The organism is Mycobacterium sp. OAE908, assembly GCF_017872775.1.
Classification (GTDB): Bacteria; Actinomycetota; Actinomycetes; order Mycobacteriales; family Mycobacteriaceae; genus Mycobacterium.
This window is the reverse complement of the sequence record NZ_JAGGJL010000001.1, coordinates 3,109,918-3,225,260: the sequence shown is the minus strand read 5'-3', so window position 1 is coordinate 3,225,260 and position 115,343 is coordinate 3,109,918. Positions and strand designations below refer to the sequence as shown.

The 115,343-nt window shown below is 65.0% G+C and carries 102 protein-coding genes and 2 pseudogenes (2 of these 104 only partly in view); 31 read left to right on the top strand and 73 right to left on the bottom strand.

Features of this window, described 5'->3' with window-relative positions; translation table 11 throughout:
- On the top strand, positions 1-723 hold the 3' portion of the coding sequence (locus tag J3E61_RS15775) for an SDR family NAD(P)-dependent oxidoreductase (protein ID WP_210084182.1). Its footprint begins 57 nt before the window's first position; 723 of the gene's 780 nt are visible here — the last part of the coding sequence; the start codon falls outside the window, past its left edge; it ends in the stop codon at positions 721-723.
- Here the strand turns inward: J3E61_RS15775 and J3E61_RS15770 are convergent.
- From J3E61_RS15770 to J3E61_RS15755, 4 genes are read right to left on the bottom strand one after another with little or no spacing between them, the layout of a single operon-like run.
- A complete protein-coding gene (locus J3E61_RS15770; protein WP_210084181.1) occupies positions 720-1,598 on the bottom strand; it encodes a formylglycine-generating enzyme family protein in 879 nt (292 codons plus the stop codon). The genes J3E61_RS15775 and J3E61_RS15770 overlap by 4 nt on opposite strands.
- Positions 1,599-1,603: 5 nt before the next feature.
- A complete protein-coding gene (locus J3E61_RS15765) occupies positions 1,604-2,293 on the bottom strand; it encodes a hypothetical protein (RefSeq protein WP_210084180.1) in 690 nt (229 codons plus the stop codon).
- Positions 2,293-4,638, bottom strand: a complete 2,346-nt coding sequence (locus tag J3E61_RS15760) for an arylsulfatase (protein WP_210084179.1) — start codon at positions 4,636-4,638, stop codon at positions 2,293-2,295. The genes J3E61_RS15765 and J3E61_RS15760 overlap by 1 nt, the downstream gene beginning before the upstream one ends.
- A 53-nt stretch (positions 4,639-4,691) precedes the next feature.
- Positions 4,692-5,384 carry a DUF2306 domain-containing protein gene (locus J3E61_RS15755; RefSeq protein WP_210084178.1) on the bottom strand — a complete coding sequence of 231 codons (693 nt, stop codon included), beginning with the start codon at positions 5,382-5,384 and terminating at the stop codon, positions 4,692-4,694.
- Positions 5,385-5,434: 50 nt separating this feature from the next.
- Here J3E61_RS15755 and J3E61_RS15750 point away from each other — a divergent pair, with 50 nt between their 5' ends.
- Positions 5,435-6,136 (top strand): TetR/AcrR family transcriptional regulator C-terminal domain-containing protein, encoded by a 702-nt coding sequence (locus J3E61_RS15750; protein WP_210084177.1) that lies wholly within the window; start codon positions 5,435-5,437, stop codon positions 6,134-6,136.
- 96 nt (positions 6,137-6,232) lie between these two features.
- Here J3E61_RS15750 and J3E61_RS15745 read toward each other — a convergent pair whose 3' ends face one another.
- Positions 6,233-6,979, bottom strand: a complete 747-nt coding sequence (locus J3E61_RS15745; protein ID WP_210084176.1) for a methyltransferase domain-containing protein — start codon at positions 6,977-6,979, stop codon at positions 6,233-6,235.
- 205 nt (positions 6,980-7,184) lie between these two features.
- On the opposite strand from J3E61_RS15745, the gene zwf reads away from it, so the two are divergent.
- Positions 7,185-8,696: a glucose-6-phosphate dehydrogenase gene (gene zwf / locus J3E61_RS15740; RefSeq protein ID WP_210085585.1), complete on the top strand. Its 1,512-nt coding sequence runs from the start codon at positions 7,185-7,187 to the stop codon at positions 8,694-8,696.
- Here the strand turns inward: zwf and J3E61_RS15735 are convergent.
- Genes J3E61_RS15735 through J3E61_RS15720 form a run of 4 tightly spaced genes read right to left on the bottom strand, consistent with a single transcriptional unit; the run spans position 8,693 to position 15,295 of the window.
- Complete coding sequence (locus tag J3E61_RS15735; protein ID WP_210084175.1) at positions 8,693-10,375, bottom strand: ABC transporter; 1,683 nt, start codon at positions 10,373-10,375, stop codon at positions 8,693-8,695. The two genes, zwf and J3E61_RS15735, sit on opposite strands and share 4 nt — an antisense overlap.
- A complete protein-coding gene (locus tag J3E61_RS15730; RefSeq protein WP_210084174.1) occupies positions 10,372-11,847 on the bottom strand; it encodes a glycosyltransferase in 1,476 nt (491 codons plus the stop codon). Before J3E61_RS15730 ends, J3E61_RS15735 begins: the two co-directional genes overlap by 4 nt.
- On the bottom strand, positions 11,844-13,367 hold the full coding sequence (locus tag J3E61_RS15725; protein ID WP_210084173.1) for a hypothetical protein: 1,524 nt from the start codon (positions 13,365-13,367) through the stop codon (positions 11,844-11,846). Before J3E61_RS15725 ends, J3E61_RS15730 begins: the two co-directional genes overlap by 4 nt.
- On the bottom strand, positions 13,364-15,295 hold the full coding sequence (locus J3E61_RS15720) for a hypothetical protein (RefSeq protein ID WP_210085584.1): 1,932 nt from the start codon (positions 15,293-15,295) through the stop codon (positions 13,364-13,366). Before J3E61_RS15720 ends, J3E61_RS15725 begins: the two co-directional genes overlap by 4 nt.
- 204 nt (positions 15,296-15,499) lie before the next feature.
- Here J3E61_RS15720 and J3E61_RS15715 point away from each other — a divergent pair, with 204 nt between their 5' ends.
- Positions 15,500-15,646, top strand: coding sequence for a hypothetical protein (locus J3E61_RS15715; RefSeq protein ID WP_192722063.1), 147 nt, complete (start codon positions 15,500-15,502; stop codon positions 15,644-15,646).
- Between the two features lie 48 nt (positions 15,647-15,694).
- On the opposite strand, the gene rpsQ is transcribed toward J3E61_RS15715, so the two are convergent.
- The 15 genes from rpsQ to J3E61_RS15640 form a co-directional block, all read right to left on the bottom strand.
- A complete protein-coding gene (rpsQ, locus tag J3E61_RS15710; RefSeq protein ID WP_192722064.1) occupies positions 15,695-15,991 on the bottom strand; it encodes a 30S ribosomal protein S17 in 297 nt (98 codons plus the stop codon).
- Between the two features lie 2 nt (positions 15,992-15,993).
- Positions 15,994-16,227, bottom strand: coding sequence for a 50S ribosomal protein L29 (locus J3E61_RS15705; RefSeq protein ID WP_192722065.1), 234 nt, complete (start codon positions 16,225-16,227; stop codon positions 15,994-15,996).
- A complete protein-coding gene (rplP, locus tag J3E61_RS15700; protein WP_067804081.1) occupies positions 16,227-16,643 on the bottom strand; it encodes a 50S ribosomal protein L16 in 417 nt (138 codons plus the stop codon). The genes J3E61_RS15705 and rplP overlap by 1 nt, the downstream gene beginning before the upstream one ends.
- A gap of 2 nt (positions 16,644-16,645) precedes the next feature.
- On the bottom strand, positions 16,646-17,503 hold the full coding sequence (rpsC, locus tag J3E61_RS15695) for a 30S ribosomal protein S3 (RefSeq protein WP_192722066.1): 858 nt from the start codon (positions 17,501-17,503) through the stop codon (positions 16,646-16,648).
- A complete protein-coding gene (gene rplV / locus J3E61_RS15690; protein ID WP_192722067.1) occupies positions 17,503-18,075 on the bottom strand; it encodes a 50S ribosomal protein L22 in 573 nt (190 codons plus the stop codon). Before rplV ends, rpsC begins: the two co-directional genes overlap by 1 nt.
- Positions 18,072-18,353 (bottom strand): 30S ribosomal protein S19, encoded by a 282-nt coding sequence (gene rpsS, locus J3E61_RS15685; RefSeq protein WP_010908582.1) that lies wholly within the window; start codon positions 18,351-18,353, stop codon positions 18,072-18,074. Before rpsS ends, rplV begins: the two co-directional genes overlap by 4 nt.
- Before the next feature lie 21 nt (positions 18,354-18,374).
- Complete coding sequence (gene rplB, locus J3E61_RS15680) at positions 18,375-19,217, bottom strand: 50S ribosomal protein L2 (protein WP_192722068.1); 843 nt, start codon at positions 19,215-19,217, stop codon at positions 18,375-18,377.
- Between the two features lie 32 nt (positions 19,218-19,249).
- The gene (gene rplW, locus J3E61_RS15675) at positions 19,250-19,552 is read right to left on the bottom strand and encodes a 50S ribosomal protein L23 (RefSeq protein ID WP_192722069.1); all 303 of its coding nucleotides are present in this window, start codon (positions 19,550-19,552) and stop codon (positions 19,250-19,252) included.
- The gene (rplD, locus tag J3E61_RS15670; RefSeq protein ID WP_210084172.1) at positions 19,553-20,239 is read right to left on the bottom strand and encodes a 50S ribosomal protein L4; all 687 of its coding nucleotides are present in this window, start codon (positions 20,237-20,239) and stop codon (positions 19,553-19,555) included.
- Positions 20,239-20,892, bottom strand: a complete 654-nt coding sequence (rplC, locus tag J3E61_RS15665) for a 50S ribosomal protein L3 (protein WP_192722071.1) — start codon at positions 20,890-20,892, stop codon at positions 20,239-20,241. The genes rplD and rplC overlap by 1 nt, the downstream gene beginning before the upstream one ends.
- Positions 20,893-20,920: 28 nt before the next feature.
- On the bottom strand, positions 20,921-21,226 hold the full coding sequence (gene rpsJ / locus J3E61_RS15660) for a 30S ribosomal protein S10 (protein WP_003883485.1): 306 nt from the start codon (positions 21,224-21,226) through the stop codon (positions 20,921-20,923).
- A 388-nt stretch (positions 21,227-21,614) separates the two neighbouring features.
- Complete coding sequence (locus J3E61_RS15655) at positions 21,615-21,968, bottom strand: nuclear transport factor 2 family protein (protein WP_192722072.1); 354 nt, start codon at positions 21,966-21,968, stop codon at positions 21,615-21,617.
- A gap of 57 nt (positions 21,969-22,025) precedes the next feature.
- Positions 22,026-23,939, bottom strand: a complete 1,914-nt coding sequence (locus J3E61_RS15650; protein ID WP_210084171.1) for a M48 family metalloprotease — start codon at positions 23,937-23,939, stop codon at positions 22,026-22,028.
- Positions 23,940-23,966: 27 nt separating this feature from the next.
- The gene (locus J3E61_RS15645) at positions 23,967-24,326 is read right to left on the bottom strand and encodes a nuclear transport factor 2 family protein (RefSeq protein ID WP_192722074.1); all 360 of its coding nucleotides are present in this window, start codon (positions 24,324-24,326) and stop codon (positions 23,967-23,969) included.
- 5 nt (positions 24,327-24,331) lie between these two features.
- Positions 24,332-25,909, bottom strand: a complete 1,578-nt coding sequence (locus J3E61_RS15640; RefSeq protein WP_210085582.1) for a carboxylesterase family protein — start codon at positions 25,907-25,909, stop codon at positions 24,332-24,334.
- A gap of 145 nt (positions 25,910-26,054) precedes the next feature.
- On the opposite strand from J3E61_RS15640, the gene J3E61_RS15635 reads away from it, so the two are divergent.
- Complete coding sequence (locus J3E61_RS15635; protein WP_210085583.1) at positions 26,055-27,290, top strand: cytochrome P450; 1,236 nt, start codon at positions 26,055-26,057, stop codon at positions 27,288-27,290.
- On the opposite strand, the gene J3E61_RS15630 is transcribed toward J3E61_RS15635, so the two are convergent.
- Complete coding sequence (locus J3E61_RS15630; RefSeq protein ID WP_210084170.1) at positions 27,283-27,909, bottom strand: helix-turn-helix transcriptional regulator; 627 nt, start codon at positions 27,907-27,909, stop codon at positions 27,283-27,285. The two genes, J3E61_RS15635 and J3E61_RS15630, sit on opposite strands and share 8 nt — an antisense overlap.
- A 93-nt stretch (positions 27,910-28,002) precedes the next feature.
- Here J3E61_RS15630 and J3E61_RS15625 point away from each other — a divergent pair, with 93 nt between their 5' ends.
- Entirely contained in the window at positions 28,003-29,661 is a 1,659-nt protein-coding gene (locus tag J3E61_RS15625; RefSeq protein ID WP_210084169.1) for an MFS transporter, read from the top strand.
- Here the strand turns inward: J3E61_RS15625 and mftG are convergent.
- From mftG to mftA, 7 genes are all read right to left on the bottom strand, one after another.
- On the bottom strand, positions 29,554-30,981 hold the full coding sequence (gene mftG, locus J3E61_RS15620) for a mycofactocin system GMC family oxidoreductase MftG (RefSeq protein ID WP_210084168.1): 1,428 nt from the start codon (positions 30,979-30,981) through the stop codon (positions 29,554-29,556). The two genes, J3E61_RS15625 and mftG, sit on opposite strands and share 108 nt — an antisense overlap.
- Before the next feature lie 7 nt (positions 30,982-30,988).
- Complete coding sequence (gene mftF, locus J3E61_RS15615) at positions 30,989-32,401, bottom strand: mycofactocin biosynthesis glycosyltransferase MftF (protein ID WP_210084167.1); 1,413 nt, start codon at positions 32,399-32,401, stop codon at positions 30,989-30,991.
- Complete coding sequence (gene mftE / locus J3E61_RS15610) at positions 32,398-33,141, bottom strand: mycofactocin biosynthesis peptidyl-dipeptidase MftE (RefSeq protein WP_210084166.1); 744 nt, start codon at positions 33,139-33,141, stop codon at positions 32,398-32,400. The genes mftF and mftE overlap by 4 nt, the downstream gene beginning before the upstream one ends.
- A gap of 133 nt (positions 33,142-33,274) precedes the next feature.
- On the bottom strand, positions 33,275-34,468 hold the full coding sequence (gene mftD / locus J3E61_RS15605; protein ID WP_210084165.1) for a mycofactocin biosynthesis FMN-dependent deaminase MftD: 1,194 nt from the start codon (positions 34,466-34,468) through the stop codon (positions 33,275-33,277).
- A gap of 3 nt (positions 34,469-34,471) precedes the next feature.
- Positions 34,472-35,641 (bottom strand): mycofactocin radical SAM maturase, encoded by a 1,170-nt coding sequence (mftC, locus tag J3E61_RS15600; RefSeq protein ID WP_192722081.1) that lies wholly within the window; start codon positions 35,639-35,641, stop codon positions 34,472-34,474.
- On the bottom strand, positions 35,638-35,943 hold the full coding sequence (gene mftB, locus J3E61_RS15595) for a mycofactocin biosynthesis chaperone MftB (protein ID WP_210084164.1): 306 nt from the start codon (positions 35,941-35,943) through the stop codon (positions 35,638-35,640). The genes mftC and mftB overlap by 4 nt, the downstream gene beginning before the upstream one ends.
- Positions 35,928-36,020: a mycofactocin precursor gene (gene mftA / locus J3E61_RS15590; RefSeq protein ID WP_192722083.1), complete on the bottom strand. Its 93-nt coding sequence runs from the start codon at positions 36,018-36,020 to the stop codon at positions 35,928-35,930. The genes mftB and mftA overlap by 16 nt, the downstream gene beginning before the upstream one ends.
- 88 nt (positions 36,021-36,108) lie before the next feature.
- Between mftA and mftR the strand changes: the two genes are divergently transcribed.
- The 3 genes from mftR to J3E61_RS15575 are packed head-to-tail and all read left to right on the top strand — an operon-like array spanning position 36,109 to position 38,585.
- Entirely contained in the window at positions 36,109-36,732 is a 624-nt protein-coding gene (mftR, locus tag J3E61_RS15585) for a mycofactocin system transcriptional regulator (RefSeq protein WP_192722476.1), read from the top strand.
- 42 nt (positions 36,733-36,774) lie between these two features.
- Positions 36,775-37,299, top strand: a complete 525-nt coding sequence (locus J3E61_RS15580) for a sigma-70 family RNA polymerase sigma factor (protein ID WP_192722084.1) — start codon at positions 36,775-36,777, stop codon at positions 37,297-37,299.
- Positions 37,296-38,585 (top strand): VOC family protein, encoded by a 1,290-nt coding sequence (locus tag J3E61_RS15575; RefSeq protein WP_210084163.1) that lies wholly within the window; start codon positions 37,296-37,298, stop codon positions 38,583-38,585. Before J3E61_RS15580 ends, J3E61_RS15575 begins: the two co-directional genes overlap by 4 nt.
- Positions 38,586-38,592: 7 nt before the next feature.
- On the opposite strand, the gene J3E61_RS15570 is transcribed toward J3E61_RS15575, so the two are convergent.
- Positions 38,593-39,768, bottom strand: a complete 1,176-nt coding sequence (locus J3E61_RS15570; RefSeq protein ID WP_210084162.1) for an NAD(P)/FAD-dependent oxidoreductase — start codon at positions 39,766-39,768, stop codon at positions 38,593-38,595.
- 56 nt (positions 39,769-39,824) lie between these two features.
- The gene (locus tag J3E61_RS15565; protein WP_192722087.1) at positions 39,825-40,271 is read right to left on the bottom strand and encodes an AsnC family transcriptional regulator; all 447 of its coding nucleotides are present in this window, start codon (positions 40,269-40,271) and stop codon (positions 39,825-39,827) included.
- A gap of 113 nt (positions 40,272-40,384) precedes the next feature.
- Here J3E61_RS15565 and J3E61_RS15560 point away from each other — a divergent pair, with 113 nt between their 5' ends.
- From J3E61_RS15560 to J3E61_RS15545, 4 genes are read left to right on the top strand one after another with little or no spacing between them, the layout of a single operon-like run.
- Positions 40,385-41,197 (top strand): N-dimethylarginine dimethylaminohydrolase, encoded by an 813-nt coding sequence (locus J3E61_RS15560; RefSeq protein ID WP_210084161.1) that lies wholly within the window; start codon positions 40,385-40,387, stop codon positions 41,195-41,197.
- 14 nt (positions 41,198-41,211) lie between these two features.
- Entirely contained in the window at positions 41,212-42,456 is a 1,245-nt protein-coding gene (gene rocD, locus J3E61_RS15555) for an ornithine--oxo-acid transaminase (protein ID WP_210084160.1), read from the top strand.
- Between the two features lie 17 nt (positions 42,457-42,473).
- A complete protein-coding gene (locus J3E61_RS15550) occupies positions 42,474-44,009 on the top strand; it encodes an amino acid permease (RefSeq protein WP_210084159.1) in 1,536 nt (511 codons plus the stop codon).
- Positions 44,006-44,887, top strand: a complete 882-nt coding sequence (locus tag J3E61_RS15545; protein ID WP_210084158.1) for a universal stress protein — start codon at positions 44,006-44,008, stop codon at positions 44,885-44,887. Before J3E61_RS15550 ends, J3E61_RS15545 begins: the two co-directional genes overlap by 4 nt.
- Here the strand turns inward: J3E61_RS15545 and J3E61_RS15540 are convergent.
- From J3E61_RS15540 to J3E61_RS15525, 4 genes are all read right to left on the bottom strand, one after another.
- Positions 44,884-45,738, bottom strand: coding sequence for an SDR family mycofactocin-dependent oxidoreductase (locus J3E61_RS15540; protein ID WP_192722092.1), 855 nt, complete (start codon positions 45,736-45,738; stop codon positions 44,884-44,886). The genes J3E61_RS15545 and J3E61_RS15540 overlap by 4 nt on opposite strands.
- Positions 45,739-45,805: 67 nt before the next feature.
- Positions 45,806-47,047 carry an arginine deiminase gene (locus J3E61_RS15535; protein ID WP_210084157.1) on the bottom strand — a complete coding sequence of 414 codons (1,242 nt, stop codon included), beginning with the start codon at positions 47,045-47,047 and terminating at the stop codon, positions 45,806-45,808.
- A gap of 8 nt (positions 47,048-47,055) precedes the next feature.
- Positions 47,056-48,498 (bottom strand): amino acid permease, encoded by a 1,443-nt coding sequence (locus J3E61_RS15530; protein ID WP_210084156.1) that lies wholly within the window; start codon positions 48,496-48,498, stop codon positions 47,056-47,058.
- 59 nt (positions 48,499-48,557) lie between these two features.
- Positions 48,558-49,394: an SHOCT domain-containing protein gene (locus J3E61_RS15525; RefSeq protein ID WP_210084155.1), complete on the bottom strand. Its 837-nt coding sequence runs from the start codon at positions 49,392-49,394 to the stop codon at positions 48,558-48,560.
- A gap of 133 nt (positions 49,395-49,527) precedes the next feature.
- Between J3E61_RS15525 and J3E61_RS15520 the strand changes: the two genes are divergently transcribed.
- Entirely contained in the window at positions 49,528-50,847 is a 1,320-nt protein-coding gene (locus J3E61_RS15520; protein ID WP_210085581.1) for an MFS transporter, read from the top strand.
- 2 nt (positions 50,848-50,849) lie between these two features.
- Here J3E61_RS15520 and J3E61_RS15515 read toward each other — a convergent pair.
- The 10 genes and pseudogenes from J3E61_RS15515 to J3E61_RS15470 form a co-directional block, all read right to left on the bottom strand.
- Positions 50,850-51,650: pseudogene (locus J3E61_RS15515) on the bottom strand (cutinase family protein); the annotation flags it as partial.
- A gap of 139 nt (positions 51,651-51,789) precedes the next feature.
- Positions 51,790-52,731: a hypothetical protein gene (locus tag J3E61_RS15510; protein WP_210084154.1), complete on the bottom strand. Its 942-nt coding sequence runs from the start codon at positions 52,729-52,731 to the stop codon at positions 51,790-51,792.
- A gap of 175 nt (positions 52,732-52,906) precedes the next feature.
- Positions 52,907-54,166 carry a hypothetical protein gene (locus J3E61_RS15505; RefSeq protein WP_210084153.1) on the bottom strand — a complete coding sequence of 420 codons (1,260 nt, stop codon included), beginning with the start codon at positions 54,164-54,166 and terminating at the stop codon, positions 52,907-52,909.
- Positions 54,167-54,701: 535 nt separating this feature from the next.
- Entirely contained in the window at positions 54,702-55,892 is a 1,191-nt protein-coding gene (gene tuf, locus J3E61_RS15500) for an elongation factor Tu (protein ID WP_015304990.1), read from the bottom strand.
- An 89-nt stretch (positions 55,893-55,981) separates the two neighbouring features.
- Positions 55,982-58,087 (bottom strand): elongation factor G, encoded by a 2,106-nt coding sequence (gene fusA / locus J3E61_RS15495; RefSeq protein WP_192722098.1) that lies wholly within the window; start codon positions 58,085-58,087, stop codon positions 55,982-55,984.
- Between the two features lie 84 nt (positions 58,088-58,171).
- Positions 58,172-58,642: a 30S ribosomal protein S7 gene (gene rpsG, locus J3E61_RS15490; protein WP_192722099.1), complete on the bottom strand. Its 471-nt coding sequence runs from the start codon at positions 58,640-58,642 to the stop codon at positions 58,172-58,174.
- Positions 58,642-59,016 carry a 30S ribosomal protein S12 gene (gene rpsL, locus J3E61_RS15485; protein WP_007167812.1) on the bottom strand — a complete coding sequence of 125 codons (375 nt, stop codon included), beginning with the start codon at positions 59,014-59,016 and terminating at the stop codon, positions 58,642-58,644. The genes rpsG and rpsL overlap by 1 nt, the downstream gene beginning before the upstream one ends.
- Before the next feature lie 277 nt (positions 59,017-59,293).
- On the bottom strand, positions 59,294-59,878 hold the full coding sequence (locus J3E61_RS15480) for a WHG domain-containing protein (RefSeq protein WP_192722100.1): 585 nt from the start codon (positions 59,876-59,878) through the stop codon (positions 59,294-59,296).
- A gap of 64 nt (positions 59,879-59,942) precedes the next feature.
- Complete coding sequence (locus tag J3E61_RS15475) at positions 59,943-60,476, bottom strand: DUF3558 domain-containing protein (RefSeq protein WP_210084152.1); 534 nt, start codon at positions 60,474-60,476, stop codon at positions 59,943-59,945.
- A gap of 2 nt (positions 60,477-60,478) precedes the next feature.
- Positions 60,479-61,012, bottom strand: a complete 534-nt coding sequence (locus J3E61_RS15470) for a DUF3558 domain-containing protein (RefSeq protein WP_210084151.1) — start codon at positions 61,010-61,012, stop codon at positions 60,479-60,481.
- Positions 61,013-61,099: 87 nt separating this feature from the next.
- Between J3E61_RS15470 and J3E61_RS15465 the strand changes: the two genes are divergently transcribed.
- Positions 61,100-61,543, top strand: a complete 444-nt coding sequence (locus tag J3E61_RS15465; protein ID WP_192722103.1) for a DUF3060 domain-containing protein — start codon at positions 61,100-61,102, stop codon at positions 61,541-61,543.
- Position 61,544: 1 nt separating this feature from the next.
- The gene (locus J3E61_RS15460; protein WP_210084150.1) at positions 61,545-61,949 is read left to right on the top strand and encodes a DUF3060 domain-containing protein; all 405 of its coding nucleotides are present in this window, start codon (positions 61,545-61,547) and stop codon (positions 61,947-61,949) included.
- Between the two features lie 2 nt (positions 61,950-61,951).
- Here the strand turns inward: J3E61_RS15460 and J3E61_RS15455 are convergent, their stop codons facing one another.
- The 5 genes from J3E61_RS15455 to J3E61_RS15435 are packed head-to-tail and all read right to left on the bottom strand — an operon-like array spanning position 61,952 to position 66,292.
- Positions 61,952-62,719: a crotonase/enoyl-CoA hydratase family protein gene (locus tag J3E61_RS15455; RefSeq protein WP_210084149.1), complete on the bottom strand. Its 768-nt coding sequence runs from the start codon at positions 62,717-62,719 to the stop codon at positions 61,952-61,954.
- Positions 62,716-63,429 carry a PaaX domain-containing protein, C- domain protein gene (locus tag J3E61_RS15450; protein ID WP_210085580.1) on the bottom strand — a complete coding sequence of 238 codons (714 nt, stop codon included), beginning with the start codon at positions 63,427-63,429 and terminating at the stop codon, positions 62,716-62,718. The genes J3E61_RS15455 and J3E61_RS15450 overlap by 4 nt, the downstream gene beginning before the upstream one ends.
- Positions 63,430-63,452: 23 nt before the next feature.
- Positions 63,453-64,391, bottom strand: coding sequence for a crotonase/enoyl-CoA hydratase family protein (locus J3E61_RS15445; protein WP_192722106.1), 939 nt, complete (start codon positions 64,389-64,391; stop codon positions 63,453-63,455).
- The gene (locus J3E61_RS15440; protein WP_210084148.1) at positions 64,388-66,016 is read right to left on the bottom strand and encodes an acyl-CoA dehydrogenase family protein; all 1,629 of its coding nucleotides are present in this window, start codon (positions 66,014-66,016) and stop codon (positions 64,388-64,390) included. The genes J3E61_RS15445 and J3E61_RS15440 overlap by 4 nt, the downstream gene beginning before the upstream one ends.
- A 45-nt stretch (positions 66,017-66,061) precedes the next feature.
- Positions 66,062-66,292 carry a deoxyribodipyrimidine photolyase gene (locus J3E61_RS15435; RefSeq protein WP_210084147.1) on the bottom strand — a complete coding sequence of 77 codons (231 nt, stop codon included), beginning with the start codon at positions 66,290-66,292 and terminating at the stop codon, positions 66,062-66,064.
- 174 nt (positions 66,293-66,466) lie between these two features.
- Between J3E61_RS15435 and J3E61_RS15430 the strand changes: the two genes are divergently transcribed.
- Positions 66,467-66,832, top strand: a complete 366-nt coding sequence (locus J3E61_RS15430; RefSeq protein ID WP_210084146.1) for an ACT domain-containing protein — start codon at positions 66,467-66,469, stop codon at positions 66,830-66,832.
- 52 nt (positions 66,833-66,884) lie between these two features.
- On the opposite strand, the gene J3E61_RS15425 is transcribed toward J3E61_RS15430, so the two are convergent.
- Complete coding sequence (locus J3E61_RS15425) at positions 66,885-67,229, bottom strand: VOC family protein (protein WP_192722113.1); 345 nt, start codon at positions 67,227-67,229, stop codon at positions 66,885-66,887.
- A 241-nt stretch (positions 67,230-67,470) separates the two neighbouring features.
- Here J3E61_RS15425 and J3E61_RS15420 point away from each other — a divergent pair, with 241 nt between their 5' ends.
- A complete protein-coding gene (locus tag J3E61_RS15420) occupies positions 67,471-67,929 on the top strand; it encodes an STAS domain-containing protein (protein WP_210084145.1) in 459 nt (152 codons plus the stop codon).
- Positions 67,930-68,153: 224 nt separating this feature from the next.
- Here J3E61_RS15420 and J3E61_RS15415 read toward each other — a convergent pair.
- Together J3E61_RS15415 and J3E61_RS15410 are read right to left on the bottom strand one after the other, a co-directional pair.
- A pseudogene (locus J3E61_RS15415) lies at positions 68,154-69,197 on the bottom strand (phosphatase PAP2 family protein); the annotation flags it as partial.
- Positions 69,198-69,264: 67 nt separating this feature from the next.
- A complete protein-coding gene (locus J3E61_RS15410; protein ID WP_210084144.1) occupies positions 69,265-70,017 on the bottom strand; it encodes a deoxyribonuclease IV in 753 nt (250 codons plus the stop codon).
- A gap of 336 nt (positions 70,018-70,353) precedes the next feature.
- Between J3E61_RS15410 and J3E61_RS15405 the strand changes: the two genes are divergently transcribed.
- Complete coding sequence (locus tag J3E61_RS15405; RefSeq protein ID WP_210084143.1) at positions 70,354-70,728, top strand: hypothetical protein; 375 nt, start codon at positions 70,354-70,356, stop codon at positions 70,726-70,728.
- Positions 70,729-71,141: 413 nt separating this feature from the next.
- Here J3E61_RS15405 and J3E61_RS15400 read toward each other — a convergent pair whose 3' ends face one another.
- From J3E61_RS15400 to J3E61_RS15385, 4 genes are all read right to left on the bottom strand, one after another.
- Positions 71,142-75,095, bottom strand: a complete 3,954-nt coding sequence (locus J3E61_RS15400) for a DNA-directed RNA polymerase subunit beta' (RefSeq protein WP_192722117.1) — start codon at positions 75,093-75,095, stop codon at positions 71,142-71,144.
- A gap of 57 nt (positions 75,096-75,152) precedes the next feature.
- The gene (locus J3E61_RS15395; RefSeq protein WP_192722118.1) at positions 75,153-78,656 is read right to left on the bottom strand and encodes a DNA-directed RNA polymerase subunit beta; all 3,504 of its coding nucleotides are present in this window, start codon (positions 78,654-78,656) and stop codon (positions 75,153-75,155) included.
- 265 nt (positions 78,657-78,921) lie between these two features.
- Positions 78,922-81,741, bottom strand: a complete 2,820-nt coding sequence (locus J3E61_RS15390; protein WP_210084142.1) for an alpha/beta hydrolase fold domain-containing protein — start codon at positions 81,739-81,741, stop codon at positions 78,922-78,924.
- Between the two features lie 81 nt (positions 81,742-81,822).
- Positions 81,823-83,457, bottom strand: a complete 1,635-nt coding sequence (locus tag J3E61_RS15385) for an alpha/beta hydrolase (RefSeq protein ID WP_210084141.1) — start codon at positions 83,455-83,457, stop codon at positions 81,823-81,825.
- A gap of 176 nt (positions 83,458-83,633) precedes the next feature.
- Here J3E61_RS15385 and J3E61_RS15380 point away from each other — a divergent pair, with 176 nt between their 5' ends.
- On the top strand, positions 83,634-87,089 hold the full coding sequence (locus J3E61_RS15380; protein WP_210084140.1) for a protein kinase: 3,456 nt from the start codon (positions 83,634-83,636) through the stop codon (positions 87,087-87,089).
- On the opposite strand, the gene J3E61_RS15375 is transcribed toward J3E61_RS15380, so the two are convergent.
- The 8 genes from J3E61_RS15375 to J3E61_RS15340 form a co-directional block, all read right to left on the bottom strand.
- Positions 87,061-89,301 carry a molybdopterin-dependent oxidoreductase gene (locus J3E61_RS15375; protein ID WP_210084139.1) on the bottom strand — a complete coding sequence of 747 codons (2,241 nt, stop codon included), beginning with the start codon at positions 89,299-89,301 and terminating at the stop codon, positions 87,061-87,063. The genes J3E61_RS15380 and J3E61_RS15375 overlap by 29 nt on opposite strands.
- Before the next feature lie 3 nt (positions 89,302-89,304).
- Complete coding sequence (locus J3E61_RS15370) at positions 89,305-90,384, bottom strand: ATP-binding cassette domain-containing protein (protein WP_192722123.1); 1,080 nt, start codon at positions 90,382-90,384, stop codon at positions 89,305-89,307.
- Positions 90,385-90,570: 186 nt separating this feature from the next.
- Positions 90,571-90,963 carry a 50S ribosomal protein L7/L12 gene (gene rplL / locus J3E61_RS15365; protein WP_192722124.1) on the bottom strand — a complete coding sequence of 131 codons (393 nt, stop codon included), beginning with the start codon at positions 90,961-90,963 and terminating at the stop codon, positions 90,571-90,573.
- Positions 90,964-91,011: 48 nt separating this feature from the next.
- Complete coding sequence (gene rplJ, locus J3E61_RS15360; RefSeq protein ID WP_192722125.1) at positions 91,012-91,584, bottom strand: 50S ribosomal protein L10; 573 nt, start codon at positions 91,582-91,584, stop codon at positions 91,012-91,014.
- 325 nt (positions 91,585-91,909) lie between these two features.
- Positions 91,910-92,812 carry an ROK family protein gene (locus tag J3E61_RS15355; RefSeq protein ID WP_210084138.1) on the bottom strand — a complete coding sequence of 301 codons (903 nt, stop codon included), beginning with the start codon at positions 92,810-92,812 and terminating at the stop codon, positions 91,910-91,912.
- A complete protein-coding gene (locus tag J3E61_RS15350; RefSeq protein WP_210084137.1) occupies positions 92,812-93,360 on the bottom strand; it encodes a malonyl CoA-ACP transacylase in 549 nt (182 codons plus the stop codon). Before J3E61_RS15350 ends, J3E61_RS15355 begins: the two co-directional genes overlap by 1 nt.
- Complete coding sequence (locus J3E61_RS15345; RefSeq protein WP_210084136.1) at positions 93,357-97,520, bottom strand: alpha-mannosidase; 4,164 nt, start codon at positions 97,518-97,520, stop codon at positions 93,357-93,359. The genes J3E61_RS15350 and J3E61_RS15345 overlap by 4 nt, the downstream gene beginning before the upstream one ends.
- A 36-nt stretch (positions 97,521-97,556) precedes the next feature.
- A complete protein-coding gene (locus J3E61_RS15340) occupies positions 97,557-98,324 on the bottom strand; it encodes an endonuclease/exonuclease/phosphatase family protein (protein WP_210084135.1) in 768 nt (255 codons plus the stop codon).
- 19 nt (positions 98,325-98,343) lie between these two features.
- Here J3E61_RS15340 and J3E61_RS15335 point away from each other — a divergent pair, with 19 nt between their 5' ends.
- Entirely contained in the window at positions 98,344-98,907 is a 564-nt protein-coding gene (locus J3E61_RS15335) for a hypothetical protein (protein WP_192722479.1), read from the top strand.
- On the opposite strand, the gene J3E61_RS15330 is transcribed toward J3E61_RS15335, so the two are convergent.
- Complete coding sequence (locus tag J3E61_RS15330) at positions 98,904-99,857, bottom strand: WYL domain-containing protein (RefSeq protein ID WP_192722130.1); 954 nt, start codon at positions 99,855-99,857, stop codon at positions 98,904-98,906. The two genes, J3E61_RS15335 and J3E61_RS15330, sit on opposite strands and share 4 nt — an antisense overlap.
- A 61-nt stretch (positions 99,858-99,918) precedes the next feature.
- Between J3E61_RS15330 and J3E61_RS15325 the strand changes: the two genes are divergently transcribed.
- Both J3E61_RS15325 and J3E61_RS15320 read left to right on the top strand, forming a co-directional pair.
- Positions 99,919-100,449, top strand: coding sequence for a DinB family protein (locus J3E61_RS15325; RefSeq protein WP_210084134.1), 531 nt, complete (start codon positions 99,919-99,921; stop codon positions 100,447-100,449).
- 2 nt (positions 100,450-100,451) lie between these two features.
- Positions 100,452-101,063 carry a DinB family protein gene (locus tag J3E61_RS15320; protein WP_210084133.1) on the top strand — a complete coding sequence of 204 codons (612 nt, stop codon included), beginning with the start codon at positions 100,452-100,454 and terminating at the stop codon, positions 101,061-101,063.
- On the opposite strand, the gene J3E61_RS15315 is transcribed toward J3E61_RS15320, so the two are convergent.
- Positions 101,050-104,118 carry a carbohydrate-binding protein gene (locus tag J3E61_RS15315; protein ID WP_210084132.1) on the bottom strand — a complete coding sequence of 1,023 codons (3,069 nt, stop codon included), beginning with the start codon at positions 104,116-104,118 and terminating at the stop codon, positions 101,050-101,052. The genes J3E61_RS15320 and J3E61_RS15315 overlap by 14 nt on opposite strands.
- Positions 104,119-104,329: 211 nt before the next feature.
- Between J3E61_RS15315 and J3E61_RS15310 the strand changes: the two genes are divergently transcribed.
- A complete protein-coding gene (locus J3E61_RS15310) occupies positions 104,330-105,142 on the top strand; it encodes an alpha/beta fold hydrolase (protein ID WP_210085579.1) in 813 nt (270 codons plus the stop codon).
- Between the two features lie 135 nt (positions 105,143-105,277).
- On the opposite strand, the gene J3E61_RS15305 is transcribed toward J3E61_RS15310, so the two are convergent.
- Positions 105,278-105,541, bottom strand: coding sequence for a hypothetical protein (locus J3E61_RS15305; protein ID WP_210084131.1), 264 nt, complete (start codon positions 105,539-105,541; stop codon positions 105,278-105,280).
- Between the two features lie 144 nt (positions 105,542-105,685).
- Entirely contained in the window at positions 105,686-106,945 is a 1,260-nt protein-coding gene (locus tag J3E61_RS15300; protein ID WP_210085578.1) for an MHS family MFS transporter, read from the bottom strand.
- A gap of 206 nt (positions 106,946-107,151) precedes the next feature.
- Between J3E61_RS15300 and J3E61_RS15295 the strand changes: the two genes are divergently transcribed.
- The 6 genes from J3E61_RS15295 to J3E61_RS15270 all read left to right on the top strand — a co-directional run bounded on the left by J3E61_RS15295 (position 107,152) and on the right by J3E61_RS15270 (position 113,308).
- Positions 107,152-108,498, top strand: a complete 1,347-nt coding sequence (locus J3E61_RS15295; protein ID WP_210084130.1) for an AarF/ABC1/UbiB kinase family protein — start codon at positions 107,152-107,154, stop codon at positions 108,496-108,498.
- On the top strand, positions 108,499-109,401 hold the full coding sequence (locus J3E61_RS15290) for an alpha/beta hydrolase (RefSeq protein ID WP_210084129.1): 903 nt from the start codon (positions 108,499-108,501) through the stop codon (positions 109,399-109,401).
- A gap of 132 nt (positions 109,402-109,533) precedes the next feature.
- Positions 109,534-110,403 (top strand): class I SAM-dependent methyltransferase, encoded by an 870-nt coding sequence (locus J3E61_RS15285; protein ID WP_192722136.1) that lies wholly within the window; start codon positions 109,534-109,536, stop codon positions 110,401-110,403.
- A gap of 43 nt (positions 110,404-110,446) precedes the next feature.
- Positions 110,447-111,307: a class I SAM-dependent methyltransferase gene (locus J3E61_RS15280; RefSeq protein ID WP_192722137.1), complete on the top strand. Its 861-nt coding sequence runs from the start codon at positions 110,447-110,449 to the stop codon at positions 111,305-111,307.
- Between the two features lie 115 nt (positions 111,308-111,422).
- Positions 111,423-112,319: a class I SAM-dependent methyltransferase gene (locus tag J3E61_RS15275; RefSeq protein ID WP_192722138.1), complete on the top strand. Its 897-nt coding sequence runs from the start codon at positions 111,423-111,425 to the stop codon at positions 112,317-112,319.
- A 122-nt stretch (positions 112,320-112,441) separates the two neighbouring features.
- Positions 112,442-113,308, top strand: coding sequence for a class I SAM-dependent methyltransferase (locus J3E61_RS15270; RefSeq protein WP_210085577.1), 867 nt, complete (start codon positions 112,442-112,444; stop codon positions 113,306-113,308).
- 127 nt (positions 113,309-113,435) lie between these two features.
- On the opposite strand, the gene J3E61_RS15265 is transcribed toward J3E61_RS15270, so the two are convergent.
- On the bottom strand, positions 113,436-115,040 hold the full coding sequence (locus J3E61_RS15265) for a PE-PPE domain-containing protein (protein ID WP_210084128.1): 1,605 nt from the start codon (positions 115,038-115,040) through the stop codon (positions 113,436-113,438).
- Positions 115,041-115,195: 155 nt separating this feature from the next.
- On the opposite strand from J3E61_RS15265, the gene J3E61_RS15260 reads away from it, so the two are divergent.
- A protein-coding gene (locus tag J3E61_RS15260; protein ID WP_210084127.1) for a transcription initiation protein crosses the window boundary here: on the top strand, positions 115,196-115,343 show its 5' end (the start). It continues 560 nt past the right edge of the window; the window shows 148 of its 708 coding nt (coding positions 1-148); the start codon lies at positions 115,196-115,198; its stop codon lies off the right edge, out of view.

Genomic DNA, 115,343 nt, shown 5'->3' with positions numbered 1-115,343 from the left:
ATCGGCCAGGTCGCGGCGGCCAGGTTCGCGGCGAAGGGCGCACACGTGTTGGTGCACGGTCGCGACCCGCGACGGACCCATCAGGTCGCCGACGAGATCGGCGGCCGGGCCGTGATCGCCGACCTGGGCTCAGCCAAGGACCGCGAACGGCTTGCCGCCGATGCGCTGGCCGCATATGGACGCGTCGATGTCCTGGTGAACAACGCCGGGTTCGGCTATCTCGGACCCGTATCCGAGATGCCCGTGGCCGTGATTCGGCGGTTGGTCGAGGTCGATCTGCTCGCCGCGATCGAGCTCACCCGCTCGCTTCTGCCAGGAATGATCGAACGGCGACGCGGCGCAATCTGTTTCGTCACGTCGATCGCCGGACGCACCGGTGTCGCAGGTGAAGCCGTCTACTCGGCGACCAAGGCGGGCCTCGACACGTTCGCCGACAGCCTGCGGGTCGAGACCGCCGGATCTGGCGTCAACGTCAGCGTCGTCGTTCCGGGCGTCGTCGACACAGGCTTCTTCGAAACCCGCGGCGCTCCGTATGCGCGCTCGCGGCCCCGGCCGATTCCGGCGCGGACGGTTGCCGACGCTGTCGTCCGAGCGGTCGAGCGCGACCGTGCCGAAGAGTGGCGGCCACGCTGGCTTCGAATCGCGCCGACCGTGCGCGCGGTGGCGCCAGGTGCGTTTCGGCGGCTTGCGGTGCGCTTCGGCCGTCAGGCCGGCGCGGGCTAAAGGTCAGCCACGCAACGGAATCCGATATGCGTGGTCGCGCTGTCCTGTGACTGCGGCGAGCGGGCCGCCGGACGATACCGCTGGCAGTATTCCGGGGCGCACAGGTGCGACCCGCCCTTGAGCGTCTGGTTCACCGACGGGTCGGGACTTGATGGCCCGCAACAGGATTCGATGGGACCGTCGAGCCGGTGGTGAGCGGAGAATTGTGTCGTCGTCCACTCCCACACGTTGCCGATCATGTCTAAGAGGCCGAATCCGTTCGGCGGGAAGGTGCCGACCGGCGACGTGCCCACCCAGCCGAGTGCGCCATCGTTGTGGAAGGGAAATCGCCCCTGCCACGTGTTGGCCATCAACTGACCGCCCGGCGTCACGTCCTCACCCCAGGCGTACACCGTGGTCGCCCCGCCGCGAGCGGCGTACTCCCACTCGGCCTCGGTCGGCAGGCGACGACCTGCCCAGCGCGCGTAGGCAACGGCGTCCGGATAGGCCACCTGCACTACCGGATGGTCAGGCCGGTCGTCGATTCCGCTGCCGGGGCCGAACGGATGTCGCCAATCGGCGCCGGGGACCCACGCCCACCACTGCCGCCAATCACGCAGATCGACGGGGCCGCTGCTTGGCTGGAACACCAGCGAGCCGGGAACCAGATCCTGCTCGGCAGCTCCCGGGTACAGCGCAGGATCCGGCGCCTGCTCGGCGACGGTGACAAATCCCGTGTCGGCGACGAACTCCGCGAACTGGGCGTTGGTCACCGGGTGACGCTCGACGGCCAGGGCGCCGACGGTCGCCGTGTGCACCGGCGCCTCTTCCGGATAGAACTGCGTTGAGCCCATCCGAAACGACCCGCCCGGCACCTCGACGAGCTCGGTCAGCATGCCAGTCAAGGTAGAACGATCTCGAAGTCTTGGGTCAGCAGCGCCGCCGCGGAGTCGAAACCCGGGGTTCCCGTGGGAGCCTGCACGTGGACTGCGACGAGATAGTCGGGGCCGTTGTCGGTCCAGATGTGAACGATGCGGTCCTCGTATTGCACCGCGTTCTGCGGTGTGTCCGACCACGCACCCATCAGCTTCTGCCCGCTGTAGCCGCACAGCTCGCCAGGCAGCACGCTGACGGAGCTGACTGGCGATTTCGCCATCAGGTCATCGGAGTACTTGCGAAACGCGGCCGCGGGATCCAATTTCGTCGCTGCGATCGTGACGGTTGCCGCCATGCCGTCGGGTCCGTCCAGCTTGCCGCCCACGTCGCCGGTGCCCGCGGTCATCGACCACTTGTCGGGAACGCCGACCGTGATCCTCGGCGCCTGCGGGTCAGCGACCTGTGCTGCCAGCCGCACACTTGGCGTGACCGTCTGCGAGCACACGACGCTGTTCGCAGGCACGGGCGCGCGCGTCGTCGGAAGGACACCGAACGTGGAGGGCTCCGGCTGCTGTGGTGGTGCGGTTGTCGCCGAGGACGACTGGGGGGCCGCGACGGTGGGAGGCTTGCCTGCAACTGGCAGGCCTTCGCTGGTTCGCACGCACGCGGCCAGCAGACAGGCCAGCACGAGCGTCGCCAAACCGACCCGCTTCATCAGTCTTTCGCGAACGCCCGCGCGAACTCTCGTTCCAAATCCACGTACGGCTTGCCTGACACGTCGACGTTCACCATTGCGATGGTGCCACCTGTGAACGGGAACGGCGCCTTGTACGTCCGCGAAACCGGCGATCCGGTGTTCTGCCCGACACTGAGGCTGGCTCCCGCGAGCCCGAACGTGCCGGGGTGGATCTTCATGCCGGACAGCGATGCCACCTCGGCGTCGTCGATGTAGAGCGCCGTATCGCCGACAGGGGTGTGGCTGCCCTCCACCGTCCCGGTGCGCACAAAGGCGACGCCGAAAGTGTGCTTGCCCAACGGCACGGCATCCGACGACAGCTTCTGCTCCTGCTCGCCGAGGAAGTTGTAGATGTAGTGCAACCGGCCGTCCTGGACGAACAGCACGTGCCCGCCGTGTGCGCCACCGTGTTTGATGATCACACCCTCGGCGCCGCTGTCGATCGTCACTTCGGCGATCATCGCGAACGACCGGCCCTGGATCTCAACGGCGGCTCCCATGCCGACGTCGGCGGTGCCGGGGTAATAGGTGTAGGACTCGCGGGTGCCGGTGAGGTACGGCCGATACCGCGTCATCGTCTCGAGGATGTTCAAGTCGGCCAGCGGCAAGCCGTTGTATTTGTCGGCTTCTGCAAACCACAGCTTCTTGAGTTCTTCGAGTTTGTCGGGATTCTCGGCGGCCAGATCGTGGCATTGGCTGCGGTCGGCCTGGATGTGGAACAGCTCCCAGCGGTCCTTGTCGAAGTGGGACCAGCCTGCGGGCGACGCGGCGTGCACGGTGTTGGCGAACCAGCCCTTGTCCCAGATGCCGCGGGTGCCGAGCATCGCGTAGAACTGCGTCTCCTTGCCGGTCGGCGCATGCGGATTGTCAAGGGCCACTTTGATGCTCACACCGTCGAGAGGCTTCTGCGGAACGCCGCGAACCGTCGCGGGCGGGGTGATGTCGAGCAGGTCATACACCGTCGGGGTGATGTCGCAGACGTTGACGTAGTTGTCGCGCACCTCCCCGTGGGCTTTGATTCCCTTGGGCCAGCTGATGATTGCGGTGTCCGCGATGCCGCCTTCGTGTGAGGCGTAGCGCTTGAACAGCTTGTAGGGCGTGTTGAACGCCATGGCCCATCCGATTGGATAATGGTTGTACGTCTCGGGGCCGCCGAGGTTGTCCATCACCTTCAGGCTTTCCTCGACGCTGTCGATGTACCCGTTGAAGAATTTGACCTCGTTCACCGACCCGTTCGGACCGCCTTCGCCACTGGCACCATTGTCGGAGATGACCACGATGATGGTGTTGTCGAGCTGACCGGACTCATCCAAATAGTCCAGGATACGGCCGATTTGGGCGTCGGTGTAGGACAGGAAGCCTGCGAACACCTCGGCCATCCTTGCGAACAGTCGCTTCTCGTCGTCGCCAAGCGACTCCCACGGTCGCACGGTGTCCTGCGGCGGCCATGGCTCACCGTTGGGCCCCTTGACCTCCAGGTATGGGTTGATCGGCGACAGTTCGGTGTCCGGCGGGACGATGCCGAGCTGCTTCTGGTTCTCCAGCACGATTTCGCGGTACCGTTCGTAGCCCATGTCGAAGCGGCCCGCGTACTTGTCGGCCCATTCCTTGAATACGTGATGTGGCGCATGGCCGGCGCCAGGGCAAACGTAGGAGAACCACGGCTTGTCGGGCGCGATCACCTTGGCGTCGCGGATGAATTCGATTGTCCTGTCGGCGATGTCCTTCGACAGGTGGTAGCCGTCCTCCGGTGTTCCCGGCGGCGCGATCGGGTGGTTGTCGTAAACGAGTTCGGGATACCACTGGTCGGTCTCACCGCCCATGAAACCGTAGAACCGCTCGAATCCGCGCGCCAGTGGCCAATGCCGTTTGGTGGCAGCAAGATTCGACTCTTCCAGCGGCGTGAGGTGCCACTTGCCGACGCAATAGGTGTTGTAGCCGTTCTCGACCAGGACCTCCGACAGCAGCGCGGTGTCGTCGGGGATCCGGCCGTTGCAGCCGGGAAAGCCGTCGGTGAACTCTTCGATCGTGGCCATCCCGACTGTGGTCGGGTTGCGGCCCGTCAGCAACGAGGCCCGCGTCGGCGAGCACAATGCGGTCGTGTGGAACTGCGACAGCCGCACACCGCGTTCGGCGATACGACTCATGGTCGGCATTTCGACCAAGCCGCCGAAGCAGTCCCACGTCGCGATGCCGGTGTCGTCCCACACGAGATACAAGACGTTGGGCGCATCCTGTTGCGCGGTCGGTGCGGCGTACGGTCCCCAGTCGGGCTCGGAATCCCGGATGTCCAGCTCGATCTTGCCGTTGAATTCCCTCGCCATGACAGCCTCGTCCCGGGTTTGTTATCGCCGTGTCTTCGACGATCGCACCGAACCTACACCGGCTGCGTATCGCTTAGCTGAGAAATTGACGACCGCGGCATTACAGTTTTTCGGTTCAACCAACGCCGCACCGAGAAGAACGGAATCGACCAGCCCAGCCACGCGCCGATGCCGGCCACCAACCAGACGAAATGCTCCTGATTTCCGCCAAACATGCTGTCCTGCAACGGGAGGAACACGACTATCAACAACGGCGTCCAAATCCGGTTCGTGATGATCGACAATGCAAGCGTCGCACTGAGGACCATGTGTCGCCGATGCGTCACGAATTGCCGCTGCCGTGCGGCGAGGTAGCCGTTGATCGTGAACCACAGCCACAGCGTGGCGAGCAGAACGTTACTGACGGCCAGGAACGGGCCGAACGGCGTCATCGCGCCGATCACCATGGCGCACACCGCGGCGGGGATCGCGGCGAACACGTAGACCCGCCCCACCCTGCGGTGCAGAACAGGTCGCCGCTTCCGCAGCCCCGGCCAGATCTGCGCGACTGCCGCCACCATCGCGATGCTCGCGAGCATCACGTGACCGACCAGCAGGGGGTAGTGCAGTGCGAACGTCGCCGGCACCCGGGTGTCTCCGGTGAAGTAGGGCGGCAACGAATAGACCAGGAACGCGACGACGACAACAGCGAGGGCGAAAGCGGGCCAATTCCGCCGCTGGCCGGGTTTTGCGTATGACATACGCATGAGCGTACGACATACGCTTTCCCTAGGTCTACCGATTAGGCTGGTGTGTGATGACCTCTGACGAACCGCTGCCCAGAGCACTGGAGATCCTCTGGCTGGACGAGCCGCCGGGGCGGCGTACGCGCGGCCTGAGCCGCGAGCGCATCGTCGCGTCCGCGATCGATTTGGTCGAGACGGAAGGGTTGGCCGCGCTGTCCATGGCGCGGTTGGCCGATCGGCTGGGCTGCGGCACCATGTCGCTGTACCGCCACGTCGCCAACAAGGACGAGTTGTTGACATTCATGTTGTCGTCGGCACCGGACCCGCCGCCCACACCGGCCGATCCATCGAATTGGCGTGGTGCGCTGAGTGATTGGGCTTGCGGGCTGTGGGAGGTCTATCACAGCCATCCGTGGGTGCTGCAGACCGCTGCGGCGGGTCCGCCGCTGGATCCTGGACAGCTGGCGTGGCTGGACGCCGGCCTTGGCGCGCTGGCCGAAACGACGTTGCCGGAGCGCGACAAGCTGGCAGCCGTCATGGCGGTGCTGCACTACGTCCGCGGCGCTGCGGCATTGAGCATCGAGGCCGCCAGCCAAGGTCCTGACTATCCGGCCCTGCTTCGGCGCCTGTTGGACGGCGGCCGGTTTCCGGCACTGGCGGCCGCGCTGCAGGCTGGGGTCTTCGACGACGCCGACAACGATCACCTCGCCGAATTCCGTTCCGGTCTGGGTCAGCTGCTCGACGGCATCGCCACGAAGGTCGAGCCTCGCTGAATACACGGTCGGCACGATCACGTGCGCGAGTGCGCCGTCCGGTGTGACATGCACCGACTCGGGCACCGGTGATTTCTTCCAGGTGTCGCGAGACGCCTACCAGCTCGGCTGACCCGTGCTGAGCGGTTTCCTCAGCACCACAGTGGCGAAGCTTGTCCACCAGGGCACAGGGTGTCGCAGCAGCCATCGCGTCTTCGCCTGCTCAGCGGCTTCAAGCGGCGGCAGCATCGCGTAGTAACGATGCCCGAATGCCGCGGTGAACGACTCCACGGTGAAGCCGACGCTCTGGTAGCGCGCGAGTGCCCGCCGCGTTGGACCAGTGCACCAACGGTAGTAAGCGGGGAACTTCTCGTGTTTGGGGTCGTCGATGCGGCCCGGTTGGATTCTGCGCAGCACCGCGCGGGCGAACTCCTCCGGGATGAGCCGGTTCGCAACGAACGGCAACGTGAAAAGCGTTGGGAAGAAATGCACTGCGCGCCCGCCGGGTTTCAGCAGCCGCAGGCAGTTCTCGTGGAATGTCCGCGCGTCGGGCAGGTGCTCGCACAACATCTTGGAGAAGACGAGATCGTAGCGCTCCAGGCCGTCGTGGATGGGCTGGCAGAGATCAGCGACGCGGGTGTCGAAATCACCTACGCCCAGCGCGAGTTCGTGTGCCGAGACGTCGATCACCACCCGCTCGGGAACGGATCGCCACTGTTCGGCCGCCAGGATCGGGTTGGCGCCGCCTCCCAACTCCGCTACGGACTGCGCTTCGGCCGCGAGTTTGAGCAGCAACTCGTCGTAGTTCTCCCATAGCTCGGATGCGCCGGTGTAGCTGATCGTTTCAGTCGGGCTGACGGCCATGGGTTAGTCACACCTCCGCGGGTTGCGGGGGACTCTAGTGACAAATTATCAAAAGTGTCAATTGCCGAGATCGGCCCGCCACCACTCGGTGTTTAGGTTGCGGCCTTTCGTGCAAAGTTAAGAAGGGCCGTCCGGTGCGTGATGCGGCGGTGGCCAATGGTTTGGCAGCCTGCAAAAACCGTGGGGCGGTGGAAGTATGCCGAGAGTGACGACCAGCAACCCGCAGACGATTTCGTATCCGGCAGTGGGCTCGCGCCCGTACCGACAGGACGAAGTCGCGGTCGACCCTCACGTTGTCGTGCTCTTCGGCGCTACGGGAGACCTGGCCCGGCGCAAGTTGATTCCTGGCCTCGCCTACCTCGACCAGTCCGAACTGGCTCCCCACATCGAGATTGTCGCCACCTCGCTGGAGGACATCTCCACCGACGAGTTCCTGAAGGTGGCCAAGGAAGCGATCGAGGACTTCGGGACGCACAAGCTCAACACAGACCAGTGGGGCCGCTTCGCCAAATCGGTGAGCTACGTGCCGCAGAGCGCAGGACCCGAAGCGCTGGCCGCCGCCGTCGCCACCGCCGAGGAGAAACTCGGTAAGGGAGTCCGCCGTCTGCACTATCTTTCGGTACCGCCGAAGGCCGCGCGAGCTGTGATCGACACGCTGCGAGAGGCCAACCTGGTGGACCGGTCCCGCGTTGTGATGGAGAAGCCGTTCGGCACCGATCTGGCCAGTGCCGTAGCGCTCAACGACTTCGTGCACGAGACCTTCAGCGAAGAGCAGATCTTTCGCATCGACCACTTCCTCGGCAAAGAGGCGGCGCTGAACATCCTGGCGTTCCGCTTTGCGAACGGGCTGTTCGAGCCGATTTGGAATCGCAACTTCATCGACCACATCCAGATCGACATCCCCGAAACCCTCGGTCTCGACGAGCGCGCCAACTTCTACGAGAGCACCGGCGCGTACAAGGACATGGTGGTCACCCATCTGTTCCAGGTGATGGCTTTCGTCGTGATGGAGCCTCCTACTGCGCTGGAGCCGCGTGCCATCAGCGAGGAGAAGAACAAGGTATTCAGATCGATGCTGCCCGTCGACCCGGCTCACGTGGTCCGCGGCCAGTTCGCCGGCTATCGCGAATTAGACGGCGTGGCAAAGGATTCCGACACCGAGACATTCGTCGCGCTCAAGGTCGGCATCGACAACTGGCGATGGGCGGGCGTGCCGATCTACTTGCGCACGGGCAAGCGGATGGCCGAGGGCATGCGCATCATCTCGATCGCGTTCAAGGAGGCGCCGCGCACGATGTTTCAGCACGGCTCCGGTGTCGGCGCCCAGGGGCCGGACCACTTGACGTTCGACCTCGCCGACAATTCCAAGGTGTCGCTGTCGTTCTACGGAAAGCGGCCGGGTCCTGGCATGAAGCTGGACAAGCTGTCGATGCAGTTCTCCACCCAGGAGGTCGACTCCGGCACCGACGTGCTGGAGGCCTACGAACGGTTGATGCTCGACGCGATGCGCGGCGACCACACGCTGTTCACGACGGCCGAGGGCATCGAGTCGCTGTGGGAGCGATCGGAGGGCTTGCTCTCCGATCCCCCGTCGGCCAAGTCCTACCCGCAGGGCACGTGGGGACCCAACGCGATTCATCAGCTGATCGCACCGCATGCATGGCGGCTGCCGTTCGAGCGCGCGTGGCGAGAAGCCAAGAACGACAACAACCACTAGCTCTGCTTCACCGGCTCGTTGACCCGATACAGCCGCCACACCGGCTGGCTGTCTCCGTCATTGGCGATTTCCAGTTCGAGCGTCGCGATATCGGCGCCGGTCTCAAATAACGTGGGATACCTCAGGTTCAGTGCGTCAGAAGCCCCGCGGCCGACCGGCGGCACCGCGAGCATGTACTTGATCCCGTTCTCTATCGGCGCGTTGAGCAAGTCGGTGAAGTCCGGATCTGACGGCACCACAAAGACTTTCGGGTGCTGAGACGCGGCAAGCACAGCGAATCCGTACACGGTGTCGGTGAGCACCGAGCTCTCCGGCAGGTCGAGCTTCTCGAGGTAGCGCGCGATGTGGCGTTCGGTGGAGAAGCTGGCCGCGATCCGCTGCTCGGTGGCCTTCCGTTCGCTGGTGCTGCCGGGATCCGGTGCGAGCACAGCGCCAAGGGCGTACTCCTGCGGCGCATACTTCGGCTGACCCATCCCCCACGCCGTGATCGGCAGGGCGATCGCCATCGCTGCCGCAACGGGGAGGTAGGCGGGAAGCGAGTTTCGCCGGTGTGTCGGTGGCGGCGATGTCGGGGCATATTTTCCGCGCCGTTTGGCAACCACCAATCGGCCGTCGGGCACTGCGAGCATGGCCAGGCATGCTGTGAGTGGAATGGCCACGATGTAGAAACGCAGGAACGGGAAGGTCGATCCCATCGCATAGCTCAACGTCTGAAACGCCAGCGCCGCACCGTATATCACGATCGGCACCAGCAGCACGTGCCAGCGCTGTCGTCGCCACCGCTGCGCGGCCGCCCATGCGGCGATGGGCACCAGGGTCGGTGCGAGCAACGATACGCACACCGCGGCGAACGACACGCCGTCGCCGAATCCCGGTTTCGTCTGGCCGGACTGCGCAAGGATCGCCGAGTTTCCGTACTGCGACGTGAATTGCGCGAACCCTTCTCCGGTGATCAGCCAGCTGATCACCGCCCAGCCGACGAAGGTGGCCACCCCGGGACCGCTGACCATGATCATGTCCAGCACCGCCCGGCGAATCCGTGGGGCGGTCCTGGCCCGTAGGTAGGTGGTTGCGCCGACCAGTAAGCCTGCCGCCGCAATACATGCCACAGCGTCGTAGCGGGTCAGATAGGCCATTCCCATCGCTATGCCACCGGCGACGATCAGGTGATGCACATCGTCGTCGGTCATCCACAGGATGAGCCTGCGGACAGCCCATGACATGAAGAAGACGAAGGGTGCCTCACTCATTCCGTTGGCGCCGTAGAAGACGATCATCGGGTTGAGCGCAAACAGTGCGGTGATCGCGATCGAATACCCCCGCGGCAACCCGCGGTCGGTTCCCATGTTGAGAATCTGCACCACCGCGCCTGCCATGAAAACGGCCGACATGATCGTTCCGGAAAACGCACGGGCAGCCATGTCGGGCCACACGGCGCTGAGGGCGACGGCGGGGATCTGAACCATCGACGCAAGGGGCGTGAAGATGAATCCGATGGCGGCCAGGTGCGGGTCGCGGCTGAACAACACTGACTGTGCCGCAGCAACTCTCGACAGCGTGTCACCGAGGATGAACCCGTGTTGCACCTGCAGCCAATATCCGACCATCAAGTAGACCGCGAGCGAAATGAAGTATGCGGTCACCTTCAGGCTGCGATTCGAAGATGCCCGCGCGGTCACGAGGTATCCGCGTTGTCTGGTCGTTCGGCCAACCCGTGGAAGGTCTTCTCCCAGTATGAGGGATTGCGGACCAACTGATAGCAACCCTTGGCGGCGGCCACGCTCATCATCAGCCAGAAGACGGGCACGGTCAGCGCCGCTGTGAGCAGATCGGTCCGGTCGTCTTCGCGCAACGTGATCAGATTCATGTACAGCGTCGCAGCATTGCCCAACACGAGCGCAATCAGCGCGGGAAAGTATATGTACCAGGGGAATACGGCTTCGATCGCGGCGGGCTGACCGAGAAACCACACCAACGTGATCAACCAGAACGCGAGGTTGAGAAGCGCGATGATCGGAGTACCACCAAGGACGAGGTTGAACCGGATGAAGCTGCGCCAGCCGATCGTCCGCAGCAGTCGGACGGGACGCCGGATCTGTACCAGCCAGGTCTGCAGGTAGCCCTTGTACCAACGAGAGCGTTGCCGAATCCAGTTGATCGCGTCGCTATTGGCTTCCTCCAGAGTGCTGGAGTCGATGACGGCGGTGTGGTAGCCGCGCGAAGCTATGCGCAGCCCCAGGTCGGCGTCTTCTGTGACGTTGAATGGGTCCCACGCCCCGATCTCGTCGAGAACTGCACGGCGGAGGTGATTCGACGTGCCGCCCAACGGGATAGGCGAGCTGCTTCGCATCATCCCCGGCAGCAGATATCCGAACCACAGCCGGTACTCCGCGGTGAACCACGCGGTCAGCATGTTCTGATGCCCGTTGTGGTAGACCAGCTTGGCCTGCACGCATGCGACGGTGGCGGGAAGCTGCCGGAACGCTGCCACCACTCGGCGTAGTTGCAGCGGTTCAGGCAGATCCTCGGCGTCGTAGATGGTGACGATGTCGCCTGTTGCGAAGGATAAACCGTAGTTGCAGGCCTTTGGCTTGGTGCGAGGCTCGGCCGGCGGGACGAGCAGGATGGTGATCGCGTCTGATTCCGCGGAATTGCGTGCCGCGGCAATGGTTATGTCGTCGTCGGCTTCGAGCAACAGCAACACCTGAAGTTTGTCTGCCGGGTATTGCAGCGCTGCCATTGCGCCGATGAGTTCCCCGACCACCTCAGGTTCGTTATACGCAGGAACCAGGATCGTGTACGGCGGGAGCTCGGCATCGCAGATCGCAAGGGCTTTCTCGTCGGGGATGACGATGGCTCGCGCGGCCAGACCGTCGCGAAAGATCAGCAGCCGGTCGGCCATGGTCAGCAGGTAGCCGACCGTACTGATGCCGACAAGGACGACCGCGGTAGTCCCCGGCTGCCAGATCGCGCATCCCACCACAAGGGCCAGCAATGACCACAACGTCCATCGCTGCCACCTGACAACCGGCACCGATGCGGAGCTGACGGGATCGTCCTCTCGCAAGCCCTCGATCGCCCGCCACAGAGCGAACTGCCGTTCCTCCTCACTGATCGTGTCGGGGTCCCACTGCTTGATCTCGGTGCTCATCCGCGGTCCCCCGGCCGCCGGAATTGCGCGCTGACCAAGCCGCGACCGAATTCGGTGAGCAAGTCGGCATCCTTGAATGCCGCCCGGCGCGACTCGAGCACGGAGTTGCCCCGAAACAACAATGTGATCAGCGATCGAACCGTTCCGATCATGTCGCCGCTTGGTTCAGGAAACGGCGCGTTGGGATCGTGGTTGTCGACAGCGAAAATCGTGATCCGCTGAGCGACCTTCCTATCACCCCAGGCGAATTGAATCGAGTTCCACGTGACGAGCAGATCGTCGTCGACGACCGACATCATGCTTGCGGTCACGCCCATGCCGAGATCGATTCGCCGTGGTGCGCTGAACCTCGCACCAGTGAGTCCGTACAACACCCGCGCCGGGTATACACCGAACGAGAACGGCCGACGGCTGACGAGGCTGTCCACCACCAGCGTTCGCGGGCGAGAGAGTTTGTCGAACCGAGGATCCGGAGCCGTTGCGGTCATCCACTGCCGTACCAACACGGAGTCGCCGTACAACCGTTTGACGTCGCGATAGTCCTGGATCTGAACGGTCGCCCAACCTGGTGGAGCGATGAGCGGTTCCCCGGCAACGAGCACACCAGGACTCGGCCTGTCGACCGGTGCGGTGGTGGGATCTGTCGGAATATGAACCAGGGCCAGTGCGACGCCGACGGCGACGACGAGCGGCACACTCGACCAAACCTGCCTGGCCGCAAGCGGTTCCACCTGGCGATCAAGCAGGCGCTTGGGCTGGCCGCGACGGGCCGCCAAGTACATGACGATACCCACGACGGCGACGGCGCCGACCGTCGGCACGTATTGATACATCCAGAGCGGCGTGTCGGGCAGAAACACCCAGATCGCTGTCAGCACCGCGAAACCGAACGCCCAGGCAAGCAACGATCCCACGATTCCGCGCCGCATCGTGCGGCCCACCGCGATTCCGCTGCCGACTCCCGCGTTGAGCAACGTCGCGGCGCCTGCGGCGTAGGAGCTGCCGCCGAGAGAGATCACAAGAAGGAAGTAGGGCAACGGGAAGATCAGGAACATCATGGCCCAAACCCAGGCGAATCTGCTGACCGGCCGCAATCCGAATAACACGATGCAGCTGCTGAGCACAAAGAGCCACATGGCGAGCAGATCCAGCCGGAGCAGATGGAAGTACAGCGAGTATCGGTGCAGCAGAACGTTGTTCATGAGCAGGGCCAGCACCAGGCCCATCGTTCCTACGATGATGTCGACTTGTCGGTCATGTATCGGAAGCTCCGTACGGTGACGGCGGGCGACCCCTACCGCCACCAGCACGGCCACCGTCGGTACGGTCCAGGCGAAGCCACCGAGGCCGCCCACGTGTGCGGTCAAACCGATGCTGTACAGACTCTCGTGGAAGGCGATACCGGTCAATGCCGATATCAACGCCCACCGCAGGATCAGGCGAAGGGTCGGATGAACCCGTTCCCGCGGCGGCGAGTGCGATGCGGGGTCTGCAACCGGTACCGCGGTGGGCACCGTCACGGTTGCGCTCGAGACCGCCTGCCGCGCAGCATGATGAGCCCGGCGGCCAACACAATCACCACGGCGATGCCTGCGCCGGCGCCGACACTCCACCACGGCACGGAAAGACTCTTGGACTCCACGACCTGTTGCGGCGCCGAGTGTGCAGTCCCGACCATCTCCGGCGCATGTCCCGGTGTGGCGATGAGCGCATCGCCCGTCAATCGTGACCAGTGCTCGACGTCCGAATCGAGCCATCGCAGAAGGTCATCCAGCTGATCTGGGGCCTTGTTGGAGGTTGCGATGACGACCGTCCTGTTGCCGTCGAAAGTCGTTTGCAATGAACCGAAGCGCAATGACGGGTCGAGCTTGAGCTTGCCTTCTTGGCCTGTTCCGTCTGCGTCGGTAACGGTGATTTCACTGTCCGAATGCGCGGCGACCGGCAGGCTGATTCGCTGGTCCGTCGGTTGCTCGGCGCTGATCAGGATGGCGGGAAGCGGCGAGGTCATCGCCTCATCGAGGCTCGTCACCGCGGTATCGATGGGCAGCGCGCTCAGGCGCTGCAGTCCGACGACGATGGTCAGTGCCCGTCGGGTGTCGTCGAACGTGTTCCCCATGCCGATCTGCACCCGCGGCATGAGCGCCTGGGGTAGCGACTGAAAACCGCCAGGCACAGGCGGTTTGGCGGCGACACTCTCCACCGGACTGTCGCCGTCGATTGTCAACGTGATCGGCTGGAATTCGCCACATCGTCCGGTGTTTCCGGTGATGTTCACGGCGACGCCAAGGCTGGTGTAGCGCTGCAGGAGTCGGTCCGGGACGTCGATCCACCGGTCGATGACCCCCGTGCCGTCGACCGGCCAGCGGTCGATGGTCTCACCGCCGATCGAAGCCACGACTTGGCCGCCAACCGATGACGGGAGCGGCGTATACGATCCGCGCAAATGAACCCGGATGTCATGTGAGGGTCGCCCGAGCCGCGTCTGATCCAAGGGGATCGACACCTGCGGCGATAACGCCGTCGCGTTGACACCGGGTTGGCCGAGCTGTCGTATCGTGGTCACGTTCGGCGCCAGCTGCGGAACCGGCTTCAGCGGCCCCGCAACGGCTTTCGAGCTCAATGCGAGTCTGCCGATGTCCCCAGACAACGCCCGCGTTTGATTGATCAGTTCATCGGGTGGCCCCACGATCAGCAGCCACGGGCTTCCACCATCACGGCCCTCGAGTTCGAGGCCACTACCCGGCCCCTGCCGGATGACGATTTGACGCTGCAGCGGGAGTGCCGGTTCCGCAGGGGCGACCTGTCCGTCCTGCAGCGGCGTCAGCGAGACGACGGTGTTCTGCTTGCCGTAGTGCGCCACGACGGTCGTGGCGACCCGTATCGCAGCATCGGACTCCGCCCGCGTCGGCGATGCCGGAACGAACAACTGGAGTTCTTTCAGGACCGGCGGCAGGAAGTCGGCGATGGTTGTGGGCACGGTCTCGGCGCCCGCGAAGGAGGCGGATGCGTCGTCGAGGCGAAGGGGCACCGTCGGGTCGTAAAGGCAATAGCCCTCGAATGGGTCGAGATAGCTGCGCAGGGTGAATGTCACCGCGTTGTCGACGACAGCGGCGCCGGCCAAGGGAATCGAAACCGGCGCGCCGAAATCGGTCGGCAACGGCACCCGCGCGAGGGTGCGTTCGTCCTGAGAGACGGTGATTGTTCCGGCACGCACCCCCACCGGCAATTCGACGAGCGCGTCCAACGTCGATGGGGCAAGCCCAGGAGGTACCGGCATGGTCAGCGTTTGCGTACCTTGCAGCCCGTAGAGGGCGAGGCCGCTGTCCAAGCCCATGGACTTCAGTGCCATCACGGTCGGAGCCGGGGGCGACAAGTCTTCGCCCGGAGCCGCGGCGGCAACCGATGTCAATATTCCCAGCGCAGCGAAAGAGAGCGCCGTCGCGAAAATTGTCGCAGTATAAATTGACGACAGCGCAATATTTCGCATTCTGCGATCGTATAGCAATCAACAGGCGCGTCAATTAGCAAATTTTGCTGACTATGCCAAAAGCACTCCGCTAGGGACTTTTGGCCCTAATGCAAGTGACCATCGACCCTGGATCGCCTGGCAGCGCCTTCCTAATTTCCACTGCAACAAATGTGGAGGTGCGCAATGAGTATCGACATGACCATGCGCGTGGTTTTGCTCGGCGGTTTGGCCGCACTCATTTTCATCGCGCTCGCCATGGGGCAGGACACCTATGAGCGGCCGCACGTCCCCCGTCCCCGGCAACACAGCGACGAATCGCACGACGCCTGACGACAAAAGCCCCCGGTTGAAACCGGGGGCTGGTGTCGCGCTGAAAAACTACTTGGCCTTCTCGAGCACCTCGACGAGGCGCCAGCGCTTGGTCGCCGACAGCGGTCGGGTCTCCATCAGCGAAACGCGGTCGCCGACACCGGCGTCGCCGTTCTCGTCGTGCGCCTTGACCTTCGAGGTGGTGCGGATGATCTTGCCGTAGAGCGGATGGCTCTTACGGTCTTCCAGCTCGACCACGATGGTCTTCTGCATCTTGTCCGACACCACGTAGCCGATGGCCGTCTTGCGACGACCGCGCGGCTTGTCCTGGCGCGGAGTGTGCTTGGGGCCCTTGGTTTCTGCCATTTTTACGATTCCTCACCAGCGGGCCCGGAAGCCAGGCCCAATTCACGTTCGCGCAGCACTGTGTACACACGCGCAATTTCCTGTCGCACCGTACGAAGCCGACGGTTGTTGGCGAGCTGTCCGGTCGCCATCTGGAAGCGCAGATTGAACAGCTCTTCCTTCGACTCGCGCAGCTTGTCCTTCAATTCGTCGTCGGTCAGCTCGCGAAGGTCGCCAGGAGTCACTCCCACTGCCATCAGAAATGATCCTCTCGGGTCACGATGCGTGCCTTGATCGGCAACTTGTGGATCGCGCGCGTCAGTGCGTCGCGCGCGGTCTTCTCATCGGGGTAGCTCAGCTCGAACAGCACACGGCCGGGCTTCACGTTGGCGACCCACCACTCCGGCGAACCCTTACCGGACCCCATGCGGGTTTCGGCGGGCTTCTTGGTCAGCGGACGGTCCGGGAAGATGTTGATCCACACCTTGCCGCCACGCTTGATGTGCCGGTTGATGGCGATACGAGCGGACTCGATCTGCCGGTTGGTGATGTAGGCATGCTCCAGCGCCTGGATGCCGTAGTCACCGAAGCTCACCGACGTACCGCCGCTGGCGATGCCACGTTGCCGTGGGTGGTGTTGCTTACGGTGCTTGACCTTGCGGGGAATCAACATGATCAGCTCTCCGTATTCTCCGTGGCCGGTGCTTGTGCAGCAGCAGCCTCGGTTGCGCCCGTCGCCTCGGCGACTGCAGGCGCATCTTCGGTGCCCGTGGCGGCGCGGCCGGCCTCGGTGCTCGTCGCGGTGGTGCCCGACGCGCCGCTACGACGCGGGCGGGTGCCCGAAGGACGCTCGCGGCGGGGACGATCGGCACCCGAAGGAACCGTCGCGGTCGCCTCGCGCTTACCACCGACGATGTCGCCCTTGTAGATCCACACCTTCACGCCGATGCGGCCGAAGGTCGTCTTGGCCTCGTACAGGCCGTAGTCGATGTCGGCGCGCAGCGTGTGCAGCGGCACCCGGCCCTCGCGGTAGAACTCCGAGCGGCTCATCTCGGCGCCGCCGAGGCGGCCCGAGCACTGCACCCGGATGCCCTTGACGTTGGGCTGACGCATGGCCGACTGGATCGCCTTGCGCATCGCGCGACGGAACGCCACGCGATTCGAAAGCTGTTCTGCCACACCCTGAGCCACCAACTGCGCCTGCGACTCGGGGTTCTTCACCTCGAGGATGTTCAGCTGCACCTGCTTGCCGGTCAGCTTCTCCAGGTCGGCGCGGATACGGTCAGCCTCGGTGCCACGGCGGCCGATGACGATGCCGGGACGCGCGGTGTGGATGTCAACGCGAACCCGGTCACGGGTGCGCTCGATCTCCACGTCGGCGATGCCGGCGCGCTCCAGACCGGTGGCCAGCAGCCGACGGATCGCCACGTCTTCCTTGACGTAGTCCTTGTACTGCTTGTCGGCGTACCACCGGGACTTCCAGTCGGTGGTGATACCGAGGCGGAAGCCGTGGGGATTGATTTTCTGGCCCACTACTCTGAGCCCTCCTTCGCGTCAGACGCTTCGGCAGTCTTCTTCGCGGCCGCCTTCTTGGCGGGCGCCTTCTTCGCGGCTCCGGAAGCCTTCTTGGCCGGAGCCCCGGCGGCAGCCTTGGACGCCGGTGCCTTCTTGGCCGCGGCGGCCTTGCTGCCCTGGGCACGGCGGGCGCGCGCTGCGCTGGCCGACCGACCGGCGCTGCGCTCGTCGCGTGACGGGCGGCTTTCCACGATCACCGTGATGTGACTGGTGCGCTTGCGGATTCGGAACGCACGCCCCTGGGCGCGCGGCCGGATGCGCTTGGCGGTCGGGCCACCGTCGGCGTAGATCGTCGCAACCACGAGGGTGGACGGATCCAGGCCCTCGTTGTTCTGCGCGTTGGCCGCGGCACTGGCGATCACCTTGGCGACCGGCTCGCTGGCCTCCTGCGGTGCCCACCGCAGAATGTCGAGCGCCTCGGTCACCGACTTGCCGCGCACCAGATCGATGACGCGGCGTGCCTTCGTCGGCGACATACGCACGAAGCGCGCCACCGCGGTCGCGGACGGATATTCAGTAACAGTGGTCATCGCCGTTTGGCCTTCCGGTCATCCTTGATATGACCCTTGAATGTGCGCGTCGGCGCGAACTCGCCGAGCTTGTGCCCGACCATCGCCTCGGTGACGAACACCGGGACATGCTTGCGGCCGTCGTGGACCGCGAAGGTGTGCCCGATGAAGTCGGGGATGATGGTCGAACGCCGCGACCAGGTCTTGATGACCTGCTTGGTGTTCTTCTCGTTCTGGACGTCGACCTTCTTGAGCAGATGGTCGTCGACGAACGGACCCTTCTTAAGGCTGCGTGGCATATTCCTGTCCCTGGCTAACTCTTACCGGTGGTGCTTCTTGCCGGTGCGCCGGCGTCGGACGATGAGCTTGTCGCTTGGCTTGTTCGCCTTGCGGGTACGGCCCTCTGGCTTGCCCCACGGGCTGACCGGGTGACGGCCGCCGGAGGTCTTACCCTCGCCACCGCCGTGCGGGTGGTCGACCGGGTTCATCACGACACCACGGACGGTGGGGCGCTTGCCCTTCCACCGCATACGGCCGGCCTTGCCCCAGTTGATGTTGGCCTGCTCGGCATTGCCGACCTCGCCGACGGTGGCGCGGCAGCGCACGTCGACGCGACGGATCTCACCGGACGGCATACGCAGCGAGGCGTAGGTGCCTTCCTTACCCAGCAGCTGGATGCTCGCGCCGGCGGAGCGCGCCATCTTCGCGCCGCCGCCGGGCCGCAGCTCCACAGCGTGGATCACGGTGCCCGACGGGATGTTGCGCAGCGGCAGGTTGTTGCCGGGCTTGATGTCGGCGTTGGCGCCCGACTCAACGATGTCACCCTGCGAAAGTCCCTGCGGCGCAATGATGTAGCGCTTCTCGCCGTCGAGGTAGTGCAGCAGCGCGATGTTCGCAGTGCGGTTGGGGTCGTACTCGATGTGCGCGACCTTGGCGTTGACGCCGTCCTTGTCGTGGCGACGGAAGTCGATCACGCGGTACGCACGCTTGTGGCCGCCGCCCTTGTGCCGGGTGGTGATCCGACCGTGCGCGTTGCGACCGCCCTTGCCGTGCAGCGGACGAACCAGCGACTTCTCCGGGTGATCGCGAGTGATCTCGGCGAAATCGGAGACGCTGGCACCGCGACGACCCGGGGTCGTCGGCTTGTACTTGCGAATTCCCATGATTGGTTAGGTCTCTCTGCGTTATCCGCCGGCTAGGCCGGAGCTCCGAACAAATCGATCGGCTTGCTACCCGCGGCCAGCGTGACGATGGCGCGCTTGGTGTTCTTGCGCTTACCGAAGCCGGCGCGGGTGCGCTTGCGCTTGCCCTGCCGGTTGAGGGTGTTCACCGACGCGACCTCGACCTTGAAGATCTTCTCGATCGCGATCTTGATCTGCGTCTTGTTCGAGTCGGGGTGCACGACGAACGTGTACACGTTGTCCTCGATCAGCCCGTAGGACTTCTCGGAGATAACCGGGGACAGGATGATGTCGCGGGGATCAGTCACGGTTGCCATCTACGCCGACACCTCCACAGTGCTGTCTTCGGTCTTGGTGCTGGCGCTGATGTAGTTGTTCAGCGCCTCGACGCTGAACACCACGTCGTCGGCCTTCAGCACGTCGTAGCTGTTGAGTTGGTCCGGCGAGAGGATGTGCACACCGGGCAGGTTGCGCGCGCTCAGTGCACTGGTCTCATCGGCACGCCCGATCACAACCAACACCTTGTTGTTTTCGGCCGTGCGCTCGCCCGTCAGCGTGGCCAGGAACGCCTTGGCGCTCTTGGTCGACGGAGCCTGACCCTCCACCAACTCGGTGATGGCGTGGATGCGGCCGTTGCGTGCCCGGTCCGACAGCGCCCCGCGCAGGGCGGCGGCGATCATCTTCTTGGGCGTGCGCTGGCTGTAGTCGCGCGGCTGCGGGCCGTGGACGGTGCCACCGCCGGTGAACTGCGGAGCACGCGTCGAACCCTGACGGGCACGACCAGTTCCCTTCTGGCGGTAGGGCTTCTTGCCGCCGCCGCGGACCTCGCCGCGTGTCTTGGTCGCGTGCGTGCCCTGCCGCTTGGCGGCCAGTTGCGCCTCGACAACCTGATGCATCAGCGCGATGTTCGGCTCGACGTCGAACAGCTCGGCGGGCAGCTCGACAGAGCCGTCCTTCTTGCCGGCCGGGGTGTGGACGTCGATCTTAAGAGTCTTGGCAGCCATTACTTCTCGCCTCGCTTGATTGCGCTGCGGACCGCTACGAGTCCGCCGTTGCGTCCGGGAATCGCACCCTTGATCAACAGCACGCCGTTCTCGGCATCGACCTTGTGTACCAACAGGTTCTGCGTCGTCACGCGGTCGTTGCCCATCCGGCCCGACATGCGCGTGCCCTTGAACACCCGGCCCGGGGTGGCGCAGCCACCGATGGATCCGGGACGACGGTGCACGGCCTGGGCGCCGTGGCTGGCGCCCTGGCCCTTGAAGCCGTGGCGCTTCATGGTGCCCGCGAAGCCCTTGCCTTTGGAGGTGCCGGTTACGTCGACAAAGGCGCCGTCGGTGAAGATCTCGGCGGTCAGCTCCTGACCGACCTCGTACTCCGCGGCGGCAGCCTCGTCGTCGAGACGAAACTCGGCGATGTGACGGCGCGGGTTGACGCCCGCCGCGGCGTACTGACCGGACAGGGGCTTGTTGACCTTGCGGGGGCTGATCTCGCCGTAGGCGAGTTGCACCGCGCTGTAGCCGTCGCGCTCCGGCGTGCGGATCATCGTCACGACATTGGGACCGGCCTTGACGACCGTCACCGGCACGACCTTGTTGTTCTCGTCGAACACCTGCGTCATGCCCAGCTTGGTGCCCAGAATGCTCTTTCTAGCCATTTCTCTTGGGATCTCCTACTGGAATGACTTATTGGATATTGACGTCGACACTGGCCGGCAGATCGATGCGCATCAGGGCGTCAACGGTCTTCGGCGTCGGGTCGAGGATGTCGATCAGTCGCTTGTGCGTACGCATCTCGAAGTGCTCCCGCGAGTCCTTGTACTTATGCGGGGACCGGATGACGCAGTACACGTTCTTCTCAGTCGGCAGCGGCACAGGGCCAACCACGCTGGCGCCGGTACGGGTGACCGTCTCAACGATCTTGCGTGCCGAGGCGTCAATTGCCTCGTGGTCGTAGGCCTTGAGCCTGATGCGGATCTTCTGTCCCGCCACGCTTCTCCTACCTCACTACTACTGGGCCCCTTCCGGGGCCGCTTCCGTCCGGCGCACTCGCCGGCTGAGCCGGCGATTTAGCTTTGCGCTGGTATGCCGCCGCTGTTTATCTGTCTGTGGTTCACCGATCCCCGCGGTCGGGCGTGTCGCCCTCACGCACACTCAGCCGCGGCGGAAATCGTCGCGATCGAGGTGGGGACCGGATGCGCCCGTTCGGGCGCTGGTCGTATGCCCCGGCCAGGCGCGAACCCGGCTCAAGGCAACCCGAACAGTATGCCTTAGATGCCGGCCTCATCCAAATCTCTGGCCATGGGCAACCGTCGGCGACCTTACTCCAGAGTAAGGTAGCCACTCGCGGCGGCTCCGACCACCACTTATCGGCGTTGCGCTACGAGGTACTGACGGGTGTGAAGTACTCGCGCCATGCGGTGATCTTTTGATCCTTGACCTCGTAGGCACCCATCACCGGCCAATGCATCTCTTTCCCGTCCACGATCCAGTGGTCGTCGCGCTCCATCAACACGACATCGCCGTCGACTGCGACGTAGAGGATCTTCAGGTCGACGCACGTTCCGCGAGAGAAGTAGGCCTCCATCGTCTTGCGAATCGCGTCGCGACCGGAAACCGGCGGATACGGGCCGACATAAAGCGTCAGATCGTCAGCGAAGTGGCTCATCACTTCGTCGACATCGTTGCGGCCCCATGCGGCTAACTCGGCGCGAACAATTTCCTCGGCGCTCACGATCCCCCCAATCGAGAAGTCAGACGCACTGGAGCGTAGCTCGCGTGCTCATTGAGGTCAGGGTTCGACCGTGTACCGGTCGCCGAGGTAGTGGGTGAGCACCGGCCATATCTGACCCTGGCCGTGTGCGGTGAAGAACCAACGCACGGTTGTGGTCGAGCCGTCGGTGGCCTCGATTCGCACGCGGCGCGCGAACCGGCCGTCGCGTGCCACGGCCGAGGTGATCTCGCCCCACCGAAAGTGCCGGGCTCCCTCGGCGAGCACTTGAGCCGGTTCCCGATTGAGCAGCCTCTTGGCGTAAACGCGCCCCTCGTTGCGAAAACTCTGCGCCGCAAACGACGCCGCCCAGCGATCCTCGAGGCGCGGTTTACAGATCAGTACGCCACTGTCGGCGATACCGAGGACGCGGCACCGGGAGAAGCGGGAAATCTTGACCGGTGCGAGTACGCCGAACCATTGAGTCGGCTCGGCAGGCGGCTGTTCGTCTTCCTGCTCGACGGGAGGAAACTCGATGTCGCGACGAACCTGATGGTTGTCGAGCCAGGTTTCAAACGCGGCTACTGCATCGTCGTCCGCGCCGAGCGCCTCGTAGGCGGGAGTCCATGGATCGAGCGATTCGCCGCTTTCGTCGACAAGCCGCGGCGGGCCGTTCCAGTCCAGCACATAGCGAGCGGAGCCCTGCTCGAGGAGACTGTGCGCGATCACATCCCCCAACGCCGTTGCGGCGGTGGTCCGCGCGGCCTCGCTCTCGCCGCCGCTTTCGGTTACCGCGCACAGCAGCGCCTGCGTCCGCCCCTCATTGATCGCAGTGATTACCCCACCCAGGGTCGGACTCGAAACTCCATGCTTGGCAGCCGCATTCAACAGAACCCGGGCGTTGTGCTCGGACTTGGCGCTACCGGCCAGTGCCGCTATCTCGTCGAATGTCGTTGCCGCCAGCCCCGACTGGCTGTAGATCACCTCGCCGAACTGAGCGAGGTCGGCTTGCGGGTCGCTGAGCAAGGTCGTGGCGGGGCCGGAAGTGTCTTGCTCTCCACTGGTCCCAATGCGGTCAAAGGCCGCCAATCGCTTGCTGATCGACGGGTGGCTGTCGTAGATCGACTGCGGTGGATCTTCCGGGTTCGCCTTCACCTTGGCCAGCTGGCGCTGTCGCTCCGGGGCCGCCAGGAAGCACCGGAACCCGTCGAACAAGTCGTGCGGTCTGCTGCCTTCAGCCATGCCGGTGTTCACGTACAGCATGAGGAAGTACTCCCACGCCGGATCGAGGGCTGTGCCCTGACGAAGCGCCTCGGCCGCAGTGTCGGCGCCGACAACTTCGGCGCTGAGTTGATCGGCCTCGAACTCCTGGCGGCGGTTGACCGTCTGTGCGACAGCGAGGTAGAGGCGCGCGTACAGCCACAGCGGGATACGTACGACACTGTCGTCGAGTTCGGTGAGGACCTTCGCGATGGCTTCCATGCCGCGGTAGGTGAGTGCTGCCAGCGCCGTGTGACGGGCGCTGTAGTGGCCGAGTTCGTGCGCCAGCACGGAGCGCAGCTGCTCGCGACTGAGACCGACGAGCAGCGGTGCGCCGATGTACATCTTGCGCCGTCCGCCGACGAGTCCCAGCAGTGAGGTCTCTTCTGCGACAGCGGCGTTCGCGCCGGTGACAAGCTGGATCTCGTCGGGAGGCCGCGTACCAGCGAATGCCGCGAGTTCACGTACCTCCCGCCACAACTTCGGCTGTTGCGCCTCGTCGAGGGCGAGGCCAATCTGATCCTGAGCCTTCGCGTCCTGTTGCGAGAACATTGTTCGGCCGACGGCGATCGCCACACCGCCAGCCAGGATCCAGCACACGGCCGCGAGGCCGATGCCCCACGCGGACACCAGCAGGCTGCCCACATACACCAGCGTCATGACGATGCCCAGAGCGACCACATAGAAGCCGACGAGCAGACCGACTGCGAGCAGAGCTTGAACTCTGTACTTCATTTCCCCCCCAGGAAAATCGGTGCCGAATCAACCGTGCAGATACGTCCCGTGGCCCTCGCGCACCAGGCCGTCGGCGTCGAAGGTCAGCACCTCGTTGACCAGTTCGCCGCGGTGGTTGCGGTAGTTGATCACCAGCGTCGACTCACCGCGGTACACGCCGACGATGTCAAAGTGCAGCTCCGGAAAGGCCTTCAGCGCAACCGTCCAGTAGTCGCGCAGCGCTGCCTTGCCTCGCACCACTCCCCCGCTTCCGGGGACGACGCGTGCCGCCACCGGCGACGTGAACAACACATCGTCGCGGAAGTGCGCGAGCACCGCCTCGACATCGTGCGCATTCCATGCCCGCACCCACTGGTCCGCATAACCGTTGGGGTCGGGAGTCGGCATGGCCGTCAGCCTTTCACGCTAGCCCAGAACGCGCACTGGTGGGATTCGTCGTAGTCGGTGATCACTGTGCTCCCACCCGGCTGAAACGACAACCGATTTTTGTCGGCGCCGAATGCAGGCCACTGCCCACCCGGTTCGGTCGTTCGCACGAAATGCGCCCAGTAGTCGATCATTTGGTCAGACAAGACCTGCTGGGCAGGGTTGAGCGGCGGCGCACCGCCCATGTCGAACAGGTAGCGCAGTTCCAGGGAATGGCTTGCGCCGACTGGAAACGGCACTGTGCGCAGCGGATCGGGTGCCGGCGCATCGCGGTCATTGAACTCGTAGGCGTAGACGGACCCTTTGCGCTGCATTGCCTCGGCCATCCGATCCGACGGGCACGAGAACACCCCATCGGTGACCGCCGCCGAATAGGCAAGGGGCGCACCACCGTAACGCTGCAATGGGTAATGGGCCTCGACGGCAGCCGCGTTGGCGCCGAACGTCTCGGCCAGCAGTTGTGGGTACCCCTCGGTGCTGTACTCGGCGTGCCGCAGGTACTGCAGGGCGACGAATAACGTGAATTCGTCGCGGTTGGTGCCGATCAGCACCGGCACGCGCGCCGTGCGGCCTTCGACGGATCCGGCGACCGGATCGACCGGCAGTCGCTTTGTACCGGTGACGGGACCGCTGAGCTTGTCAGCGCCGATGCGGTAGTACCAGACCGGCTCGCGTAGCTTGCCGGACGGCAGGGCGCGCAGGCACTGGGACGCGGATTGCGGTTCGCCACAGCCAAGTTCGGCCGCGTAGTCGAGGCTGGCCTGCTGTGCCTGCGCGAGCGGCAGCTGCGCCTGGCACGGTCCGCTCTGAATGATCGCCGCCCGGAACAGCCCAGCCGATTCCGGCGCAACCAGGTGGTCACATACCGACATGCCACCGGCAGACTCGCCAGCAAGTGTCACCTTGCCCGGATCGCCGCCGAAGTCGGCGATGTTGTCGCGCACCCAGCGCAGCGCAGCCTGCTGATCGGCTAGGCCGTAATTACCGACATCGCCCGCCGACCCCAGCGCCGGATGCGCGAGGAACCCCATCGCGCCCAGCCGGTAGTTGATGGTGACGACGATCATGTCGCCCCGCTCGGCGAGCCACCGCGCGTCGTAGATTCCTCCGCTGCCGTTGATGAACGCGCCACCGTGAATCCACACCATCACCGGCAACGGGCCGCCACCCCGGCCGACGGGCGGTGTCCAAACGTTCAGTGTCAGGCAGTCCTCGTCGGTTTGCCGCCCGAATTCCGGGTCGCCACCGGGATCCTGAAGGCACCGCGGTCCGGGGCGGGTCGCGTCGCGCACCCCTTGCCATGCGGCAGCCGGTGCCGGGGGCTGCCACCTCAGCGGCCCGAGTGGCGGTGCGGCATAAGGGATTCCGGCGAACAGCCGGTGATCGGAGGCGACGACGCCGCGCAGCGCCCCTGCGCTGGTGTGAACCACGGCGGGATCTGAGGGATGCGGCGGAACGGCGGTCTTCGGCGGTTCACCGTCACCGCGGGCGCACCCCACCGCCAGCACCACACTCAAGGCGAGCGTCAGCAGGCGGCGAAGCATTTGGGACGGCACGCCCTTAGAGCCTAGCGGCGTCTGACTCACCCGCCCCTTCCCACAGGTGGCCCGCATCACATAGACTCCAAACTTGACACCCGTCAAGTCCGGGAATACCGGAGGTGAGGAGCCCGAATTGAGCACGCCGACGATGGACGACGCCGCCAAAGTCCTGGCCGATCCCACCGCCTATGCCGACGACGAACGACTGCACGCGGCGCTGACCCATCTGCGGGCGAACAACCCCGTCGCCTGGGTGGACAACCCGCCCTACCGGCCGTTCTGGGCGATCACCAAGCACGCCGACATCATGGCCATCGAACGGGACAACAACCTGTTCCTGTCCGAGCCGCGACCCCTGCTGGCCACCGCCGAGGTCGACGACGTGTTGAAGGCTCAGCAGGAGGCCGGGTTGGGCATCCGCACGCTGATCCACATGGACGATCCCCACCACCGCAAAGTACGGGCGATCGGCGCGGATTGGTTCCGACCGAAGGCCATGCGCGATCTCAAGGTGCGCGTCGACGAACTGGCGAAGCGCTACGTCGATATGATGCGCGACATCGGCCCCGAGTGCGACTTCGTCGAAGCCGTGGCGGTGAACTTTCCTCTCTACGTGATCCTTTCGCTCCTCGGCCTGCCCGAGGAGGACTTCCCTCGCATGATGAAGCTGACGCAGGAGATGTTCGGCGGCGAGGACGAGGAACACCGGCGCGGGGATTCGACCGAGGATCTGCTGGCGGTGCTGGCCGACTTCTTCAACTACTTCTCGGCGTTGACGGCCTCCCGTCGCGCCACCCCGACCGAGGACCTGGCATCAGCAATTGCCAACGGCCGCATCGACGGTGAATACATGTCGGACATGGATACCCTGTCCTACTACGTGATCATTGCCAGTGCCGGCCACGACACGACCAAGGACGCGATCTCCGGTGGCCTGCTCGCATTGATCGAGAACCCGGGTGAACTGGATCGACTGCGCCAGAACATGGATCTGATGCCGACGGCTGTCGAGGAGATGATCCGGTGGGCCACACCGGTCAAGGAGTTCATGCGCACCGCTGCCGAGGACACCGTCGTTCGCGGCGTGCCGATCGCCAAGGGCGAATCCGTCTACCTCGCATACGTTTCAGGTAACCGGGATGAAGAGGTGTTCAACGAACCGTTCCGCTTCGACGTCGGCCGCGATCCGAACCGCCACGTCGCGTTCGGATACGGTGTGCACTTCTGCCTCGGCGCCGCGCTGGCCCGGATGGAGATGAACAGCCTCTTCACCGAACTGATCCCACGGCTGGAATCGATCGAACTGGCCGGTGAGCCGGAGCTGACGGCCACCACATTCGTCGGCGGTCTCAAGCACCTGCCGATCCGCTACTCGCTCAGGTGATCTTGCGCCGCTTCTTGGCGTGGGTGGCCAAGAACCCGTCGACGGCGATCTCGGCGCATCCGCGGTAGTCGAAATCGGCTACGGTGGAAAGTCTTCCGAGGATCAACGGCCCGATCAGCAATGCGATTGCCTGGATGCGGTCGACCTCGCCGAGCTCCGCCACGGCCCGCGGGCTGTCGAAGATGGCGTCGAACGGCGCCGAGTAGAACTGGATGATCTTGGTCCGCAAAGTGCCGACCGCATCCGAATCAGGCTGACGCACTTCGGAATAACTTCCCGCCGCGGGCCCTGAAGCCAGCCAGGTCATCGCGGCGAGCGTCGTTGGCGCCTCGGCGATCGACTCGGCCCACCCCACCACCACAGCGATCAACTGATCCCGCGTCGTGCCTTCTACTGGCGGCATCGGCGCGGGTTGCAACAGACTCGCGAATGCCGCGGCTAGTAGGTCGTTGGCGCTCGGAAAGTGGCGATACAGCGTGGCCCTCGCGACGTTGGCGCTGCGGGTCACCGCGTCGATCGTGACGGCACTCGGCCCACCCGATCGCAACAACGCGGTCGCGGCATCGAGCAGTCGCGCCCGCGACCGGGCCGGCCGCGGATCACTACCGGTTGCCGCCATCCGTTTACACCACCTCCGACGCGGGAACAAGACTACCGGTCTCGCTACGAGACTATTAGTCTCGAAAGTATCCACAAAAGGAGAACGACGCTGATGGTCGACACCCTCGCTCGATCCGATCAGGATATCGAGGGCGGCGTCGCCTCCCTCTCGAAGCGCGCCCGGTTCTGGTTGTTGACTGTCGCTGCGCTCGACGTGCTGCTGGTGATCTCGTCCATGGTGGCGCTGAACGCGGCGCTACCCGACATGGCGGTACAAACCGCCGCCACACAGACACAGCTGACTTGGATCGTCGACGGTTACACCCTGGTGCTGGCGTGCCTGTTGCTCCCTGCAGGAGCGATCGGCGATCGGTACGGCCGCCGCGGCGCACTGCTCGTCGGACTCGCGATCTTCGCCGTCGCTTCCGTTTCACCGACCGTGTTCGACAGCCCGGTTCAGATCATCGTCGCGCGCGCGGTCGCAGGCCTGGGCGCCGCGTTCATCATGCCCGCGACACTGTCGTTGCTGACCGCTGCGTTCCCGCGCTCCGAGCGCAACAAGGCCGTTGGCATCTGGGCAGGCGTCGCAAGCTCAGGAGCGGTAGTCGGGTTCATGGGCGCCGGCCTTCTACTCAAGTACTTCTCCTGGCCGTCCATCTTCTACGGGTTCGCCGCCTCGGCCCTCGTACTGTTCATCGCCACCTGCACGATCTCCTCATCGCGTGACGAGACCGCTACCCCACTGGACTGGCTCGGGGCGGTGCTGATCGGCGGCGCGGTGGCGGTGTTCGTGTTCGGAGTCGTTGAGGCACCGGTACGCGGCTGGACGCACCCCATCGTGTGGGGCTGCATGTCGCTCGGCGTCGTGCTGGCTGTGGTGTTCGCGGTGGTCGAACTGAGGCGTGAACATCCTCTGCTCGACATCCGCCTTTTCGGTAGGCCCGACTTCGCGACCGGCGCGGTGGGCATCACCTGCCTGTTCTTCGCGAATTTCGGATTCTTTTTCGTCTCAATGCAATACATGCAGTTGATCCTCGGCTACAGCCCGCTACAGACTGCCTTCGCGCTCACCCCGTTGGCGGTACCCATCATGGTTCTCGGCGCGACACTGCATCTGTACCTACCGAAGATTGGACTGCGAACAGCAGTCGCGCTCGGTCTGTTTCTGATCGGCGCAGGCCTGTTCTGCATGCGCTACCTCGACGCAGGGTCGGCATACATCGACATGGTCTGGCCGTTCCTGATCGTGAGCACAGGCATCGGCTTATGCGTCGCGCCAACGACTTCGGCGATCATGAACGCGGTTCCCGACGAGAAGCAAGGCGTCGCTTCTGCGGTCAACGACACCACGCGTGAAGTCGGCGCCGCGGTCGGAATCGCCGTCGCCGGATCGGTCCTCGCCGCGCAGTACAACGATGTGCTCCGTCCAGCCCTGGCCGGCTTCCCCGACCAGGTCCGCGAATCGGCCCTCGATTCGCTCGCCCATGCGCTGGCGGTCGCCGACCAGATGGGGCCGCAGGGAACGAGACTGGCGAACCTCGCCGAGTCTGCGTTCATCCAGTCGATGGACTTATCGCTGTTGGTCATCGCCGCCAGCGTGATGGTTGCGTCGGCATTCGTCGCGGTGTGGGCGCCCGGCCGCAACGGAAAACAGTTCGGATTCCTACGCAACGCCGACGAAGTCAGCGGCCCGGTGACCGATCATCACGATGGTGGCATGCGGCCCGCGACTGGTGATGGCGGGAAGCACCGAGCCGTCGACGACCCATAGCCTCTCGACGCCGTGGACTCGACACTCGGTGTCGACGACCGCGTCGGAGTTGACGCCCATCGGGGCCGTCCTCGCAAGGTGCTGCGAGGTTGACCACGAAACGGGACCCACTTGCGCTGTCTCGCCGATCAATTCGCGCGCCAACTCGGCGCCATCGGTCAGCTTGACGACATCGGCCGGCGAAGCGTCGTAGTGGTGTTCGATGATCGGGCCGACGTCAGGGTCAGCAGACGCGAGCGTCACGCTGCCGCGGGACTCGGGCCGCATCAGCGCGATACCGATGTGGGGATGGTCGCCGGGATCGTCGCGCCGGCCACTGACCATCGCGCCGAATCCCGCTGTGTAGGGCCTGATCTCGAGGTCCTCGGTGGTCAGGACCGCCTCCAGCGGAGGCAGTCCGTGGGATTCCGACCAGTTGACCGGCAACACCCATTCGGGATGGTCAACACAGGCCGCGCCGACAGGCAGGTCAGCGAGGACCGGAACGCCTGCCGCCCGTAGTGCACTCTGCGGGCCGATACCCGACAGCATCATCAGATGCGCTGAGCCGATTGCGCCGGCGGACAATACGATTCGATCCGCACTGAGAACCGAAACACCGTCCGGCCCGACGCATTCGACACCGATGGCCGTGTCACCGGCGAACCGCACTCGGGTGACCCTGGTGTTCGTCAGCAGCGTGAGGTTGGTCCGGCCGACTGCGGGCTTCAGATACGCCCCGCCGGGCCCCACCCTTGTTCCGCCGTTGATGTTCAGTGGCACCGCGCCGACTCCCGGCGGCAACGCTCCATCTGAGGTGGCACCGTTGAGGTCATCGATCCACCGGTAGCCGGCCTGCCCTGCGGCCTGCACGAAAGATGCTGTGCAGCCGTCGAATTCGGACACCCGGCGAACCAGAATAGGCCCGTCCGAGCCGTGCACGGGGGTATCGAAGTCGAGATCGGTTTCGATCGCCCGAAAATGCGGCAGAACATCTTCCCATGTCCAGCCCGGCAGACCCCATCCGTTGAAATCCGTTGGCAGCCCGCGACAGAAGTAGCCGCCGTTCACGGCGCCCGACCCGCCGACCACGGCGCCACGCATGATCTGTGCGTGCCGCTTCGGCTCGTCGGTCAGCGTCGTCGGGTAGCGCCGCACCACCGAGCTTGCCGTCCCGATCGGCAACCTCAGCCCGTCGGTGATTTGCGCGAGCACCCGAGGATCCGACGGGGTTGGGCCGGCCTCCACCACCGTCACTTGGCACTGCGGATCGGCGGAAAGGCGTTCGGCCAGAACGGATCCAGCGCTGCCCGCACCGACGATCAGCACGTCGCTATGCAAGGTCGTATCAGGTCCGGATCTGGGGTTTGAGCGCGCCGACGTGCCGTTCGCGCACCACCCCGGTCCACAGGCCGGCACCGTACGCGATGTCGTCGAGCCGCTTCAGCAGTATGTAGGTCAGCAACCCGACTCGCTTGGTGTCGTCGTCGACGTTGCCGTTGCGGGTGATCCAGTCCACCACCCCGTCGACCACGGCTGCCACGAGCACCACCTGGCGACAGCGCCTGGACAAGAGGGCGGCGATCAGGGCGACGGGCCAGTAGTGCCGACAGATCGCGGAGGCCAGCTGCAGGGCCGCCGACCACAGCCCGTGCGCAGCGACGACCGCCACCTCCTTGGGTTCGGTCTCGACCGTGCTCAGCGAATTGGCGATGCGCCGGCCGGTGATGGCCGCGACGATCATCGACGCCAGGTAGCCGATTCCCGAACCCATGGCGAGCAGGATCCACACCACCAACGTCCATCCGGAGATCACCAGGGGCGCGGTCTTGCCGGGATGCCGGATCGACAAGGGAGCGGCCGATTCACCGTAAAAAGACTTGCGCGCGAACCACTCTCGCATTTGGGTGCGATGGTCGTGGGCGACAAGCGCGATGGGTTCGTACCGCAGTCGCGCACCCGCCTCGATGAAGCGCCAACACAGGTCGACGTCCTCACCGGACTTCAGCGTCTCGTCGAAGCCGCCCAGCTCCTTGATCACGGCACGGCGGCAGATGATGGCCGCGCTGGGGACGTAAGACACCGTGCCGTACGGCACGACCGGGGCCTCGCGTAGCCCGAGGTCCAGAGACGAACGCACCGCCTCGTAGCGCGCCACCAGGTTGTCGGCCTGGCGCAACCCGACGATGCGCGGGGCGACCAACGCGACGGCGGGATCGCAGAAGTGTCCGAGCAGCGCCTCGAGCCACCCGCGCCTCGGCACGACGTCGGAATCCAGGAAGGCCACGAAGTCGGTGTTGCACGCCGCCAGCCCGGTGTTGCGCGCAGCGGCAGGCCCCTTGCTGCGCGGGTGGCGCAGGACTTGAATGTCGCAGTGCATGTCGGCGAAGTCGCTCTGCTGCACGGGTGTGGCCGACCCATCGTCGACTACCACGACGCGCATGCCGCGCAGTGTGCCGATCAGACGAAGAAGGCCAGAGAAGTTGTCCCGCACCGGAATAACGACCGTGACATCGCGATGGGACGGTCCACTGGCGGGTCGCGGATGGGCTACCGTCGCGTCAAGCAGGGTGCGCGCGAGCTGTGCGCTGACCGCGTCGTGCACCTCGAGCCTGCCGCCGTTGAGCATGGTCTGCGCAGCGGGCGCCAGCCGCAGCAGCCGGGTCGGCGAACCGCCGAGCAGGGCGGACCCCTCTCCGAGCACCTTCACCCGGCGATCGACCTGAACGGCGAAGCCGTCGGGCAGCCGCGGTCCCGTCATGTCAGCATCCCGTCGCGGTTGGGCGTCCAGGCGACGATACGCCGCAAACAATCCTCGATCATCGCCAGGTAGATCCGCTCCCCGTCTTGGGCCGTTGCCGTCGTCGGATCGCCGAGTACGCCGAGTTCGCTGACGGCGGCCACGCCGCCCTGACGCAACTGTGGCATCAACTGGGACAGCGGCGCACTGTTGCCGGGGAGCAGTTCATCGGTCCAGACGTCTTTCGGCGAAATATGTAGCAATACAGACGTTTCGGTGTGGCCGGCGTGGGCGTCGGCGTCATCCGCCGTGCACGAAACCCAACCCGCGTCGCGGCCCTCGTAGCGAAGCAAAGCCACCGCGGCCGCGAGCGCCTCGACGTTTCCGCCGTGTCCGTTGACGAATACCAATCGCGATGCCCATCGCGAGGCTGACCGGCCGAACTCCACGAGCAACAGCCGCAGCGCTGACGTGCCGATCGACACCGTGCCGGGGAAGCCCTCGTGCTCGCCGCTGGCGCCGTAACCGATCGCGGGCGCCAGGGCCCAGTTGGATTCATTTGCCTCTGCCAGCCGCTCAGCAACCGATGAAGCGACGGCGGTGGCGATCCGGGTATCGGTATCCAGCGGCAGATGCGGTCCGTGCTGTTCGACCGACCCTACCGGGATAATCAACGCTGGCGACGTGCTCTGAAGCTGTCTCGACGTTGAGTTCGCGAGGTCGGCAGGGAAAGCCACCCGCCGATGGTAGGCCGAATTCACCTGGCGTGCGCCAATTGTTGGCGCATGCGCAGCAATTGATTTCCGTGAATTTTCCTCGGCCGCCTCAGCGCAGCCACGCCAGCCCCCTCCGCCACGTCTGTACCAGGATCTTCGGCCCCGCCCGGTTTGCCCGTCAGGAATCGGCGCCTGGGGGCACCCCGAGCGCGCGGGTGAAGCCCGGTGGGACGAGCACGTCGCCGGCAACAAGATCATGGACCGACGCGCGGCCGAGGCCCATCAATGCCGAGTCGATGCCGCCGCGCAGGACGTCGAGTACGTTCTCGACCCCAGCTTGACCGTTGGCCGCCAGGCCCCAGAGGTAGGCCCGGCCGATCATCACCGCGCGCGCGCCGAGCGTGAGCGCCTTCACCACGTCGCTGCCGCGCCGGATGCCGCCGTCCAACAACACCTCGACCTGGTCGCCGACGGCATCGGCGATCACGGGCAGCGCCCTTATTGACGCCGGTGTGCCGTCCAGGTTGTTGCCGCCGTGGTTGGATACCGAGATTGCCGAAACACCGGCATCCACAGCACGTTTCGCGTCATCGACGCGCATAACGCCCTTGAGCATGAACGGCCCGCCCCACAGCTCGCGCAGCCAGGCGATGTCCTCCCACGTGGGTGGAGGCGTGCCCATCCATTCGCCATATGCCTGGAAGAACGGCGGGCCAGTTTCACCGCGCGCCGCCTGGTTCGGCACACAAAGGTCGGGCGGCCGGACGTTCCTGGCCCATTGCATCGAGTAGCGCGGCCGTCTCACGAGCTCTGGCAGCATCGAGACGATCGTGCCAAGGCTCATCTTCTCGGGGATCTTCGGGCTGCCCCAGTCGCGACCGTGCGAGAAGCTCCAATCGGTGGTGACGATGAGCCCGACGGCCCCCGCCTCCCGTGCCCGTTGCACCCGCGCAGCGATCGCGTCACGTCCGCCGAGCCAGTACACCTGAAAGAACAACTTGGGGTTGGCGGCAATGACCTCTTCGATCGGCTTGCTCGCAAACGACGAAAGGCCCATCGCGGTGCCGCGGGCGGCTGCCGCCCTCGCAACCGCGACCTCACCGTCGGGATGTACGGTCTGCACACCGGTAGGTGAAATCACGACCGGTAACGAGATCTCTTGTCCCATAACGGTCGTCGCGAGATCACGCTTCTCGATTGCACCGATGACGTGCGGGGCGAAGCCGAGCTCGCCAAAAGCCTCGACGTTGCCGCTGACCGTCAGCCCCTTCTCGCTGCCCGCGACCAACGCACCATAGACGGACTTGGGCAGCCGCTTCTTCGCGCGCTCCTGCGCGATGGCGACGGTTTCGAACCATTTGTCGCGAGCCATGACCTATACCGGACTTTCATTGCAGGGCCTCGCGGGCGGTTTGGTGAGCAGTTTCAGCATCACGGGAGCAGCGCGGGAATGGTCGACGCTCGACTTCGGCTTCACCCGGTCCCGCGCCAGCGCCGGAGCGCCGTAGCCCTCAACGCATTCGGGGTCGGGCCCGTCGAGCGGCAGGCCCGTGAAGAACTTCGCGGCCATGCAGCCGCCGCGGCAGCTGTCGTAGTGCCCGCAGCTGCCGCACGCCCCGGCCGACTGCGGTTCCCGCAGCTCCCGAAACAGCGGCGCGTTCTTCCACACGTTGTCAAAACCGCCATCGGACAAGATGTTTCCGGCAAGGAAGCGGTCGTGGATGGCGAACGGGCAGGCGTAGACGTCACCGACCGGGTCGATCAGGCACACCACGCGGCCGGCGCCGCACAGGTTGAGCCCGGCCAGCGCGCCCGGCTCGCCAAGGCCCGACAGGTGGAAGAAGGAGTCGCCGGTGAGCACCCGGTCGCCCTTGGCCACCAGCCAGTCGTAGAGCTGGACCTGCTGTTCGGCAGTCGGATGCAGTTCGTCCCATACGTCAGCGCCGCGGCCGGACGGACGCAGCCGGGTGATCCGCAGGGTCGCACCGTAACGCGCTGCGAGAGCGGCGAATTCGTCAAGCTGGTCGACGTTGTGGCGCGTCACCACGACCGAGATCTTGGCATCCTTGAAGCCGGCCGCAGCCAGGTTCTCCAACGCCCGCGTCGCCATCGCGAACGAGCCTGCCCCGCGTACGGCGTCGTTGACCTCGGCGGTCGCACCATCGAGCGAGATCTGCACATCGACGTAATCGCTTGCCGCCAGCCGGTTTGCGACCTCCGGCGTGATGCGGACACCGTTGGTGGAGAACTTCACTCCGACGTGATGTGCCGTCGCGTAGTCGACCAGTTCCCAAAAATCAGGCCGCACAGTCGGTTCGCCGCCGCCGATGTTCACATAAAACACCTGCATGCGCTCGAGCTCGTCGATGATGTCCTTGCACTGCTGCGTCGTCAGTTCGCGAGGGTCGCGCTTGCCCGACGACGACAGGCAGTGCACACACGACAGGTTGCAGGCGTAGGTGAGCTCCCACGTCAGGCAGATCGGCGCGTCGAGCCCGTGCTCGAACTGTTCGACGAGCCGAGGTACCGGAGCCAAAGACGTCATGCTTCTCCCGTCACGAGCATGTTGGACTGGGCGAGCACGCCGAGTGCGTGCAGATACGGCGCCTGTTGCGCGTCGTCGATCCCCGCGGCTCGGCAAGCCGAGCGAGCGTCGGGGTGGTCGCCAATCGAGTTGACCACCTCGACGATCGTCCGGTTTTTCAGGAACGACAGCTTGCGGGTGCCGAAGTGATAGAGCAGCGCACCGAACGGCTCCGGCCGCACCGCCACTTGGCGATGCAGCTGCCAGCTGACATCCGGATCGAACGCCACGACAGGCGACGACACGGTCAGTAGACCCCGCACATCCCGTCGATCGACACCTCTTCGACCAGCGTCTCGGTGACGAGTTCTTCGGCTTCGACCTGCTGGTTCGGCTCCATGAGCAGCACCTTTCGTATGGTTGGGTCTCGACAGTGTGACCGAGGTCGCAATAATATGGCATCCAGTGCCGAAATGGAAGGGGTGGTGATGCGGCCGGTATCCCAGCACCGGGTGGGCCGGCGACGCTCCACGACCACCGACCACATCTCCAACGTCGCGATCGACCTGTTCGCGGCGCGCGGCTTCGACGAGGTCAGCGTCGATGACGTCGCCGAAGCCGTTGGCATCGCCCGTCGCACGCTGTTTCGCTACTACCCGTCCAAGAACGCGCTGCCGTGGGGCGATTTCGACGCACACCTCGACCACATGCGCGATCTGCTCAATGAGCTGGAACCCGACGTACCCGTCAAAGAGGCGCTGCGCACAGCGTTGTTGGCGTTCAACAGCTTCGACGACCAGGAGACCGCACGGCACCGGCAACGCATGCGGGTGATCCTGGAAACCGCTGCACTGCAGGCTTATTCGATGACCATGTACGCCGGCTGGCGCGCGGTTGTCGCCGCTTTCGTGGCGCAACGGCTCGGGGTGAAGGTCGAAGACATCGTGCCGCAGACGGTCGCGTGGACCATGCTCGGCGTCGCGCTGTCGGCCTACGAGAACTGGCTGGCCGACGAGTCGGTGTCCCTCGCTCAGGCGCTTGGCGCCGCGTTCGACACCGTCAGCGATGGGTTAGCCGCACTGGATGTGAAACGGCGCCCGAAAAATTCGTGATTGAGGCGTCGGAGTTGGCGCCGCGGCGGCGACGATAAGGGTGTGAGCGCCGAACCGAACGGCAACGACGCTCCGCAGACCCTGCTGGCGCTGTACGACGATGCCCTCCCGGTCGTATACGGGTACTTCGTCCGGCGCTGCGGCGACCGCGGAACCGCCGAGGATCTGACCTCGGACACCTTTCTGGCGGCGATGGATGCTGCCCGCAAGGAAACGCCTCCACCGATGACGATCCCGTGGCTGCTGGGGGTGGCGCGCCACAAACTCGCCGACCACTACCGGCGTCGGCACGACCGGTTCAGCGTGCCGGTGGCCGAACTTCCAGAAGCGGTGGACCCCGCCGACGGTTGGGATGCGGCGCTGGATCGCATAGTCGCCGAAAGCGTGCTCGCCAGACTGCCTGAGCAGCATCGCACGGTGCTGGCGCTGCGCTACATGGACGACTGCTCGGTGCCGGAGTGCGCCGAGTTGATCGGCCGCACCGTCCACGCGACGGAGGCGCTCTTGGTGCGGGCCAGGCGCGCCTTCCGATCTCACTATCCGGAGCCGGAAGGAGGGAAGCCATGAACAACAACACAGATCCGCTGACCGTGCTTCATGGCGACGAGCTTCCCGTCCAACCCGATCCGGAGTTCGCGGCCCGCCTTCGTGCCCGCCTGGAATCCGCTGTGACCTTTTTCGGGTCCCAACCCAACAGAACCCAAGGAGTCCTCATGAGTGGCACCGACACCGCCCTTGCCGAGCTCAACGAGCCAACCGTTGCGCCACCCCCACGTGCGGCGGCGCTGCCGTACCTGGCCGTTGCCAACGCGCGCGATGCCATTGCCTGGTACGTCGACACATTCGGCGCCGCAGTGGTGGGCGAGCCGTACGAGATGGACGACGGTCGCATCGGCCACGCCGAACTCGCAATTGGCGGAGGCGTGCTGTACCTGTCCGACGAGTATCCGGCCCTCGGGGTGAAAGCACCTGCACCACAAGCGACTTCGGTCAGCCTGATGCTCCACGTATCCGATACCGATGCCACGCTGGAACGCGCCAGGGAGCGGGGTGCGCAGGTGCAACGGGAAGCGTACGAGAACTACGGCGGCCGCAATGCCACGATCATCGACCCGTTTGGTCATCGCTGGATGCTCAGCGGACCGGTGACCGGCGCGGCCATTCCGATCCAGCACGGCGACGTCGGCTATGTCTCGGTCTGGACGCCCGACGCCGACCGGGCGGCGGCGTTCTACGGCCACGTGCTCGGGTGGATATACGACCCGCAGACCCACGAGGTCACCAACACCACGCAACACATCGGCGTCTACAGCGTCGCCAGTCCTCAGGGCATGCTCTGCTGCTATGCCGTTGCCGATCTGCAGGGCGCGCGCCGGGCGATCCTCGACGGCGGCGGCGCCGTAGGTGAGGTGCAACAGTTCGACTTCGGCACCGTGCTCGACGCCACCGACCCGCAGGGTATTGCATTCGCGGTGTTCCAGCCAAGGGCCGGCGAACCGCGACCTGCGCTCAACGGCGCTGGGCCGGGCGAACTTTCGTACATCACTTACGAAGTGCCCGACTCGGCGGCATTCAGGTCGTTCTACAGCGGGGTGCTGTTCTGGACCTTCGAACCGGGCCGCATCGACGACGGTTGGGGCGTGCAGCAGACCCATCCGATGGCCGGTGTCGCGGGTGGCAGCGCGACAGCGGTGACCGTGCCGATGTGGACGGTCGAAGACATCGACGCCGCGGTGGCCCGGGTACGCCAGGCCGGCGGCACGATCATCGAAGAGCCCTCACAGCAGCCTTACGGGAAGATGGCGCAGTGCACCGACGACCAGGGCACGCGCTTCTACCTCGGCGAGTTCTAGTGATTGCTCAGCCGAGGACGTCGGCGATGGGTGCGCCCGCGGCGATCTTGTTGCGGGCCTTCATCACCTTGCCCGGCATCCCGCCACCGACGACACCGGCGACCACACCGTCGCGCTCGTAGAACGCCAGGAACTTGCGGCCGTCGTCCTCGACGATGTGCACCGTGTCGGTGGCCTCGGGCTCACCGAGGCACTGGATCTTGACGTCGTACTGATCGCTCCAGAAGTACGGCACGGTGACCGTGGCCGGTGCGTCCTGGCCGAGCATCGCGGGCACCAGCGCACGCGCCTGGTCGGCAACATTGCTCCAATGTTCCACGCGCACTTGGTGTCCCACCGGATGACGCCACGATGCCACATCCCCGATCGCCCACACGTGCGCGGTGGCGGTATGGCCCACCTCGTCGCAGACGACGCCGTTGTCGACCTCGATGCCGCTGCCGTCGAGCCATCCGGTGGCCGGCGTCGAGCCGATCCCGACCACGACGATGTCCGCGTCGAGTTCGGCGCCGTCGCTCAGCGTGACCTTCTCGACCTTTTCGGAGCCGTGCACTTCGGCAACCCCGATGCCGCAGCGCACGTCGACGCCTTCGGCCTGGTGCAAGCGGGTGACCAAGGCACCGATCTGCTCGCCGAGCACCGACGCGAGCGGAGTCGGTTGCGGTTCTACCAAGACCACGTCCACGCCGAGCTTGCGCAGGCTGGCTGCCACCTCGCAGCCGATGAACCCGGCGCCGACGACGACGGCCTTGGTTGCCGAGTCCGCCTCGCTGCGCAGCTTCAGGCTTTCATCGAACGACCGCAGCACGTGGATGCCGGGGAGATCGGGGAACGACGGAATCCGCTTGGGCACCAGGCCTGTCGCGATGATCAGTTCGTCATAGCCGATCGAGCTGCCGTCGGCCAGTGTCACCGTCTTCACCTCGGTGTCCACCGATCGAGCGGCCTTACCGAGCAACATGGTGATGTCGTGCTCGGCGTAGAACTCGGCGGGTTTGAGGGTGACGTCGTCGGTCTCGGCGCGCAGCACCTCCTTCGACAGTGGCGGCCGGTCGTACGGCAGATGGTCTTCGTCGCTGACGATGGTGATCGCACCGGTGTACTCCGAGCGACGCAGTTGCTCTGCGGTGCGCGCGGCCGCCAGGCCTCCTCCGACGATGACGACGCCCCCACTGATAGCCATGCGCAGTTCTTACACGATCACTCGATGGTTGTGACTGCCACCCTGCGGTTGAGGTCTTAGCCCCGCATTCGATCGATGATGTTGGTGAGTACGACGATGCTCTCGCTGCGCTCGACGTCGGCGGCCGAGCGGATCCGTTCCAGCGCCTCCTCGAGGTGGCGCATGTCGCGGGCGAGCACGTGCAGGATCGCGTCGGCGGTACCGGTGACTGTCGCGGCGCTCACGACTTCGGGTATGTCGATCCACGCCTTGCGCAACTCATCCGGGGCGATGGTGCCGTGCCGGAACACCTGGACGTAAGCCTCGGTGTTCCAGCCGAGGGCATTGCGGTCGACGACCGTGGTGAAGCCGCGGATGACGCCGGTGTCGAGCATGCGGTCGACCCGCCGTTTCACGGCGGGCGCGGACAGGTTCACCCGTCCTCCGATCTCGGCGTATGTCGCCCGCGCATCCTCGGCCAATTCGGCGAGAATGCGCTCGTCGGTGTCGTCCAGACGCTCCATGATCACCTCCACGCAACAAACTGCCGTATTTTTAAGTTTGACACAATAGATCGCTGGGTTATACGCAACAAACGGCGATTGATTGCAAAAACTCCACCTTATACCGTCTAATCATGACGTTTACGCGCACGGCGCGCCCCCGCCACTACGCCATGACGGCACCGACCTTCTTCGCCGTCGAGTACGCCATCAACCCGTGGATGGATACGTCGACGACCGTCGACACCCACGTCGCGATGAACCAGTGGGAGAGCCTGCGGCAGACGTACAAGGAACTCGGCCACACCGTGGAGTTGATCGAACCCCTCGCCGGCCTGCCCGACATGGTGTACGCCGCCAACGGCGGCCTGGTGGTCGGTGGCGCCGCGGTGGTGGCCCGGTTCGCCTATCCGCAGCGTGCGGGCGAGTCGGCCGCGTACACCGAATGGATGACACGCCACGGTTTCGGGCCAACGCAGACGCGCCACGTCAACGAGGGGCAGGGCGATCTGCTCGTCGTCGGCTCAATCATCTTGGCGGGCTATGGATTTCGCACCGAGCTTGCTGCGCACGCAGAAATCGCCGCGCACGTCCGGATGCCGGTAGTGAGCCTCGAGTTGGTCGATCCGCGGTTCTACCATCTCGACACCGCGCTCGCTGTGCTCGACGACACCACGGTCGCGTACTACCCGCCGGCGTTCAGCGCCGAGGCACGGGTGAGGCTGCGCGAACTGTTCCCGGATGCGATCGAGGTAGCCGACGCCGACGCGAACGTGCTCGGCCTCAACGTCGTCTCCGATGGACTCAACGTGGTGATGCCCGCGGCGGCAACTGGTTTTGCCGAACAGTTGCGGATGGCCGGATTCCGGCCGATCGGGGTCGACCTGTCCGAACTACTCAAGGGCGGCGGATCCGTCAAATGCTGCACGCTGGAGGTACATCCGTGACCATCCTCGAATCCATGAGTGCTACCGACAATGCGATCGCCCTCGACGGCCGCTACGTCGCCCACAACTACTCCCCGCTGCCGGTGGTGGCGGCCAGCGCTGACGGCGCGTGGATCACGGACGTTCAGGGGCGCCGCTACCTGGATTGCCTGGCCGCCTACTCGGCGGTCAACTTCGGGCATCGCAACCAGGAGATCCTGGCCACCGCGCACGCACAACTCGACGCGGTGACCTTGGTCAGCCGCGCCTTCCACTCCGACCGCCTCGGCCCGTTCTGCGAGGCGCTGGCCGACTTGTGTGGCAAAGACATGGTTCTGCCGATGAACAGCGGCGCCGAGGCTGTCGAAAGCGGCATCAAGGTGGCTCGCAAGTGGGGTCACGACATCAAGGGCGTCCCAGCCGACAAGGGCAACATAGTGGTGGCGCACAACAACTTTCACGGCCGCACCACCACGATCATCAGTTTCTCCGACGACGAGACCGCCCGCCGCGGCTTCGGTCCGTACACCCCCGGCTTCCTGGCCGTGCCCTTCGGTCCCGACGATCCGCAAGCCGATGCGATGGCAGCCGCCATCGACGATGAGACCGTCGCAGTGCTGATCGAGCCGATCCAGGGCGAGGCCGGCATCATCGTCCCGCCCGCCGACTACCTGCAGCGGGTGCGCGCACTGTGCACCGAGCGCAACGTGCTGATGATCGCCGACGAGATTCAATCGGGCCTCGCCCGCACCGGTCGCACTTTCGCTTGCGACCACTTCGGCGTCGTGCCCGACATCTATCTGCTCGGCAAAGCCCTTGGCGGCGGCGTGGTTCCGGTGTCGGCAGTGGTGGCCAACAGCGAAATCCTTTCGGTGCTGCATCCGGGTGAGCACGGCTCGACGTTTGGTGGAAATCCGTTGGCCGCAGCGATCGGCACGACGGTGGTAGCCATGTTGCAGCGCGGCGAATTCCAGGCTCGCTCAGCAGAATTGGGCGATCGCCTGCATGCTCGGTTGCGTGCACTGATCGGGCAGGGTGTGGTCGCGGTGCGCGGCATGGGCCTGTGGGCCGGTGTCGACATCGAGCCGTCGTTGGCCACCGGCAAACAGATCAGCCTGAGGTTGGCCGAACGCGGTGTGCTGGTTAAGGACACGCATGGCTCGACGCTGCGGTTCGCGCCGCCGCTGGTTATTACGGCTGAGGAAATTGACTGGGCGATTGATCAGTTCGCCGACGTTTTGGCCGAGTCAGGCTCACACTTGACCGGTAGTTCAATCTAGGCACCACAGGAGGCGCCATGACCGCTCCACCGTTAAGCCTCTCCAAGCAGATATTCCGGCGCCGGCCCGTGATCGGCGCGCCGGTCGCGCATGGCGCCTCGGATCACCTCAAACGAAGTATCGGCACATTCCAGCTCACGATGTTCGGGGTTGGCGCCACTGTCGGTACGGGCATCTTCATCGTGCTGCAGCAGGCCGTGCCCAAAGCTGGCCCCGCCGTGCTGGTCTCGTTTGTGATCGCGGGTATCGCCGCTGGGTTGTCCGCGATCTGTTACGCGGAAATGGCGTCGTCGGTACCGGTGTCGGGGTCGACGTACTCGTACGCCTACTCCACCATGGGGGAGGTCGTGGCGATGGGTGTGGCCGCCTGTCTGCTGCTCGAGTACGGCGTTTCGATGTCGGCTACGTCGATCGGTTGGAGCGGCTACCTGAACGAACTCCTCAACAATCTGTTCGGATTTCAGATACCACACGCGCTGACCGCGGCACCCTTGGGAGAAGATCCCGGCATCGTGAATCTGCCGGCCATGATTCTCATCCTCATGTGCGCATTGCTGCTGATCCGCGGTGCTAGCGAGTCGGCGGCGGTCAACAGCATCATGGTGGTCATCAAGCTGGGTGTCCTTGCCTTGTTTGTCGCGATCGCATTCACGGCGTTCACAACCGATCACTTCGCTGGTTTCTGGGACAAGGGTTTCGCCGGCATCACCGCGGGTGCCAGCACGATTTTCTTCACGTTCATCGGACTTGACGCAGTCTCTACTGCCGGCGACGAGGTGAAGAACCCACAGAAGACGATGCCGCGGGCGATCATCGGGGCTCTTGTCGTCGTCACGAGCATCTACATCCTGGTGGCCTTCGCCGGCCTGGGTACGCAGTCCGCTGACGACTTCGGGTCAGATGAGCAGTCTGAAGCCGGGCTGGCGGTGATCCTGCAGAACATCCTCCACGGCCAGACCTGGGCCGCCACCGTACTGTCGGCGGGCGCGGTGATTTCGATCTTCTCAGTGACGCTCGTGGTGATGTACGGACAGACCCGCATCCTGTTCGCGATGGGCCGCGACGGTCTGCTGCCGTCGATGTTCGCGAAGGTCAACCCCCGCACCATGACTCCGGTCAACAACACGATCATCGTGGCCGCGATTACCGGTATCTTGGCCGGCTTCGTGCCACTCGACTACCTGTGGGATCTGGTGTCGATCGGAACGCTGGTCGCCTTCATCACGGTCTCGATAGGGGTGATCATTCTGCGGGTCCGCGAGCCCGACCTGCCCCGCGCATTCAAGGTCCCGGGCTACCCCGTGACGCCGGTGCTGTCGGTCATCGTGTGCGGCTGGGTGCTGTGGGGCCTGCCCCGGATCACCTGGCTGTGGTTCGCCATCTGGGTCGCCGTGGTATTGGCCTTCTACTTCCTCTGGGGCCGTCGCCACAGCGCGCTCAACGACGGCGGCGACGGCTTCATTCCAGGCCAGGTTCCCGGCGACGACGACGTCATGTTCGTCGAAGAGCCCGCCGACCATCACTTCGTCACCAAGCACAAGGATGAGCCGTGACCGTCGCCGTCGGCTACCTGGCAGGCAAGTGCGGCACCTCGCCACTCTTCTTGGCAGTCGAAGCGGCGAAGACCCTGAAGACGTCGCTGACGGTCGTCACAGTGGTTCCGCGACCGTGGATGACGCCATCACTGGGTCGGGTCGACGCCGAATACGCCCAGTACGCAGAACAATTGGCTGCGAACTCGGCCAAGCAAGCACAAGAGTGCATCGACTCGATAGCCAGTGGACTCGAGGTGAATTACCACAAAGTCGCCCACCGGTCGGCGTCCGGCGGGCTGTTGGACGCGGCGTCGAAACTCGAGGCCGACGTGCTCATCCTGGGGTCGGCATCCGGCGGCAGCCTCGGCCAGGTGGTGGTCGGATCGACGGCAGATCGGCTGTTGCACTCGTCGCCAGTGCCCATGGCGATCGCACCACGCGGCTATCGAGGATCGAAATCCGGTGGGCTGACCCGGATTACCGCTGCATACCCGGGCACTCCGGAGACTCTGCATGTGGTTGAGCGGGTTGCCGCGCTCGGTGAGCGGCTCGGCGTGCCGATGCGCGTCGTCACGTTCGCCGTTCGTGGCCGCACCATGTATCCGCCGGAGGTGGGGCTGAGTGCCGAAGACTCCATCCTTGACCAGTTGGCAGCCCATGCGCGAGAAACGCTGGCGCAGTTGAAGACCGACGGCGTGGTTGGCAAGGACGTGGAGTTGGCCGTGGTCACCGGCAATGGCTGGGACGAGGCACTGGACGCGGCCGACTGGCAGGACGGTGACCTGCTGGCCATCGGCACCTCGCCGGTTGGCGGCATCGCGCGGGTGTTCCTCGGTTCGCGCGGCTCAAAGATCCTGCGGCACAGTCCCGTTCCGGTGTTGGTGTTACCGGGCTAGTACTTCATGGTGCCGCGGTCGACGGCGATCTGGCTACCCGAGATCGTCCTCGAACCGTCACCGGCCAGCCAAGCCACCACGTCCGAAACCTCTTCGGCCGTCATGAATTCCTGCAAGCCCTTCTTGCCCTCGTGGTTGACCGGGTGATACGGCATCGGCGAGAAGCTGGGCAGGTACTGCGGGTATTTCGAGAAGATGGCCATCATCGCCTCCTTCTCCACCATCGGCGTGTCGATCGAATACGGGTGGATCGAGTTGACCCGAATCCCATACTCCCCCACCTCGATCGCCAACGCGTTGGTCAGTGCCACGACACCGTGCTTGGACGCGGAGTAATGCCCGTTGCCCGGCGTGGCCTTCAGACCGGCCGACGAGCTGACGATGATGATGGACCCGCCGTTGCCCGCTTCGATCATCGCGGGCACCGCGGCGCGGATGGTCCGCCACGTGCCGTTGAGGTTGACATCGATGACGGTGTCCCACTGAGCCTCGGACATCTCGAACATCCGGCCCCAGCTCAGCACGCCGGCGTTGGCCACGACGATGTCCAGTCGGCCGAACTGCTCGACACCGTCGGCCACCACCTGCTGCAGTGCGGCCAGGTCGCGAATGTCGACCTGACGCGCCAGCACCTTGCGACCGGTGGCCTCGACCGCGGCCACGGTCTCGGCCAGCTCCTCTGGAGTAGCCAGCGGATAGGTGATGGTTTCCGAGACCGGGCCGCAGATGTCGATCGCGATGATGTCGGCACCCTCGTTGGCCAGCTTGATCGCGTGCGCCCGGCCCTGGCCGCGCGCGGCCCCGGTAATGAATGCCACTCGGCGTTGGAGGCTGCCGCTCGATGCCGTCACCGCTGCTCCTTTCGTGAGCTTGCGGACCAGGCTAACAGCAGAACTGGAACGTGTTCTAGTACACCCGTCAGGCGGGGTCGCGGATCAGCGGACACGTCATGCAGTGGCCCCCGCCGCGGCCGCGGCCGAGCTCCGCGCCGACGATGGTTATCACCTCGATGCCAGCCCGGCGCAGCAGAGTGTTCGTGTGGGTGTTGCGGTCGTATGCGAACACCACTCCCGGTTCTACGGCAACGAGGTTGTTGCCGCTGTCCCACTGTTGGCGCTCCGAGTCGTAGGCGGATCCGCCCGTCTCGACCACCCTCAACTTGCCGAGCCCGAGCGCAGCGGCCACCACCTCGACGAACGGCTTGTTCGCCTCGACAACCTCGACGCTGATGTCGTTGTCGCTTGGGTGCAGCGTGAAGGTCTGCAGGGCGTCGACGATATCGGGATAAATGGTCACCACGTCGCGATCGGCGAAGGTGAAGATGGTGTCCAGGTGCATCGCCGCCCGCAGCTTGGGCATGCCAGCGACGATCACCTGCGTCGCGGCCTCTTCGGCGAACAGCCGGGACGCCACCTGGGTGATCGCCTGCCGCGATGTGCGTTCGCTCATCCCGATGATGACCACGCCGTTGCCAGGCACGAGCACGTCGCCGCCCTCGATTGTGGCCATGCCCCAATGCTTTTCGGGATCACCCCACCACACCTTGGAGCCGACGAAGTCGGGGTGGAACTCGTAGATCGCCTTCATCAGCAGGGTCTCGTCATGTCGCGCAGGCCAGAACAACGGATTGAGCGTCAGCCCGCCATAGATCCAGCAGGTGGTGTCGCGCGTGTAGAGCGTATTCGGCAGGGGCGGCATCAAATACTCTGTGACACCGGTACTTTCGCGTGCCAGCGCGCGGTAGCCCGATTGCAGCTCCTTGGGCAGGTCGCGGGTGGACATGCCGCCGATCAGCAACTCGGCGAGTTGGCGCGGCTGCAGCGAATCCAGGTAGCCGCGGGTGTCGTCGACAAGTCCGAGGCCGACCTCGTTCGGAACGATTTTGCGGTCAAGCAGCCAGTCCCTGCCCGCCGGGATCTCCATGGTTTCGGTGAGCACGTCGTGTAGTTCGACCACCTCCACGTCGCGGTCGCGCATCTTGTCGATGAAGTCGAAGTGGTCGCGACGGGCGTTCTGCACCCACAACACGTCGTCGAACAACAAGTCGTCACAATTCGTTGGGGTGAGGCGCTCATGCGCCAAGCCGGGCGAGCACACCAGTACCTTGCGCAGCTTGCCGACCTCGGAGTGAACGCCATAGCTGGCAGACGCATTCGTCACGACTACTCCTAGATTTCGATCGCCCCTGTAGCCAAGGACACCACACCCGCGACCGCCCCGAGGACGATCACCCCGAACAGCACCGCTTCGGCGGGCCTGAACACCCGCAGACGGCGTTCCCGGCGCGCTATGAAGTAGAGCGCTGCGGCCGGTGCGTACAAGATGCACGACAGCAGAAGCTTGTCGACTCCGGCCGCAGAAACCAGGAACAGGGTGTACGCCGTCGCCACCGCCGCGATGATCATGTCTGGCACAAGCGACTTTCCGGCGTCGTAGGTCTCTCGCGTGATCGTCAACTTCAGCGCGTACGCCGCCGCCAGCAGGTACGGAATGAGAGACAACGCGGCGGTGAGGTCCAGCATGAAATCGAGCGCGTCAGCGGCGAACAGCAGAGCGACAAGCAACAGTGAAATCATGCAGGCGGCCATGATCAATGCGGTCACCGGCGCACCGTGGCGATTGGTCCGGGCCAGGAACCGCGGCATGTCCTCACTTTTGGCGGGAATGTAGAGGACCTCCGCGGCCATCAACGTCCACGCGAGATACGCGCCAAGCACCGAAACGATGACGCCGACACGGATGACGATCGACCCCCATGGTCCGACGATCGATTCCAGCACGGCGGCCATCGACGGCTGACTGACGCCAGCCAACGTGCTCTGGGGCATCACGCCATACGACACCAATGTCACCAGCGCGAAAACGCTGAGCACGCTCAGGAAGCCGATGACCGTTGCTCGCCCGACGTCCTCACGCCTGCGCGCCATTCGCGAGTACACGCTCGCGCCCTCGATGCCGAGGAACACGAACACGGTGATCAGCATCGTGCCCCTGGCTTGGTCGAACACGGAGGCAGCCGAGTAGTCCTTGTCGCCCCAGAAATTGTCGGCAAAGACATCAGCCTTGAATGCGATGATCGCGATCACGATAAACATCAGAATCGGCACGACTTTGGCAATGGTGACAACGTAATTGATCACCGCCGCGTCCTTCACGCCACGCATCACAAGGAAGGCGAACAGCCAAACCCCGACGGCCGACACCACGACCGCGAGGACCGTGTCGCCCGCCCCGAGTCCGGGTATCAGCGCGCTCATGGTCGCGGTGATCACCACCCAGTACGACGTGTTGCCTGCGCACGCCGACGCCCAATATCCGATCGCCGAATTGAAGCCGACGTAGTCACCGAATCCGGCCTTGGCGTAGGCGAAAATGCCGGCGTCCAGTTCAGGCTTGCGCATCGCCAAGCGCTGAAACACGAAGGCCAGCATCAACATTCCGGTGCCCGCGATGGTCCACGCGATGATCGCGCCGACCACACCCGTCTCGGCGCCGAACCGGCGGGGCAATAGGAAGACCCCGGAGCCGATCATCGAGCCGACGACCATCGCGGTCAGTGTTGGGAGACTGACCTTTTCGGTTACCTTTTCCGGTTGCTCCGTCGCCGTCATGACAGTCGCAACAAGACTATGCGACTCAGGTGAACGGCATTGAGGATTCTACGATCCGGCTATAGATCGGAGAGGATCTGCTGGCGCTTTGCGTTGTATTCGTCGTCGGAGATCGCGCCGGTGGCGCGCAACGTCTCCAGCTCTTGCAGCCGCTGTGCGGTGGTGGGCTCTGGCGCGGGAGCAGGGGGAGGCGCATAGGGCGCCCCGGCGGGGGCAGGAGCGGCGGGGGCCTGCTGGGCCGCCGCGGCGCGCCGGACAACGGCCTGCACTTGCGCGCGGGCCGCGGGGTTCGAGCGCAGGTCGATCATGTTGTTCAGCCCGATGCCGTTCGCCTTGAGGATCTGCAGGATCTCCATCAGCGGGCCGGCCTGCCCGCTGAGGTCGTAAGTCCTGTTGTCCTCGGCGATGGTGAAGTTCGCAGGCATCACGCCAGCGACCAAAGCGCTTCGCTCCCAATCGATTTGGTACTCATTGGTAGCAGGGTCGACGAGCGCGACCAGTTTGCGGCTGGTGATCATCGGCAGCCGCGTGATCGACGCGATCACCCGGTCCTGGGTGGCGAACGGGTTGATGCCGGGGCCCGAGATCTGCAGGTCGATCTTCACCAACGGCTGCTCGTTGATGCGGGTGCCGGTTTCATGGATGCCGACGACCTGTGCCAGCGCCAGGACGCCGCTCTGTTCGAGCGCCTGGGTCTTGGCGGCCGACTTTGCGCCGAAATTCGCCAGCGCCAACGCGATCAGCACGTCGGCCACGGTGATGAGCAGGCCGACCCAGAGCATCCAGCTCATGATGCTCATCTGGCCGAGCGCGAAGTAGACCGCCAAAAAGATCGGACCGACGAGACCGCCAAAGATGAGCACCGTGATCTGGGACTTGATGTACCGCCCTAACATCTGCCACGCTCCTGTCGTTTGCCAGCTTCGCGTGTCAGATTAGCGCCAATCCGGCGATTGTGAGCCGTATCGTCGGGCCGTGAGCGCGAGGGGCGAATCTGTGCGTTACCGGTGGATCCTTGCGGCCGTCTCGATGGCGCTGTTCTGCGTGCAAATCGACTACTTCGCCATGAATCTCGCGCTTCCCCGGATGGCGCTCGATCTGAAAACCACCACGCCCGACCTGCAATGGGTGATCAGTGTTTACATGCTCGCGCTGGGGGCCTTCATGGTGCCCGCGGGCCGTATCGGCGATATCTTCGGCCGCAGGCGCGCGCTGCTCGCGGGCGTTGCGCTGTTTGGGGTGGCGTCGGCGCTGTGCGCATTGGCACCGACAGCGGGACTGGTCATCACCTTTCGCGCTCTGCAGGGCGTCGGTGCGGCGCTGATCTTTCCGGTTTCCGTGAGCGTGCTGACCAATGCCTTTCCGGCCGCGCGCGCCAGTCATGCGATCGGGTTGGCTTACGGCATAGCGGGATTGGGCAATGCAGCGGGCCCGTTGATCGGCGGGCTGCTCACCGAGACGATCGGCTGGCGCTGGATATTCTGGCTGAACGTACCGCTCACGCTTGCCGTGCTGGTCATAGCGGCCCGGTTCATCACGGAGTCGTATGACGAGTCGGTGCCGCGTCGCATCGACGTTGCAGGGTTGGCGCTGATCACCGCCGGAATTGGCTTGTTCACGTTGGCATTTGACCGAGGCCCGACGTGGGGGTGGCTTTCGGCGCCGACGGTTGTCGCGTTCGGGTGCGCGTTGGCGGCACTCGCGGTGTTCGTCGCCGTCGAGAACCGCGTGCGCTGGCCATTGGTGGATCTGTCGCTGGCCCGCAACGCACGGTTCACCGTCTTGGTCATCGCAGGGACCGTGGCGAACGTCGCTTACGGCGTCACGATCTTCTTGTCGACGATGTACCTGCAGCAGGTGCGCGGACTCGATCCGCTGGCAGCAGGACTGGCCTTCCTCGGACCGTCGGCGGGTGCCGCGTTGGGCGGCGTATTGGCGGGCCGGCTCGCGGCCAGCCGGCCGCCGGTCCTCGTGATGGGTGCGACGACGGTCGCCGCAGCACTGTCGCTTGCGGCGCTGGGCGCGTCGCACAGCTGGGTCCTGTATCTACCCGCGCTGAGCGCGTGCGGATTCACGCTGGGCTTGGTCTACGCGTTCACTACGGTCGCGACTCAAGCGGTGGTGCGCACCGAGCGCGCGGGCGAGGCAGCCGGTGTGACCCTCACAGCGTTGGTCACGCTTGCCGGTGTCGGCGTTGCGGTATCGGGAACGGTGCTCGAGATGCTTCAGCGGGTCGGGATGTCGCCTGCCGGTGCCATTGACGCCATCGTCGTGGTGCTGGCTGCGCTGTTGCTGCCCGCCGGTGTGGTGGTGCTGTCGATTGCACGGGTATCCAAACCGGGCACCTGAGGCGCCGGACCGAGCAGGAAGTACAGCGGCGCGGTCCAGGCCAGGCTCTGCGTCTGGCCCACGCCGTAGCTGGTGTGGACGGCGACGCGCCGTGCATACGCCGCTTTGGAATCATCGCCGTCTTCGTCGTAGTCGCAGACCGCGTCGTTGAGATTGCAGACGCTGATGGTGCGCGCGCCGAGTTCCGGAGCCAGCGGCGCGGGCGCGTGAGCCAGGATCGGCCAATCCTGGGCGACACCTTTGCCGCGCTCGGGGATTCCGCTCGCGGTGCCCAGGTTGAGGGTGGGATCCTCGGGCCGCCGGTCACCGTCGGCGATCAGCAGCACCGCAGTGAGGTTCGGGCTGCCCGCAAGCGCGGCCAGGTTCCGGTGCACGACCATGGCGCCCTGCGAGTAGCCGGCCAACACGACCTTGGAGGTCGGGCACTGCGCAACGAACGTGGCGTACTGCTCGCCAAGAGCCTTTGCACCCGCGTCGACACTGCCCATGAAGCCGAGCCACGCCCCGACGCCGCCGTTGTCGTCGGGAACCGGCACCGCCGGATAGTCGACGGCCTCAGCGGTCATCGTGCGGCCGTCCTGTTGCAGCTGCGACGACAGATCGGCAAGGGATTGATTGACCACCCGGCCCATGCCGTTATATGTGGTCAGATCCGCGCCTGTGCGTTCGCCGGATCCGGCGGCGCCGATCCAGTGCACGTCCGGGCAGCCGGGCGCAGCTGAGGCAGTGGCGGCCGAGACGCCGGCGAATACGGCACTGGCGGCGGCTGCTGCGCAGGCAAGCGTTGTGACACGACGAAACATGGAACCCCAACCCTTCTCCGGCCCTACCAGGACCTTCGGGAGGTTCATCGTCCCTACCTGCGCACGCGTTACACGTGTCACAATGAAGCGCTGGGCCGCCGACGGTACGGTCGACGGCCCAGCGCAGTCCGGGTTATCGCTAGCCGCTGCTACCGCCGCTGCTGCTGCCGCCGCTGCTGCTGCCGCCGCTGGTCCCGCCGGTGCTGCTACTACTGGAGTTGCCGTTACCACTCGAGGTGTTCGAGCTCGAGTTGTTGTTCGACAAGTTGCCAGATCCCACGCCGGAAGCACTGGTGGTGGCATTGCCGCCGATCGCGGTGCCTCCCGTCGCGCGTCCGCTTGTCGCGGTTCCCGAGTTGGTGGCCGAGCCGCCGGTCGCTGCTCCACCCGTGGAACTGCCGCTGGTGACGGAGCCGCTCGTGGCTCCCCCGCCTGCGCCTCCGGTGGCGTTGGCCTCGCCGCCAGTCTGGTTGGTGTTTACATCGCCACCGGTGGCGTCGCCGGTAGTTCCACCGGTCGCGCTGTTTGCACCGCCGGCGGCGGTATCGCCCGCTGCCGTATTGAGAGCGTTCGTCTGGGTCGCCGCAGCGACTTCGGCAGCGGTGCCGCCGAGCGCCGCGTTTGCGGCGGGGCCGCCGACGCCCGCTCCATTGAGGTTCGCGCCGCCCAGCGCCGCCCCCAGGCCTCCGATGCCGCCCACCGCCGGATTGATCCCGACCGCCGGGTTGACCGCCGCGCCTCCGACCGCCAGCCCGCCGATCGGCACACCGGCTTCAGTGGCAGTGCTGAGAGCGGGGCCACCGACCGCGTTGCCGCCAACCGCAGGAGCCGCGTTGGCCACCGTGGCGACCCCGAGGCTGAAGAGGTTGAGCTGCGCGTTGAGGATGTTGCCCGTACCGAGGGCAAGCTGATTGGAGTTGCCATTTCCACTGGTGCCGATGACAAGATTGTTGCCGCTCGCAATGGGAACGTTGTTTCCGCTCAACAGCCACCAACTGGAATCGGTGTCGGCATACGCCGTCGGTGAATTGATTGTCATGAGCGCGCCGAATCCAATGGCGCTGCCGGCGACGGCGCTCATCGCAATCGCACGATTGAGCTTCACTGGTATCGGCGATTTGCGTGTCTTGCGATGCTTATTCATTTCTGAAAGTCCTTCTTGTGTCGACGTTGTTCGGTTGTCGTTTGTGATGCAGTGCGACACTCAGCGACGACACTGCCGATTGCGTTCACTTCATTCGCACCTCCTGCTCACCTCACCCCGCTCCTGAACCGCCTGCGCCTCCCGAGCCAGCTGAATCGCCGGAACCGGAGGTTCCGCTTGTGCCGGAAGTCCCGCTTGTGCCAGAGGTTCCGCTGGTACCCGATGTGCCGCTGGTACCTGATGTCCCGACGGAACTCGTTGTGCTGCTGCCACTTTCAGCCACAGTGGACGTAGAGGAGCTGACCTGGCCGGAGGTTCCCGCCGAAGACGTCGACGTGGGGGTCGTGCTGGATGTGGTGAGCTGACTGCCGGACTGGCTGCCACTGAGCTCCGCCGGACGAGGACTCAGGCCGATGTCCCCGATACTCGTCTGGGGGTTGTCGACATTGCTCGTACCGACCGCCGTCTGATTGGTGTTGCCATTGCCGGTGGAACCCGTCGATATGACGCTGCCCGACCCGCCGACCGTCGTTTGGCTGTTATTGCCGTTACCGGTCGCTTCGTTTGTGACCGCCGTGTTGTTGCTTTGATTTGAGCCGCCAATGCTCACTTGGGGGTTCGTTATGTTCGACGTGCCGACTGCGGTTTGAGTGGTGTTTCCGTTGCCGGTCGCACCACCGAGGAAACCTCCCCACAGTCGGGTGACGGCTCCCAGAAGTCCACCGGCTTGCGTCACGGCAGCCTGGCTGTAGTTCCCGTTGTTCTCCGCGAGATTGGTGATCGCGGTGTTGTTGCTGACGTTCGGGCCGAAGATGCTGAACTGCGGATTGACGATGTTGCCCGAGAAGAACGCGAACTGAGTAGCGTTGCCGTTTCCGGTCATTCCACCGAACCAGCCCGGCCACAGTCCAGGGACCGATGTCACCGAGGCGGCGGTGTTGTTGCCGTAACCGCTGGCGACGTTGGTGTTCGTCGTGTTGTTGCTCAAATTTCCGCCGAAGAGGCTGGTTTGCGGATTGAAGATGTTGAACGACAGGAAGCTGATCTGGGTGACGTTGTTGACGGGGCCCTGCGCGGCTCCGCCGATCACGAGCTCTTGATTCCAAAAGCCCTCGATGAACTGGGTGATCGGGTTGTTGAAGAGCGGATTGTTGACGAGCGGATTGTTGAAGGTACTGGTCGTGCCGTTGTCACCGGTCGAGTTGTTGCTGACGTTGGGACCGAGCAGCCCCAGCTGCGGATCGAAAATGTTGCCCTGAACGAGGTTGACCCGAACCTCGTTCGTGCTGCCGTTTCCTGCCGTGGAGCGAAACACGATGGTCAGCGCCTGGACGGTCGGGGTCGCCATCTCCACCGCCGCGCCGATGCACATGCATGCACCGCCCACCACCACCACGCGCGTCAGCGTGGATCGTTTACGAGGCTGTCTATGCGCGCCCGTAGTCGTCTGTTGTTGCAGGCCATAGCCGCTACACCGTGTCATCGGCGTTCCCCATCCCGCGTACCCGAAGCTGGAAGAACTCGCTTACGCAGACGTTAAAACTTTGCTAGCTAATGTGTCAAGGGTCACATCTGCCAGGGATGGGTGCGGACACTGCGGTTTTGGCGAAGATCACGGCGCGTAGGCGGTGGCCAGATAGCTGCCGCCCTAGGTCACAATATCCACGTATAGCTGCAGTTATTCGGGTTTCGCCGGTCGCCGCTACGGGGTTGACGCAAGCGGTAATTCTTGCGCAAGCAAACTAACTAAGCTGATAATTAATTTTTACGTTCGAGCAAAATTATCGGTTCCGCTGTTAACTCAAGCGGGAGTTGGTAGGGTGCGGCTGCCAACACCAGCTCGCGCACAACACGAAAGCGGCGCCCACCGGAAAGGTGAGCGCCGCTTTGCGGTACTAAGTGTCAGATCACTTGATGATCTTGGTAACCCGGCCGGCGCCGACGGTACGGCCACCCTCGCGGATCGCGAAGCGCAGGCCCTCGTCCATGGCGACTGGCTGGATGAGCTTGACGGAAATGTCGGTGTTGTCACCGGGCATGACCATCTCGGTGCCCTCCGGCAGCGTCACCACACCGGTCACGTCGGTGGTGCGGAAGTAGAACTGCGGACGGTAGTTGTTGAAGAACGGCGTGTGGCGGCCGCCCTCGTCCTTGGACAGGATGTAGACCTGGCCCTCGAACTCGGTGTGCGGCGTGGTGGTGCCGGGCTTGATCACAACCTGACCGCGCTCGACGTCCTCACGCTTGATGCCACGAAGCAGCAGACCGACGTTGTCACCGGCCTGGCCCTGATCGAGCAGCTTGCGGAACATCTCGACACCGGTGACCGTGGTCTTGGTGGTCTCGGGACGGATGCCGACGATCTCGACTTCCTCGTTCACGTTGACCACGCCGCGCTCCACACGACCGGTGACCACGGTGCCGCGGCCGGTGATCGTGAAGACGTCCTCGACGGGCATCAGGAACGGCTTGTCGGTCTCGCGAACCGGATCCGGGATCGACTCATCGACCGCGTCCATCAGCTCCTCGACGGACTTGACCCACTTCTCGTCGCCCTCGAGCGCCTTCAGCGCGGAAACCCGGATGACCGGGGCATCCTCGTCGAACTCCTGGGCGGCCAGCAGCTCGCGGACCTCCATCTCGACGAGCTCGATGAGCTCCTCGTCATCCACCGCGTCGGCCTTGTTCAGGGCGACCAGGATGTAGGGCACACCAACCTGGCGGGCCAGCAGCACGTGCTCACGGGTCTGCGGCATCGGGCCGTCGGTCGCGGCGACTACCAGGATCGCGCCGTCCATCTGGGCGGCACCGGTGATCATGTTCTTGATGTAGTCGGCGTGACCGGGGGCGTCGACGTGCGCGTAGTGACGCTTCTCGGTCTGGTACTCCACGTGGGAGATGTTGATCGTGATACCGCGCTGACGCTCTTCAGGCGCATTGTCGATCTGGTCGAATGCGCGCGACTCGTTCAACTCGGGGTACTTGTCGTGCAGAACCTTGGTGATTGCTGCAGTAAGCGTGGTCTTGCCGTGGTCAACGTGACCGATGGTCCCGATGTTGACGTGCGGCTTCGTCCGCTCGAACTTCGCCTTCGCCACTGTGTTGTCCTCCTGGACTGTGTTGGTGCTTGTTGTAAAGCAGGTTTGATCTTTGCAGTTGTTCTTCGCCGCGGTGACGGCAGGTCAGGTTACTGACCCGTCGCCTTAGCGATGATTTCCTTCGACACGTTGGCCGGAACTTCGGCATACGAGTCGAACACCATGGAGTAGTTCGCCCGGCCCTGGGTCTTCGACCGAAGGTCTCCGACGTAACCGAACATCTCCGACAGCGGCACATGCGCCTTGACGACGCGTGCACCTGCCCGCTCCTCCATGGCCTGGATCTGACCACGGCGGGAGTTCAGGTCGCCGATCACTTCACCCATGTAGTCCTCGGGCGTGGTGACCTCGACGGCCATGATCGGCTCCAGGATCACCGGTTGTGCTTGTCCCGCAGCCTTTTTCAGTACCTGCGAGCCGGCGACCTTGAATGCCATTTCCGAGGAGTCGACCTCGTGGTAGGCGCCGTCGAGCAGGGTGACCTTCACGTTCACCAGCGGGTAGCCGGCGAGCACGCCGTACTGCATGGCGTCCTGGGCACCCGCGTCGACCGACGGGATGTACTCACGCGGGATACGGCCACCGGTCACCTTGTTCTCGAACTCGTAGGTGGCACCGTCCTCGCCCGTGAATGGTTCGAGGTCGATGAGCACCTTCGCGAACTGGCCGGAGCCACCCGTCTGCTTCTTGTGGGTGAACTCGACCTTCTCGACCTTGCGCCGAATGGTCTCCTTGTAGGCCACCTGCGGCTTGCCGACGTTGGCCTCGACCTTGAACTCGCGCTTCATCCGGTCAACCAGGATGTCGAGGTGAAGCTCGCCCATGCCACCGATGACGGTCTGGCCGGTCTCCTGATCGAGGTGCACCTTGAAGGTCGGATCCTCCTCGGCGAGCTTCTGGATCGCCGTGCCGAGCTTTTCCTGGTCGCTCTTGGTCTTGGGCTCGATGGCCACCTCGATCACCGGATCGGGGAAGGTCATCGACTCCAGCACGACCTGCTGGTTCGGATCCGACAGGGTGTCGCCGGTGGTGGTGTCCTTCAGACCGATCACCGCGTAGATGTGGCCTGCCGACGCGCGCTCGACTGGGTTCTCCTTGTTGGAGTGCATCTGGAACAGCTTGCCCAGCCGCTCTTTCTTACCCTTGGTGGCATTGATGACCTGCGAGCCGGACTCGACGGTGCCCGAGTAGACCCGAACGTAGGTGAGCTTGCCGAAGAACGGATGCGTGGCCACCTTGAACGCCAGCGCCGAGAACGGCTCGTCGACGGAGGGCTTGCGGGTGATCTCCTCGTCCTCCTTGCCGGGGGCATGCCCCACGGCAGGCGGCACGTCCAGCGGCGACGGCAGGTAGTCGATCACCGCGTCGAGCATGGGCTGCACGCCCTTGTTCTTGAAGGCGCTGCCACACAGCACGAGGTAGGCCTCGGAGTTGATGGTCAGCTTGCGCAGCGCACCCTTGATCTCCTCGACCGACAGTTCCTCGCCGCCGAAGTACTTCTCGAGCAGCGACTCGTCGGTCTCAGCGACCGCCTCGAGCAGCTTGGTGCGGTACTCGTCTGCCTTCTCCTGCAGATCGGCTGGAATGTCGATGGTCTCGTAGGTCTCACCGAGCTTGGTCTCGCCGCGCCACACCTTGGCCTTCATCTCGACCAGGTCGACGACGCCCTCGAAGTCACCCTCGGAGCCGACGGGCAGCTGGATCGGAATGACGTTGGCGCCGAGACGCTCCTCCATCGTGCGAACCGAGAAGTAGAAGTCGGCGCCGATCTTGTCCATCTTGTTGACGAAACAGATGCGCGGAACGTCGTACTTGTCGGCCTGCCGCCAAACCTGCTCGGACTGCGGCTCGACACCTTCCTTGCCGTCGAACACGGCAACGGCACCGTCGAGCACGCGCAGGCTGCGCTCCACCTCGACGGTGAAGTCGACGTGTCCCGGGGTGTCGATGATGTTGATCTGGTTGTCGTTCCAGAAGCATGTGGTGGCCGCGGAGGTGATGGTGATCCCCCGCTCCTGCTCCTGCTCCATCCAGTCCATCGTCGCGGCGCCGTCGTGCACCTCACCGATCTTGTAGCTGATACCGGTGTAGTAGAGGATGCGCTCGGTCGTCGTCGTCTTGCCGGCATCGATGTGCGCCATGATGCCGATGTTCCGGACCTTGGTCAGGTCGGTAAGCACGTCCTTCTGTGCCACAGAAGTCTTCTCTTTCGCTTGATCGTTGCTGTTGTCAGGCTTGACACCCCAGCGCCTGCGGCTGCACTGCCGTCAGGCGCTGAATCACCAGCGGTAGTGCGCGAAGGCGCGGTTTGCCTCGGCCATTTTGTGGGTGTCCTCGCGTCGCTTGACGGCGGCACCCAGGCCGTTACTGGCGTCGAGGATCTCGTTCGCCAGGCGCTCGACCATGGTCTTCTCGCGGCGGGCCTTGGAAAAGCTGACCAGCCAGCGCAGTGCCAGCGTGACCGAACGGTCCGCGCGCACCTCGACGGGAACCTGGTAGGTCGCACCGCCGACGCGGCGGCTGCGGACCTCGAGTGCGGGCTTGACGTTGTCGAGTGCGCGCTTGAGGGTGACCACCGGATCGGTGCCGGTCTTGTCCCGAGCCTGCTCGAGCGCACCATAAACAATGCGCTCGGCCAGCGATTTCTTCCCGTCCAGGAGAACTTTGTTGACCAGCTGGGTGACCAGCTGCGACCCGTAGACCGGATCGTTGACCAACGGACGCTTGGGTGCGGGCCCCTTGCGTGGCATCAGCTCTTCTCCTTCTTGGCGCCGTAGCGGCTACGGGCTTGCTTGCGGTTCTTCACACCCTGGGTGTCCAGCGAGCCGCGGATGATCTTGTAGCGCACGCCCGGCAGATCCTTCACACGACCGCCACGCACCAGCACCATCGAGTGCTCCTGCAGGTTGTGGCCCTCACCTGGGATGTAGGCCGTGACCTCAACCTGGCTCGTCAGCTTGACGCGGGCGACCTTCCGAAGCGCCGAGTTCGGCTTCTTCGGGGTGGTGGTGTACACGCGGGTGCACACGCCGCGACGCTGCGGGCTGCCCTTGAGGGCCGCGGTCTTCACCTTGGCGATCTTGTCGCGGCGGCCCTTGCGGACGAGCTGCTGAATGGTTGGCATCTACCGGCTTTCTGTGTAGCTAGTTCGTTCTTCAAGTCTCTGTACTGCAGTTATGTCCCGTTCACGTACCCCGCGATCGGGTGTGTCGCATGCGCCCGCCGCGTAGATTTTCTCTAGGCTTCGTGGACACGCGAATTGGCCCGGCGTGCAGGCATGCTTGAGCTTTTCACGTCTGCAAGCGCCTTATCTGCCAGGCACGATCGTCCACAATACCAGCAGGGCCGCAGCGCTCCAAACCTGCGCGAAACCGCCTAACCGCAGGTCAGCCCCAGCTCGCTCAGCGCCTTTCCATCCCGGTCGCCAGCCTCATCACCATATCCGTGAAAACGGCATCCGTGTCGATCCCGTACATGGCTCCGGTCATCTCCAGCAGCACGAACCCATGCATCGCCGACCAGAATTCGAGCGCGGCGTAGAACGCCGCGTCGCCGTCGAGGCCGTAGGAGGCAAGCACGGAGATGACCGGCGCGGCGGCCGCCCTTGTCGCGTCGGTGAACTCCGGATCGTCGCCGCCGAGCGGCATCCGGGTGAACGCCGAATACCGACCCGGGTGGTGGTGCGCGTAGCTGCGGTAGGCACTGGCCATCACCATCACCGCGTCGTCACGGGTGCGGCCTTCACCGACCGTGTTGAGCATTTCGATGATGTCGCCGACCACCCGCATGCGCACGGTGCGGCGCAGGTCCTCGAGGCTCTGGACGTGGTTGTACAGCGACGGGCCCTTGGTGCCCAGCTGGGTGGCCAGCGCGTTGATGGTCAGCGCGTCCCAGCCCTCCCTGTCGAGGAACGTCAGCGCAGCGTTGACGATGGAGTCCCGGCTGAGCTTGGTGGCGCGTCGGCCGCTCGCTGATGGAGCCGCCATGGCCGTTTCCTTCCGTCGAACAGAACCTGATCAGGGAAAACTAACACCTCTAGTTTCCCTGCGGTCAGTTGACGCGCTCCTGACTGAGCTCGGCGAGTTGGCCGGTGACCGTGCACAGGTCCGGCAGCATCGCCGGATTCATCGTCTGGATCGACCACGTGATGACGTCAGAGCCCTTGGCCACGTAGATGCTGCAGGCGTTTGCGTCGAAGGCCTTGAAGCCCTTGTTGCCGTCGATCGACAGTTCGGTCAAAGTGCGTCCGGCCCGCTGTTCCAGCGTCCGTTCGGTGTCCATGTCGCTGCCCCGATACCACCAGGTCGAGATGCCCATGCCCTGGCCGAAGGTGCCGAGCACGGTGTTCTCCTGCCAGAAGCACCCGGCGTCGCTGACCACCGTCTTGGTGAACATCGAGGAGCCGGCGGCCTTGGTGATGTCAGCGTCGGTGACGCCGTTGCAGTCGGCGCTGCGGAACCCGGCGCCCGGCGGCGGTGCAGGCGTGCTGGGCGCCGCCGGATGATTCGACGGCCCGCAACCGGCCAGAGCCGCCGCCGCGCAAAGCGCACCCACATACGTCCAAATCGGTTTTGCGGCAGCCATGTTCACATGTCCGACTGCAGGGTGGCGGTGAGCAGCTTCTCTGCGTCCTTACAGGGATCGCCGTTGTGCTGGCTGCGGTACTGCACCCACCAACTGAGCACGCCGGTGCCTGCGGCCGCGGTGGCCGAGCATGCCGCACCTGTGGTGTCGCGCCGCGCGAGGAACGCCTGATGCCGCTCGACGACCTTCTCGGTGATCGTCGCGCCGCGTTGGGTGGCAAGCGCGCGTTCGCGGTCGAGGCTGCCCGTCTCGTACCAGGAGAACGTCACGTCGACCATGCCCGAACCGCGGGCCAACACGTATTGGCAGACCGCCCCGCTGTAGGGACGCACAATGTGGTCGGCGCCGATCGCCTGCTGAATCGAACTGTCGACCAGCAACCCGCACCGGTCGTCGACATATCCGTAACTGCGGGTGGGATCGGGCACCCCGGATTGCGCCCGGCGCGCAGCGCCGCCGACGGTCTGAGAACACCCTGCGACGGCCACTACCGCTATGACCGCCACGACAGCAACCGGGTTGACCCGCCAACGCATCGGTCATCACGCTACCCAGCACGGTCAACGAAGGCGACTCGTGCGAACCACTGCCACGACCGCCGATGACCGACGTAGGCTCCCTGCATGATGTCGAGAGCCGTGGCCCGCTCGTTGGCGGCATGCATGGTTGCGTTCCCGGTCGCACTGACGGCGGCACCCGGCGCGAATGCGGATCCGGACCCGGTCGTCTGCAATCCGTACTTACGCAACTGCGCCGATAACGCTGTCGTCGGTGCGCACGTCCAGGGCGATACCCACATCACCGGTGTGGGCATCCAGCAGACGCTGGATTGCAACAACGGCACACTGCTCGTGAACGGCAGCTACAACACCGTGTACGCACTGGGCAGCTGCTGGGCGGTCACGATGCAGGGCTCGTCGAACACGGTGATTGCCGACAACGTCGTCAACGACATCACCGTGTACGGCAACGACCAGATGGTGTTGTACAAGAGCGGTGAGCCGGTGGTGTTGGACCGCGGCCGGCAACTCGGAATGGTCAACCGGATAGATCGGGTAGCCGCCTGATATGTCGAAACACGCCTTCGCTGTCTGCGCTACCGTCGCGGCCTGCACTCTGGGATTGGCGGGCTGCAACTCCGAAAAGAGGGACACCGACGCCCCGATGGCGACCGCCGGGACCTCGGGCGCCCAGGTCGAAATCGGCAACACGATCAACTACGGGTCCTTCGGCACCACCGCCGACATCGACTGCGCCGACGGAAAATCGCTCAACGTGGGCGGTTCCAACAACTCACTGACGGTCAAGGGCACCTGCGCGAGCGTGAACATCGGCGGTGCCGACAACAAGATCACCTTCGACAACATCGACAAGGATTTGTCGGTGGTCGGCCTGAACAACACCGTCACCTACAAGGCCGGCGACCCCAAGGTCGAGGACCTCGGGTCGGGTAACAGGATTTCGAAGGGCTGACGCTAGGCGTTCGCGCCGTGCCTGCCCGCGCCGGCAGCGAATCGTGATGCGCCCTCGAGTGATTCGGCTGCCACGCGCGAGATGCTGGCGAATTCGAAATCCATGGCCTCGGCTTCCGATGAACCCCATTGGTTCAGCAGCGACATCCGATCCGACCGCATGCACTGTTGCGGCAGCTCGGCGAGTTCGGCGGCAAGCGCCTCCGCACTTTGGCGCGCTTGGCCTTTGGGCACGACACGGTTTGCCAGCCCCATCGCGAGGGCTTCTGCTGCGTCGACACCGCGGCCGGTCAGGATCATGTCCATCGCCCGGCTGTGACCGATCAGCCGCGGCAGTCGCACCGTACCGCCATCGATCAGCGGGACGCCCCACCGCCGACAGAACACGCCGAAGACGGCGTCCTCTTCGGCGACACGCATATCGCACCAGATCGCGAGCTCGAGGCCGCCTGCCACCGCGTAGCCGCTGACCGCCGCGATCACCGGCTTGGATAACACCATTCGGCTCGGGCCCATCGGACCGGGGCCGGTGCGGTGCACCGGGTTGGCGTCCGGAGTGCCGAGCGCCTTGAGATCTGCTCCTGCACAGAATGTTCCGTTGTCGCCCCAGAGAACGGCTACTGCTGCCGAATCGTCCTTGTCGAACTCGTTGAACGCCTCGTACAACTCGGCGGCGGCGGCACCGTTGACGGCGTTGCGCGCCTCGGGCCGGTTCATTATCACCGTCGTCACGGGACCATTGCGCTCGACCCGAACACCACCACTTGTCACGTTGCCTCCATCAGTTCGACCCCATCGCGCCGCGCGACCACTTCCGCGGCGAAGTTCGTGTAGGCCTTCCGCAGCGCATCGCCAGGCCAATCATCGGGCAGCAATTCCCGGGGCAGCACCGGGTCAGTCAGCACATGTCGCATGATCGCGGCAGCGGCGACGAACCTCGCGGAACTACCTGTGGCGGTTGATATTTCACGCAACAAGTGATGGCCGTAGCGGGCCCATCGTGGCAGGTCCCACAGCCGGGCCGCGAGCTCCGCCGGGTCGTCGTCGCGGGAGTGCAGCATCCGAACCCGGTCCAGAACTTCGGTCGTGAGTTCCACGTTCAGGTTGTCGGGCCGCAGCCATACTCCCTCGCGAAGTTCAGCGAAACGCTTGTCCTGCAGCGTGGTTCGCAGCGCGGCACGGGTGCGGGCGTCGGTTCCCACACTGGTGATCACCAGCGTGGTCCAGGTACCGTCCCAGCTGCGCAGCGTGGGGCTGATCGCGTCATCCTGACGGCGCTGCCTAGCCAGCAGCCGGTCGGAGAGCCGGTAGCCGTCCTCGGACCGCACCAGGTCTCCCGCACTGACCATGCGGGTGAGTGCCACCCGAAGCGTTGGTTCCTTGACACCGAAATCTGCTGTGAGCCTGATGAGTTCACCCGCGGTGGCCCAGGCCGGATGCGTACCAAGCATGACGCTCAGCACCACCGACCGCGCTGTCAACCGCGAGGGTATGGCCGACACGGCTAGACTCCGGATGCCTTCCGGCCATAGTCACCGAATGGCTCGTCGCGTTGCCGGACCGCTTCACGGAAACCGTGCTCGCGCGATTGCGCGACGAACGCGTGCCCCTCGGGGGTGTGCCGGGCGATGCCGTCGAACACCGTGCTGACCATTCGACTGGTCGCGATGCCCTGCTGCAACAACGCGGTGTTCATCGCCAGTTTGACCATGATGAGCTGGTTGACCGGAACTGCCGCGATGCGTTCGACCAGCCGCTCGGTGCGCTCGTCAAGATCCTTCGGGTCCGGCGCCTCAACCGCGAGCCCCCATTCGGCGGCCTGCGCACCGGTGATGCAATCACCGGTCAGCAGAAGACGTTTGGCGCGTTGATCGCCGAGGCGATGCGCCCACATACCCGCGGCAGGCACGCCCCAGACGCGGGTGGGCGGGTAGCCGATCTTGGCGTCTGCCGCGGCGATCACCTGATCGGCGTGCAGCGCGATGTCGGTGCCGCCCGCCACGCAGTAGCCGTGGATCTTCACCACCGTCGGCTTGTCGGCGTGCAGCAGACTGGAGAAGCCTCGGACGAAGCGGCTCATCATCTGGTAGTCGATCATCGGATCCCACGGCTGATCCGGCAGATGGTTGATGGCCTGTGTCTTGCCGGACAGCACCGTGTCCTTGTACGGGTTGCCGCCGCCTGCCGACGACGAACCCTCGGCGTAGGCGGACAGATCGAAACCGGCACAAAAGCCTTCGCCCCGACCGGATACCAGGATCACGTGCACATTGGGGTCCAGGTCGGCCCGCTCGACGAGGGCCGACAGCTCCAACGGGGTGTCCGCGATGATCGCGTTGCCCTTTTCAGGTCGGTTGAAGGTGATGCGCGCAACCCGATCAGCGACCTCGTAGGTCATCGTTTTCAGGTTGTCGAAGTCCACCGGCCTAATGGCGTGCGTCATCCCTTGACCATCGCACGCTCCAGGATCGGCGCGAGATCCAGCCCCGTCGGCATGGTTCCGAACGCGCCGCCCCAGGCGCCACCCATCCGGGTGGCCAGGAACGCCTCGGCGACCGCGGGGTGCCCGTGGCGCACCAGCAGGGAACCCTGCAGCGCGAGGCTGATGTCCTCGGCGACCTTGCGGGCGCGGTACTGGATGGTCTCGACATCCGCCAATGCTGGCTTGAGAGCATCGACGTGGGCATCCAGGCGTGGGTCCTGGCCCGTCGTCTTGGCCAGTTCGTCGAAGAGCACGTCGACACATTCGGGCCGAGTTGCCATGGCGCGCAACGTGTCCAGCGCGCTCACGTTCCCTGAGCCTTCCCAGATGCCCATCAGCGGCGCTTCTCGGTACAAGCGCGGCATGCCGGACTCCTCGACGTAGCCGTTTCCGCCAAGGCATTCCATCGCTTCGGCCGCGTGTGGGGTCGCGCGCTTGCACACCCAGTACTTGCTGGCCGCCAGGCCGATGCGACGCAGCAGCGTCTCCCGGTCGTCGCCGCGCACCGCCGCATCGGTGGCACCGGCCATCCGCATCGCGACCATGGTCGCAGCCTCGGCCTCCACGGCGAGGTCGGCAAGCACGTTGCGCATCAGCGGTTGGTCAATCAGATAGGCGCCGAACACCTTTCGGTGCGCAGCGTGGTGAATGGCGCGGGTAAGGCCGCTGCGCATGCTGGTGGCGCTGCCCAGGGTGCAGTCGAGCCGGGTGAGGTTGACCATCTCGATGATGGTCGGCACGCCACGCCCCTCCTCCCCGACCAGCCACGCGGTGGCGCCGTCGTACTCGACCTCGCTCGACGCGTTCGCGTGGTTGCCGAGCTTGTCCTTGAGCCGCTGCAGGAACATCCGGTTGCGAGTGCCGTCGGGCAGGATCCGCGGCAGGAAGAAGCAGGACAAGCCGCCGGGCGCCTGGGCCAACACCAGGAAGACGTCGCACATCGGCGCCGACGTGAACCACTTGTGGCCGACGAGGCTATAGGTGCCGTCTCCATTCGGCGTCGCCTGCGTGGTCCCTGCGCGGACATCCGAGCCGCCCTGCTTCTCGGTCATCGACATTCCCGCGGTGATGCCGGCCTTGGTGGCGGGCACCTTCAGTTCGGGGTCGTACTCGCGGCTGGCGAGCAGCGGCTCATAGATCGCCGCCAGTTCCGCGTTGTTGCGCAGCGCGGGCACGACGGCATAGGTCATCGAAATCGGGCAGACGTGGCCGGGCTCGGGCGTCCACGCCGACATCTTGGCGGCCCGCACGACGTGCGCCCCGGGCCGGTCGTCGGCCCACGGCGCCGCATGCAAACCGTGACCGATCGCGGCCTTCATCAGCTCGTGGTAAGCCGGGTCGTACTCGACCTCGTCGACGCGGTGGCCGTAGCGGTCATGGGTGTGCAGGATCGGCTGGTTGCGGTCGGCCAGCTCGCCCCAGCGAACCGCCTGCGTGCTGCCGGCCAGGGCCCCGAGTTCGGTGACCTCGTCGAGCCCCCACTCACCGCCCTCGCGGATCAGCGCCTCGGTCAGTACGGGCGACGTCGCGGGGTTGAAGTTCTCCAGCGTCGGGACCTGGTTGGTGACGGCATGCGTGTCTGGCATGCCTTCATATTACAGTTTCACGACAGTCGCACAATGGGCGTAATATCAGCTCTTCTTCGACGGAATCACGATCACCACGATCAGTGTCAAGATCGAGAAGAACAGTCCGAGGATTCCCCATCCCAGCGCGCTGCGCCCTTTCATCCCGGCGATGAGGGCACACACAATGGCCGCGATGATGCTGCCGATGGCGACGAAGATGCCCTTGATTCCCCGCAGAATGAAACCTGCCGCTTCGGGCTGACTCTGTGCAGCCAAGACGAATTCGTGCAGCATGATCCTCCTCAAGAGATGCCCCGCCCCCGTCGAGCACGAGTACCCGAGGGGCGAATCCTCAACCTGTGGTGTTCCTGTCTGCTGCCGAACACGCGAATAGCCCTGCTTTAGTGTCGCAGCCTCGCCTACCTGAGCCCTCACCGTCAGAGCTGATCGGTGTGCGACGATGCGGTGGTGTCAGGCGCGGAGCATCAGACGTTGCGGATGCTGGAGGGCCGATACGTACTGGAGCGGCTGGCATCCGACGTCGGGGCCGCGCTTGATGGCGAGGTGCTCGCGCTCGTGCGCGGCCCTGACGGCGGAGCTTGCATGCGGCGCCAGGACGGGGCCGACGATGCATGGGTGGCGCTGTGGAACGGCGACGAGGCCCACCCGCCGAACGCGACCGGCATGTTGGCTGCGGTCGTCGCACCGCTCGCAGCAGGCAACGTGCCCGTCTGGGTCGCCGCCAGCTTCGACGGAGACATCGTGCTGATCCCCGCAGATCGGGTGGACGAGGCAGCTGAACTGCTGCGCCGGGCCGGCCACCGGGTTGTCTGAAGACCACGAATCAACAGCTCCCGCAGGCATTCTCGGCGCTTGGCCCGCCGGTTTATCGGGCGTTGGGCCGCCACACTCCGAAGCGGTTTCCCTGCGGGTCACGTAGATGGGCGAATTGCAGTGCGCCGTTGTCCGTGAACGGAACACAGACGGTGGCGCCCAAGCCTTCTGCCTTTTCGATGGCGACCCGCACGTCGTCGACCTGGACGTAGAAGATCGCCCACGCATCGCCGCCCGTGCTGCTGGTGTTCCAGACACCACCTTTGTCGTCATTGATCATTCGGTATTGGTCGTCGGCCGAACCGCCGACCTGCCAGCCGAACAGATCGCCGTAGAACGCTGTTGTCGCCGCCGAGTCGGGGGTGCCGATCTCGAAGTAGTTCACAACATTGGGCATGGTCGCCTCCTGTGATGATGGACGGTGCGCAACCCGTTATAGACCCAGCCACCGACAAGTCGATCTATCCGAGGGGCGCCGCTGCGGGGCCAAAATATTTCCGTGACGAGGGCGCGATGGTGCGCGAATTTGCGAGTAGCCTCAACCATGGTTGAGCTAGCAGCTGGGTTGCGGCCGACCAGGCTTTGACCGGCAGAGTCATCCGCCGCGACCCACACCTTGGGAACACAGGGGGTTCGCGATGCCGATTGCTCACACCGCCAGGTTGTATCGCTCGCAGCTGTCCGCTGCCGATGAATCTGCCGATGAATCGGAACGTTGCGGACGCGCCGCTCTTGCCCTGCGGCATCTGAGCGCAAGGCGACTGCTCATCACCGCAACCGGCGATCTGGACGCCACCAATGCCCGCAGCCTTGGCCGCTTCGTCGAGCGCAACACCGGCGTGTCCAAACAACTCGTACTGGACCTAAGCGACGTCGAGTTCTTCGGTACCGAGGCATTTGCCGCCTTGCACTACGTCAGTGTCCACTGCGCTCGCCATAACGTGGACTGGATGTTCATCGGCGACCGAATCGTGCGACGCATCGTTGGAATCTGCGATCCGCACGCAGAGCTTCCGCTCGCACAGGACATGGCCGCCGCGCTGGCCCGCCTCGATCACCTAGCCCACTGCCGGCATTCCGTCCAATCCGCTGGATAGCAGATCGCTGCCAGCCGGAAGCTGCCTCCGCAGGGCTGTCGTTCGGACTGTTTTGCTGGCCTACAAGCGGTGCCAACCACCTCTTCGACTCGTCAAATTGGATCTCACGGCTCCTACGGCTGGATATCGATGCTGGCGTTGGTCACGCTGGCCGTCTCCTTGCTGTCGTTGTCGCCGAGACCGGTCGCGCGAATGCCTGAAACGCTTATCGGTCGGTCCCTGCCGCGGCGCCGGCCCTCGAACCACCGAATCGCCAGCAGGACAATGCCGGCCAGCAGCCAACCTAGAAGGATGTCGACGACGTAGTGCTCGGCCGTGTAGACCAGCGTGAACGCCATCACGAGAACATAGGCCGCCAGCAGCGGTCGCCACTTACGCGCCACGCGAGTCCACAGGAACGCCGCGATCGCTGCGGTCAGGCCGGCGTGCAGGGAGGGAATTGCCGCCACGAGATTCACGCTCGCCTGGCCCTGGTCGATCAGCGCACTGGCAGTCTGCAGATTCAGCTTTCCCCAGCCCCGTCCGACGATCCGCTCAACCCAGTCGTTGGCGCCGTCGCGCGTCGAGTGCATGGCGCCGAGCAGGCCGCCGTCCGGCACGCCCCGCCCAGTGCGGAACATGCAGTCAGGGCCCGACGGGCCACTGGCCACGTCCGCGGCTGTGCATCGGGCCGCTGCCCACGGCGGTGCAGCTGGCAGCAGCGTGTAGATGACGAGCGCCGCGAACGACAGCCCGACGAAGAGCCGAACGAATGCCTTCCACTCCGCTCGATCGCGCAGCCAGAGCACCGCGGCGACTACGTACGGAACGATGAAAAACGACATGTAGACGGTGCTGATGACGATCTCCCACCACGGCGGGTAGGCCACCTTCAGCCGCTCCTGCAGCCACACCGTCGGGACCGTGCCGGCGAACATCCATCGATCCGCGTCGACCTGCCAGTGCCACATCGTCGGCCGCCCAACCAGGGTGGCCGCTCCCCTGCTCAGGTCGTAGGCGATGAGCACCAACGCGAATGGCAACCAGTCGCGGACTACATAGAGCATGCGGCGACCCTGACCGATGCTGGCCGCCAGCAGCCCGGTGCAGATGTAGAGCAATAACAGTTCGCGATTGAACGCGAAACCCGTTGTGACAGTGCGATATACGATGACTACGGCCCAGATCGCGACCGCGACGCGCCGAGTAATTGTCAGTCGACGCTCACGCGTTGGGACCGCATCCTCGGGGCGGACCAACGCAATTGGCGAGTCGTCAACTGCCGACACTCAATTCAGCGTAGTTCACCCTGGCGCCACCGCGGGTTAGATCATCGTTCGTTTATCGAACCGTGCTTCAGCCGATGTTTTCGCGCAGGAACGCGATGTCGTCCTTGCGGCCCTCGTCGGCAGTTTCACAGATCACCGGCGCGTCGGCGGCCTTGACCACCGCGACCAGCAGTTCGGGATCGATCTGTCCGGTGCCGAAATTCGCGTGCCGGTCCGCGCCCGACCCTGCGGCATCGCGAGAGTCGTTGCAGTGCACCAAGTCGATGCGGCCCGTGATACTCATGATCCGCTCGACGGCGTCGACTAGTTTTTCGCCTGCGGCCCACGCATGGCAGGTGTCGAGACAAAAGCCGATGCCCTTGTCCCCGATGTGGTCCCAGAGTCGGGCGATGGTGTCGAAGTGCCGCGCCATCGCATGGTCGCCGCCCGCGGTGTTCTCCAGGTAGACCGCCACGTCGGTCTCGAGGTATTCCAGCGCCTTGCGCCAGCGCTCGAAGCCGGCCTCCCAGTCGTTGTCGTCGGCGTGGCCGCCGTGCACGATCACCGCGGTCGCGTTGATTTCCGAGGCCGCGTCGCAGGTGTCCTGAAGGATCTTGCGCGACGGGATGCGCACCCTGTTGTTGGCCGAGGCCACGTTGATCAGGTACGGAGCGTGCACGTACAGCGGCATCTTCGACGCCTTCAGCACCTCCGCGTCCTCGCGGGGTTTGGGCTTCTTCCAACTCTGCGGATTGCCGAGGAAGAACTGCACCACGTCGGCGCCGTCCGCGTCCGCCGCGGCCAGGGGATCGTCTTGATGGACGTGGGAACCAATGAGCACGGGGTCGAGTCTAGTGAGGCGGCCCGACACTGCCGCGCGGCCGACGGCACGCCCAGGTAGGCCGAGGTACACCTGCAAGCTCAATTTAAATGTTCAACTATTCCCGCTATTGTCTGCAACGGTAATTAATGGCTTGACATTTGATCGCTGAAGCAAATATTCAATTTTCAATTGATATCAAGAATATCGCACAGAATTTCCTAAATTGTTGCTCGCATATCAAACGGCGGAGCGGTACCGTTATATCGCGACAGTTGGACTACAGAAAGTAGGAACCCAATTACTACCTGAGCAGCCCTCTGCCGTTTCTTGATATCGACACAACGGGGAGGAATCATGACTGCAATAAGACAGGTCGTAGGCGGTCTAAGCGGCATTGCTCTCGCTGGCGGCATAGCGGTCGGGGCAAGTGTGGCGCTCGCCTCATCGGCGCACGCAACATGTGCGGATCTGGGCGGAACGTTCGCAGGTGGCAAGTGCACAGTCGTCACCGGCGGTACCACAACAGTCACACCGATCGCCGGCCCCTCGGGGAAGGTAAACGAGAACAATCCCTGGACGGAGACGGTGACGACGCCATCGACGGTAGACGTGTACCACGGCAATGGCCCCGGGGCGCTCATCAGCAGCACCTCCACCGGGGGCAGTACGACGATCGCCAACCCCGGCGGCCACGAGGTCGGCAGCGTGCCGGGCGGGGGCGCGCCGTAGGCCTCCGCGAAGGTGGCGCCTGCGTGCGTGCCACCGGCGGAGGGCCGGCAATTGAACTTGGAAATATCGGCCTGCGAAATTAACAATTGGCATTGCCGAGGGTCGTAATTATCGCTGACGAAGATTAGTTTGGCTGGGTATTCGCGCTCTGAACCAGCCTCATTATTTCACGCCTGCAAAAATAGCGGCACCCTACGGCGCAAATAAATGCCCGCCTAAATCCGGCTATCCCAAGGGGTCCGACGTGGCGTCAGAAGGTGCCGAATTGGGGATGCCAGACTCGTCGAGATCAGACTTATGATACGCAGATCGGCGTCGTCCGTGCCTAGACTCTGATCTCGACGGCGCGGGCAAGCGCAACGAGAAAGCCCCCGCACTCGGCGGGGGCTTTCTCGTTGTACTAGCGACGGTGACTACCGGTAATCCGAGTAGCCGTAATCGTCCAGCGGCACGGCGGCACCGGTGGCCTGGCCGAAGTCCGGGCTGTAGTACTGATCCTCGTAAGACGGGATCGTGTACGCAGCGGCCCTGGCCTCTTCGGTCGGCTGCACCTGGATGTTGCGGTACCGGTTGATGCCCGTGCCGGCCGGGATCAGCTTGCCGATGATCACGTTCTCCTTGAGACCCATCAGCTTGTCGCTGCGGCAGTTGATCGCCGCATCGGTCAGCACTCGAGTGGTCTCCTGGAACGAGGCCGCCGACAGCCACGAATCGGTGGCCAGCGACGCCTTGGTGATACCCATCAGCACCGGGCGACCCGCCGCGGGCTCGCCGCCCTCGGCAACCACCCGACGGTTCTCGGATTCGAACTCGGACCGCTCGGTCAGCGAACCGGGCAGGAACTCCGTGGCACCCGAATCGATGATCGTGACGCGACGCAGCATCTGCCGGACGATCACCTCGATGTGCTTGTCGTGGATCGACACACCCTGAGCGCGGTAGACCTCCTGGACCTCCTTGACGAGGTGGATCTGCACCTCGCGGGGGCCCTGGACACGCAGCACCTCGTGGGGATCGGCTGAGCCTTCCATCAGCTGCTGGCCGACCTCGACGTGGTCGCCGTCGGACAGCAGACGCTCGGTGCCGTCCTCGTGCTTGAACACCTTCAGGCGCTGACGACGAGAGAGCTTGTCGTACACCACTTCTTCGCCACCGTCGTCGGGAACGATGGTGATCTTGTAGAAGCGCTCACCCTCTTCGAGACGCACGCGGCCGGTGACGTCGGCGATCGGCGCCTTGTCCCGCGGCACACGAGCCTCGAACAGCTCCTGCACGCGAGGCAGACCACCGACGATGTCTCCACCGCCGGTAACGCCACCCTGGTGGAAGGTACGCATGGTCAGCTGCGTGCCGGGCTCGCCGATGGACTGCGCGGCGACGATGCCGACAGCCTCGCCGATGTCGACGAGCTTGCCCGTCGCCATCGAACGGCCGTAACACATTGCGCAGACACCGGTTCCGGTGGTGCAGGTCAGCACGGAGCGGACCTTCACCTCGGTGATGCCGGCGGCCAACAGGGCGTCGATCGCCGGATCACCGAGATCGTGACCACGCTCGACGACGACGTTGCCCTTCGAATCGACCGCGTCCTGCGCCAAAGTGCGCGCATAGGCGGATGTCTCGATGTGCTGATCGCGCACCAGCGCCTTGTCCTGCAGCTCCGCAAGCGTGACGTTGATGCCGCGCTCCGTCTCGCAGTCGGTCTCGCGCACGATGACGTCCTGGCTGACGTCCACCAGACGACGGGTCAGGTAACCCGAGTCGGCGGTACGAAGAGCGGTGTCCGCCAGACCCTTTCGGGCGCCGTGGGTGTTGATGAAGTACTCCAGCACCGTCAGGCCCTCACGGAACGAGGACTTGATCGGGCGCGGGATGAACTCACCCTTCGGGTTGGTCACCAGGCCCTTCATGCCTGCCAGCGTCCGCGTCTGGGTGAAGTTACCCGTGGCACCGGAATCCACGATCGTGATGATCGGGTTGTCGGCCGGGTAGTGCGACCGCAGCGCCTCACCGACCTCTTCGGTGGCCTTCTGCCAGATCTTCACCAGCTCGCCGTTGCGCTCCTCATGGTTGAGAGCACCACGCTGATACTGCTTTTCGATCCGGTCGGCTTCGGCCTCGTAGCGCTCGAGGATCTCCTGCTTCTCCGGCGGCACGATGACGTCGGCCATCGAGACCGTGACACCCGAACGCGTGGCCCAGTAGAAGCCGGCGTCCTTGAGCTTGTCCACGGTCTGCGCGACCACGATCATCGGGTAACGCTCGGCCAGATCGTTGACGATGCGCGCCTGCACCTTCTTGTGCATCTGCTCGTTGACGAACGCATACCCAAGCGGGAGCAGCTCGTTGAACAGCACGCGGCCCAGCGTGGTCTCGGCTGTCCATGCGTCACCCGGCTTCCAACCCTCGTCGCCGAAGAGCTCGGCTTCGATGTCGGCAGGCGGACGCAGCTGCGTCAGCCGCACCCGGATCTTGGCGCGCACGCTCAGCGCGCCGCGATCCATCGCCATGATGGCCTCGGCCGGCGAGCTGTACACGCCCGACTCCGGCTTGTCCTTGGCCGCGGCCACGAATTCGCCGGTGTCACCGGGGACCTCGGTGGTCAGGAAGAACAAACCGGTCACCATGTCCAGACGCGGCATGGCCAGCGGGCGGCCCGACGCAGGCGACAGGATGTTGTTGGACGACAGCATCAGGATGCGGGCCTCGGCCTGCGCCTCCGCGCTCAGCGGAAGGTGCACGGCCATCTGGTCGCCGTCGAAGTCGGCGTTGAAGGCCTCACACACCAGCGGGTGCAGCTGAATTGCCTTGCCCTCCACCAGCATCGGCTCGAAAGCCTGGATGCCGAGGCGGTGCAGCGTCGGTGCGCGGTTCAGCAGCACCGGGTGCTCACCGATGACCTCTTCGAGCACGTCCCACACCTGCGGGCGCTGACGCTCGACCATCCGCTTGGCGCTCTTGATGTTCTGCGCGTGGTTCAGGTCGACAAGACGCTTCATCACGAACGGCTTGAACAGCTCCAGTGCCATCAGCTTGGGCAGACCGCACTGGTGCAGCTTGAGCTGCGGACCGACCACGATGACCGAACGGCCGGAGTAGTCGACGCGCTTGCCGAGCAGGTTCTGACGGAACCGGCCCTGCTTGCCCTTCAACAGATCCGACAGCGACTTCAGCGGACGGTTGCCCGGCCCGGTGACGGGCCTGCCGCGACGGCCGTTGTCGAACAGCGCGTCCACCGACTCCTGAAGCATGCGCTTCTCGTTGTTGACGATGATCTCGGGCGCCCCGAGGTCGATCAGCCTCTTCAACCGGTTGTTGCGGTTGATGACACGGCGGTACAGGTCGTTGAGGTCGGACGTGGCGAACCGGCCACCGTCGAGCTGCACCATCGGTCGCAGCTCCGGCGGGATCACCGGAACGGCGTCGAGCACCATGCCCAGCGGCGAGTTGGTGTTCGACTGGAACGCCGCAACCACCTTCAGGCGCTTGAGAGCACGAAGCTTCTTCTGGCCCTTGCCATTACGGATGGTGTCGCGCAGGCTCTCGGCCTCGGCGTCGATGTCGAAGGTCTCGATGAGCTTCTTGATCGACTCCGCGCCCATGGCGCCGGTGAAGTACTCGCCGTAGCGATCGACGAGCTCGCGGTAGAGCACCTCGTCGACGATCAGCTGCTTGGGAGCCAGCTTGGTGAAGGTGTTCCAGATCTCTTCGAGCCGGTCCAGCTCACGCTGGGCGCGGTCGCGGAGCTGACGCATCTCACGCTCGCCGCCGTCGCGGACCTTGCGCTTGACGTCGGACTTGGCGCCCTCGTCCTCGAGCTCCTTCATGTCGGCTTCGAGCTTCTGCGCCCGGGCCTCGAGGTCGGCGTCGCGCTGATCCTCAACGGCCTTGCGCTCGACGGCCATCTCGGCCTCGAGCGTGGACAGCTCGTTGTGGCGCATCTCGTCGTCCACGCTGGTGATCACGTAGGCAGCGAAGTAGATGATCTTCTCGAGATCCTTCGGTGCCAGGTCCAGCAGGTAGCCGAGGCGCGACGGAACACCCTTGAAGTACCAGATGTGCGTGACGGGCGCGGCCAGCTCGATGTGACCCATCCGCTCACGACGCACCTTGGCGCGGGTCACCTCGACGCCGCAGCGCTCGCAGATGATGCCCTTGAAGCGGACGCGCTTGTACTTGCCGCAGTAGCACTCCCAGTCGCGAGTCGGTCCGAAGATCTTCTCGCAGAAAAGGCCGTCCTTCTCCGGCTTCAATGTGCGGTAGTTGATGGTTTCCGGCTTCTTGACCTCACCGAACGACCAGTTGCGAATGTCGTCGGCGGTGGCAAGACCGATCCGGAGCTCATCGAAGAAGTTGACGTCTAGCACGTAACTCCCTTTCCCCTTTCGGGATTAGTAACCAATAGCGCTGCGGCTCCGCCGCAATTACGCAAGATCCTCGACAGAAGCAGATTCGTTGCGCGACAAGTTGATTCCCAGGTTCGCGGCAGCGCGCTCCAGGTCCTCGTCGTCGCCGTCGCGCATCTCGATCGCTGCACCGTCACTGGACAGCACCTCGACGTTCAGGCACAGCGACTGCAATTCCTTGAGCAGCACCTTGAACGACTCCGGAATGCCCGGCTCGGGGATGTTCTCGCCCTTGACGATCGCCTCGTACACCTTGACCCGGCCGACGGTGTCGTCGGACTTGATGGTCAACAGCTCCTGCAGCGTGTACGCCGCGCCGTAGGCCTGCATGGCCCAGCACTCCATCTCGCCGAACCGCTGGCCACCGAACTGCGCCTTACCGCCCAGCGGCTGCTGGGTGATCATCGAGTACGGGCCAGTGGAGCGGGCGTGGATCTTGTCGTCCACCAGGTGGTGCAGCTTCAGGATGTACATGTAGCCAACCGTCACCGGGTACGGGAACGGTTCACCACTGCGACCGTCGAACAGCTTCGCCTTGCCGTCCTCGTCGACCAGCGTCTCACCATCGCGGCTCGGCAGCGTCGATGCCAACAGACCCTGAAGCTCGGCTTCACGGGCACCGTCGAACACCGGTGTCGAGACAATGCTGTTCGGCTCGACGTCCAGCATCTCCTCGGGCAGGTTGGCAGCCCACTCCGGAGAACCGTCGATCTTCCAGCCCGCCTTGGCCGCCCACCCGAGGTGGGTTTCCAGGATCTGACCGATGTTCATACGACGCGGCACACCGTGGGTGTTCAGGATGATGTCCACCGGGGTGCCATCGGGCAGGAACGGCATGTCCTCGACGGGCAGGATCTTGCCGATGACGCCCTTGTTGCCGTGGCGTCCGGCGAGCTTGTCACCGTCGGAGATCTTGCGCTTCTGAGCGACGTAGACGCGGACCAACTCGTTGACGCCCGCGGGCAGCTCGTCGTCGTCCTCGCGGGAGAACACCCGGATGCCGATGACCTTGCCGGACTCACCGTGCGGCACCTTCAGCGACGTGTCGCGGACCTCGCGCGCCTTCTCACCGAAGATCGCGCGGAGCAGCCGCTCCTCCGGCGTCAGCTCGGTCTCACCCTTCGGGGTGACCTTGCCGACCAGGATGTCGCCGTCGCGGACCTCGGCGCCGATGCGGACGATGCCGCGCTCGTCGAGGTCAGCCAGCACCTCATCGGAGACGTTCGGGATGTCCCGGGTGATCTCCTCGGCGCCCAGCTTGGTGTCGCGGGCATCGATCTCGTGCTCCTCGATGTGAATCGAGGTGAGCACGTCCTCCTCAACCAGGCGGTTGGAGAGGATGATCGCGTCCTCGTAGTTGTGGCCTTCCCACGGCATGATCGCCACGAGCAGGTTCTTGCCAAGCGCCATCTCACCGTTCTCGGTGCACGGACCGTCGGCGATGACCTGACCCGCCTCGACACGCTGGCCGGCGTCCACGATCGGACGCTGGTTGGCGCAGGTGCCGTGGTTGGAGCGGGCGAACTTGCGCATCCGGTAGGTGTGCCGGGTGCCGTCGTCGGCCATCACGGTGATGTAGTCAGCCGAGACCTCTTCGATGACGCCGGCCTTGTCGGCGACGACGACGTCACCCGCGTCGATCGCGGCGCGCAACTCCATACCGGTGCCGACCAGCGGGGCCTCGCTGCGGACCAGCGGAACCGCCTGGCGCTGCATGTTGGCACCCATCAGGGCACGGTTGGCGTCGTCGTGCTCGAGGAACGGGATCATCGCGGTCGCGACCGAAACCATCTGGCGCGGCGAGACGTCCATGTAGTCGACCTCGGTCGACGAGACGTACTCGACCTCGCCGCCCTTTCGACGAACCAGGACGCGCTCCTCGACGAAGCGGCCGTTGGCGTCGATCGGCGAGTTGGCCTGCGCCACAACGTGGCGGTCCTCCTCGTCGGCGGTCAGGTACTCGATGTCGTCAGAGACCACACCGTCGTTGACCTTGCGGTACGGCGTCTCGATGAAGCCGAACGGGTTCACCCGCGCGTACACCGACAGCGAGCCGATCAGACCGATGTTCGGGCCTTCCGGCGTCTCGATCGGGCACATGCGGCCGTAGTGGCTGGAGTGCACGTCGCGGACCTCGAGGCCGGCGCGCTCACGGGACAGACCGCCAGGGCCCAGCGCCGAAAGGCGGCGCTTGTGGGTCAACCCGGACAGCGGGTTGTTCTGGTCCATGAACTGCGACAGCTGGCTGGTGCCGAAGAACTCCTTGATCGCCGCCACGACGGGACGGATGTTGATCAGGGTCTGCGGCGTGATCGCCTCGACGTCCTGAGTGGTCATGCGCTCGCGCACGACTCGCTCCATGCGGGACAGGCCGACCCGGATCTGGTTCTGGATCAGCTCGCCGACGGTGCGCAGACGACGGTTGCCGAAGTGGTCGATGTCGTCGGTCTCCACCGGGACCTCCACACCGCCGGGAACCGTCATCGAGGTCTGGCCCTCGTGCAGGCGCACCAGGTACTCGATGGTCGCGACGACGTCCTCTTCGGTCAGCGTCGAGCTGGTGATCGGCTGTCCGGCGTTCAGGCCCAGCTTCTTGTTGACCTTGTAGCGGCCCACCCGGGCCAGGTCGTAGCGCTTCTCCTTGAAGAACAGGTTCTCCAGCAGGGTCTGCGCGGACTCCTTGGTTGGCGGTTCGCCCGGACGCAGCTTGCGATAGATGTCCAGCAGCGCCTCGTCGGTGCCTGCGGTGTTGTCCTTCTCCAGCGTTCCCATCATGATCTCGGAGAAGCCGAAGCGCTCGACGATCTGCTCGTTGGTCCAGCCCAGCGCCTTCAGCAGCACGGTGACCGGCTGACGACGCTTGCGGTCGATGCGCACACCCACGGTGTCGCGCTTGTCGACGTCGAACTCCAGCCACGCACCGCGACCGGGGATCACCTTGACGCTGTGCAGCGTCTTCTCGGTGGACTTGTCGATGGTCTCGTCGAAGTACACGCCAGGCGAGCGGACCAGCTGGGACACCACGACACGCTCGGTGCCGTTGATGATGAAGGTGCCCTTCTCGGTCATCATCGGGAAGTCGCCCATGAAGACCGTCTGGCTCTTGATCTCACCGGTGTTGTTGTTGATGAACTCCGCGGTGACGAACAGCGGAGCCGCGTAGGTCATGTCCTTGTCTTTGCACTCGTCGACCGGAGCCTTGACCTCGTCGAAACGCGGGTCGGAAAAGCTCAGCGACATCGAGCCGGAGAAGTCCTCGATCGGCGAGAGTTCGGCGAGCACCTCTTCGAGGCCGCCGACCGGATTGACGTCACCGCGGGCCTTGGCCTTTTCGCGCCACGAGTCGGACCCGACCAGCCAGTCGAACGACTCGGTCTGAACGTCAAGTAGCCCCGGAACCTCGAGAGGCTCACGGAGCTTGGCGAAAGAAACTCGGTTGGGTGCTCCGGGGACGGAGTTATTGGGATTAGCTACTGCTGACTTGGATTGGCGGGACCCTGCCAAGATGCATCCTTCCAGCACCTCATGCGACTTACCGGGAGCGGCGAATGCCTGTCCTTTAGTCGCTATCTGCGTCGGTTTGGCTGGCCTCTCAAGACCACAAACTCCCCGAACGCACGGCACGCGACTAGATCACTGAGCGGGGCTCAGGCTAGGACATCGGTGTCAGGTGCGGGTTTAGGTGGGCAGGATGCAGCCAGCGCAACGTCCAACAGTACCGCAGGACGGCGTATTCCTCAACCACTGCATGCAAAAGTAACCGGGCGCTGGCTGGCGACTCGATCTTTCACACCTTTTTCATACATCGCTGCCCAACAGATTGGCCCGTCGAACCCTTTCCGTCAAGAGATAGCGCCGTGTCGGCTGTGGAGTTTTCGGTTAAATCTGGGTTTGCGGCGGCGCTGAAGGTCGACGAAGGATCTTCGGCGCACACCGCGAAGTTCTTGAGCAAGAGAGTCGACCGCAGTGCCGCGTCCACGATCAGATCGACGATCGACAACTTGGGCGCGGGCGTCGGCAGCACATGGGCTTGGGCGCCATCGGTGCCCGGGATGTCGACCGTCGACCCCAGTGCGCCGTAGACGCCGGTGTGCGTGCCCTCGTAGAAGTCGTTGATCCAGCCCTGCGCGATCACCTGGACGGCCTGCACGTTCTCCGGACGTGAGAAGCCCAGGCCCGCTATCTGGCCTCCGATCAACACGAGCGGGTTGTGCGTCTGCAGCGCGTCCGAGTGCATCCCGTTGACGAGTTCGACACCGACGAATTCGCCCGGCCGGGCGGCCACCAGGGCCCGGTTCATCGCGCCCTTCGAGTTCAGAAAGTTCGGCGCCGCAGAGATGGTGTACACCGGGATGTCGTCGGGAATCTTCGTGAGCCCGCGTTCGATTGCTCCGCCGATCGGAGAGGTGTCCAGCAGGATCACGCCGGCCAGGTTGTGGTCCTCGGCGTCGGGCGCGAACTCCTCGAAGTATCCCGCGGCGCCGCCCACCAGCTGTCCACCGCCCGAATGGCCAACGAGCACGAATCGCTCCGGCAGCGCATCACCCTCGAAACCGGCCGCCTTCGCGCTTGCGAGCAGGTCGGCGCGGTCGCCGAGGAACAACTTGGCCACCGCCGCATGCATCGGATCGCCGCCGAGGTGGCACGCGTAGCAGTCGAGGAGGTTCCCAGAAATAAAGGTCGCGACAACGATCGCGTGGTTGCGCTCGGCCAACTCTGCGGCCGTGTAGTCATATTCGGCGGCCGATCCCGGGAAGCCGTGCTGGAAGTAGATGAGCCGCGACGGCGCCTCTACCGTATCGGGGAAGTACCAGTCGGCATCCACGGTGTAGCCGGGACCGCAATCGAGGTCCACCGTCGTCCGTTGCACCCGCACGGTGCTGCCCGGCGGAACCTGCGGCGGGCCTGCGACAGCTTTCTCGAACGCCTGGAAAAGCCCGAACGCAAACGAGCCGACGACGTTGATCAATGTCGGTCGGCCCGGAATCGCTTGAGCCACTTGTGGTTCCGTGACACTTAGGGTGGCGTCCTCGGTGAGCCCGAGCTGACGATAGATGTCGGGACGAACCGCCGCTGACTGCGAAAAGCCAACCGGCGGCGAGCCGAGGGCAGGCCAGTCGTGGATCAGCCCCGTTCCGACCACCACCGATATCGGGGCGCCTTCGTCGACTGCGCGCTGGTGCAGGAGCAAGGTGTCGGGATACAGGATCTCCCGCTCCCCGACGTAAATCGTGGTCGGAGGCAGCGCCTCGAGAATCTCGGGCTCGAAGAACAGCGGACTGACGAGTGGATCCCGCAAATCGGTGATGCCGTCGAACCAGTGGGACTTCCATACGTCCTTGGCGTTGTCGACATCGAAGATCGGATCGTCGACATTGCGGATATCCGGGTTCGACAACGTGGAGTCGATCGACCCGGATATCAGCACCATGCTCGACGGGATCGGCTTTCCGGCGAGCAACAGTTGTCGGACGGCAGAGATTGCGATGGTGCTGCCCGCCGAGTCGGCGTAGAGGCTGACGTTCTCGGCTCCATGCGACTCGATCTGGCCCGAGACGAAGTCGGCCGCCTCAGGGATGACAACGGTGGCCCGTCCCGCTTCCGTGGTTGCCAGCGGGTACAGCGGCACGACCACCGTGGCGCCGGTCTCGCGCGCCATGTTCGTATAGTCGAGCCAGTTCAAGACATTCGGTTGGTAGATCCACCCGCCGCCGTGAAAGGCGACCACCGTCTTGCCGGTCGGGTCGGCCGGCTGGAACTCCCACACCCGCCACTGCGCGCCGTCCTCGGCAGTCCACACCGTGCGCTGGGTGTCCAAGCCGAACGTCAAGAAGAACGGCGGTGTGCCGGTGGCCATCACCCTGCCAAGGACGGCCTGCACACTCACACCGGTGACCTTGCTGACGAAACTCATCGCGTCTTGGAACATCAGGCTGATGCGGTCGGAGAAGTTAGGTGGCGGCGTGTAAGTCAGCGAATTCTCAACGGGTGCAACCGCTTCCGCAACCGACGGCGACACAGCGCCCGGCTCGAATTCCCGCCGCGCCGCTGCCGCCAACGTCCACACCGGCGGCTGGGCACCTGGCGCGCTTGGTGTCGTGCTCGCGCCGAACGGCTTCAGCAGCGTGGTGGCCACCGAGGACACCGCCGTCGCGACGCTTTCGACGACGGTGGGCTTGCTGGGCGCTGTTGGTGTGGCGGTGGGCGTCACCGCGACGTTGTCGACGCTGACCGCGGGATCCGGGTCGGTCGCTTTCGTCGTCGTCGTCTTCTTGCCGGTGGCGTTGGCCGCCGTCGACGCGGCAGGTGCCCGGCGGACATGGACCCGCGGCGGCGTGTGTTGCCGTCTGATGTGGTGGTTGTCGCCGTCGGCCTTGCCGGAGGTCGCGGGCTTTTCCTCGTCGAGCTTCTTCGGGTCTTCGGGTGGCTTCGTGTTCGAATCGCCTTGGCCCTCAGCGGCTTTCGTCGAGTCCGATGTCGTGGCGGCACCGCCGCCGTCGGCGGCGTCACCGTCGGCGAGTGCCACGCCTGCGCCCACGAGGGCTGCAGCCGAAACGCCGGCAGTCACGACGCCCGCACTCATCCACGCCAAGAACTGGTTAGCCATGCCCGCTCCCACCTCGACCGCAGCAAACGATAGCCCGAGTGCCGTCACCGGTGGGGCGGTTTACACAAACCGCTGAAGACGTCAGGCCGCGACGGGCTCCTGAGTGGGCTCGGCCTTACACGCCGGTTCGACCGGGCCGCACGTCGGTTCGAACGTGAAAAAGCCGTTACCCAGGGCAACGAACGCCTGAAGCGGGTTCAATATGAATGGCTTGGTGAGCGAATTGGGCAGCGCCACCGCCGTTGCCGGACCCGCGGAAGTTTGGATCGTGACGGACTCGCCGGCGTCCACGTAGATGCCCTTGTCGTGGTTGCCAGCGAACATGTCATTGACCCAGCCGACCATCAGGACCTGCGCGGCCGCGACATTCTGCGGCTTCGAGAAACCCGAAGCCAATTGTTGCGAGAACTGGATCAGCGGGTTGCCGCCCCGCATCGAGTCGACATGGGAGCCGCCGACCAGCGTGACCCCGATGAACTGATCCGGGCGCGCCGCGAGCAGCGCCTCCGTGCCGACGCCGAACTGGTTCCAGAAGTACTTCGGCGAGGCGAGTTGGTAGATCGGGATGTCGGCGGGCACCTTCTTCAGCGACGCCGCCGCCGTGCCGTCCAAGGGGACCCCGTCGAGCATGACGACCCCGGCGAGCCTGTCGACGGAACCGTTGTCGGCCATGTAGCCGGCGGTGCCCGCGACGAGGCCGCCGCCGAGCGAGTGGCCGACCAATACGACCCGGTCGGGAATGGCGCCGGTGTAACCGGCGGCCAGCGTGCTGTCGGCCAGCGCCGTGTTGCCGTCAGCGAACAGGTTCGCGACCGTCTGCTGCATCCGCGGCGCGCCCAGCCAGCAGGCGTCGCAGGACAAGAAGTTCGACGTGATGGTCGGTGCGACGACGATGCTGTTGGTCTGCTCTGCGAGCGCGGCCGCCGTGTGGCTGTACCACGGGCCGCTGGCCAAAAAGCCGTGCTGCAGATAGATCAGCCGCGTCGGCGGTTCGGCGCTGTTCGGGATGTACCAGTCCGCGGGCACGTCGTAGCCTTTCGCGCAGTCGAGCCGCAGCGTCGAGCTGTGCACGGTCACTGTGCTGTTTGGCGGAAGAGTCGGCGGTCCGCCGACCAACCTGGTCGCAAGGCCGTACAGGTTGAAGACGAGCGTGCCGATCGCGCTGAGCAGACCCGAGAACGGTGGCGTTGTCGCCGTGGACGTCACCGCCGCACGGCGCGGTGCCGCGAACGCGACTGCGGCTGTCTTCGGCGCCGGGGCGGGTTCCTCGATGGCAGGCGTGGATACCGGCGCGACGTCGGCCACGGATTCGACAGCCGACTCTGCGGGTTCTGTGGCTTTCTCTGACTCTGGTTCGTCGGCCGCTTTCTTGGCCGTCTGCTTCGCCGCGGGCTTGTGCCCGACGGTTGTGCGCTTGGCGGGCTTGGTCTCGGCCTTCTCTGCGGTATCCGAACCCTTGGATTCCTTGACAGTCGCCGGCTCTTCGTCGGCGGGTTTCGCGTTGGGCTCGGCCTCGTCCCTGCCCGGCTTCTCGCTAGCGGCGCCCGAATCTTCTTTGTTTTCAGTCGGTTTCGCCGACTCCGACGAGGTAGCACCGTTGGCGGCCGAGCCGTCACCTTCGTCGGCGATCGCCACGCCCGCCCCGGCGATCATCGCCGCCGCCACGCCAGCGGCCACCATCACCGCGCCCAACCACGCCGAGAACCGGTCCGTCACGCGCGTCTCCTGTCGTTGACGGCGCAAAGGTAACGCGCAGGGCGGGTTGACGGAGGCGTTTATTTCAAATGCAGGCGGCCAGTCGGCGGCGGCGCATCCGCGGTCGCGGCCCTGTAGATCGGTTTATGCTCAGGTCAGCGGCCATGGCACGGCCATGGCGGATATCGAGACGACCGATGGTAAGCAGCGACCCGCTGCCCACGCAGGGGGACATTTACGCCGGAGTCCCGGCGGAGTTGGTGGCTGCCGGTTTCGAAGATCCCCAGGAAATCGGCCGGGGCGGCTTCGGCGTGGTTTATCGCTGCAGCGAGCCCGAACTCGATCGCACCGTCGCGGTCAAAGTACTGACGGCGGACCTCGAACCGGGCAACGTCGAGCGTTTCGTCCGCGAGCAACTCGCGATGGGCAAGCTCTCCGGCCACCCGCACATCGTGAGCATCTTCCAGGTCGGCACCACCGCCACCGGCCGGCCGTACATCGTGATGCAGTACCACCCGCACGGTTCGTTGGAAGCCAAGATTCACGACAACGGACCGGTGGGCTGGGCCGACGCGGTTCACATCGGGGTGAAGGTGGCAGGGGCGCTGGAAACCGCGCACCGCCGCGGGACCATTCACCGCGACGTCAAACCGGCGAACATCCTTCTCACCGAGTACGGCGAACCGCAGCTGACCGATTTCGGAATCGCCAGGGTCATGGGCGGATTCGAGACCGCCGACGGCGCCGTAATGGGTTCGCCCGCCTACACCGCCCCGGAGGTGCTGCTGGGGCAGGCGCCCGACGTCACCTCCGATGTCTACAGCCTGGCGTCGACGCTGTTCTGCGCAGGCACGGGGCACGCGGTATACGAACGCCGCAAGGGCGAGCAGATGGTCGCCCAGTTCCTGCGGATCACCAAGCACCCCATCCCGAACCTGCGCGACTCCGGTCTGCCCGCCGACGTGTGCGCGGTGATCGAACAGGCGATGTCGCGCAATGTCGAGGACCGCCCATCGACCGCGGCGGCATTCGGGGAGCAGTTGCGCGAGGTGCAGCGAATGCACGGATTGCCGGTGGACGACATGCCAGTGCCGATTCCGGCGCCGACCATCCGGTACAACCCACCCCGCTCCCCCGGCACGCCGTCAGGTTCGTATCCGGCGCGGACAATGACGCCGCCCGTACCGGCCACCCGGTTTCAGCTACCCGTGTCGACGAAGCCGTTGGTCGATCGCGCCCGGTTGATCGACGTGCTACGGGCCGGACCGCCAAAGAAGCTCACCGTGATTCACGGTCCGACCGGCTTCGGGAAGAGCACGCTGGCCGCGCAGTGGGCGAAGCTGCTGAGCGCCGAGGGCGTCGCGGTGGCGTGGCTGACCGTGGATCACGACGACAACAACGTCGTCTGGTTTCTGTCCCATTTGATCGAGGCCATTCGAGCCGTGACACCCGCGCTCGCAACGGAACTCGGCGAAGTGCTACAGGAGCACGACGATGAGGCGGAGCGTTACGTGCTGACCTCGTTGATCAACGAGATCCATGAGACGGGCACACGTATGACGCTGGTGATCGACGACTGGCAGCGCGTGACCGACCCTGCGACCATCGGGGCGCTGCTGTACCTGCTCGTCTACGCCTCTGATGACCTGAACGTGGTGGTGACCAGCCGCAGCCAGAGCGGCCTGCCGATGAGCCGGATGCGGATGCAGGACCAGCTCCTCGAAATCGACGCCACCGCACTGCGTTTCGACGTCGCCGAGTCGAAGAACTTTTTGGTCGACCTCAGTGGGCTGGACTTGGACCACGCCGATGTCGAGGAGTTGACCACCAAGACCGACGGCTGGGTCGCCGCACTCCAGCTGGCGTCGTTGTCGCTGCGCGGCCGCGACGATCCCGTGCAGCTGATCGACACGATGACCGGCCGCCACCACGCGATCAGTGAGTTCCTTGCCGAGAACGTGCTCGACACCCTGGAACCGTCGATGCTCGACTTCTTGCTGGCCACCTCGATCACGGAGCGGATCTGCGGAGACCTGGCGTCGGCACTGTCCGGTGTTCCGGACGGCCAGGCGATGCTCGAACAGGTCGAGGAACGAGATTTGTTCCTGCACCGCATCGACGACACGTGGTTCCGCTACCACCAATTGTTCAGTGACTTCCTGCAGCATCGACTCGGCCGCGATCCCGAGCGGGTCGTGCGCCTGCACCGCGCGGCATCCACTTGGTTCGCCGATCGGCAAATGGTCAGCGAGGCAGTCGATCACGCGCTTGCGGCCGGTGATGACGAGCGCGCAGTAACGCTCGTCGAGAACGGCGGCATCGACCTGGTGGCCAAGTCACAAATGGCCACGCTGATCGGGTTGATCGGCAAGCTGCCTTCGGCCGTCGTTCGCTCCGACCCGAGGCTGCAACTTGCGCTCGCGTGGGCCAACATCGTGCTGCACCGGATCCCCGCCGCCGAACAGGCCCTGGATCTGATGGAAGCCCGGATGACCAAATACGGCATCACCGACGAAGAGATCGCGGACATGCGCGCAGAAGGCGGCGTCGTGCGGGCAGTGGCCGACCTGCGCTCGGACCGCCTCGCGGGTATCGACGAACACATCTCGGCATGCCTTCAGCGACGAGAAACGCAGCGGCCCTTCGCCGTAGGCGTGGCGGCGACCGTGTCCACCTTCGCCGCCGCGTATCACTACAACCTCGACGAGGTGAACCGGATTCAGTCTTGGGCGGCGCCCTACGCCGAGCGCAACGGTGACAGCTTCAACATGGTTCATGGACTCTGCTACACCGGACTGGCCCACCGGCTGATGCTCGACAACCCGACGGCGGAGGCCTGCTTCCGCAAGGCTCTCAAGATCGCAAAGCGCTCGGGCGGCAGCCATTCCTACACGGCACGGCTTGCCAGTTCCGCTTTGGGCGAATTGCTCTACGAGCGAGGCGATCTCGATGAAGCGGCCCGGCTGCTCGAGGAGGGCTACAAGGTCGGCCCCGAGGGCGGCTCGGTCGACTTCAAGATCGCCCGTTACGTGATCGCTGCCAGGATCAAGGCGCTGCAGGGCGACCGGCACGCCGCGGCGCAACGGCTCGACGAGGCCATCCGGGTCGCGAGGGCGCTTTCGCTGAGCCGGTTGCGGGCGATGGCCGAACACGAACGCACGCGACTGGGGCTTGCGCCGCATCCGGATGCCGACCCGTGGCCGACGACCACCTACGACAGCCGCCGCCAACCGGTCGACGCGATCGACGAGATCACCGTCCAGTTCGAGGAGGCGTCGGCCATCCGCGTGCTGATGGGCGCCGACGATCAGGAGTCCAAGGAGCTGGCCTGTCGGTGGGCGCAGGAGTGGGTCGAGCGAACCTCGTCACCGGCAAGGCCGCAGGCGTTGTTGCGGGCGCGGCGGCTGCTGGGAGCCAGCCTGTCGGCGGCCGGACACATCGACGAGGCCAAGGCCATCATCGCGACCGTCGCCGCGCAATGCGCACGGCTGAAGATGTTGCGTTACCTCGTCGACGGTGGTCCGTATGTCGCCGCAACACTTTCGGAGTTGCAGGCCGATCAGCGGTCCGGATGGTGGCGTCCCGAATGGCCGGAGATCCCGCCCGACTTCCTCGATGAAGCGGTTACTGCGTCAGTGGCGCAGCGGATTTGACGGAGGCTCGCTCGACGCGCACCGGTACGCCCGTCAGCCGAGCCATCCCGGCCAACTTCTCCAAGTCTTGTGGCGCGCTGGACATCAGCTGATTGACGTTGGCGCCACCCGCTCCGTTGGCCACGCGCCAGCCGCCGGTCCCCTTGTGGCCCCAGCCATGCGGAACCGCGACGACGCCGACGACGATGTCCTTGGTGACCACCACGGGTAGCTCGATCTCGCCGTACGGGGAGGCGATCCGCACCCTGTCCCCATCGACGATGTTGGCCGCGGCCGCGTCGTCGACGTGCATGCGCGCGGCCTGGACTCGATCCCCGCGCATCAGCAGCGGCGAGTTGTGCATCCACGAATTCTCCGAGCGTGTCTCGCGCATGCCGATGAGCCGTAGCGGATATCCGCCGGGCACGTCCCTGCGCGACAGCGCGTCGACTTCAGCGGCGATCTCGTCATGGCGCAACCGCACCCGGCCCCCGCGGTAGACGACTACCTTGCGCAGCACGCCGTCGCGCAGATTGCGCGCGAGAACCTTTCCGTGCGGATGGTCTGCCGCAAGTCGTGAGAACGACAACCCGCCGCGGCGCAGCCCGTAGCGATCTCCGCCTTCGCCCAGCCGGATCACGGCGTCCACCAGCAGGCGCGGAGTCAATCGAATACCGAAGAGCCCCAATATCTTTCGCATCGCAGCCAGCGCGATCAGTCCCGGCGTGCGCCGCCACATCCTGCGGGTGAGGTCGTCGATCACCTGCCACTCCTCGCGGGCCTGCCCTGCGGGAGCGACGACGGCCTCGGTGGCCTGTCTGAACGGCGTTGGCTGCAGCGTCTGGAACGGCAGCGGGAAGTCGTCGCGCTCGTACATCGTCGCCGCGGGCAACACGTAGTCACAGTGCGCGAGTGTCTCGTTGACGTAGAGGTCGATGCCGACCATCAACTCCAAGGACTCCAGCGCCTTCTCTAATTCGTTGCCGTTGGGCACCGATAGGGCCGGGTTGCCCGCGCTGACGAACAACGCGCGCACCTGTCCTCGGCCGGGTGTGGTGATTTCCTTGGCCATCACCCCTGCGGGCTCGGACATCAGCACCGATGGGAAGCCGCCGATGCGCGACCGACGGCTGCTGTAGCTGGTTCGCAGCAGCGCGCCGAGCACCTTCATCCCCCACCGCTCGCCCGGAATGCCGAGGGTGCCGAACATGCTGCCGCCCGGCACATCGAGGTTGCCTGCGACCAGGTTCACTGCGTCCAGCAAATACGTTGTGAGAGTGCCGTTTTCACCCGTGCTGGTACCCACCCGGCCGTACACCGCGGCCCGCTCCGTGCGCGCGAGGTCGCGCGCCAGTGCCCGCACGACGCCCGGATCGATTCCAGTGCGCGGCTCGGTGGCTTCGGGGCTGAACGGTCTGGCCAACTGTTCCAGCCAGGCGAGGCTGTCGGCCTGACGGGCCAGCGCGGTGCGGTCGGCGAGGTTCTCTTCGAACAACACGTGGAGGACAGACAGCAGCAGGAAGGCGTCCCCGTCGGGGACGATGCCCAACCATTCGAACTGGGCCGCGGTCTCGGTCTTGCGCGGATCGATGACGATGACCCGGCCGCCTCGCTTGACGATGTCGTGCATCCGGTCCTTGATCCGCGGCACTGTCAGCACGCTGCCGTGTGAGACAACCGGATTCGCGCCGATCACGACGAGCAGATCGGTGCGCAGAATGTCGGGGACCGGCAGGGCCAGCGGCGAGCCGTACAACATCTGGCTGGCCACGAAGCGGTTGTTGACGTCCTGGGACCCGGCGGTGAAGACATGCAAACGCGGGCCGAAGGCGTTCATCAATGTCGCAAGGCCCAGGGTGTGTGAGTAACTGAAGGCACCCGGGTTGCCGTAGTACCAGCCGATCGCGCCGGAACCGTGCTTGCGGTGAATGGCCGTCAGCCGGGCGGCGATATCGGTCATCGCGTCGTCCCAGCTGACCGGGTCGAAGCCATCCGCTCCACGCCGCAGTGGCTGGGTCACGCGGTCGGGGTCGTTGACGACCTCGGTGAACGCGATGCCCTTCTGGCAGGCGAAGCCCGCAGACAGCGGGTGGTCCTTGTCGGGACGCAGCGACACCAACCGGCCGTCGTCGACGGTCGCGATCATGCCGCACAGCGGCTCACAGATCCGGCAGAACGTCGCTTTTTGGACTGGAGCTTTCTGAACGCCAGCCTTGCGCTCGACGTTCGTCAAAAGTTACCTCTCGACGCGGGGAATTGCCCCCGTCGGCGCGTCGTCGTCCAGCGAGCGGTGCCGCGCGGTGGCGCCTTCACCGAACTCAGACGCCGAATATTTGTGGGTGCCCTCGAGGTCGTCGCGGATCGCTTCCTGCGCCTGCGGCGGAAGGGTGTGCATGATCTCGCGGACACGCGCCTGCCTGCGGCCGACGGCCTGGCGCTCGGGCATGCCGGGGGTCGCCTGGATCTGCGGCGGCACACCCTGGATCTCCTCGACACCACCGTCGTGGTGACCGGCGTCGACCATGGCCTGCTCTTCGGCCATCGTCGACTCGTCCTTCTCCTCCGACATACCGATGGGACCGATACGGCGGCCGTTGAGGAACTGGCGGACGACGGGCTCGTCGCTGGTCAGCAACACCTCGCGGGGGCCGAACATGACCAGGTGCTTGCGGAACAGCATGCCCATGTTGTCGGGCACCGTGCGGGCGATGTTGATGTTGTGCGTGACGATCAGGATCGTGCAGTCGATCTGGGCGTTGATGTCGATCAGCAGCTGGGACAGGTACGCGGTACGGACCGGGTCAAGACCGGAGTCCGGCTCGTCGCAGAGGATGATCTGCGGGTCGAGCACCAGCGAGCGGGCCAGGCCGGCGCGCTTGCGCATACCGCCGGAGATCTCGCCGGGGAACTTGTTCTCGTCCCCGCCCAAGCCGACCAGCTCGAGCTTCTCCATGACGATGTTGCGGATTTCGCTTTCCTTCTTCTTGGTGTGCTCACGCAAGGGGAAAGCGGTGTTGTCGTACAGGCTCATCGAGCCGAACAGCGCGCCGTCCTGGAACATGACGCCGAACAGTGTGCGGATCTCGTAGAGCTCTTTCGCCGAGCACTCGATGATGTTGGTGCCGTCGACGATGATCTTGCCGCGCTCGGGCCGCAGCAGGCCGATCAGAGACTTCAGGAACACTGATTTACCGGTACCCGACGGGCCCAACAGGACGCTGACCTCACCGGCCGGGATCTCCATGGTGACGTCTTCCCAAATTCGCTGGGCCCCGAAGGACTTCGTCAGTCCTTCTACTTGAATTCCGATGCCCACGCGCGATCCTTCCGCCAAGTATTTCAGCCCCAGCCACATGCCTCCCGCCTGTGGCTTGAGTCACTGTAGCTTACGCCGTCTGACCACGACACACGTCTTGCGTCACATTGTGATCGACCCTAAACACACCCTAGACGCAGCTGTGGGGCGGACCTGTTTGCCAGATCCGCCCCACAGGTGATGAAACTACTTGACGGTAACCGTCGCGCCTGCGGCCTCGAGCTTGGCCTTGGCCTCCTCGGCGGCTTCCTTGGCGACCTTCTCGAGCAGCGGCTTGGGAGCGCTGTCGACCAGGTCCTTGGCCTCCTTGAGGCCCAGGCCGGAGACGATCTCGCGAACGACCTTGATGACGCCGATCTTCTTCTCGCCTGCACCCTCGAGGATGACGTCGAACTCCGACTGCTCCTCGGCGGCCTCGGCGGGGGCGCCACCAGCGGCGGGGCCGGCAGCCGCGACGGCGACCGGAGCAGCGGCGGTGACCTCGAAGGTCTCTTCGAACTTCTTGACGAACTCAGAGAGCTCGAGCAGCGTCAGTTCCTTGAACGCGTCGAGCAGGTCGTCGGTGGACAGCTTGGCCATGTGTGGTCCTTCCTTACTTACTTACTTACGTGTGTGGAGTTGATGGATCTATTCGGCGGCGTCGTCGGACGGCGCCGGGCTCTCGGGTGCAGCGTCGGCGGGCGCCTCGGCAGCTCTCTTCTCTTGCAACGCGGCTGCCAGCCGGGCGACCTGCGACGCGGGAGCGTTGAACAGGCCAGCGGCTTTGGACAGGTTTGCCTTCATCGCGCCGGCCAGCTTGGCCAGCAGCACCTCACGCGACTCCAGGTCGGCGATCTGTTCGACCTCGGAAACGCTCAGCGCGCGGCCATCCATGTAGCCGCCCTTGATGACCAGCGCCTTGTTGTCCTTGGCGAAGGTCTTCAGCGCCTTGGCGGCGTCGACGGCCTCACCCTTGACGAACGCGATCGCGGTCGGACCGACGAACAGTTCGTCGAGCCCGTCGATGCCCGCCTCCGCCGCGGCACGCTTGACCAGCGTGTTCTTGGCGACCGTGTAGGTGGCTGAGGCACCGAGCGAACGGCGCAGGTCCTTGAGGTTGGCCACGGTGAGTCCGCGGTACTCGGTGACCAGAGTGGCCGTCGAGTCCTTGAACTGCTCGGCGATGTCGGCGACCGCGGTGGCCTTTTCAGCTTTGGCCATGCATTGCCTCCTCGTGGTTGGTATCGGGTTGTCCCGCTTCAGAGCCGCACGAGGGCCGGAAATGACGAACGCCCCGACGCAGACAGGTCGGGGCGTGAAAGAACAAGCCTCGTCCTCCTGCGTGGGCCGCCGGGACAATCCCGGACCTTCAACCGATTACTCGGTGACCGACGGTCTTCGGTGGAACTGGTCAAGAATAGCCTGCTACCCGCCGATCAGCCAAAACGCTGCACTTTCCTACCGCGAGCTCCCTACCGCGAGCGACCGTGTCTGCACGCGACACGCCGCCGATCAGTGGCATTTCGCGGTCGCTCGCGCCTGGTTTTCAGGCGTCGAGGAGGGCTGCCGCGCCCACCAGGCCCGCTTCGCCGCCGAGTTCGGCGGGCAGCACTCGCAGGTCGCGGATGAAGTCGAGGCGGGCGTAGGACGCCAGCGCCTCGCGCAACGGATCGAAAAGCAGCCCTCCGGACTTCGCGACGCCGCCGCCGATGACGACCAGGTCGAGGTCGCACACCGCCCCGACCGACGCGATCATCGCGGCCACCGCCGTCGCGCCGCGCCGGAACGCCTGCAGCGCGACGCTGTCACCGGCGGTCGCCGCGTCGGCCAGTTCTTTGGCGTCGGCCTCCGGCGGGGCGGCCCAGCCGTTCTCCCTGGCCCACTGCGCCATCCGCGGTCCCGCCGCGATCGTCTCGACGCACCCGCGACCGCCGCACGAGCACGGCCCGCCGTCGGGGTCGACGACGACGTGGCCGACGTGTCCCGCGTTGCCGGTGCGCCCGTCGTAGGGCGCGCCGTCGAGTACGAGGCCGCCGCCGACACCGGTCGACACCACCATGCCGAGCAGAAACTGCGCGCCCCTGCCCGCACCGCGCCAACGCTCCCCCATCGCCATGCACAGCCCGTCGCCGCCAAGCCGCACCGGAGCATCCGTCAGTGCCGACACTCGATCGACGATCGGAAACCGTTGCCATTCAACGATATTGATCGGGCTGACCGTCCCCGTCGGCAGGTCGATCGGGCCTGCCGAGGAGATACCGACGCCGCGGACCCGACCGTGTGCTTCGGCCAGTGCCTCGGTGACCAACCTGTCGACGATCGTCCAGATCGCCTCGGCGTCACCGTCCGGCGTTGGCAGCTTGGCGTGATGCACCAGCGTGCCCTCTGCGGAAACCAGTCCTGCGGCGATCTTCGTGCCGCCGATGTCGAGTGCGAGCGTGACGTCCATCAGTGCCTGTGGGTGTTATCGGGCTGACGCGGATCCCCTGGATGCTCGTAACCCGGTGCCAGCTCGACCATTTCAGCGCAGCGCGCATCCAGCCACAGCCGGAAGGCGCGCCGCTGAGCCGCGCCGCGCAGATGGTCAGCGACCTCCGCATCGCCGCCGAATCGCCGCGGGTTGCGCTCGCGGTAGTCGCGCACCTGGGCGTCGGTGACGTCGACGTCCGCGGTCACGTCCACGAACAAGGCGCGCGCCAGCGGTTCGGTCAGCACCGATGCGGCAACGCTGCCGATCTCCAGCCGGGTCGTGACGTCCGGCAGCAGCGCGTCCTCGCTCGGCGCGCCTTCGCCGGTAAGCCCGCGTGCCGCCGCCTCTGTGGCGGCCACCCGCTCGGTCACCAGCAGTTGGGTCAGCCACCGCCGCAGTTGCCTGCCTTCACTGGTGCCAGGACGCGGCAGGGAGGAGGCCAGCCGAGAGCCGCGCAGCCGGTCTTCGCGGGCGTCGACCTCGTCGACCCCTACCGGCACGCCGCCCACCGTCGCCGCCACAATCATCGGACTGTCACCTTCACCGCGGGTGAGTACACCAGCCGACCGGCACAGCCGATCCGGATCAGCGCCCACCACTCTCCAGGTTCCGTCCACGCGGGCGGTGCGACGCCGAACTCGAGCTCTACCGTTCCGCGGGCCGGCAATTCGCGGCCGACGGCGGCGGGCCCCATCCACTCCCATGTTCCCCACGGGCTGATCAGGTGTGCCTCGACCGCAAGGTCGGAATATGCGTCGGTGCCGACGGTCACTGCCAGCCGTCCGGTCTGGCCTGCCGAAAGCTCGATGGGCTCAGGATCGCTGACCAGCCGCAACAGACTGTCGTCGCGGTGACCGATCGCTATCACGCACACGTCCTCGACCGTCTGGCGCCACGACGGCGGAATCGACGCGGCGTCACTTCCCGTCACGGCCAGTTCGGCGCGCAGCGGGTACAGGCCCGGAGGTACGTTCGGCGGCACCGCTACAGCGACGTCTGTCTCCAGGTAGTCGCCTGGCGGCAGTACGAAGGACAACTCGTCGTTCTCGGCGCTCCAACCGTCGGGGCACAGCAGCCGCACCTTGCCGTGCAGTGCCGCGTCGCTGGTATCGGTCGCCACCGTAAGCCGCAGCGACACTTGGGAATTCGGCTCTGCAGCGAGCTGTTGCGGATGCAGGTGCGCGACGGCGGGCAAGCCGCCAACGGCGGCTGGACCGCGGTTGTGCAGCCAGTAGCGCGCGTACAACGGCTGCGCGGCCTCTTCGTCGGGTGCGAGTACAGCGTGGTCCGCCTCGAGCACCTGCGGCATGTTCAGCCGCGTCAGCACCGTGGCGATCTCAAAGCCGTGCAGCATCAGGTTGTCCGCGGCGCCTTGCACCCGCGGTTGCTCGAGTAGGTCGACGCGCGAGGCCGCGGAGATCCGGCGCAGACCAGAGCGAACCACGACATCGGTTGCGGAACCGCATGTTTCGACGAGTCGGACCGCGACGCCGTCGGCAGCCTCGACGTGGCTGCCGCTGCCCGATGACAGCGGATTGCCTGCTGCCTTGAGCGCGCCTAGCGCTACCTTGCCGGCCGGCTCGATCTCCAGCAGCGACCCCCACGAGGGCAAACCGCCTGCTGTCCGGTCGTTTTCGGCGACCGTCAAGAGCGGGCGGGAGAACTCGGCGCTGCGAGCCGGGAGATCTGCCTGCCGCCAATCTCCCTCACCGGAGACCAGCGCGTAGTCGAAGGTGTGCGTCCAGTGCTGCAACTGGAAGTTCGAGCCGTCCGGCGCCGTGCGCCGCGGCGGATCGATCCATGTGCCGGACGGCCAGCCGGTGCAGGACCGCATCAACGACATGTGTAGCGTGCCATCGGATTCGACGGCGAAGCCGGGCATTCCGCGGTTGAGCACCGCGACGGTATGCGCTTCGAACGGCTCCAGCCCGGACGAAGCTTCCTGCTCGACGACGATCTCGAAGTCGGCGAGGTCCTCGACAACGGAGCCGACGGCATCCTCCAACTCGGCTCCCGCGACGATCAGTACCGGCAGTGCGCGCACACCGCGCAGGTCCGCACCGGGCACCCATTGGTCGGCCAACGACGAAATCGGCGGGACCCATACTCGCGCCGACCCGCGGGTGTAGAGCTGCCGTTTCAGTTCCTCCGCGTAGACGGGCTCTGCTTCGGCGAGAACCGCTGCGGTGAAACCGTTTTCGTCAGGGCCACCGAGCGCGATCCTGGCGTCGGGCAAGTTCGAGTCGACGGCCAGATCGCCGTACCGCGGCTGATCCCCACTGCTGCATGTGGCCGTGACGCCTGCGCGGACCAGCGCGACCATCAACGGCCGCGCCAGCGCCGCCGAGACCGATTCCGACGGCGCGATGACCTCGGCGACCGAAACCGCGCGCACACCGTCACCGACTCGCACGCGTGCCGCCGATGACAATCCGAACCAGCCGAACGCGGGGTTGTCCAGCGTCCACGGGTGCTGCGCGGAGTCGACGGCCGTCCCTGCGCGGTCGTGCAGCAGCCCGAAACCGCGTCCGATCACCGCGTCGCCGACCTCGCTGACCGGCAACGCACCGGGCACCGGGCACGGCCAGCGCAGCCGCAGCAGGCGGTCCTCGCCGGTGAACTCGTCGACGGTGGTGCTGCAGTCCACCCGGGCAACCCCACGCCAAAGGGTCACGATCTGCTTGTAGCGCAATACATCACCGATGCGACCGTCGATCACCAGCCGCTCACCGAGCGGACCGCGGTATGCCTGCACCGAAGCCGTCGCCGCGGAGGACGCGACGACCGGGCCCTTCGGCAACAGGTGCCACGGGCCCTCACCGGCCTGCGGATGGGCCGGGTACTCCTCGTAGACGGCCAGCTCGTTGCCGACCCTGCCACCAGCGATCAGTTCGCGCTCGGACGCCACCTCCACCAGCGAGCTGACCCCGCCGCCGCGCACAGGGTCGACGGCGAGCCGGTAGTGCTCGTTGCGAATCAAGTTGCCGTCCAACGGTTCCCAGCCTGACTTCGCTTCCCCGGCGGTGAGCACATACGACTGCCACCCCACCGAGGGCACATCCCGGGCCAGCCAGCTCACGGACCGCCCGCCGTGCTCGACATGCGCGGCAAGTTCGGCGCCGTCAGAGTCGACGACCCGCACCCCCTCCCCCACAGGCCGTGAGAGCCGCGCTGTCACTACGTCGGAGCGCTTGTGTGCCAACGGGTTCCACACCACTACCGAGCTGTCGACCGCACTGGACAGCAGCCGCAGCGCGTTGTCGCGGGCGGTGGTGCCGAGTTGCCATGCGTCGCGCCAGCCGGTGAGGAGGTCGAGGTACACCTGATCGGATTCCGACCCGGTGATCGCATCGTGGTGCGCGCCGTAGGCCAGTTGCACCCATGCCTTGGCCAACGCCGCCTGCGGATACGTCGCGCCGCCGAGCAGACCCGCGAACACCGCGAACCGTTCGGCATCGAGCACCGCGTCCTCGGTTGCCCTGTTGGCCTGCTTGGTGTCGATGTAGGAGACGTGGCAGCCCGTGTAGATCGGGTTCATGTCGCGGGTCTGTGGTGACGCCTCGATGCCGCGGTCGGCAAGCTCGGCCCGCACCGCGGCGAAGAACTCCCGCGGCAGCGCGCACACGAACCGGGGCCAGGTGTAGCGCGCATTCCAATCCCGGTGGATATCGGTGACCCACTTGTTCGGTGGCGTGTAATCGGTGCCCACCGGCAGCAGCACGTTTCGGGTCAGCGCAACCGTCTTCAGCGTCGCGAACAACTCGTACGTCGCCTGCTCGGCCTCGGCCAGCGTCGCCGACGAGTCCATCCACCAGCCCGCCGAATAGTGGGCAGGCATGTAGTGCGTCAACAATCCGCGTCCCGACGGTGCGATCCACTCGAACTCACTGGAGAACTGCATGCGGCGCGGATCGCCGCCGCCGGCCACGGGCCCCCACTGATGGTGTGGACCACGCGCCCATGAGCTGGATGTCAGCCCCGCGTCGGCGGCCATCCCCGGAAATTGCGGGTCATGGCCGAACACGTCGAGCTGCCACGCGGTGCTCGGGTCGGCGCCCATGATGTCGCGCTGAAAACCCATGCCGGCCACAAAGTTTCGGATCGTCGTCTCGGCGCTCGTCAGGTTGGTGTTCGGCTCGTTGTATGCCCCACCCATCACCTCAACGCGACCGTCGGCGATGAACCGGCGAAGGTCGTCGCGATCCTCAGGATGGGTGTCCCAGTACGGCTTGAGGTAGTCCACCTCGGCCAGCACGAACTTGTACTCGGGCTCGCGGCGGGCCATCTCGAGGTGCGCGCGCACCAGGTCGAAACCGTTGGTCTGACGGCAGCGGCCCGGCGGGTCCTCGCTCCACACACTGGTATAGGCGGCCTGCGTGTTCCACCAGACCGGGTCGTAGTGGAAGTGGCTGATCATGTACATGGTCCAGCCGGGCTCGGCGACGGTGAACACGAACGACGCGTCGCCGGCGCGGGCGGTTCGCTGCTCTCCCGGCGTGGGCCGTTCGACGCGGACCGGCACCTCGACGGCGCCGTCACCCGGCGTGACTTCGGCCGAACCAGCCAGACCGTCGCCGTCAACGTGGATTTCGCCGACTCCGCCGGTGTAGTTGACCCGCACCAGTTGCAGTGGGTTGTCGGCGGGCCCGACGAAGAGTTCCGTCGACTCCGCGGAGATGACGTGCACGCCAAAACCCTACGGCGATTACAGACCGTTGCGGCCTCAGGCCCGCGAAATGTCGACGACCAACGCTCGATGATCGGAGATCGGCAACCGCGGTGACGAGCATTCATCGACACGCAGAGTCGCGTCATCGGTGAGGATGTGGTCGAGCTGGTGGCAGGGCTCGTCGGCCGGGAACGTCGTCGCCTCACCCAACGGCGACATCCGTGTCCAGCGCCGGGGCGTCGGTGGATCCACGTTGAGATCGCCCATCAGCACCCGGGGGCCGGGGAAGCCACGCAGATCGCGAACCAACCGCCGCATCTGCACTCTGTTCCAGCCGGGCACGAACGACAGATGGGTGTTGGCGACGGTCAGCGGACCGAGCGGGGTGTCGAGTCGAGCGACCATCGCCGCCCGCGGTTCCTCGTGCACGACCTGTACGCGTCGCGGTCCTGGCAGGTACATCGGAAATCGCACCGGAATGCGCGGCAACCGCACGACCTGCCAGCTCTCGGCCAGATAGCGCGACAGCAAGGCGATTCCGTAGGCCGCGGTGCCCGGCTGCTCGCGACCCGTCGCCGCCATCCACGTCGCTCCCGGCGTGCCGGAGATCGCGGCGACGAACCGGTGGCTCACCGCCCCCATCGCTTCGGCCGCGACCGCGGTCAGATCCGCGTTGCCCGACCGCGCCTGCTCCAGATCGACCTCCTGCAGCGCCAGGATGTCGGGATCCAGTTGCTTCACCGAGTCGACCAGCCTGTCCAGGTGCACCGCCCCGTCGTGAACGCTGCGACCGTGCAGGATGTTGAAGGTTGCCATCCGCATGGGTACTCAAGTACCCACGATGACGCTTTCCGATGTACCCGCCCGAAACGACGAACTGCGCGACGCGCTCAAGCGAGCCGCTTCGGCGCTGAAAGCACAGGGACCCGAGTTCGCGCTCGCGGGCAGCTACGCCCTGTGGGTGCGTGGCGGTCCCGAGCCCGTGCACGACGTCGACTTCGTCGTCGCCGAGGAGGATGCCGACACCGCGGCCAAGACGCTCGAGGAGGCGGGCTTTCGGATCGATCGCCCGCCAGAGGACTGGTTGTTCAAGGCATGCACGGGTGGCGTCGTCGTTGACGTGCTGCACCGACTCAACGGCGTCCCGGTCGACACGGCGACCATCCGCGGCGCCGACATCGTCGAGGTGCTCGCGATCGCGATGCCGGTGCTGCCGCCCACAAAGGTGCTGTCCGAGAAGCTGTCGTCGTTCAGCGAACATCACTGCGACTTCGCCGCTCTGCTACCTGCCGTGCGAGCCGTGCGTGAACAGGTGAACTGGAATCAGGTCCGCAGCGCCACCGCCGACAACGACTTCGCCGCGGCATTCCTCTTTCTCACCGACCGCCTCGGCATCACCGCTTAACCCGCCGCGTGCCGCAACCGCTCGGCCAGCGAGCCGACCGCCTGGATGACCTCTGGCGGTTCCAGCACCTCGAACTCGCAGCCCGGCAGCGCCAGATAGAAGACCATGCGCTCGGGATCATCCGCGCCTGCGGTCAGGATGCATGCGTCCGGCCCGTCTGCCTCGATGGTCACCGACGTCGGCGAGAAATGTTGAGCCACAACATGTTCAGGAGCCTGATAGCGCACCCGGGCAACGTATCGGTAAGGCGACGAACTGATCGAGTGCCGCACATAGGTCGCCGCGTCGGGTGCCTGCCGAGGCGTGAACGTACTGCCGAGCGCGCGCACGTCGGCCATCCGGTCCAACCGCAGGCTGCGCCAATCCTGCCGGTCACGGTCGTAAGCAAGCAGATACCAGCGCCTGCCGGTCGTCACGAGTTGGTATGGCTCCAGTCGCCTCTGCGTCGCGTCGCCCGCCCGCGAGACGTAACCCGCGCTGACGTGCTCGCGGTCGCGGCATGCCCGCGCCAGCGTCATCAGCACCTCGGGTTCGACGGGTGAGTCCGAGTAGTTCGACGGCAGTGTCACCGTCGCGTCGTGCACCGCGGCCACCTGCGACCGCAGCCGCGCGGGCATCACCTGGTCGAGCTTGCTCAGCGCGCGCAACGCCGATTCGCCGACGCCGGCCACGCTGCCGCCAGCGGCCAGTCGCAGGCACACCGCCATCGCCACGGCTTCGTCGGGATCGAGCAGCAGCGGCGGCAGCGCTGCGCCTGCGCCCAGCTGATAACCACCGCCATGGCCCTTGCTGGCCTGCACCGGATAGCCGAGCTCCCGCAGCCGCTCCACATCACGGCGCACGCTGCGTGTCGTCACGCCGAGTCGCTCGGAGAGCTCCTCGCCTGTCCACACCCGGCGCGACTGCAGCAACCCCAGTAGCTGCAGCACGCGACTCGTCGTTTCGGACACCCACCCACCTTGACACAGTCATAGGACAAGATCTGTCCTATATCTCTGCCAGGCTGAGCTCATGAGCGAATTGACCACCCATCTGGCCGACCAACTCGACTACCACTGGACCAACCAGCTGCGCCCTCGGCTCGACGGCCTGACCGATGAGGAGTACTTCTGGCAGCCGGTTCCAGACTGCTGGACGGTTCATCCCGACGGCGCGATCGACTTCGCGTTCCCGCCGCCTGAGCCCGCGCCGTTCACGACGATCGCGTGGCGGCTGGCCCATGTGATCGTCGGTGTTTTCGCGATGCGCAACCATTCCCATTTCGGCGGCCCGCCTGCCGACTACGAGTCCTGGCGCTACGCGACGGACGCGAAGACAGCGCTTGGCCAGCTCGACGATGCGTACAAGAATTGGATCGCCGGCGTCCACGGTCTGGATGACCAGGATCTGGCGCGTCCGATCGGACCTAAAGAAGGTCCGTGGGCTGAGCATTCGATGGCAGAACTCGTCCTGCACATCAACCGCGAGGCCATTCACCACGGCGCCGAAATCGCTTGCATCCGAGATCTTTATCTACACACCACCAACCGAGAGGGAAAGTAGCAATGCCAGGACAAGCCCCCATCGTCGGCGACGAGCGCGACGCCTTGCGCGTCTTCCTCGAATACCACCAGGGCTCATATTTCGCGGTTGCCTTCGGCCTTTCCGACGAACAAGCCCGCTCGACGCCGTCAGTGAGCGCGTTGTCGATCGGCGGCCTGATCAAGCATGCGACCGGCGTCCAGCGCTCGTGGATGGAACGCGTCGCCGCGGCCCCCGACTTTCCGGCGAAGGACACCCGTCCCTTCGAGGAGATCGTCGCCGCCTACCAAGACGAGTACGTCATGTGCGACGACGAGACGCTCGCCGAGTTGTTGGACAAGTTCAAGGCGCAGAACGCCGAAACGCTGCGCATCTTGGCGGCGACCGACCTCGACACCGCGGTGCCGGTGCCCAAGGATGTGCCGTGGTTCCCCAAGGACATCGACAACTGGACGGTGCGCTGGGTGATCCACCACTTGATCAACGAACTGGCCAGGCATGCCGGTCATGCCGACATCATTCGCGAATCCATCGACGGTGCAACGCTTTACGAATTGGTGGCCGGAGTCGAAGGCTGGGAACCCACCGAGTGGATCAAGCCATGGCAGCCTGCTGTCGACGTCACTGGTACGTGACCGTCACCGCGTCCTGAATCCTGCCTGCCGGCAAGGTGATTCGTAGGTTGCCGGTGGCGCTGTCCCACCCATAGTTCGACGGCGCCACCGTGCGGCCGTTTATCGTGACACTGGCCGGAGCGGCGGCATTGAGCACTGAGATCGTCCACTGGCGCTCGCCTTCCTGGTCGCGGAAGGTGCCGTCGGTCGAATCGATTCGAATGGTGTGTGTGCCTGCATTCTCGGCGTAGTCGATCTTGGTGGTTGCACCGCGTCGGTTTCTGCCGCCTGCGCCGTCGTCCTCGTAGAGGGTGAAGGTCCCTGGCGCTCCTTGGGCGACGACGAGTGTGACGTTGCGCATCGGTGCGCCGCTGTAGGCCACGTCGGAGGTTCGCATCGGGATGATGGCGCCTGCTTTGACGAAGACCGGCATCGCGTCGAGACCGCTGGTGACCTGGTGCGTGGCGCCGCCCTGGACCGCCTCGCCGGTGAAGTAGTTCGTCCAGCTTCCTGGCGGAAACCACACCGACCTGGTGACGCTGTCGCCGGGCGCGGTGATCGGAGCCACCAAAAGATCTGAGCCGAAAAGGTATTCGCTGTCGGCCGCCGCGTAGGCCTGCTCTTCGTGGGGATACTCCAGGTACAGCGGCCGCGCGATCGGCAGTCCGGTGCGGTTCGCGGTGTCGGCGAGGGTGTAGATGTAGGGCAGCAGGTTCTCACGCAGATTCAGGAATTTCTTCGCCGACTCCTTCGCGGCGACGCCGTACTGCCATGGCATCCGGTCGCTGTGGTCACCGTGCAACCGGTCGATCGGCTGGAACGTTCCCAGCTGCAGCCAGCGGACGTAGAGGTCGTCGGGCAGCTTCTTGGTGCGCCCGCCCGAGCCGTCGGTTTCGGAACCGACAAGCCCGGTCGCGTCGAGGAAGCCGCCGATGTCGTGGCTGATCGCTGCCATGCCGGTCGCGACGGATTCTGCTGGTGTCCAACCGACTTCGCCCGCCAGCGTGCCCCAGGTCGAGTAGGTATCTCCGGTGAAATGAATGGTGGTGCGCTTGTCGGCCCATGGGCCGGTCGGCGTACCGGCAGGCCCGACGTAGCCGCTGCTCTGCAATGAGCCGTAGGCGCGGGAGAGCACGAATCCGCGTCGGCCGTCCTTCTCCGCGGCCTCCGCGTACTGCTGGTTGATCCACGCGTCGGGCGTCGCTCCCGTAGGAGTCTGCGGACCGTCGCAACACGACCCCGGTGACCAGGGATCGCCGCCTGCGAGCCGGTTGTTCGCAACGGCCTGTACCTCTGCGAACCCCGGATTCGACTCGACGAGACTCGGGTGGACGTTGAAAACGGTATGCAGCCCTTGGGTATTGGCCCAATCGAGGAACCCTTCGGGCGCCGGAAATTTCGGGGTGTCGAGCACCAGCACGTCGAGCGGGACGCCCTGGGCTCGAAACTGCGGAACGACCTCGGTCTGGAGACTGTCGGCGGTGCGGTCGAGGTCCTCCGAATACCAAACGCCGTAAGCCCATTGCGGCAGCAGGGCCGGGGGTCCGGTCAGAGTGGCGAGGTCGCCGAGGCCGCGCTGGTAGTCGTCGCCGTACCCGAACAGGTAGCCGTCAAGGTAAGCGCCTCGATTTTCGGGCCGCGACGAAAGCTCGTTCGTCGTGGGGTCGAACATCGCCGACGCGGAATCGTCGAGCAGGTACCAGCCGTCGCGCTGCAACAAGCCCGGGGTGCTGGAGGGCATGCCGAGGTCGCCGTTGACGGTGTCGAAGCTACGGCGATAGCCGCCAAGAGGGACATGTGGCGCAGGCGATTTCGCGCCTTGCGCGGTGACGGCGACGGCATCCACGTTGACTCGGCACGCGTCCGCGCCCGAACACCCGAGAACGACGTCGTTGGTACCAGCCTTCAGGGCGACGGGCGCTTCCGCGGTGGCCCACGTGTTCCAGTCGGCGGTCGCAGGCAGCGCGACACTCGTCGCGACGTCACCGATGCGAAGGGTCGCCGTGCGCGTAGCCTGCCGCGCGTTCGCGTACCGGATATGAAGCGTGTAGAGCCCGTCTGCCGGAACGCCGACGGCGCGAATCAACAAGTCGGACTCCGGGTTCAGGTCGTTGACGAAGCCCGTGCCCGAGTATCCTCGCCGATCGCTGACGACCGTGGCCGTGCCCCGCAGCCCTGAGCCTTCGGCCTCACAGGTGACATTGAAACCACAGTCGACGAGCGGCTCGCGCGACAACTGCGGAGCTTGGGCGCCCGGCGCGACGACAGCGACGGTGTCGATGTTGACCGCGCCGGAGTCCGACGTGTTCCGCGAAAGGCGCAACGTGTGATGGCCTTTGGCGAGATCGACGGGGATCGCGGCCGTTCGCCAGGTGTCCCAGTCCGCCGACGGCTCCAGGATCAGCGTCTGACTCGGGTAGCCGTCGACGGCCAGGCTGAACGTGCGCGTCTGCTGCACTTCTTCGCCAAGCTGTGCGTTGGCATAACGGACGACGAATTGGTACCGGCCAGGCGAGTCTGCGTCGACATCGGTCGTCAGGCCGTCTCCTGCGAACCTGAACCCGGCGAGGAACCCACCTCCGGAGTAGCCGCGGTGATCACGCTGGATTGCAGCTCCGGTCGGCGTGAGTTCCTCGGCCTCGCAGATGACGCCGACGACGCAGGTTGGTCGCTGCCACGGCGTCGCGGTCACGTTCTGCTCGCCGGACTTCAATTGCAGGATGAGGTTCCGTGGCGTGAATGGTCCCGAGTCGGTCTTGTATCGAAGGGTCATCGCGCTCGTGGCGATCGTCAGCCAGCCGTCGATTGAGGTCACCGCGTAATCGGCGGGTGCGAAGTTCCCCCGGCCGATCACGTTGAACGTCGGCTGATCGACGAACTTGCGGTCGCTCGCGTATTCGGTGCGGATCAGCGTCGGCGACAGGATCTGGAAGCGAGCCGAGCCTGCGGCTACGGTCGGAATTCGATGGTGTTCAGCGCCGGCGCCTCGGCGCACCGCGCATCCGGCCGCCCATGCCAGTGTCAGAACAAGCACAGCGGTCATCACGAAGGCAAGGGCACCGGAACGCGTCCGCACTGCGATAGCCTCTCTCCCCCAAGAAGCCCGGAACAGCAAAGAACATAGACTAGCGGAAAACAGACTGATCGGGCGTAGATCAGCAAATCGTTATAGGAATTGTGTGACAGAGCGCAGAATCGGCAAAGCTCAATGCGGTGACCCCGTGTCCCCGATCGAGCTTCACTACGAGGACCTCGGCGATATCGGCGACCCGCCGGTCCTGCTCATCATGGGCGTCGGCGCACAGCTGCCGATGTGGCCGGACGGCTTCTGCGCGCGCCTGATCGACAGCGGGTACCGGGTGATCCGGTTCGACCACCGCGACACCGGCCTTTCGACGAAGATGCACGGCGCGCGGGCCAAGGGGTCGGTCTACCCGCGGGTGCTGCGGTATCTCGTCGGCCGCGGCAGCCCTGTGCCGTACACGCTGGTGGATTTGGCCGACGACGTCGAAGGACTCCTCGATCACCTCGGTATCGAACGAGCACACGTGGTGGGCGCCTCGATGGGCGGGATGATCGCCCAGGTGCTGGCGGGCCGCCATCCCGAGCGGGTTCATTCATTGGGCCTGATCATGACGAGCTCCGGCAGGCCGATGTCGTCGATTCCGAAGTGGCGGGTGATCCGCTTGGCGTTCGATGCGCCGAAAAAGGATGCCCCCGCTGAGGAGAGGTTGGCCAACGAGGTGCGCAACGTCTCGATCATCAACGGACCGAATTTCCTTCCGCCCGTGGAGGATTTGCGTCGTCGCGTCGAGGAGCTCACTACCCGCAGCGACTACCCGCAGGGCATGCTTCGCCAGTTCGATGCGATCCTCGGCACCGGCAGCCTGGTGCGCTACGCCCGTCGCATCACCGCGCCGACCGTAGTTATTCACGGGTCGAAGGACCCGATGGTCCGACCGCGCAACGGACGCAATGTCGCTCGAGCCATCGAAGGTGCGCGCTACGTCGTCGTCGACGGCATGGGCCACGATCTGCCCAAGCCCGTGTGGCGGCCGATCATCGAGGCGCTGACGGAGAACATGCTCCCGGAGTCGTGACTTCACCGCCTACTGCGGTGTGCGACACAGACTTTAGTGGACACGGCGGAAAAAGCGGCGCCGCCCCGATATCCCGAAACAGACTGAGCCCCTTCCCGGTACGTCGAGAAGAGGCTCAGAATGAGGGGCTGCGCGTCAGCTGCGGTGCCAACCGAACGAGTGATCCCGGTGGTGCCAAAGCCAGAAGTCCCAGAAGTCGGGCCGGAAGTCGCGGTCCGAGTCCCGCGAGTCGTGGCTGGGGTGGAAGTCCGCCGAGTAACCGCCACTCATGTGATCCGACGAACCGGTGTCGGCATTGGCTGCTGCGGCCACTCCAAGTGCGGCGCCGCCAAGGATGCCCGCGGCGGCGATCGGGCCTGCGACGAAGCGGGTGAAGAACCGTGACTTGTTGGTGTTCATGTGAATTCTCCTGTGTAAGTGGATGTTTGGTTGTTCGTGACGGTGTCACATCTCCAAAGCTACGGATCCGTGTTCGCTGCGTCGCTGTTGTGCGCACAACCCGCGCAATGGGCGATCTCTGCGTTTACCGCATTGTGCTCACTGCTATTGCAGGGCAACGCCTTTGGTTTCGGGCAGCAGGACCGTGCAGATCACGCTGACCACGACGACCGCGGCCATCATGGCGCCGATCGCGGGCACGCCGCACGTCGCAACCAGGGGAGCCGCGATGATCGTCGGCACCGCACCGCCCACCAATCCCGCGAGATTCAGCGACACGGCCGCGCCGCTATAGCGGTATCGAGTGCCGAAGATCTCCGGAATGAACGCCGCCATCGGGCCGTAGGCCATTCCCGCGACCGCATAGGTTCCGCAGAGCGCCAACGCGAACAAGCCGGCATTCCCGGTGTCAACCAGTGGAAGCACCGCGAATGACCAGGGCACGCCGAGTGCGAACGCCGCGATGATGACGCGACGGCGCCCAACGGTGTCAGACAACACGCAGCCCAGCACATTGAAGACCACCACGACCACGCCGCCGAGCAGTCCAACCGCCAAGATCAGTGTCGGCGAGAACCCAACGTGGGCATGGGCATAACTCATCAGGTAGGCGTTGGCCATGTATCCCAACGTGAAGAACCCGATCATGGCGCCGGCAGCAAGAACCACCTCGCGTCGCTGACTTCCGAACAAGGCGGCCAGTGGCGTCACCCGTGCGGTGTCGTTTGCCTTGTGCTCGGTGAACACCGGCGTCTCGGCGACGTTGAGCCGGACGTACAACGCGATGGCGATCAACACCGCACTGAACAGAAACGGTATGCGCCAACCCCATTCGAGGAACGCGCGACTGGACTCCCCGATCGTCTGGTTCACGACCAGGAACAGCAGGCTGCTCATGACGAGCCCGCTGCCGACACCCATCTGGGTGTACATGCCGTAGCGACCCCGGGCTCGCGCCGGCGCGTACTCGGCTGACAGCAGCGCGGCGCCCGCCCATTCACCGCCGACCGCAAACCCCTGGACGAGGCGCAGCGTCAGCAGGATCAGTGGCGCGGCCATGCCGATGGTCGCCTCGCCGGGAACCAGTCCAACGGCCACCGTCGACAGGCCCATGATCAGCATGGTGGCGATCAGGGTCGACTTGCGGCCAAGGCGATCGCCGAAGTGTCCGAAGAACGCCGCGCCGACCGGCCGTGACAGAAACGCCGCGGCGAACGTGGCCATCGACGCGACCGTGGCCGTCGTGCCGTCCAGATGAGGGAAGAAGACCTTCGGGAACACCAGCGCGGCGGCGGTGCCGTAGATGTAGAAGTCGTAGTACTCGATGGCCGACCCGACAAAGCTCGCCGCCGCGACGCGCTTCATCGACGTGCGGCGCGGTGCCACCAGTGTTGCCATATCCGCTCCTCAGACGTTGATTGCGTCTGAAGCTATGGATCGGCGACGAAGGTGGCGCGCTTGTGCTCGCTAGCGGTTTAATCAGCGATGTTCGGCTTTTGCGCATTCTGCTCAGGTGTGACCCGGTGCACACGATTTAGACTCGTCAACCCGCCGTTTGAGACACTGCAACCATGAGTACGACTAAACACCGCGAGGTGGCCAAGCTGGACCGGGTGCCGCTGCCGGTCGAAGCCGCCCGCATCGGCGCGACGGGTTGGCAGATAACCCGCACCGGCGCGCGAGTCGTCGCCAAGCTCGCCGGTAAGGGTTCGTTGCAGCAGAAGATCATCAGGCAGATCCCGCAGACGTTCGCCGACCTTGGGCCTACCTACGTCAAGTTCGGCCAGATCATCGCCTCAAGTCCGGGCGCGTTCGGCGAACAAATGAGTCGCGAGTTCCGCAGCCTGCTCGACGCGGTGCCGCCCGCCGACGAGGACCAGGTCTACAAGCTGCTGCGCGAGGAACTGGGCGACGATCCCTCGAAGCTCTTCAAGTCCTTCGAGCCGACGCCGTTCGCGTCGGCTTCGATCGCGCAGGTGCACTACGCGACCCTGCACAGCGGCGAAGAGGTGGTCGTCAAGATCCAGCGGCCTGGCATTCGCCGACGCGTTGCGGCAGACCTGCAAATCCTCAAGCGCGGCGCGCAGTTCGTCGAACTGGCCAAGCTGGGCCGCCGGTTGTCCGCACAGGATGTCGTGGCCGACTTCGCCGACAACCTGGCCGAGGAACTCGATTTCCGGCTGGAAGCGCAGTCGATGGACGCTTGGGTCTCGCACATGCACGCCTCGCCGCTGGGCCGCAACATCCGGGTGCCGCAGGTCTATTGGGACCTGACCAGCGAGCGGGTGCTGACGATGGAACGCGTCGCGGGCATCCGCATCGACGATGCCGCCGCCATCCGCAAGGCCGGCTTCGACGGCACCGAACTGGTAAAGGCGTTGCTGTTCAGCGTGTTCGAGGGCGGCCTGCGGCACGGCCTGTTCCACGGTGACCTGCACGCAGGCAACCTGTACGTCGACAAAGACGGCAAGATCGTGTTCTTCGACTTCGGCATCATGGGCCGCATCGACCCGCGGACCCGCTGGCTGCTAAGGGAGTTGGTGTACGCGCTGCTGGTCAAGAAGGACCACGCCGCGGCGGGCAAGATCGTTGTGCTGATGGGTGCGGTCGGCACGATGAAACCCGAGGCCGAAGCCGCCAAGGACCTCGAGAAGTTCGCGACGCCACTGACCATGAAGTCGCTTGGCGACATGAGCTACGCCGAAATCGGCAGGCAGCTCTCGACTTTGGCCGACGCTTACGACGTGAAGCTGCCGCGCGAGCTGGTGCTGATCGGCAAGCAGTTCCTCTACGTCGAGCGCTACATGAAGCTACTCGCACCGAAGTGGCAGATGATGTCCGATCCGCAGTTGACCGGATACTTCGCGAACTTCATGGTGGAGGTCAGCCGCGAACACACTGAAGAGGTCGAGGCGTAAGTGGAAATCCGTTCGGGCACAGCCAAATCCGGCGATCTCGACATCTACTACGAGGACATGGGGGACCCCAACAACCCCGCTGTCCTACTGATCATGGGCCTTGGCGCGCAATTGTTGTTGTGGCGCACCGACTTCTGCGAGAAGCTCGTTGACCAGGGCTTGCGCGTCATCCGCTACGACAACCGCGACGTCGGCCTGTCGACCAAGGTGACCGGCGGCCACTCCGGCATGCCGCTGCCGAGAAGAATGGTCCGCTCGTTCCTCGGCCTGAAGAGTCCTGCCGTCTACACGCTCGAGGATCTGGCCGACGACGCTGCCGCGCTGCTGGACCACCTGAAGATCGAGACGGCGCACATCGTCGGCGCCTCGATGGGCGGCATGATCGCGCAGGTTTTCGCGGCCCGGCACCAGCCGCGCACCAAGACCCTTGCGGTCATCTTTTCCAGCAACAACCAGCCGCTGCTGCCCCCGCCCGGAACCAAGCAACTGCTCGCCATCCTGCAGAAGCCCAAGGACGCGACGCGCGAAGCGCTCGTCGAGAACGCCGTCCGGGTTACGAGGATCACCGGGAGCCCGGCCTATCCTGCGCCGCTCGAGCGCATCCGCGAGGAGGCGCTCGAGGGCCTCGAACGGTCGTACTACCCCGCAGGCGTCGGCCGCCATTTCGCCGCGATCCTCGGCAGCGGCAGCCTGCTCGGCTACGACCGGCAGATCAGCGTCCCCACGGTCGTCATTCACGGCAAGGCCGACAAGCTGATGCGCCCGTTCGGCGGCCGCGCGATCGCGCGTGCCATCAAGGGCGCGCGGTTGGTGTTGTTCGACGGCATGGGCCATGACCTGCCCCGCGAGCTGTGGGACGACATTGTCGGCGAGCTGAAGACCACCTTCGCAGAAGCGGCGTGATCCCGGCCACACCTTTCGATTCGTTTCCCGAGGTGCATGGCGCGTAACCTCGGGAGGAGTGCATCAGCGCACCTAAGCCGTCATCGTCGACCCGCGCATAGCCGCTGACCAGCCAGGAAGGCACCCAGATCCATGGCCCAAGCCAACAAATTGAAGCCGCATTTCGAGGACGTCCAGGCGCATTACGACCTGTCCGACGAGTTCTTCCGGCTGTGGCTGGACCCGACCCAGACCTACAGCTGTGCGTATTTCGAACGCGACGACATGACGCTGCAGGAAGCGCAGCTCGCGAAGATCGACCTGGCGCTGGGCAAGCTCGGACTGCAACCAGGGATGACGCTGCTGGACGTGGGCTGCGGGTGGGGCTCGACGATGATGCGCGCGATCGAACGCTATGACGTCAACGTCATCGGACTGACCTTGAGCGAGAACCAAAAGGCGCATGTGGAAAGGGTTTTCGCGCAGTCCGACAGTCCTCGTGACAAGCGGGTGCTGCTTCAAGGCTGGGAGCAGTTCGACGAGCCGGTGGATCGGATCGTGTCGATCGGCGCGTTCGAACACTTCGGTTTCGACCGCTATGACGACTTCTTCGCGTTAGCCCATTCACTGTTGCCAGACGACGGCGTGATGTTGCTGCACACGATCACCGCGCTGACGCTGCCGCAGATGGCCGAGCGCAAGATTCCGCTCACCTTCGAGGTCGCCCGGTTCGTGAAGTTCATCCTCACCGAGATCTTCCCCGGGGGCCGGCTGCCTTCGATCGAGAAGGTCGAGGAGCACTCGGCCAAGGCCGGGTTCGAGCTGACTCGCCGCCAGTCGCTGCAGCTGCACTACGCCCGCACCCTCGACTGCTGGTCCGAGGCGCTGGAGGCGCACAAGGACGAGGCCATCGCCGTGCAGTCCGAAGAGGTCTACGACCGCTACATGCACTACCTCACGGGCTGCGCCAAGGGTTTCCGCATGGGCTACATCGACGTCAACCAGTTCACCCTGGCTAAATAGTGCTGGCAGGAACCGCCAAGTTTGACGCGTAGCATGGCCGCTCATGGCCGACCTGACGCCTCATTTCGAGGACGTGCAGTCCCACTACGACCTGTCGGACGACTTCTACCGGCTGTTTCTGGATTCCACGCAGACCTATAGCTGCGCCTACTTCGAGCGCGACGACATGTCGCTCGAGCAGGCTCAGCTCGCCAAGATCGACCTTTCACTCGGCAAGCTGGGTCTGCGGCCGGGGATGACACTGCTCGACATCGGGTGCGGCTGGGGCGCGACGATGCGGCGAGCGGTCGAGCGCTACGACGTCAACGTCGTCGGGCTGACGCTGTCACAGAATCAATACGACCACGCCGCGCAGGCGTTCGCCGCGATGAACGGTCCGCGATCAAAGCGGGTGCTGCTGCAGGGGTGGGAGCAGTTCGACGAGCCCGTCGACCGGATCGTGTCGATCGGCGCATTCGAACACTTCGGCCACGACCGGTGGAAGCAGTTCTTCTCGACGACCTACGGCGTGCTGCCGGACGACGGCGTCATGCTGCTGCACACCATCACCCGGCTGACGCTGGATGAGGTCAAGGACCGTGGCATCCCGATGTCGATGGACGCCGCACGCTTCGCGATGTTCATCGCCAAGGAGATTTTTCCCGGCGGTCAGCTGCCGACGATAGGGGCGGTCGAAGAGCACGCTGCCGCGGCCGGTTTCACGGTGACCCGCGTCCAGTCCCTGCAACCCCACTACGCGCGCACCCTCCAAACGTGGGCCGACACGCTGGGCGCGCAGCGCGAAGCTGCGATCGCCGTCCAGTCCGAAGAGGTCTACGACCGCTACATGAAATACCTGATTGGATGCGCGGACATGTTCCGCAAGGGCTATATCGACGTCAACCAGTTCACGCTGCACAAGTAGCGCCAGATTGGGTTCAGCCCTCGCGGACGGCTAGGGTGTACGCCTAGTTGCGCACGTAGCTGCCGTAGCGGCTCGTAGAGTGCGGTCACACCAGGAGAAGGCTTAGCAGGGAAATATGTCTGACAATTCATCCGGCACGAAGGACATGACGCCGCATTTCGAGGATATTCAGGCGCATTACGACCTTTCGGACGACTTCTTCGGGGTGTTCCAGGATCCGACGCGCAAGTACAGCTGCGCGTTCTTCACCGGCCCCAATGTCACGCTGTCCGAGGCGCAGATCGCCAACGTCGATCAGCACCTGGACAAGCTCGATCTGAAGCCGGGGATGACCCTGCTCGAGGTCGGTTGCGGCTGGGGGCTGACCCTGCAGCGGGCGATGGAGAAGTACGACGTCAACGTCATCGGCCTGACGCTGTCCAAGAACCAGAAGGCCTACTGCGACCAGCTGCTGTCCAAGCTCGACACCAATCGGACATTCGACGTGCGGCTGGAGGGCTGGGAGCAGTTCCACAGCCCCGTCGACCGCATCGTGTCGATCGAGGCCTTCGAGCACTTCGGCTTCGAGCGCTATGACGACTTCTTCAAGACCTGCTTCGACATCCTGCCCGACGACGGCCGGATGACGATCCAGAGCAGCGTCGGCTACCACCCATATGACCTGGCCGAGCGCGGCAAGAAGCTGACCTTCGAGCTGGCCCGGTTCATCAAGTTCATGATCACCGAGATCTTCCCCGGCGGCCGGCTTCCGACCACTCAGATGATGGTGGAGCACGGCGAGAAGGCGGGCTTCGTGGTGCCCGAGGCGAAGTCGCTGCGCAACCACTACATCAAGACGCTCGGCATCTGGGCCGACCGCCTCGAGAAGAACAAGGATGCGGCGATCGCGGCCACCGACGAGGAGAACTACCACCGCTACATGCGGTACCTGACCGGCTGCCAGTACTACTTCATCGACGAGAGCATCGACGTCAGCCTGGTCACGTACCTGAAGCCGGGCGCAGCCGCGTAGTTTCCGTCCGTTAGCAAATCCCCCGGCGTGTGGCGCGCACGGGGGATTTGCGGTTGGATACCTTGGATTGGTCTAGGGAAGGTAGCTGTGCTGTGTCGGAAGTGGCAGTCATCTCGGAGAAGATGCGCAAGAACTTCGACAACATCGGTGCGCATTACGACCTGTCCGATGACTTTTTCGGGCTGTTCCAGGACCGCAGCCGCATCTACTCGTGCGCATACTTCGAGCCCGATGACCTGACCCTCGAGCAAGCCCAGTACGCAAAGGTCGACCTGCACCTCGACCGGCTGGGACTGGAGCCGGGGATGACCGTGCTCGACATCGGATGTGGCTGGGGCGGAGCGCTGAAGCGCGCGATCGAACGCCATGACGTCAATGTCATCGGCCTGACGTTGAGCAGGAACCAGCACGCCGCCAGCACCAAATTGCTCGACGGCCTCGACACCGACCGGAGCCGGCGGATTCTGCTGCGCGGCTGGGAGGAGTTCGACGAGCCCGTCGATCGCATTCTGTCCATCGAGGCCTTCGAGCACTTCGGCTTCGAGCGCTACGACGAGTTCTTCAAAAAGTGCTTTGCGCTTTTGCCGGACGACGGCCGGATGACGATCCAGAGCAACATCAGCTATCACCCCGACGAGTTCCGGGAGCGGGGCATCCCGCTGTCGATCGACGTGCTCAAGTTCATCAAGTTCATGGTCACCGACATTTTCCCCGGCGCTCGCCTGCCGTCGTCGCAGATGATGCGGACGCACGGCGAGGACGCGGGGTTCGTCCTCGACGACGTCGTATCGCTGCGGTCGCACTACGTCAGGACGTTGACGATGTGGGGCGACGCGTTGGAGGCCAACAAGTCCCGCGCGATCGAGATCCAATCCGAAGAGGTCTACGACAACTACATGAAGTACCTGCGGGGCTGTGCGCAGAAATTCGCCGACGAATACATCGACGTGCACCTGGTGACGTACCTGAAGCCCGGCGCGACCGCCTAGTCCGCCGAACGTGGGTTACCCGCACACTTTTCGCGCGGAAGCGTGACACAAGTCCACACTCGGCGAGGCGCTCGCCAAAGGAAATCCCCCGCCACTGCCTGATGTGACGGGGGATTTGCTTCTCGGGTCAGGCCGCGGCCTTGGCCGTATCCGCATCCTTCTTGTCGGTGTCCGACTTCTTTTCGTTATCGGACTTCGTCGTGGCAGCAGGGGTCGTGTCGGCCGCGGTGTCGTCGGCCTTCTTGTCGTCGGCCTTCTCGTCGTCAGCCTTCTTGTCGTCGGCCTTCTTGTCGTCAGCCTTCTTGTCGTCGGCCTTCTTGTCGCCCGTCGTCGCCTCGGGCTTGGCGACAGGCGATTCCTCCGTCGACTCCTCCGTCGACTCCTTGGTCGACGCTGACGTCTCGTCCTTGACCGTCGTCTGCTGCTCGGTGGTGTCTGTATTGGTGTCCTTCACCAGCGTCAGCTTCGGCGTCGACTTCGTGTTGTCGATGGCCTTGTCGGTCTCGGTCACTTCCGTCGCGGTCGTCCGCGCGGCCGCTGCCAACGTCGACACCGTGGTCGTCGACGCCGGCGACTGCGTGGTGAGCGGGAGCGTGGACGTCAGCCCACCAAGGTCACCGATGAAGGCCTGGATGCCCTGGATCGTCGCCGCGACGAGATTCACGCCCACTGCGGGCCAGTTCTGAATCGGGTTGAAGGGCAGTATCGACAGCCACTTCTCCTTGCCGGGATCACCGCTCCAGTCGTAACCGAGATCGATCAGCACCTTCAGCACCGGCGACACCAGGTCTGCGACCGGTTTGGCCACCGGTTGCAGCGGGGCAGGGATCACGCCCATGACCGAGTCCACGATCGGCAGGCTCTTGGCCGGAATCATCCAGTACTCGTTGCCGTGTGAGTCGACGCGGCAGTTCGGACCCGGGCAGGGGCCCGCCAAGATGCTCGCCAACTCGGTATCGGTATAGCCGTATGGCAACCCGGCGGTCGGATCGTTTCCGTTGGGCGCGAGGTAATACCCGTGCACTGTGTTGAATGCGGCCAACGCGTTCAGCATCGTGAACGGGTTGCCCCAATACTTCGGGGCGTACATCACGGGGTCGTACTGGAAACCGATGCTGTCGATCGGTATCCCGGTGTCGGTCGGCATGGGCGGACCGAAGGTGATGTTGAGGATCGGGATCGTCGGAAGGAAGCCGAGCCTGGTGAAGATTCCGCCGTCGGGATTGAAGGCGTTGCCGATCGTCACCACCGAAAGCCGGGCGCGCTGCTCGGGCGTGAGGTCGCCGAGATTGCGCAACTCGTCGGAGACAACCGCTCCGCCTTGCGAGTAGCCGAAGATGACGACGTTGTCCGACGTGGTGTTCAGCAACCCCCGGAGCTGCCCATCCAAATTCTGCACCCCGGTACCAACCGAGTCGTTCCACGTATCGCACTTGAACCCGGGACACCAATTGCCGATGAACCCCAGTGGCCAAAATGACGCGGGGTAGTTGACGCCTTCGAGGGCGCACGTGTTGTCCGTGCACGGAGTGAACGGAGCCATGTAGCGACTTCTGGCGTTTTCCATGTAGTTCGTGACGATGTTGGCGTTCGGGGTGCCCGTGCCCGGTACCACCAGCGCAGTAGTGGCCCCCAAAGCCAGCGCCGCCATGAACGCCGACGTGACGCCCAGAACGACCGAACTCAGGATTGCGAGGACAGCAACGACGAACGCGCGGGAGAACTTACGCATGTGTCAACCATCACACAGCGGTGCAGCGGCGGTTGGCGGAACCGAAAACTTCCTTCCGCAAAGTTCACTGAGCGTGTCGGATTCGCGCGGCGCCGTTCGTCGGACAGGTAGAGAGTGGAGCAGAGGGTTCCGCTCGCGACCGGAAGGTGACTCCCATGCAATACCTCGCGCTGCTGCGTACCGCCGAATCCAACCGAACCCCCGACCCCGAAACATTCGCAGCGGAGATGTCCGCATACCAGTCCTTTCACACGACGGCCCGAGCGGCGCTGCGGGCCGGCGACGCGCTGGCCCCGACGGAGG

What these genes read in the sequence shown, in the direction of transcription:
- J3E61_RS15770 (WP_210084181.1), bottom strand. Translation starts at nt 1,598, where the DNA reads ATGCTGACCGAGCTCGTCGAGGTGCCGGGCGGGTCGTTTCGGATGGGC.
- J3E61_RS15765 (WP_210084180.1), bottom strand. Translation starts at nt 2,293, where the DNA reads ATGAAGCGGGTCGGTTTGGCGACGCTCGTGCTGGCCTGTCTGCTGGCC.
- J3E61_RS15760 (WP_210084179.1), bottom strand. Translation starts at nt 4,638, where the DNA reads ATGGCGAGGGAATTCAACGGCAAGATCGAGCTGGACATCCGGGATTCC.
- J3E61_RS15755 (WP_210084178.1), bottom strand. Translation starts at nt 5,384, where the DNA reads ATGCGTATGTCATACGCAAAACCCGGCCAGCGGCGGAATTGGCCCGCT.
- J3E61_RS15750 (WP_210084177.1), top strand. Translation starts at nt 5,435, where the DNA reads ATGACCTCTGACGAACCGCTGCCCAGAGCACTGGAGATCCTCTGGCTG.
- J3E61_RS15745 (WP_210084176.1), bottom strand. Translation starts at nt 6,979, where the DNA reads ATGGCCGTCAGCCCGACTGAAACGATCAGCTACACCGGCGCATCCGAG.
- J3E61_RS15730 (WP_210084174.1), bottom strand. Translation starts at nt 11,847, where the DNA reads ATGAGCACCGAGATCAAGCAGTGGGACCCCGACACGATCAGTGAGGAG.
- J3E61_RS15715 (WP_192722063.1), top strand. Translation starts at nt 15,500, where the DNA reads ATGAGTATCGACATGACCATGCGCGTGGTTTTGCTCGGCGGTTTGGCC.
- rpsQ (WP_192722064.1), bottom strand. Translation starts at nt 15,991, where the DNA reads ATGGCAGAAACCAAGGGCCCCAAGCACACTCCGCGCCAGGACAAGCCG.
- J3E61_RS15705 (WP_192722065.1), bottom strand. Translation starts at nt 16,227, where the DNA reads ATGGCAGTGGGAGTGACTCCTGGCGACCTTCGCGAGCTGACCGACGAC.
- rplP (WP_067804081.1), bottom strand. Translation starts at nt 16,643, where the DNA reads ATGTTGATTCCCCGCAAGGTCAAGCACCGTAAGCAACACCACCCACGG.
- rplV (WP_192722067.1), bottom strand. Translation starts at nt 18,075, where the DNA reads ATGACCACTGTTACTGAATATCCGTCCGCGACCGCGGTGGCGCGCTTC.
- rpsS (WP_010908582.1), bottom strand. Translation starts at nt 18,353, where the DNA reads ATGCCACGCAGCCTTAAGAAGGGTCCGTTCGTCGACGACCATCTGCTC.
- rplB (WP_192722068.1), bottom strand. Translation starts at nt 19,217, where the DNA reads ATGGGAATTCGCAAGTACAAGCCGACGACCCCGGGTCGTCGCGGTGCC.
- rplW (WP_192722069.1), bottom strand. Translation starts at nt 19,552, where the DNA reads ATGGCAACCGTGACTGATCCCCGCGACATCATCCTGTCCCCGGTTATC.
- rplD (WP_210084172.1), bottom strand. Translation starts at nt 20,239, where the DNA reads ATGGCTGCCAAGACTCTTAAGATCGACGTCCACACCCCGGCCGGCAAG.
- rplC (WP_192722071.1), bottom strand. Translation starts at nt 20,892, where the DNA reads ATGGCTAGAAAGAGCATTCTGGGCACCAAGCTGGGCATGACGCAGGTG.
- J3E61_RS15650 (WP_210084171.1), bottom strand. Translation starts at nt 23,939, where the DNA reads ATGAAGTACAGAGTTCAAGCTCTGCTCGCAGTCGGTCTGCTCGTCGGC.
- J3E61_RS15645 (WP_192722074.1), bottom strand. Translation starts at nt 24,326, where the DNA reads ATGCCGACTCCCGACCCCAACGGTTATGCGGACCAGTGGGTGCGGGCA.
- J3E61_RS15640 (WP_210085582.1), bottom strand. Translation starts at nt 25,909, where the DNA reads ATGCTTCGCCGCCTGCTGACGCTCGCCTTGAGTGTGGTGCTGGCGGTG.
- J3E61_RS15635 (WP_210085583.1), top strand. Translation starts at nt 26,055, where the DNA reads ATGGACGACGCCGCCAAAGTCCTGGCCGATCCCACCGCCTATGCCGAC.
- J3E61_RS15630 (WP_210084170.1), bottom strand. Translation starts at nt 27,909, where the DNA reads ATGGCGGCAACCGGTAGTGATCCGCGGCCGGCCCGGTCGCGGGCGCGA.
- J3E61_RS15625 (WP_210084169.1), top strand. Translation starts at nt 28,003, where the DNA reads ATGGTCGACACCCTCGCTCGATCCGATCAGGATATCGAGGGCGGCGTC.
- mftF (WP_210084167.1), bottom strand. Translation starts at nt 32,401, where the DNA reads ATGACGGGACCGCGGCTGCCCGACGGCTTCGCCGTTCAGGTCGATCGC.
- mftD (WP_210084165.1), bottom strand. Translation starts at nt 34,468, where the DNA reads ATGGCTCGCGACAAATGGTTCGAAACCGTCGCCATCGCGCAGGAGCGC.
- mftC (WP_192722081.1), bottom strand. Translation starts at nt 35,641, where the DNA reads ATGACGTCTTTGGCTCCGGTACCTCGGCTCGTCGAACAGTTCGAGCAC.
- mftA (WP_192722083.1), bottom strand. Translation starts at nt 36,020, where the DNA reads ATGGAGCCGAACCAGCAGGTCGAAGCCGAAGAACTCGTCACCGAGACG.
- mftR (WP_192722476.1), top strand. Translation starts at nt 36,109, where the DNA reads ATGCGGCCGGTATCCCAGCACCGGGTGGGCCGGCGACGCTCCACGACC.
- J3E61_RS15575 (WP_210084163.1), top strand. Translation starts at nt 37,296, where the DNA reads ATGAACAACAACACAGATCCGCTGACCGTGCTTCATGGCGACGAGCTT.
- J3E61_RS15570 (WP_210084162.1), bottom strand. Translation starts at nt 39,768, where the DNA reads ATGGCTATCAGTGGGGGCGTCGTCATCGTCGGAGGAGGCCTGGCGGCC.
- J3E61_RS15565 (WP_192722087.1), bottom strand. Translation starts at nt 40,271, where the DNA reads ATGGAGCGTCTGGACGACACCGACGAGCGCATTCTCGCCGAATTGGCC.
- J3E61_RS15560 (WP_210084161.1), top strand. Translation starts at nt 40,385, where the DNA reads ATGACGTTTACGCGCACGGCGCGCCCCCGCCACTACGCCATGACGGCA.
- rocD (WP_210084160.1), top strand. Translation starts at nt 41,212, where the DNA reads ATGAGTGCTACCGACAATGCGATCGCCCTCGACGGCCGCTACGTCGCC.
- J3E61_RS15550 (WP_210084159.1), top strand. Translation starts at nt 42,474, where the DNA reads ATGACCGCTCCACCGTTAAGCCTCTCCAAGCAGATATTCCGGCGCCGG.
- J3E61_RS15530 (WP_210084156.1), bottom strand. Translation starts at nt 48,498, where the DNA reads ATGACGGCGACGGAGCAACCGGAAAAGGTAACCGAAAAGGTCAGTCTC.
- J3E61_RS15525 (WP_210084155.1), bottom strand. Translation starts at nt 49,394, where the DNA reads ATGTTAGGGCGGTACATCAAGTCCCAGATCACGGTGCTCATCTTTGGC.
- J3E61_RS15520 (WP_210085581.1), top strand. Translation starts at nt 49,528, where the DNA reads ATGGCGCTGTTCTGCGTGCAAATCGACTACTTCGCCATGAATCTCGCG.
- J3E61_RS15510 (WP_210084154.1), bottom strand. Translation starts at nt 52,731, where the DNA reads ATGAGCGCCGTCGCCGGCAGCGCCATTGGATTCGGCGCGCTCATGACA.
- J3E61_RS15505 (WP_210084153.1), bottom strand. Translation starts at nt 54,166, where the DNA reads ATGTGCATCGGCGCGGCGGTGGAGATGGCGACCCCGACCGTCCAGGCG.
- rpsG (WP_192722099.1), bottom strand. Translation starts at nt 58,642, where the DNA reads ATGCCACGCAAGGGGCCCGCACCCAAGCGTCCGTTGGTCAACGATCCG.
- rpsL (WP_007167812.1), bottom strand. Translation starts at nt 59,016, where the DNA reads ATGCCAACCATTCAGCAGCTCGTCCGCAAGGGCCGCCGCGACAAGATC.
- J3E61_RS15480 (WP_192722100.1), bottom strand. Translation starts at nt 59,878, where the DNA reads ATGGCGGCTCCATCAGCGAGCGGCCGACGCGCCACCAAGCTCAGCCGG.
- J3E61_RS15475 (WP_210084152.1), bottom strand. Translation starts at nt 60,476, where the DNA reads ATGGCTGCCGCAAAACCGATTTGGACGTATGTGGGTGCGCTTTGCGCG.
- J3E61_RS15470 (WP_210084151.1), bottom strand. Translation starts at nt 61,012, where the DNA reads ATGCGTTGGCGGGTCAACCCGGTTGCTGTCGTGGCGGTCATAGCGGTA.
- J3E61_RS15465 (WP_192722103.1), top strand. Translation starts at nt 61,100, where the DNA reads ATGATGTCGAGAGCCGTGGCCCGCTCGTTGGCGGCATGCATGGTTGCG.
- J3E61_RS15460 (WP_210084150.1), top strand. Translation starts at nt 61,545, where the DNA reads ATGTCGAAACACGCCTTCGCTGTCTGCGCTACCGTCGCGGCCTGCACT.
- J3E61_RS15445 (WP_192722106.1), bottom strand. Translation starts at nt 64,391, where the DNA reads ATGACGCACGCCATTAGGCCGGTGGACTTCGACAACCTGAAAACGATG.
- J3E61_RS15440 (WP_210084148.1), bottom strand. Translation starts at nt 66,016, where the DNA reads ATGCCAGACACGCATGCCGTCACCAACCAGGTCCCGACGCTGGAGAAC.
- J3E61_RS15435 (WP_210084147.1), bottom strand. Translation starts at nt 66,292, where the DNA reads ATGCTGCACGAATTCGTCTTGGCTGCACAGAGTCAGCCCGAAGCGGCA.
- J3E61_RS15425 (WP_192722113.1), bottom strand. Translation starts at nt 67,229, where the DNA reads ATGCCCAATGTTGTGAACTACTTCGAGATCGGCACCCCCGACTCGGCG.
- J3E61_RS15420 (WP_210084145.1), top strand. Translation starts at nt 67,471, where the DNA reads ATGCCGATTGCTCACACCGCCAGGTTGTATCGCTCGCAGCTGTCCGCT.
- J3E61_RS15405 (WP_210084143.1), top strand. Translation starts at nt 70,354, where the DNA reads ATGACTGCAATAAGACAGGTCGTAGGCGGTCTAAGCGGCATTGCTCTC.
- J3E61_RS15390 (WP_210084142.1), bottom strand. Translation starts at nt 81,741, where the DNA reads ATGGCTAACCAGTTCTTGGCGTGGATGAGTGCGGGCGTCGTGACTGCC.
- J3E61_RS15380 (WP_210084140.1), top strand. Translation starts at nt 83,634, where the DNA reads ATGGTAAGCAGCGACCCGCTGCCCACGCAGGGGGACATTTACGCCGGA.
- rplL (WP_192722124.1), bottom strand. Translation starts at nt 90,963, where the DNA reads ATGGCCAAGCTGTCCACCGACGACCTGCTCGACGCGTTCAAGGAACTG.
- rplJ (WP_192722125.1), bottom strand. Translation starts at nt 91,584, where the DNA reads ATGGCCAAAGCTGAAAAGGCCACCGCGGTCGCCGACATCGCCGAGCAG.
- J3E61_RS15355 (WP_210084138.1), bottom strand. Translation starts at nt 92,812, where the DNA reads ATGGACGTCACGCTCGCACTCGACATCGGCGGCACGAAGATCGCCGCA.
- J3E61_RS15350 (WP_210084137.1), bottom strand. Translation starts at nt 93,360, where the DNA reads ATGATTGTGGCGGCGACGGTGGGCGGCGTGCCGGTAGGGGTCGACGAG.
- J3E61_RS15340 (WP_210084135.1), bottom strand. Translation starts at nt 98,324, where the DNA reads ATGCGGATGGCAACCTTCAACATCCTGCACGGTCGCAGCGTTCACGAC.
- J3E61_RS15335 (WP_192722479.1), top strand. Translation starts at nt 98,344, where the DNA reads ATGACGCTTTCCGATGTACCCGCCCGAAACGACGAACTGCGCGACGCG.
- J3E61_RS15325 (WP_210084134.1), top strand. Translation starts at nt 99,919, where the DNA reads ATGAGCGAATTGACCACCCATCTGGCCGACCAACTCGACTACCACTGG.
- J3E61_RS15320 (WP_210084133.1), top strand. Translation starts at nt 100,452, where the DNA reads ATGCCAGGACAAGCCCCCATCGTCGGCGACGAGCGCGACGCCTTGCGC.
- J3E61_RS15310 (WP_210085579.1), top strand. Translation starts at nt 104,330, where the DNA reads ATGGGCGTCGGCGCACAGCTGCCGATGTGGCCGGACGGCTTCTGCGCG.
- J3E61_RS15305 (WP_210084131.1), bottom strand. Translation starts at nt 105,541, where the DNA reads ATGAACACCAACAAGTCACGGTTCTTCACCCGCTTCGTCGCAGGCCCG.
- J3E61_RS15300 (WP_210085578.1), bottom strand. Translation starts at nt 106,945, where the DNA reads ATGAAGCGCGTCGCGGCGGCGAGCTTTGTCGGGTCGGCCATCGAGTAC.
- J3E61_RS15295 (WP_210084130.1), top strand. Translation starts at nt 107,152, where the DNA reads ATGAGTACGACTAAACACCGCGAGGTGGCCAAGCTGGACCGGGTGCCG.
- J3E61_RS15285 (WP_192722136.1), top strand. Translation starts at nt 109,534, where the DNA reads ATGGCCCAAGCCAACAAATTGAAGCCGCATTTCGAGGACGTCCAGGCG.
- J3E61_RS15280 (WP_192722137.1), top strand. Translation starts at nt 110,447, where the DNA reads ATGGCCGACCTGACGCCTCATTTCGAGGACGTGCAGTCCCACTACGAC.
- J3E61_RS15275 (WP_192722138.1), top strand. Translation starts at nt 111,423, where the DNA reads ATGTCTGACAATTCATCCGGCACGAAGGACATGACGCCGCATTTCGAG.
- J3E61_RS15270 (WP_210085577.1), top strand. Translation starts at nt 112,442, where the DNA reads ATGCGCAAGAACTTCGACAACATCGGTGCGCATTACGACCTGTCCGAT.
- J3E61_RS15265 (WP_210084128.1), bottom strand. Translation starts at nt 115,040, where the DNA reads ATGCGTAAGTTCTCCCGCGCGTTCGTCGTTGCTGTCCTCGCAATCCTG.